Origin of the sequence: Halorubrum sp. SP9 (assembly GCF_005435015.1) — an archaeon.
Lineage (GTDB): Archaea > Halobacteriota > Halobacteria > Halobacteriales > Haloferacaceae > Halorubrum > Halorubrum sodomense.
Genome location: NZ_SGXU01000009.1, coordinates 1 through 110,955 on the forward strand (window position 1 = coordinate 1; position 110,955 = coordinate 110,955).

Consider the following 110,955-nt stretch of genomic DNA (forward strand, 5'->3'; position numbering starts at 1 on the left):
TCAAACACGCCGTCAAAGCTACTCTCTGAAATCAACAATGTGCTACACAAGAGCGAAACCCGAGAATCGAACCGCGACTCGCTACGTCCGGAACGACTCGCCGCAGCCGCACTCCGAGACGACGTTCGGGTTCTCCACCTCGAAGCCGGCGGCCTGGAGCCCGTGTTCGTAGTCGAGCGTGCTCCCGCCGATGTAGTTCCTGCTCGCGGGATCGACGAACACCCGGAGCCCGTGGTGCTCCACGACGAGATCGTCGTCCTCCGGCTCGGTGTCGAAGCGCATCCCGTACGACAGCCCCGCACAGCCGCCCTGCTGGACGAACAGCCGCAGTCCGGCGACGTCGGTGTCGAGCCCCTCGCCTTCCAGCAGCGAGAGCGCCTCCTCGGCGGCGTCCGGAGTCACCTCGATCGCCGGGTCGTTCCCCTCGGTCCCGGTGTCGGCCGGTTCGGTACTCATGCGAACCCGTTCGGTGCCGACACTCAAAACCCTGCCGACCGGGTCGATCCGATCGGGCGGGTCGGCCCCTCACTCGAACCGCTTCCGCACGCTCTCGGCGTGCGCCTCCAGCCCCTCGGCCTCCGCGAGCGACGTGATCGTCTCCGAGAGGTCGTCGAGGGCGTCGCGGTCGAGCCGCTGGACCGTCGACGACCGGAGGAACGTGTCGACGGAGAGCCCGCCGTACCGCTTCGCGCCGCCGTTCGTCGGCAGCACGTGGTTCGTTCCGGCCGCGTAGTCACCGGCGGCTACCGGGGAGTACGGACCGAGGAACACCGATCCGGCGTTCGTGATCCGGTCGAGGAGGGCCTCGTCGTCGTCGGCGGCGATCGAGAGGTGCTCGGCCGCGTACTCCTCGGCGAACAGCACCGCCTCGGGCATCGAACGCGCGTGGAGGACGCCGGAGGCGTCGCTGTCGAGGGCGGCCCGGATCGTCTCCTCGCGCTCGCGCTCGGCGGCCTGGTCGTCGACCGCCGCGGCGACCGCCGCGGCGAGGTCGGCGTCGGGGGTGACCGCGACCACGGATGCGTTCGGGTCGTGTTCGGCCTGCGCGACCAGATCCGCCGCGACGAGGTCCGGGTCGGCGGTCCCGTCCGCGAGGACGAGGACCTCGCTCGGGCCGGCGAGGAAGTCGATCTCCACGTCGCCCTGGACGATCGACTTGGCCGCGGTGACCCACTTGTTGCCCGGGCCGACCACCTTCTGGACCCGCGTCACCGTCTCCGTCCCGTACGCGAGCGCGGCGATGGCCTGCGCGCCGCCGACCTGATACACCGCGTCGGCGCCCGCCTCGTGGATCGCCGCGAGCGTGACGGGGTTGAGCTCCTCCGCGGGCGGGGTCGCGACCGCGACGTGGTCGACGCCGGCGACGACCGCGGGAATAACGCCCATCAGCGCGCTGGAGGGGTACGCGGCCGACCCGCCCGGCACGTACACCCCGACGCGGTCGATGGGGCGGAAGCGGCGACCCAGCTCTCGGCCGTCGAAGTCGTCGCGCCAGTCCTCGGGGCGCTGGCGCTCGTGGAACCCGCGGACGTTCGCGGCCGCCTCCCGAACGGCGTCGAGGACCGGGTCGTCCGCGTCGGCCAGTTCGTCGTGCGCCCGTTCCGCCGCGTCCGTCACGTCGACGTTGCCGACGGCGACCCCGTCGAACTCCTCCGCGAACTCGCGGACCGCGACGTCGCCCTCCTCGCGGACCCGCTCGACGATGCCTCGCACGTCCTCGCGGACCCCCTCGACGCCGGCGTCGCGCTCGAAGAAGGCGCGACGCTCGGCCGGCGAGAGGTCGGCAACCGTTCGTACGTCCATGCGCGCCCTCGGGCGCGGCGGGGCAAGGGCGTTCCGACTCGGTCGGAACGCCCCGAACCGGTCGGCGCGTTCACTCCAGCGGACTGATCCCGGTTACGTCGAGGAGCGCGAGGCCGACGAGCGCGGCGAGCAGGCCGGCCGCCGCGACCAAGACGGGGGCCGACACGGCGACCGCGACCCCGTAGGGCGCCACGAGCCGGGCGACTCCGCGGAGGAGAAACGAGAGGAACACGAGTCCGAAGGCGGCGAACGCGAGAGCGACGAACCGGGAGCGATCCACGCGGACCGCCTAGTCCGTCTGCGGGACGCCCGTGCCGTGGGGACCGTGGCCGTGGCGCTCGCGGCTGGGGTCGAAGTCGGTACACATGTCGTAAAACACCGCCTCCGGATCGCGGTTCCACTGCCACTTCCAGCGGGTACGAACGAGCAGCGACAGCTTCCGGGCGAGCGACAGCTCCGGCGTGGCCGAGACGGTGTCGTAGCCGCGGTTCCGGATGAGGCGGTGGTGGTCGACGTACAGCACCGCCGCGAGCAGCACCGCGAGCTGGCAGTCCTCGGGGAGGTACTTGATCCCCGCCACGCCCTCCTCGTAGAGGCGCTCGGTGCGGGCCATCTCCTCGCGGACCGCGGCCGCGACGCTCTCGTCGAACTCCAGATCGAGGATCTGCTGTTCGCTCACGCCGTGGCGCCGCAGCGTCTCCAGCGGGAGGTAGATCCGGTCGCGCTCGACGGCGTCCTCGCGGACGTCCCGGAGGAAGTTCGTCATCTGGAACGCCTCGCCGAGCTTCGTCGCGTGGGGGAGCGCCTCGGCCTCCGCCTCCGGGTCGAGATCCATGATCGCCGTCATCATCCGCCCGACGGCGGCCGCGGAGCCGTCCATGTACGCCTCCAGGTCGGCGTACGTCTCGTAGCGGTCGGTGTCGATATCGCTCTCCATGGCGTCCACGAACGAGTGGACGTCCTCGTCGGGGATGCCGCTGCGCTCGCACACCTCGGCGAACGCCTCCAACACCGGGTCGTCGGTCGGCTCCTCGCCGAGCGCGGCCGCCCGGAGCCGGTCGAGTTCGGCCCGCTGTTCGGCTGGCGATCCGGTGTCTTCGGCGTCGACGACCTCGTCCGCGATCCGGAAGAATCCGTACAGCACGTACGTCGGGTGGCGGATCCGCTTCGGCAGTAGCCGGGTGGCGACGTGGAACGTCTTCCCGGTGCGGCGCTGGATCCGCTTGCTCCGGGCAACCTGGTTTTGCTCTACCATGCTGACCTCGGTGGGTCGGCGTGGAGGGTCACATACGGGTCGCCCATCATGGAAGAAAAATCGGCCTCCAAGAACATAACAGTTCGCACGACTCAGTTTGGCTCTCGGTCGAGCGCGGAGATTCCGACGGCCGGTGGGGCGTGCGGAGCGGTCGTCCGATCAGTAGAACGTGTCGCTACAGTCGTACACGACGCCGTGCGCCGGGCAGACGTACTTACAGTGTCGACGGTACATCGGCGTCTCACAGGCCGGACAGGGGCGGCCGCCGTCGTCCGCGGCTCCGTCTCTCACGTCGGACCCCACGGGCTCGAAAGCCAAAGTCCTATCCTCCGCCACCCACGGTCCGTTCACCGCCACCCACAGCCCGTCCACCGCCACCCCAGCGGGAAACCTGACCAGTCAGTCGTTCCGGGCGGTTCGACGACCGCTCAGTCGTCGCTCGCCAGTCGGTCGAACACCGACCGGGCGACCGACTCCTCGCCGAACGGGAGCGTCAACACGCCGCCCCACTCGGACGAGGTGAGCCCGTCGACCGTCTCCCGGTCGAGTTCGACGCGCCTGACCTCGGTCCCGTCGAGCGTCATCGACACCACGAACGCCGCCGGGTCGTCGGTCGCGCCGGCGGCTTCGAGGCGGCTCCGGAACGATTCGACGCCCGCGTCGGAGAGCGCGACCTGGACGAGGTACTCGTCGCCCTCGACGAAGACGCCCTTGACGCGGCCGAGGTCGCTCGCGTCGAACAGCCGCGTGTCGGTGCCGTCGTCGCCGGTGATCCGGGCCACGAACGGCGCGTCGGGGTCGACGGCGGCCGCGGAGGGACCGGAGCCGCTCGCGCCGGCAGCGCCGTCGCCGGGCGCGGCCGTGCCGCCGCCCGCCGGTCCCGGACCGTCGCCGCCGACGCCCGCGATCGCGTCGCCGTCCGTCACCCGCGTCGCGCCCGCGAAGCCGACGGCGCCGACCGCACAGACCGCGCCGAGGCCGCCGAGTACGCCTCGTCGAGAGATGTCCATACCCGGCGATTCCGGCGAGCGACAAAAAGGGTTACACGCCGGTTGTCGCGCGTGATAATCGCAGTCGCGGGATTCGGGACCGCGGACGCGAGAACGACGACCGCGGCTACTCGGACGCGAAGGAGACCGCGTCGCGGGTCGTCGTCTCGCCGAACAGCCAGTCGGCGTGGTCGACGGCGTACTCGCGGTGGTCCTCGGTGATGTAGCCGAGCGCGTCCTCGACGACGACCGGGCGGTAGTCTCGGAGTCCGGCGCTGCCCGCGGTGTGGAGGACGCAGACGTTCGCGAGCGTGCCGCAGATCAGCAGGTCGTCGATCCCGTGCGCGTCGAGGTACCCCTCCAGTTCCGTCCGATAGAAGGCGTCGTAGGTGTGCTTCTCGACGACGTGGTCCGCGTCGCGGACGTCGAGGTCGGCCACGAGTTCGGCGTCCCACGACCCCTCGACGACGTGTTCGCCCCACCGGTCGAACTCGTCGTAGTAGTGGGCCCCGTCGAACTGGTCCGGCGGGTGGACGTCGCGGGTGTAGACCACGCTCGCGCCGGCCTCGCGGGCGCGGTCGACGAGCGCCGTCACGGGCCCGACCGCCGCCTCGCTCGGTTCGGCGTAGAGGCTCCCGTCGGGATGACAGAACCCGTTCTGCATGTCGACGACGACCACCGCGGTTGCTGTCGGATCGAACGCCATATCGGCGGTTGGAGCGCCCGCCTCAAAAACCGTCGTCCCGGTCCGCGTCCGCGGCGGCGACCCGTCCCGAAAAATCCGCCGGCGACGGCGCCGAAGGAACCGACAGACTACTTACCGGGGCGCACGATGCGATCCGTATGCGACGGGTTCCCACCCCCTCGACCGCGGCCGCCGCCGTCGCCGCGGTCGCCGTCCTGTGCGTCGCGTTCACCGCCGGCGCCGCGGCCGCGCCGAACGTCGACATCGCTCCCTCCGCGTCGGCCGACACCGGGCCCGCGGCGCCGGGCGCCGTCCCCTCCGCGTCCGCCGAGGAGTGCGGTCCCGGAGACGGCACCGATCTGGTCGGGTGCTGGAACGGGACCCACTACGAGGAGTCGCTGAGCTTCGAGCAGACCGACGGACTCAACGAGACGCAGTTGGCGGCCCTGACGGACCTGACGATGGCGCGCGTCGAACACATCCGTCAGCGCCCCTTCCGCGAGGACGTACCGGTCGAGACGGTCTCCCGGAGCGAGTACGCCAACGACACCGCGAGCGGCGGGAACAGCTCCGAGGCGTTCCGGCGCTGGAACGACCAGGTGTGGGAGGCGCTGTTCGTCGTCGGCGACGAGACGAACGCCAACGACGAGATCGATTCGGTGTTCGGCGGCGCGGTCTCCGGCTTCTACTCGCCGTCCCGAGACCGGATCGTCATCGTCGTTCCGGACGGCGAGTCCGCCGCCATCGGCCCCTCGACGCTCGCGCACGAACTGCTCCACGCGATGCAAGACCAGTACCACGACCTGACCGCTCCGCGCTACGTCGGCGCGACCCAGGACGGCGACCTCGCGATCGACGGGATCATCGAGGGGGAGGCGGTCCACGTCGAGGAGCGGTACGCCGCCCGATGCGCGGACAACTGGACCTGCGTCGAGGCGCCCGCGGGCGGCGGCGGGGGCGGCGACGCTCCGGACTTCAACTTCGGCATCCTCCAGACCGTGCTCCAGCCGTACGGCGACGGCGCGCTCTACGTCCGCGACCTCGTCGAAGCGGGGGGATGGGCGGCCGTCAACGAGACGATGAACGCCCCGCCGGAGTCGACGGCGGAGGTCATCCATCGGAACCCCGACTACGAGGAGCGCAACGTCAGCTTCGAGGATACGGCGACCGGCGGGTGGGAGACCTACCCGGATCAGGGCGTCGACGGCGCGGAGACGGCCGGCGAGGCGTCGATGTTCGTGATGTTCTGGTACCAGAGCCTGGAGTACCGGTACGCCGTGTTAGAGCCCGACGCGACCGTCCGGCAGAACGTCCAGATCCACCTCGACGCGGAGGCGCAGCTCCGGACCCGACAGAACTACGACTACGCGCATCCCGTGACGGACGGGTGGGCCGGGGACGAGCTGTACCCCTACCGGAACGGGGACCGCGACGGCTACGTCTGGGCGACCGAGTGGCAGACCGAGGCGGACGCCGCCGCGTTCCGCGACGCCTACGTCCGGATGCTGACCGCGCACGGCGACCGCGAGTACGACGACGGGACGGTGTACACCATCGACGACGGCGACGGCGCCGACTTCCCCGGCGCGTACGGCGTCGAGCGCGACGGGACGAGCGTGACGATAACCCACGCGCCTTCGCCGGAGGGCGTCCTCGAGCTCCGTCCGAACGCCGACCTCGCGCTCCCCGACGCGAACGGGACGGACGAGAGCGGCGACGGAAGCGGTACCGGCGACGGCGGAAGCGGTACCGGTGACGGCGGAAACGGCACCAACGGTTCCGACGGCGCGAACGGCAGCGAGGACGGAGACGGGGGCGACAGCACCGGTACCAGCGCTCCCGGGTTCGGGGTCGCGGCGGCGCTGGTCGCCCTCGCAGCCGCGCTGGGGCTGTTCGCGCGGCGAGCGGCGTAACCCGACGCTCGCTGCGGCGCGGTCGCCGCGGGGGCGAGGCGGGCCCGCCGCGACACGGGTGGCTTTTCGTCCCGGCGGTCGAACCGCCGGGTATGAGCGAGTTCGACATCGTCGACGCGGCCGCGGTCCGGGAGGGGCGCGCGACCGACGCGTACTTCGAGCGGACCGAGGCGGCGCTGGAGGCGGCGGGCCGGAACCCACGCGTGGTCGCAGAAGTGACCGCGGACCAGTTCCCGGACGGGGAGTTCGAGCTGTTCGCCGGTCTCGGCAACGCCGTCGAACTGCTCGCCGGCCGCGAGGTCGACGTTCACGCGATCCCGGAGGGTCGGCTGTTCGACGGCGGGCCGGTGATGCGGATCGAGGGGCCGTACCTCGCGTTCGCGCGGCTGGAGACATCGCTCCTGGGCTTCGTCTCGCACGCGTCCGGGATGGCGACGGCGGCGCTCGACTGCCGGGTCGCCGCGCCGGAGTCGTCGGTGCTCTCGTTCGGCGCTCGCCACGTCCACCCCGCGATGACCGCGGCGGTCGAGCGCTCCGCGCTGGTCGGCGGGTTCGACGGCTTCTCGCACGTCGCCGCCGGCGACCTGATCGGCCGGGAGGCGTCCGGGACGATGCCCCACGCGCTCGCCATCTGCTTCGGGCGCGGCGCACAGGAGGCCGCCTGGCGCGCCTACGACGAGGGCGTCCCCGCGGACGCGCCGCGGATCGCGCTGTGCGACACCTACTCAGACGAGGTCGACGAGGTGCTCCGGGCGGTCGAGACGCTCGGCGACGACCTCGACGGCGTCCGCCTCGACACGACCGGCTCGCGGAGGGGAAACTTCCGGCACATCGTCCGCGAGGTACAGTGGGAACTCGACGCGCGGGGCCACGAGGACGTCGACGTGTACGTCTCCGGCGGGCTCGGCCCCGACGACCTCCGCGACCTGCGCGACGCGGTCGACGGGTTCGGGGTGGGCGGGTACGTCTCCAACGCGGACCCGGTCGACTTCGCGCTCGACATCGTCGCCGTCGACGGCGAACCGGCGGCCAAGCGCGGGAAGCTCTCGGGCGCGAAAGACGCCTACCGCACCGCCGACGGGGCCCACGCCGTCGGGCTCGCGGACCGCTCGGGACCCGAGGGCGCCGAGTCGCTCATGGAGCCGGTGATCCGCGACGGCGAGGTCGTCGACGAGAACGCCTTCGACCTGTCGGCCGCGACGACGCGGGCGCTCGCGGACGCGGAGGCGGTGGGATACGGCGCGAACAGGTGAGGAGGGCGGAGAAGGAAAGCAACCCGTCCGGCGAGTCGGCGGTCTTACAGTTCTTCGACGGCGCCGCCGTCGGCGCGCTCTCGGAACACCTGCCCCTCGATGAGCGTCACCATCGTCTCCTCGTCCTGCCAAGCGGTGGGCGAGAGCTTCGCCTTGCGGCAGGCGCGCGAGAGGAACTCGGCGCCGGACCAGCCGTTCTCGACGGGGACCGTCGGGTAGAGCCAGCCGTGCGCGTTGCCGCTGTCGACGGCGACGCCGTGGGTGCCGATTTCGAGGTCCGCGAGCGGGTCGTTCGTGAGCACGGAGTTGGAGACGACGAACACCGAGACGGTGAGGTTATCGAGCTCTTTCGGCTCCACCTCGGAGCCGCAGGAGTCGTCGGACGCCGCCTTGATGGCGGCCTCGACGATGGCGTGCCCGAGCTGGTCGGAGGTCTCCCACGCACCGGCGCAGCCGCGGAGGCGACCGCGGCCCCGAGTGGATTCGAGTCGGACGAACGCCCCGGTGCGGGCGTAGAACGCCTCGCGCATACTGCCGGGTTGTTCGCGTTGTCCGTGTCGAACGAACGACTCGACCGCCTCCCGCGCGAGTTCGACCGCTCGTGCACCGTCGTCGTACGACAGCTGAACGGTCTGAGCCTCGGACATGAGAGTCCATTACGTTGCTGACGACTTGAACGCTTCCCTTGTGGCACCGTTCTCGCCTCGTTCGCGGCGTCTCGCCAGAAAGGCCGCCGACCGAACGGCTTATTCGCCGGCGGAAAGAAGCCGGAACCGGACAGAGGGAGCCCGACTCCCGTGCCTCCGGCATGAGGAAAGTCCCCCCACCGGCCGGACAGGCGACCGGGCACACGCCCGGAGTCGGAGACGGCTGGCTCTGGAACAGCAACGACACCCCCCGCCCCGACCCGTGATTCGTGCGAACCGACCCGCAAGGGAAGGGAGTTAACCCGAGGAGGGCCGACGGGCGGGAACGGATGGAACGGCGAATCCTCGCCGGTGCAAGTCCGCGCCACAAGGTAGTCCGGCCGCGGCGCGGACGCTCAGCCGAATGTCGGGACGAACCGAAGGGGGCTTACTCCCCTCAGTCCGCTCACACCGACCAGCGGCGCGACTGCCACGTGATTGTTTATAAATGAACTGCGGTGGCGCGTGCCTGCGAGCGGCCGCCACCGGCGGCCGCGAGACAGCACGCGCGAGGGACGCGGCGACCGGAGCGAAGCGGAGGGAGCCGCGAGGCTGGGGAGGTGTGAGGTGCTGTGCGGAGCGGGGCGGGACTCGAAGGGGCAGTCGCGAGGGCGGCGCAGGCGACGTAAGCACCGAACGAGGGAGCGAACGGAGTGAGCGACCGAGTGAGGCGCGCAGCGAGCGTGCGCCGCCCTCGCGACTGGGGCTTCGGCGGTGTTCGCGTCGATCAGTCGTTTATAAAGCGCACCATCGTACAGCCGAGCGGCTGGGGCTTCGGCGGTGTTCGCGTCGATCGGTTGTTTATAAACCGCACCATCGTACAGCCGAGTGGCTGGGGCTTCGGCGGTGGTCGTCACGGATCTACTCACAACCATTTATGAGCGAGCGGCTGGGGCTTCGGCGGTGGTCGTCACGGATCTGCCCGCAACGATTTATAAACAAGCGGCTGGGACTTCGGCGATGTTCGTCACCTGTCCGCGCTCAACGGCTTATAAATGACCGACTAGAAACTCCGAGACAAATCCGTCTTAGGCCGTCTCCATCTCCTTTTCCAGCTCGCGGAGCTTCTCGATCCGGTTCTCCGTCGACGGGTGCGTCGAGGCGATCTTGCCGACGAAGCCGGCCTTGATCGGGATGATGAAGAACGCGTTCATCTCCGCCTCCTCGCGGAGGTCCTCCTCGGGCACCTTGTCCATCCGGCCGTCGATCGTCATCAGCGCCGAGGCGAGCGCGCCGGGCTTGCCCGTGATCAGCGCCGCGCCGCGGTCGGCGGAGTACTCGCGGTACCGCGAGAGCGCCCGGATGAGCAGGAACGAGATCACCCACACCAGAAGCGACGCGACGATCGCCACGATGACGGGCGCGCCCTGCCGGTTGTCGCCGCTGAACAGCCAGCCCCACCGGACGATGAAGAAGGCGATCGTCGAGAGGAACGAGGCGATGGTCATCACCATCACGTCGCGGTTCTTGACGTGCGCGAGCTCGTGGGCGAGCACGCCGTCGAGCTCGTCCTCGTCGAGCGCCCGGAGCAGCCCGGTCGTCACCGCGACCGTCGCGTTCTTCTTGTTCCGGCCGGTCGCGAACGCGTTCGGCACCTGCGTGTCCGCGACCGCGACCGTCGGCTTCGGGAGGTCGGCCTGCTGGCTCAGGCGCTCGATCCGGCGGTGGAGGTCCGGGTACTCGTCCGCGCTCACCTCGCGGGCGCCCATGCTCCGCAGCGCCAGCTTGTCGCTGAAGAAGTACTGCGCCAGCGAGAACGCGCCGAACATCGCGAGCGTGAAGATGATCCCGACGTTGAACACTTGGATTAGGACGCCGATGAACACGACGTAGAGGGCGAAGAGGAGGAACATCGTGAACCCCATGCGTCCGCGGAGTCCCCAGTCTGTCTTCCAGTCCATACCCGAGAGTTACCGCTCGGCGCGTTAAAGCCTGCCGGAGCCCCGGACGGTGCGCGCCCGAATCCCCCGGACCGCGGCCGGTGCGCTCGCCGCCGCAACGGTGCGTTTTTGCCCGGGGACGGCGACCCCGACGCATGGAGACAGTCCTCGTCACCGGCGGCCGCGGCGCCTCCGGGCGCTGGGTCGTCGACCGCCTCGCGGGCGACCACGAGGTCGTCGTCGTCGACTACGATCACCCCGGACTCGACGTCGACCCCGCGCCGAACGTCTCGTTCCGCGCGGCCGACCTCGCCGAGCGCGACCAGGCGCTCGACGTCGTCGCCGCCGTCGACCCCGATGCCGTCGTCCACTGGGCGGCGATTCCCGTCGCCGGCACCCATCCCGAGGGACGGGTGTTCGAGACGAACGCGCTCGCCGCGAAACACGTCCTCGACGCCGCCGGCCGGGCCGACGCCCCGGTCGTCCAGGCCTCCAGCGACGGCGCCTACGGCTTCTTCTTCGCCGATCCGACCCCGTTCCCGGACGAGTTACCGATCACCGAGGCCCATCCGCTCCGACCCGAGGACCCGTACGGGCTCTCGAAGGTGACCGCGGAGGCGGCCGCGGGCGCCGTGGCGCGCCGCCGCGACGTGCCGGCCGTCTCGATCCGCCCGTCGTGGATCCAGTACCCCGGCGCGTACGCCTGTCGCGCGGACGAGTACGTCTCCGATCTCGACGCCGGCGCCGGTAACTTCTGGTCGTACGTCGACGTGCGCGACGTCGCGGACCTCGTCGCGGTCGCGCTCTCGGACCTCCTCGGCGACGACCCGTCCGTCGAGCCGGGGGCCCACGAGGCGGTCAACTGCGTCGCGGCCGACAACGCGCTCGGTCGGCCGCTGCTCGACCTCCTGCGGGAGTCCTACGACGAGATCCCGGACGACTGCGCGATCGACGAGGGCCGACTCGCCGGGGGCGACGACCGCGGCGCCTACGCGATCGAGAAGGCGGAGCGGCTGTTCGGGTGGACGCCGTCGCGCTCGTGGCGCGACGCGGCCGACGAGTCGGTCGCCGAGCCGGCGCTGTTCGAGGAGTGACGCGGGGCCGGAGAGGAGAGACGCCCCGTCAGATCGACAGGATCGCGTTGACGAGCGTCCGCGTGGCGATGGCGGTGCCCGCGCCGAGCCACGTCAGGAGGACGAAGTGGATGTAGCCGTTCACGGGGTTGCCGCCGTCGATCCGGCGGATCATCTGCGAGGAGAGCGCCGCGTTGAATAACACGACCGTCAGGAGGAGGTACTCGATGAGCGGGATGTCGTAGGCGCCGGGATAGACGATCTGGCCGATGTCCATCTGGTCGAGCCCGAAATCGGCGGTCAGGTCCGCTAGGATGGCGACGATCTCGAGCCCGATGAAGAAGGCGAACGTCGCGGCCGCGGTGATCCCGTACAGGAGGCCGATGAACGTCATCGCCGCCTGCCGCCGCTGCTCGCGCAGCTGGTTGACGGCGTTCATGTTCTTCGAGATCAGCTCGCCGAGCATCTTCGGGTCCCCGCCCATCCGCCGGCCGACGAGGTACATCTCGGAGAACTTCTGGATGAGGTACGAGCGCGTGTCACGCGAGAACGCTCGCCACGCGCCCTCAGTGCTGATCCGCATGTTGAGTCGGCGGTAGAGCCGCTCTATCGACTCGGAGAGCTCGCCGAAGTTCTTGTCGCGCAGCGTCGTCAGCACGTCGGTGGTCGTCGACTGCTTCGCGCTCTCGGTCGCGCCCAGCGCGCGGACGAAGGAGGGGAACTCGCCGTCGCGGGCCGTGATCGCCTGCTCCTCGCTCCGGAGTATCACCCCGGTAATGATGAGCGGCGAGATGGGGACCGCGAGGTACAGCGGTAGCCGGACGTCGTCGAGGAAGAAGAGGAGGCCGGGGAGGCCGGGACCGTATCCGAACATCCCGGCGGCCGTGATCCCGATGAGCAGGAGCGAGAGCCCGCCGCCGGCGATCAGCGACCCCCACAGCTTCAGGTCGCCGGGGGACCGCTCGTCCGGGTGGTACCAGATCGGGTCGTACGGCGAGGTCGCGCGGATCATCGCGTAGAAGCCGAGCTGAACGAACACGAACAGCACGATGACGGCCGCCACCGTCGCAGTCGGGTTGTTGCCGGTGAGGATCGGGAGGACGACGGCGAACACCAGCGCGAACGTCATCGAGAGGATCATCGACATGTACAGGTCCTTCATCACCTCCAGGTTCGAGAGCGCGGACTCGTATCGGGTCTCGTACTGCGCCAGCATGACGTCCTGCTCGGAGACGAGGAACTCCTCTAACGACTGCCCCGCGCCCATCGTGTAGCCGAGCCGGTCGAAGAAGTCGGCCATCGCGTCGGAGGGAACCTCCTGTGCACGGCGGCGACACGCGTCGTCGAGGCTCTGGTTCCACGTGTCGACGAGGTGGACGACGCGGCCGATCTCCTCGGCGGCGACGCCGTACTCCTCCTCTTTCGCCAGGGTCCGGAACACCTCCATCCGGTCGATGTTCGTCGTCGACAACACCGTCATGTGCGTCATCACGAGATGTAGCTGGTTGTCGATCTTCGTCTCCAGCCCGGAGAGGTAGATCTTCGGGTAGATGACCGCCGCGAACAGCACGAGCCCGCCGAACATCGGGATCGGGACGCGAGCGGCGATCGGGAGAGGGAGCGCGATCAGCCCGACGACGCTCGCGAGGAAGACGAGGACGGCCGGCAGCAACACCAGCCCGACGTACTTCCGCTTGGAGATGTCGAGCTGGTCGTACGACTCCATCACCTCGGAGGTGAGTTTGAGCGCCGTCGCGAACCCGTCGCCCATCTCCTTTACGGCCATCAGTATCGTACCTCCATCGTCGCTACCTCGTGTTCCGGTGCATGTCGAAGGGAAGCCCCTCGACGCCGTCGCGCTGGAAGGCGTTGATCGCGTCGTTCACCTCGTGATAGCCCAAGATGCCCTCTTGGATCATCCGCTCGATGAGCTCCGCGCGGAACTCGAGGTCGTCGTAGATGTCGCGGGTGTCGGCGTAGCCCAACAGCGTCGCGATCTGCTCTTCGAGCACGTAGGAGTTGTTCATTCCCTGGAAGACGATCTCGTCTTCGACGGGGTCCCAGCTGAACACCTCGCGGGTGACGACCCCCTCCATCTCCTTCGAGTACCCCTCGATCTCCTGAACGCTCGTCACGCGGCGCAAGACCTGATCGCCCTGTTTCACCCGGTTCTGGAACAGCGCCACGTCGGCGTTGTCCATGAACGTCTCCGGGACGTTGATCGGCTCGGAGGTGAACCGCTGGATCATCGAGACGATGTCGGACGCGTGGAACGTCAGCATGACCGGGTGGCCGGTCTGAGCGGCCTGGAACGCCATCCGCCCCTCGGCGCCGCGGACCTCGCCCACGATGATGTAGTCGGGGCGCGACCGCAGCGCGGCGGCGACCAGGTCGAACATGTCGACGTCGGAGGACCCCTCGCCGCCCCCCTCGCGAGTCAACAGCTGCTGCCAGGTGCTGTGCGGCGGGATGACCTCGGCGGTATCCTCCGCGGTGTAGATCTTCGAGTCGTCCGGGATGTACGAGAGGATGGCGTTCAGCGTCGTCGTCTTCCCGGACGCCGTCTCCCCGACGACGAACACGGTCTGTTCGTTCTCCAGACAGAGCCAGAGGTACGCCGCCAACTGCGGCGAGAGCGTCCCCCAGTTGGTGATCTGGTTGATCGACAGCGGCACCTCGTCCCCCTGTCGGATCGTGAGCGAGGAGCCCTTCAGCGACACGTCGTCGGAGTAGATGATGTTGATACGCGACCCGTCCGGCAGCGTGGAGTCGACGATGGGGTCGGAGTCGGAGAGCGGGTCGCCGATCCGCTCGCCCATGTTGCGAAGCCAGCTGTCGAACTCCTGGGGCGTGCCGAAGTCGACGGTCGTCTCCAACATCCCGTAGGTGCCGTGGTCGACGTGACACTCCTTGGGGCCGATGACGTGGATGTCCTCGTTGGCCGGGTCGCGCATCACCGGTTCGAGCGGGCCGAGCCCGACGATGTCGCGGTTGAGCCGGTAGCGGATGTTCTCGTAGGTCTCCTCGGTGATCGACAGCTTCCCGAAGTTGCGGATCTTCGAGAGCCCGCGGCGCCAGCCCGAGGCGGTGTCGTCGACGTGGGTCACCTCCTCTAACAGCTCCTCGATGAGGTCGTCGTACTCGGCCTCGTTGTCGGGGGCGGTGTGCTGGCCGCTGGCCGTGAGCAGTCGGTTCTTCACCTCGTTGAGGATCTCCGCCTGCGGGCCGGAGACCTCCGGCTCGATGGCGTAGTACTTCGTGTCCTGGCCGAGGTCGCCGTAGATGTGGCTGTAGATTGGGCCGCCGACCGGGTAGATGACGTTCGGGCGGTCGGACTCGTACTCGTCTTTCGGCTCCTCGATGAACTGCGGGAACTCCCCCGTGATCTGTTTGAACTCCCGGAGGTGCTCCCGGAGGTGAGGTCGCCGCATGGCGGCCTTCCGGAGCTCCTCGGACGGTTTGGCGGTTCCGTGTTCGGTCATGTCCCACGCTGAGTCGTCGCGGTCGTCTCGGCCCGGGCGGGCGGACCGGCTGTGCGTCTACGGGTCATGGTGTTAGGCGACGCTGCGGCTCTCGATGACGATGCCGGTTCCCGAGCGAACCGAGAACCCGATCGTGTCGCCGACCTGTTCGCCCATGCCCGCGAACCGCTTGACGTTGATCTGCCGGCGGATGTCGTTGCCGACCTCGATCATCTCCAGCTGGAGGAACACGTCCGCGATGGACCGAAACGGGCCGATCGCGTCGTCGTCGACCGCCGAGGGGTCGACGGTGAGCACCACCACCTTCCCCTGCGAGATGATCTCGCGGAAGAAGGAGATGATCTCCAGGGCGGCCTGTCGCTCCTCGTTCTTCCGCACCAAGGCCTCGAACGTGGGGTCGTTCCGGAAGATGGCGTCGAACGTGTCGAGGAAGACGACGTCGGAGTTCCACATCGCCTCGGCTTCCATCAGCCGCTTGAGCAGCTCCTTGCGCTCGCCGTCGCCGTCGGAGAACGCCCCGCCGGAGTCGAAGTCGGCGTGGAGAAAGAGGAGCTCCTCCTGTAAGAGCGGCTTTACCATGTCGTACTCCAGCGAGTGCATCTGGTCGATGAACCCGCGGACGGTGAGCTCCGTCGACATCATCGTCACCGACGCGCCCTCCTGGACGAGTCCGTAGGCGAACCGCTGGGAGATGGCGCTTTTCCCGGCCCCGTAGTCGCCCTCCATGAGGACGATGCTCCCGCGCGGGATGCCGCCGCCCAGTTCCTTGTTGAGCCGGTCGCGCTCGCCGAGGCCTAAAGAGAGGAGATTGTCGTGTGGCATCTCAGTTACCTCCCTCCACGCGGAACTGGAACAGCTCCTCGTCGCCGTTCACGGAGAGGAACACGCGGTGGTCGCCGTCGACGAGTCCGCCGTCCCGACCCTCGATCGCGCTCACGTCGATCGTGAGTCGGAGCACGTCGCCGCGGCTCCACGCGTTCGCGCCGTCGGCGGAGACCAGCGTCCCGGAGAGCGCGTCCGGTCGGACGTACGCGCCGTCGAAGACGACGTCGAGGTCGGAGCCGTCGGGCGCCAACCGATAGGTGCCGGTGTTCTTTATCAACAGCGTGACGTTCTGGTCGCCGCTCGCGTTGTACACCCCCGCGCTGGGGTCCGAGATGATCGTCACGTCGGTCCGGAGCTGTTCGGTCGCGTCGAGGCCGGCGTCCTCGACCGCCGCGCTCACCCGGTCGACGCCGGTCGTGATCGTGCCGACGACGCCCGCGGCGATCACCAGGCTCGCGATGAACAGGATGAGGTGAGAGACGGGGACGCTGGCCATCTACGCGCCCACCTCCGTCACGGTCGCGGCGTCGCGGACGCCGGACTCGACGACGAGGACGACGCGCGTGCCGTTCCCGATCGCCGTCGTCGTGTTCCCCTGTGCGACTCGCACCGTGAGCCTCTCGCCGCCGAGCCAGAGGTCGGTGTCGGCGTTGCCGTCGACGGTCGTGGAGGCGTTCGGCCCGCCCACGTCCACGTACTCGTTGCCGACGACCAGCGTCGCGTCGCCGGCGACGAGTCCGATCGACCCCTCGTTGGTGGCGTTGACGGTGAGGGTGTCGGTGCCGGCGTCGAAGGTCGCGTTCGTCACCGCGAAGTCGGTGTTCTGCCGCTCGAGCGCGCGCTCGTTGACCCCGTGTTGGGCGTCGGAGACGCGGTCGAACCCGTTGGCCGCCACGGGGTAGAACGTCGTGAACGCGAAGAACAGCCCCGCGACGATGATGGCCGTGGACGCGGAGACGCTAACGCCCATCTCCCCACCCTCCGTCGGCCGGATCGGCGCGGTCGGAACGGGGATTCGGATCGTTCATCGGTCGGGTCGAACCGTTCCGGTCACGCCGGTCGTCGCGGTGCCCGTCGCGTCGGTCGTCGCGGTGCCCGTCGCGACTGTCCGCGTCCGCCTCGCGGCCCGCGCCGTTCTCGCGTCGCTCGCCCTCGTCGGGCGCGTCTCGGCGGCCGGACGCGTCGCGGCCGTTTCGCTCGGCCGCCGAGCGGTCGTCCCGCGGAGCGCGGCCGTTTCGACCGTTCCGGCCGCCGCGTCCGTTGCGGCCGGAGTCGGTTCGCCCGCCGCGCCGGTCGCCGCGGCGACCGCCGACGGGCCCGCCGCCGACGAGCGACCCGCCGGCGAGGTCGTCCCAGCGGTCCAAGAGGACCGTGTGGCTGCTGGTGCCGTTGAGCTGGGTCACGTACCGGAGGCTGCGGGTGTGGTGTTCGCGGGCGAGCCGGTCGGTCCCCGGCCGGTCGACGAGGTTGCGGTCGATCGTGCCGAACCCGGAGAGGAAGTCCCGGAGCCGCGCCGCGGCGTCGGGGCCGATCCACTCGATCCGCTCGTAGTAGTTGATGGCGCGCACCGCGTCGGTGACGTCGCTCTCGGAGACGAGGAACTCCAGCCACTCCATCACGAGGAGGTCGCCGACGTAGTCGCCGGGGAGTTCGGTGAGGTACGGCTTGCCGCGACCGCCGCTCCCCGAGAGGTCGTCCTCGCCGACGTACTCGAAGCCGCCGGAGGCCTCGGCGGGGTCGCCGCCGGGCCGGCGGTCCGGTTCGGGGTCGGGGTCGGCACGGCCAGCCGCCGGCTCGGGGTCGGACGCGCCGCCCGCAGGCTCGGGATCCGCCGGTTCATCGAACTCGTCGAAGCCGTCGCCCTCGGCACCGCCACCGAGGCCGTCGCCGTCGAACCCGTCGCCGGGGTCGTCGAACGAGTCGTCCCCGTCCTCGAACGAGTCGGTTTCGTCGCCGGGGTCGTCGAACGAGTCGTTCCCGTCCTCGAACGGGTCGTCGTCCCCGTCGTCGCCCTCCTCGGCCCAGTCGGCCTCCCCGGAGTCGTACTCTTCTTTCAGTTCGCTGAAACTCTTTCCATCGTCGTTCATGTCGTCTCCGTCGGCCGCCGTTTCGGTCTCGGACGCGGCGTCGTCCGTGCTGTCGTCGTCCGGTTCCTCGAACTCCTCGTCGAGGTCGTCGAATTCGTCGCCGTCGTCGAGGTCGTCGAACTCGTCGTCGTCCGCTTCCTCGTCGAGGAGGTCGTCGTCGAAGAACCCGTCCGCGTCCGCGTTCGCGACGTCCTCGTCGAGGTCCTCCTCCTCGCCGCCGTCTTCGTCGTCGAAGATGCCGAACGAGCCCTCGCCGCCGCCGGCGACGTTGTCGAAGCCGCCGCCGTCGTCGACGAACGGGTTGATCCCGCGGGTGACCATCTCGTAGATGTCGAGCAGGTTGCGGACGTCCTCCTCGATGTCGTCGACGGCGTTCGAGATCTCCTCGTTCTCCGAGCGAACCGTCGAGACGGTCGAGGACAGCGACGCGACCTCGTTCTCGAGCTCGTCGAGCCGGTTCTCGAGCTCGTCGGTGGCGGCACCCCCGCCACCACCGCCCCCGCCGTCGTCGAACTCGTCGTCCCACTCGTCCATGCCGTCGAAGTCGTCGAAACCGTCGCCGCCGCCACCGCCGCCACCGCCCATGCCGCCGCCCATCCCTCCGCCGCCCATGTCGCCGCCGCCCATGTCGCCGCCGCCCATGTCGCCGCCGAAGGGATCGTCGTCGCCGTCCATACCTCCGGAACCGTCGTCGTCGGATCCGTCGTCGTCGAGGAACCTGTCGAGGACGCTCGCACCGACGAGCCCCAGCGTGGCGACTGCCCAGGCGGCGGTTGAGGCTCCCCACACCGGTAGTTCGAGGCCCATTACCGTGTACCACCCGCAGAACCCACTTCAATTCACCCCTCAAAATATCAGCCGTGAGAAAGCACGCTGAGACACGAGTATCGTCGATTGAGTGGGGTGAGAACGGATAAATCCGGAAGCGACCAGAGGCGAAACCAGTCCCGATCGACGGTCAGATCGCTCGTTCGAAGCCGTCCGCCGCCCGGACGACGAGCCGGCCGTCCGGACCGAATCGGACCGTCCGTCCGACGGCGTCGCCGACGTCGCTGGCGACGACAGGGACGCCCGCCGCGTCGAGCACCTCGCCCACCCGCTCGACGTTCCGCGGGCCGACCGCGTCCGTGAGATCGAGCATCTCGGCGCCGCCGGCGACCCGCGCCTCCAGGCGGCGGGGGTCGGCGCCGGCGTCGTCGAGCGCCGCGATCAGCGAGTCGACTCCGGTGTCGACGTACTTCGCGGGGCGCGCGGCGGCGGTCGGTTTCTCTTCGCCCGCAGGCAGCATGGCGTGGAGGAGCCCGCGGACGCCCGCTCGCTCGTCGACGAGCGCGACCGCGACGCAGGAGCCCAGCCCGCTGGTGGTCAGGACGGCGTCGTCGCTCGTGACCGCCAGTTCGCCCACGCCGACCTTGATCCGGCCGGGGTCGTCGGGGACCGCGCCGCCGGTGACCGCCGCGGGGTCCGCGTCAGCGACGGCGTCCCCGTCGCTCTCCGTTCGGTCCGCCGGCTCGTCCGGCCGATCGTCGGAGAGCGAGCGGGTCACGGGTCGGAGAGCCGATCGAGCGCCCGAGCCAGTTCGCGCTCGTCGGGGAGCGCGTACACGTCGCACCGCGCCTGGATCCCCTCCGTCTCGATCGCCGTGTCGATCACGAACCCGTAGTCCTGCCGCTCGCTCAGCTTCGCGACGAGCGGGCTGATCGTCGACGCGCCGATGTCGTGGACGAACTCCGGCGGCGAGTGAGTGATCGACGTGCCCAGCACGTTCGCCCACCCGTCGATGAACCCGCTCGTCATCACGTTGCCGAGCTCGCAGAGCGCGTTCTCGGCCATGTCGCCCAGCGGTTCGTCCGGGTCCATGGGGAGCATCGCGTCCGCGATCGCGGCCGCAGAAGACTCCTCGAAGAGGATCGCGAGGTAGCCGCTCGGCTCTCCCTGAAGCTCGAACACCGTGCCCGCGTGCGGTTCGGTCCCGACCTCCGCGGGCACGTCCGCGAGCGGGACGAACCGGAGCCGACTCACGTCGACGCTCGTCTCGAGCCCGGTCATCATCGCGATGTTGTCGGCGGCGTTCGACGACCCCCGCTTCGCCAGCGACGAGAACGTCGACAGCGACTCGTACGGCACCGCGGTGCTCGTCGTGCCGCCGTTCGCCTCGCCGCCGGCCGCCGCCGCGGGAGCCGTCTTCCCGACGATGAGATCGCGGAACGGCCCCGAGTCGGGCAGCATGTAGATGGAGAAGTCGAGGTCGGTCGTCGTCGCGTCCAGCCGGCTCTCGAAGAGGAACACGCCGTCGCCGGCGAGCGCGCCGTCCGGCAGCACCGCCGCGCCGTCGGCCTCGAAGTACCGCGGCGGCGACATGTCGATCGCCTTCCCGAGGAAGTTCGCCCAGCCGTCGAGGAAGCCGCCGAGCGCGATGTTGCCGACCTCCGTCACCGCGCTCCGCTCCATCGACTGCCCCCCGGGGAGCAGCGAGAGCAGGGCGTCGACGTTCACGGCGTCGAAGGCGAGCACCGCCTCGCCGTCCAACCCCCCGCGGAGCCCGACGCTCACGCCGATCGACTCCCGGCCCGCGAACGCTTCCGCGAGGTCCTCGCCGCTGGCGACGCTCGCGCCCGTCACCTCCACCGCGAGGTCGGTCCCGGTCAGGTCCGAGAGCGCCCCGGCGGCCTGTTTCGCCCCCCGCTCAGCGAGGCGGTTACAGGCGCCGAGCGCGCGGACGTCGACCCGCATTATACCGCCGAGCCGATGGCGTCGAGCACGTTCGGCTTCTGGAACGGCTTCGTGATGTACCCCTCCGCGCCCGCCTTGATCGCCGCCTTCATCTTCTCCTCCTGCCCGACGCTGGTACACATGATCACCGTCGCGTCGGGATGCTCCTCTAAGATCTCCGTCGTCGCCTCGATCCCGTCGCGGATCGGCATCACGATGTCCATCATCACGAGGTCCGGCCCGTGCTCCTCGTACATGTTCACCGCCTCCACGCCGTTCTCCGCCTCCCCGACGATCTCGAACTCGCCTTCGAGGATCTCCCGGAGGAGGTTCCGCATGAACTCCGAGTCGTCGGCGATGAGTACCCGCGTAGCCATTGTTGTCTGAAGCGGGGTTCAGCGATCACTTAATCGCTCCCCCGCGGTTCTCAGCGATGAGAACGGAGCTCCGAACGACGGGGAACGGCCCTACACTCGAAGCGGCGGTCACACCCAGTGGCCGAGGACGTGGATCGCGCCGACGAGGACGGTCCCGCCGAACGCCTCGCGCGTCCCGAACGGCAGCGGAAGCATGCCGACGGAGTCAGTCTCCTGCTCGGCGGGCGCGTCGCCGTCGCTCGTCGCGCCGGGGCCCCCGTCGCCGTCGGTTTCGGTGTCGTTCGAGTCGGCGCCGGAGTCCGACCCGTTCGGGGCGGTCGAGTTCGGTTCCGAGTCGCCGTCGTCGCCGCTCCCGTCGACGTCGGTGCCGTCGTCCGCGCCGCCGTCGCCGGTGTCGGTGCCGTTTTCGGTACTCCCGTCGCCCTCGTCGTCGATCGTCGTCGTCGCCGGGTCTTGTTCGACCACGAGCGTCCCGCCGTGAGAGTCGCCGTCGAGTCGAAGCGTGAACGGGTAGGTTCCCGGGTCGAGGTCGACCGTCACGGAGCCGAACGCGTACGTTCGGGACTTGCCCGGTTCGAGCCGGACTCCCCACGACCCCACCGCGCTGCCGTTGTCGACGGTGAGGGTGAGCTGCCCTTCTCCCGTGAGTCCGCCCGCGTTGCGGGCGGTGGCCCGGAGCGCGGAGAGGTTCCCGCCCTCGGTGACCGTGACGTTCTCGGGGGCGTCGTCGATCACCAGCTCGTCCGGGTTGTCGGCGTCGCCGACGACGACGACCGTCCGGCTGTCGCGGAGCGTGGACCCCTCGTACAGCTCGTAGTTCAGGCGCGTTCCGGGTGAAATCTCCTCGAGGTCGACGCCGATCGTGAAGTTCCCGTCCGCGATCTCCAGCGGGGACTCCGTGCGGAACGGAGCGTCGCCGGCGTCGTTCACGAACGTCGCGGTCATCTCCCGCCGCGGCAGCAGCGAGGTCGTCCCCGTGATGCGTCCGTTCGCCGCCTCGACGAGGATCTCCCCGTCGTCGGTGACGTGGTCGTATCGGAGGAACCGCTCGCGGACGGTGAACGTCGCCTCGGCGCGCACCGTGCTGTCGCCCGTCTCCCAGTAGGGGAACTGGGCGGCGTCACTCGGTCCGGACGCCGACCCGAACGCCGCCGGCGGCTCCGCGCCGTCCGCGAACGCGTACCGGTCGCCCTCCGTCCCCTCCAGCGCGAACTCGACGGCGAACTCGTCGCCCGGTTCGGGCTCCTCGGTGAAGTGGTCCCCGCCGCTCGTGTCGATGACGAGGTAGAAGCGGCCGGGCGCGTCGGGGGTCTCCAGCTCGGTCGCGGCCGCCGGGATGAGCGTAACGTCCTCCGGATCGGCGCGCGAGAGGTCGAGCCTCGCGGGCGGTTCGTTCATCCCCGGGTTCGTCTGTCGGACCCGGAGCGACACGCCCGATTCCCTCTTCAAGAGGTCGGTCAGCACCCGGTGGTCGACCGCCTCGCCGGCTTCGATCGGGCCCGCGCCGCGCTCCGCGGCGAAGTGCGACAGCGCGCCCCAGATGCCCGTCGACTCGAAGCCGAGGACGATCCTGTTCCCCTTTGTCACGACAGAACGGTCGAGCCCGTTCTCCCGGAGCGCGTCGAGCGACTCGGCGTCGACGTCCTCGCCGAGCGCGTCCCGGTCGGCGGTGGTGAACACCTCGACCTCCTCGCGGAACTTCGGCTTCTGTAACACGAGGTCCGCCTGGTCCGCGCTGGCGGTGGGCGTCACCACGCCGGAGTCCTCCACGACGAACGTCCCGTTGGTGATCGCGAGCCGATAGCGCTGCGGGACGAGGGGGCGAGCGAGCCCGCCCGCGCCGGTCGCGCTCGGAAGCGCGCTGAGGTTCTCGGCGACCGTGTCGCCGTTCTCGTCGACGAACGTCAGGTCACACGACGTGGCCTCCAGCCCGCAGCTCTCGACGTTGCTCGCGTCGGTGCCGAGCGTCCGCGTGTTGATGGTCAGATCGGTCCTGCCCGAGATCTTGACCACGTCGACGAAGCCGACCGGCTCCCCCGTGTCGGTGAGCTGGTTCCCGCCGATGAGCAGGTAGGTCGGCCCGTCCGAGTTCTCGGCGGTGAAGCTGACCTCGATCGGGTCGCCCGCGACGCCGGTGTACGTCGGCCGGGAGAACCCGCCGCTGACCTCGGCGCGGTCCGCCGGACCGACCGGACCGGCGGCCTCGACCGCGACGGGCGCCGTCGGTCCGGCGGCGACGGACGACGCCGACGAACCGGCCGTGAGGCCGGCCGCGACCGGGGTCGCGACGACGCCGCCGAGCGCGACGAGGACGACGAGGGCGATACTGCTCGCCTGGAACCCCGACAGATCGGTTCCGAGCGATCGGACTCGTCGGCTCTTCCCGGAGTCGACCGACCGGTCGCCGTGGGCGGCCGTCGGGTCCGTCGGGCGCGCGTCGGTCGCGTCGTCGTGGTCCATCGTCATGGGGGCGTGGTCAAGCGAGCGGGCCGGCGAGCGGCCCGAGTCGGTTAGCTACGCCTCCGCGGGTCACCGACTAAAGCGTACCCACCCGATTATCAAGGCGAGTAACGAGACGACGAGAAACGGCGGGAGAACGAGGAAATCGCCCGACGTGGGCGGAGTCCTCGGTCCGAAGAATTAAGCCCGGGCGGCGCCCGATCCACGCCAAGATGCCATCGTGTCCCCGCTGTGACGCTCCGGTCGACGACGAGGCGCGGTACTGCGCCCAGTGCGGCGCCCCGCAGACGGAGGACGCGGCCGAGGAGCTCGACGAGTACGTCCAGCGGCAGGCGGAGCAAGTCGCGGGGAGTGGCGGCGGTGGCGGATCCGACGGCGGCGACTCGGGGAGCGGCGACGCGTTCCCGTCGAAGGCGGACCTGACCGACCGCGAACAGCTCTGGCGGCGGGGGTCGTACGCCCTCGGATACGGAACGGTCGTCGTCGCGCTCACGCGGGTCCCGGCGCCGGAATCGTGGCCGCTGATCCTCGGCGGAATAGCGGTTCTGCCGCCGATTCGACGGCTCACCGCGGAGCCGCTCGGCAGCCCGCTGAAACGCGAGGTGATGGCGGGGCTGTACGCGGTGTTCGCGCTGATCGGTATCGCGCTGTTCGTGCTGCTGTAAGGTGAGTAGAAGGCGTCTTATCGTCTTTCGACGGCGATAGCACTTCGACGACGATCACTCGATCCGGAACCCGCCCGCGTCCTCGGCGGCGCGCACTAGGTCGCCGATGCTGTCGCTCGCGGAGAGCCCCTGACTCGCCGCGAACCGCTTTATCATCACCGGGGGGATGTCGACGGTGGTCTCGGAGGCCGCGAGCAGCAGCCCGATCGCCTCCGGCGTCGGCGAGTTCGGGCCGGCGTTCGACGCGAACCACGTGACGAGCGTGTCGAACGTCGCGGTCACGTCGTTCGACACCATCCGCTGCCGGGTGGTGTCGCCGTTCGCGTGGAGCGTCGCGTCGATACCGTAGTCGAACCCGTCGCCGTCGAAGGAGGTCGCCAGCCACCGGCTCACCGACTGCCGGTCGACCGCGTTGCCGCCAGACGCGGACCGGTTCCGGCGCTGCTCTCGGGCGGCGTTCGGCGGGGGCTGTCCGCCGCCGGGAGCTTGCCCGCCGGACTGCTGTCCACCGCCGGGCTGCCCACCACCAGGCTGCCCGCCGCCCTGTTGGCCGCGCTCGCCGACGCCGGGCCCGGCCGCGCTCGCCCGCGGATCGTCGCCGGCGGGGCGCCGCTCCGACGGATTCGTCGGGTCCGCGGCGGTGAATCCGGAGTCGTCTTCGGGCGGCGCGCGGCGCTGGCCCCGCGAGCGGCCGACGTTGGGGCGGCCGTTCGTCCCGACGACGTAGCGGCCCTCCCCGATCTCGACGACGTCCTCGTCGTCGGTGAAGTCGAGCTCGTCCGGGTCGGCCGGTACCGGGTCGTCGTCACTCATGGGTCGTGGTAGCGCGCGCCGAAAAATAGGTGTTGCGGGCGGCCGAGCCGCCGCGAACTGGTTACTGCGCTGTTTGACTCGTTAGAGCCGGACCGCCGCGCCTTTCTTACTGAACAGGTCGGGAGCGTTCAGTTCGACGGTCGTCGTCGCACCGGCCGGCGAGACGATGTCGAGCGACGAGGAGTCGCCCTGCCCGAACGTCGCGTTAGGTCCGCCGAACGGGCGGCTCTCTGGGTTGAGAATAATGGTGAACGAGTTAGTCGAATTGAGTACCGCCTCCGAAGATGTGACGTACGAACCGGACGCGTCTTGAACCGCGAAGGATCCAGCCGGGATGTCAGAGGCACTACTAATAGAACCAGTACGGTTGAACGTAAGCGTTTCCTGACCGTTCGGTCCGACGGCCTGAATCGTCGTCTTATTTAGGTCAATCTGGTCGGCACCGGCAGCGCCGGCCACGCCGACACGGATTTGACTAAGGTTCGTGGGGTTATTCGAATTGTTGACGATCCCGACTTCGCTCGTCACGTCGATCCGCTCGGAAACGAGATCGGTACTTTCCTGGCCCGTCGCTTCCGCCTGCGACTGGAGGAAGCCGGCCGTGTTGATCAGGACGCCGGCGGCGATCGCCGCCACCAGCACCATCGCGATGAACACGATGAGGGTCCCGATTCCCACCTGACCGCGGTCCTCGTTGTTAGTGATGAATTCGAACATTGTTACAGCCTCACCGAGTCCTGATCCTGCGTGAGCGTCGTCGGGACGCGAATTTCTTTCGTTGTGGACGCACCAGATGGTGTCGTGAATGTGACACTCATCCTGTGTCCAGGTTCAAGAAGGTTGTAGTTAGCGAAGTCACCAGGGTTGGAGAAATTAATGTGAACCGCAGCGCGATCACTGTTGTCAGTTAGAACATCGTTATTAACACCGAGAACATTCTCAATGTCAGCATTGAGATTCCCGAGCTGAGTACTATTCTGACCATCTTGACCGATAACTTGGACGGTAGTTTCCCCTAAGTCAATCAGCCCAGCACCAGGCGCTTTCGCGACGATGAAGGTGACGTTGTCAACGACGTAGTTCCCCCCGTCCTCGGTCACGTTCCCGGAGGTGCTCACGACCTGAAGCCGGTCGGAGACCTGACTCGTACTCTCTTCGCCCGTTGCTTCCGCCTGCGTCTGGAGGAACCCGGCCGTGTTGATCAGGACGCCGGCGGCGATCGCCGCCACCAGCACCATCGCGATGAACACGATGAGGGTCCCGATCCCCACTTGCCCGCGCTCTTCCTCGTCCAGTATGGTTTCGAACATTGTGTGTTGCGTCGGCCCCCGGCCTGCCCGGCGGGCGTTATCGGTAGCGATGGGGAATTCCTACTTAAGATTACGTCTCCGGTTATCTAGGCTGATAAACATCTGTCTTCTTGCGATTTTGGTGTTATTTGTATAGATTTAGTTACAGAATATATTAACGAAATCTCTGCGTCGGTATCAAATTTGGATCTGCTGGGAACAACGAACGGGCGAATAGCGCGTTTCGATGTCGGACAGTCGGTGACGGGGCGAATCACCGATCAAATCGGTAGGGAGAGCGTCTCGCGGGTCAGGCCACGCGTCCGCGTCAGGAGTTTGGAGGCTCGTCAGCGTTCGCGTTCGCGCGTCTTCGAGTTCGCCGGTTCAGACTGTGACCGCACTTCGGAGCGGTCCCGCTCGCGGTCGGCGGCCAGCAGTCGGTCGAGACGTCGCTCGAACTCCGCGTCGGTGAGTTCGCCCTCGACGTAGCGGTGTTTGAGCCGCTCGACCGGGGTCGTCGGTTCCACGCGATCGGCGCCCGAACGAGACGCGTCGCGCTCCGCCGCGATCCGATCCGCGAGGTACCCGCCGAGCGCGCCGCTGCCGACGACGTACGCCGCGCCGAACAGCGTGAGCGCGAGGACGCCAACCGTCGCCGCCGGCGACACCGCGGCGGCGATCCAGACCGCGAAGAACGTCAGCGGCAGCGACAGCAGCGCGACCAGCGCGCCCGTCGCGGCGCCGATCCGCGGGCCGCGAGGCGTCTCGGACTCGTCGGTCCAGCTCGCCACGCCGGCGCCGACCGCGGGCGCGATCAGGCCGACGACCGGCAGGACGCTCACGAGCATCGTGACTCCAGCACCGACGCCGGCGCGCGCGATGAGATCCGAGAGCCGAGCGACCGTCGAGCGGTCGGCGTGGGCGTCGGCGGTCGTCATCGCGGTGGCCCCGAACACCGAGGTGGGTCGGCGGGTCGGTCCGGTCGCGGAGCCGCCCGCACGCCCGCGTCCACGCACTCGTTCCGGCGGCGATCCGTCATCGGGATCGCTACGTGGCGGGAAATCAAAAGGCCGTCGGGGAGGGGCGTTATCGGCTCGTTCGCGGACGAATAAGTTCGGGATCGGTTCGACATCCACGCGGGGGTAGCGAAGTCGTCCCGGTCCGGACTGGCCGGGTCGCGTCCAGCTCAGCGGTCGCGCAGTCGTGACAGCTCCGACTCGGGTATCACGAACTCCTGCGTCCCCGGTTCGTAGACCGCGAGGCTCCCCGCGACGAGTGCCATCGACGCCGCGATCAACCCGGTGTTGACGAGGAGTAGCGCCTCCGCGTTGCCGAATCCCGTCCGGAAGGCGGCCGCGGGCGTGCCGACCGCCGCGACGACGACGAGCCCGAAACCGACCGCCAGGTACGCCATCGCCGTGCGGCCGGACGAGCGGTACGCCGCGACCGCGAACGCGACGAGCGTCACGCTCGCGCCGGCCAACACGGTGGTCGTCATCAGGTACAACCCCTCGATGAGTTCCATACACGCCCTGCTGGAACGCGGATAATAAACCCACGGTGGCGGGTATCAGCGGCGATAACACGGTTCCGCGGGGCGGAGCGCCGAACCGGTCGCGGTCCCCTCCCGCACGTCGAATAGAGACATTCGGCAATCGAGTCGACCACCGGTACCATTATAAACCAAAGAAATCAATCTCGATAACGTGAATGGTGGGGGACGATCTGATCACCGTACTCGGTAACAAATACAACACGGAGATCCTGACGGCGACGGGCGACGCGAAGTCGGCGCAGGACCTCAGCGACCAGTTGGACGTCCCGATCGCGACGTGTTACCGACGGATCAACGAGCTGGAGGAGGCGGACCTCCTCGAGCTACACGACCGACCGCTCTCCGACGAACACCGGCGCGTGAAGGTGTACCGCCGGAAGGTCGACGGCGTCGAGGTCGACTTCCGCGACGGGCTCACCATCGAGGTCGAGGAGCGGTCGGCGGTGAAGAACCGCCTCGACGACGTCTGGCGCGACCTCTCGTCCGGGGACTGACCGCGGCGCGGTCTCGCCGAACCGAAGCGGAAGGCGACCGAGTCAGAACGACGGCTGGTCGTCGGAGCCGCCCATCATCGAGAAGCCGCCCGCGCGCTCGTGGACCGTGATCCCGCCCTGGCCGATCTCCATCGGGAAGATGTCGGTGTCGATGTCCTGTTTCCGCATCTTCGCCACCCAGACGTAGCGGTTGACGCCGGAGTCGGTCGGCGTCTGGATGAAGTAGATGTTCCCGTCGGTGAGGAAGTTCTCCAAGCCGACCTCGGTGTCGGGGAAGACGGCGCCCTGCTCGTTGATGAGCAGCGAGGTGAGCCCGTTGGCCTTGAGGATGTCCGAGAACTTCAGCAGGTACGTCCGCTTCTCCTGTTCGGCGTCGAAGAACAGCTGGAACATCGACAGCGAGTCGAGGACGAGCCGGTCGAACTCGCCGTCCTCGACGGTGTCGAGCAGGCGGTCGACCGCGGTCGAGAAGTCGGTCTCCCGAAGCATCTCGCGTTTGTCCAAGATGACGATGTCGCCGTCGTCGACCATCTTGTCGAACCCCTCGAAGCCGACGGACTCGGCCGCGCCGCGGATGTCGGCCTCGTCCTCCTCGAAGGAGACGTAGACGCCGCGCTCGTCGTGTTCTGAGACGCCGTGATGGAGGTACTGGATTCCGAAGATGCTCTTGCCGGTGCCCGGGTTCCCGGAGACGAGGACCGTCGACCGCTCGGTGATGCCGCCGGTGAGGATGGAGTCGAGCCCCTCGACCCCGGTGGAGACGAGTTCTGACATTCGTCTCCCCTTTGGCGGTCGGAGTATATAAAAGACGGTTCAGCGCATCGGCCGAACGCACGGCGACAGTTTTATCTCTCGACATGCCGCTCGTTCGTGTATGCCCGGTGAAGCGTGCCTCGTCGCTGTCGACGGTGGTCGACGGTGAGCGACCCGTCGATACTCGTCGTCGAGGACGAGCCCGACATCGCGGCGCTGTACGCCGGCTTCTTAGAGGAGCGGTACGCCGTCGACGTCACCGAGACCGCCGCCGAGGCGATCGACCGGGTCGACGCCGCCGTCGACGTGGTCCTCCTCGACCGCCGGCTGCCGGACGGAAGCGGCGACGACGTCTTGGAACACATCCGCGGGGAGGGGTACGACTGCCGGGTGGCGATGGTCACCGCGGTCGAACCCGACTTCGACATCATCGACATGGGGTTCGACCTCTATCTCACCAAGCCGGTGAGCCAATCGAAGCTGCTCGCGGCCATCGACACCCTCCTGACCCGCAGCGAGTACGACGACCTCGTCCAGGAGGCCGCCGCGCTCGCCAGCAAGCGCGCCGTGCTCAGTTCGCAGAAGCCGGCCGCACAGCGCGAGGGGAACGAGGCGTACGCCGACCTCGTCGAGCGCTTGGAGGAGTTGGACGCCGACATCGACGACCTCGGCGAGTCGCTGTCGACCGACGATTACCGCGCGATGTTCCGCGACCTCGGCGAGGCCTGACGCGGCGTCGTTCGGCTCGACACGGCTCCCGTCGGTTTCGGTGTCACCGCGTTCCGTCGACGACGGCGTCGAGCGATCGCAGCGAACCGCCGACCGCGGCGGGATACCGAACGAAGTTTGAACGGACCTCGCCCCGACTCCGCACCGAATTTGTCCGGTAGTTGAAAAATCCATATCCCCGTCGCGGACCTCGCCGTGACCATGACGGGACGAGACACGCGGCGACGGGTCCTGGCGACGAGCGGGGGACTCGCGGCGCCGACGCTCGCCGGTCGCCTCGGCGAAGGCGGAAGCGACGGAGAGGCGAGTGACGGGACGGGCCGCGGAGACGGAGCCGAACGCGGAGGCTCCGGGAACCGTCCCCGACCAGGCTCCCGCGCAGGACGCTCCCGACCAGGCTCCCGCGCAGGACGCTCCCGACCAGGCTCCCGCGCAGGACGCTCCCGACCAGGCCCCCGCGCAGGACGCTCCCGACCAGGCCCCCGCGCAGGACGCTCCCGACTAGGGCGTCGACGAGGGCGGCACCGTGCGCCGACTGAGCGAGGTCGACGACGGCCACGAGTACCCGGCCGTCGAGGACGTGGTTCAAGTGACTGTAACCCAGAGGTTATCCATGATCAGCGTTAGCGAACGCCGAGACGGGCTCCTCGCGGCGGCGGCCGGCACGGCCGCGGTCGCCGGCTCGTACCTCGTCACGGGGTGGACGCCGTCGTTCGTCGTCCGGCCCGTCGACCAGACCGTCGTCAACCTGACGCCCGGGCCGATCGTGACGTTCGCGATCGAGACGTTCGGCGACGCGGGCCACCTGATTCACATCGCCATGGCGTTCGCGGTCGCGGTCGGGCTGTTCGGTGCGGTCGCGTTCGCGGGCCTTCGACTCGCTACGCGCACCGACCGCCGCGCCGCCGGTGCCGCGGTCTCCGGCGTCGGATCCTGGCTGCTCGCCGCCGGGCTGACGGGCGTCTCAGCGGGGGCGCTGGGCGCGGCGCTCCCCGCCGCGGCCGTCGTCGGGATCGGGTGGTTATCCCCGTCCGCGGTCCCGTCCGAGAGCGACGCCTCGACCGAGGGGGACTCGTCGGCAGTCGCGGACGCGGTGCGCCGCCGGACCCTCGGGGTCGTCGCCGGGGCGCTCGGGTTCGTCGCCGCGGCCGCCGTGGGCCGGCGGTCGTTCGCGACGGACGACGAGCCCCTCGCCGACGCCCCGCGGTCCGAGGGCTCGGCCGCGCGGCTTCGGGAGCTCGACTCGGCCTCGCTGGAGCTGGAAAGCGACGGCCTCCAGGGGCTGGTGAGCCCGATCGGGGAGTTCTACAACGTCGACATCGCGGAGTTCGACCCGGAGGTGACGGCCGCCGAGTGGTCGCTGACGTTCACCGGCGAAACCGGAAGCGAGCGGACGGTCGCCTTCGACGAGCTGATCGACCGACCCGTCGAACACCGCGCGGTGACGCTGCGGTGCGTCGGCGAGGACCTGAACGGCCGCAAGCTGGACAACGCCGTCTGGACGGGGACCCCGATCCGCCCGCTGCTCGAGTCCGTCGACCCGCAGGGGGACTGCAACTGCGCGATGTTGCGCGGCGAGGACGGGTACTACGTCCAGTTCCCGGTCGACGTGCTCGCCGAGGGGTTCCTCGCGTGGGGGATGAACGGGAAGGAGCTCCCGACCGGCCACGGCCACCCGGTTCGGGTGCTTATCCCGGGTCGCTGGGGAGAGACGAACGTGAAGTGGCTCTCGGAGATCGAACTGCTGAACGTCGAGGACGACGGTTACTGGGAGGAGCGCGGCTGGGAGGGGACCGGCGAGGTGAAGACGGTCGCCAAGCTCTGGGACGAGGGGATCACGGAGCTCGACGACGGTCGGATCGAGCTGGCCGGCCACGCCTACGCCGGGACGCGCGGGATCGAGCGCGTCGAGGTGTCGACCGACGGCGGCGACTCGTGGACCGACGCCGAGCTCTCCGCCCCGCTCCCCGACGCGGACGTCTGGCGGCAGTGGCGGCACGTCTTCGCCCCCGACGGCGAGCACGAGGTCGTCGTCCGCGCGACCGACGGGACGGGGACGCTTCAGACCCGGGAGTCGTCCGGCTCCGTCCCGAGCGGCGCGTCGGGGTGGGTCCGCCGAACCGTCGGGTGACGCGTCCCCCTCCGTCCCGCGAGCGCGTCCGGACCGCTTCGTCCCGGCCGAAACGACTTTCAGCGCCTACTCGACACACCAGTACGCTAGATGAAGAAGGCCCTGTGGTACCTGTTCGTCGCGAGCCGCGGTGGCGCCAACAGGGTCCGGATCGTCCGGGAGCTCCGCGCTCGCCCCCGGAACGCGAACGAGCTCGCGGAAGAACTGGACGTCGATTACAACACGATCACCCACCACCTCGAAATGTTGAAAGACCACGACGTCGTCGAGCCGAGCGACCACGACTACGGGAAGCTCTACTTCCTGACCGACCGCTTCGAGCAGCACGCGGAGGCGTTCGAGGAGATCACCGCGGAGGTGGACGCCGAATGAACCCGGCGTCGCCGACCGGGATCGCCGTGTTGATCGGGATCGTCAACAGCGCGCTGCTGGCGGTGCTGGCGACGGTATGGATCCGCAACTACCGCGAGTTCGGGTCGACGCTCCTGTTGGGGCTGGTGGGCTTCAGCGCCGTGCTGTTGGTCGAGAACCTGGTCTCGGTCGCCTTCTTCTTCGCGAACATGCGGACGCTGTACGCGATGGACCCGCTCGTGGGACGGGTCGTGCTCGCGATGAGCGTGCTGGAGCTGCTCGCCGTCTCGCTGCTGACCTACGCCACGCTGAAGTGACGGGCGGACGGGTCGCTTCGGGCTCCAGAGCGACGGCCGGACCGGCTCACGAGAGCTGCTCGCCGACGATCCGGTCCGCCTCGGCGAGGAACGCGTCGCGCTCCTCGGTCGGGATCGTCGCGCCCGCGGCCACGTCGTGGCCCCCGCCGTCGCCGCCGACGGCCCGGCTCGCCTCGCGCATCACCGCGGAGAGGTCGAGTCCGCGCCGGACGAGTCCGTGCGAGCCGCGCGAGGAAACCTTCAGTTCCTCGGCGCTCTCCTCGGCGAACGCGATCACCGGCTTCGAGCGGTCGACCGCCGGCGAGCCGACCGCCATCCCGGCGACGATGCCGACGATCGTCTCGCGGATGCGCGAGCCGGCGTCGAACCACTGGAGGTGCTCCTCGTGAGTGACGCCCTCGGTTTTGACCCACTGGAGCCCCTCGGAGAGGTTCTGCCGGTGGGTACGGAGCAACCGGCGCGCCTCCGCGAGCGCGTCGCCGCGGTCGCCGAGACACACCGCGAGTCCGACGTCGCCGCGCTCGTAGCGCGCGGTCGCGTTGAGCAGCGTGGAGAACTCGCTGACGTCTCGGAGCTCCGTTCCGGGCTCCTCGTCGACCAGCGTGTAGGAGGTGCCGACGAGCGCCTCGACCCGGTCGGAGGGCACGCCGGAGGCCACGGCGCGGCGCATCAGCGCCGACGCGAGGGTCCGCCGCTCCTCGGCGTCGAGGTCGACCCAGCGCCGCCACTCCCCGTCGCGTTTCACGTCGACGTCGAGGTCGGTGAGGAAGGAGATAGCGCCCGCCTCGTCGTTCGAGATCCCCGGGATCGTCACGTCGGAGGCGTACTCCAAGAGCTTGGGGAGCGGTCGGGTCTGTCTGCCGTACAGGTCGAGGTCGGTCCGGGCCTCGAGGACGCCCGCGTCGACGCCGTCGGCGACGATCGACTCGTTGGCGCCGACGAGGCCGCCGTCGGAGTCCTGCATGTCGCCGACCGCGCCGACGACCGCGAGCGCGGCGAGGTCGCGGTTGTCGCCGTCGGGCCCCTCCAGCGCGCGGGCCAGGAGGTAGCTCGCGCCGGCGCCGGAGAGTTCGCTCGCGCCGTCGATCCCCTCCAGCAGGGGGTTGAGGTGGTAGCGCGTGTCGCGGTCCGCGGGCTGGTGGTGGTCGGCGATGACGGGGACGAAGTCGCCGCGCTCCTCGTGGTCGGCGATGGCGTCGAGCTGGCCGGAGCCGAAGTCGGTGAAGCAGACGACGTCGAACTCGCGGGCGGCGATCCCGGCGATCGAGTCGGCGTCGAGCTGCTTCTCGAAGACGACCTCGTGGTCGATCCCGGCCCGGGCGAGCGCGGTAGAGGCGATCGCGGCGCTCGTGATCCCGTCGGCGTCGATATGCGACGCGAGCAGCACCCGGCCGGCCTCGCGCAGGCGGTCGGCGCAGTCGGTCGCGCGGTCGGCGAGGTCGGGGACTGGGGCGGCGACTGCCATTACCACCGGTTGGCGCCCGATCGGGCATAAACGCACGCTTCGGTGCGGCGGGCGCGGACCGGCGCGGACCGGCGCGAGAGAGTCGTCGGGCGACCTCGCGGACGCCGTCCGGCGAAGGGGCATCAATTGCCGTAACTGACAGTTATAGACGTGCGTAGACGTATGAGCAACAAACATGACACGTGGGTTCAACACCCGGAGTCTCCACGCCGGCGCCGAGCCCGATTCGGCCACCGGCGCCCGCGCCACCCCGATCCACCAGACGACCTCGTACGTCTTCGACGACGCGGACACGGCGGCGGAGATGTACGCGCTCCGGGCGGAGGGCCACATCTACTCCCGGCTCTCGAACCCGACGGTGAACGTCTTGGAGGAGCGGATAGCCGACCTCTCCGGCGGGTCGGACGCGGTGGCGACCGGGTCGGGCATGGCCGCGTTCGACGCGATCACGACCGTCCTCGCGAGCGCGGGCGACAACGTCGTCGCCAGCTCCGAGATGTACGGCGGGACCGCGGCGTACCTCACCACGATCGCGGACCGCCGCGGGATCGAGTCGCGGCTCGTCGACACGCTCGACTACGAGGCGTACGCGGACGCGGTCGACGACGACACCGCGTTCGTCCACGTCGAGACGATCGCGAACCCCTCGCTCGTCACGCCCGACTTCGAGCGGCTCGCCGAGATCGCCCACGAGAACGCCGTCCCGCTCGTCGTCGACAACACGTTCGCGACGCCGTACTGCTGTCGGCCGTTCGAGCACGGCGCCGATGTCGTCTGGGAGTCGACGACGAAGTGGATCACCGGCAACGGCACCACCGTCGGCGGGGTCGTCGTCGACGGGGGGCAGTTCCCGTGGGACCACCCCGACGCCGACTACGACGAGCTGGACGGGGAGTCGCCCGCGTTCCCGATCGACTTCGTGGAACAGTTCGGCGACGCCGCGTTCGCCAACGTGGTCCGCCAGCGCGGCGTGCGCCCGACCGGCGGTCAGCAGTCCCCCTTCGACGCGTGGCAGACGATCCAGGGGCTCAACACGCTCCCGCTGCGGATGGAGCGCCACTGCGAGAACGCGCGGCGGGTCGCGGAGTTCCTCCGCGAGGACGGCCGCGTCGACTGGGTGAGCTACCCCGGCTTCGAGGACCACGAGAGCCACGGCAACGCGGCCGAGTACCTCGACGGCTTCGGCGGGATGGTCACCTTCGGGGTCGACGGCGGCTACGAGGCCGCCAAGACGTTCTGCGAGTCGGTCGAGCTGACGAGCTTCCTCGCGAACATCGGCGACGCGAAGACGCTCGTCATCCACCCGGCCTCCACGACGCACGCGCAGATGGACGAGACCCAGCAAAGGCTCGCCGGCGTCTACCCGGAGATGCTCCGGCTCTCGGTCGGCATCGAGGACGCCGACGACGTGATCGCCGACCTCGACGCGGGGCTGGCGGCGGGCGAGCGGGCCGCGGGGGGAGAGCGCGCCGCGGGCGGGGAGCGAACCGCGAGCGGGGGCGGGGAGTGAACCGATGAGCGCGGTGCCGACCGACCACGGGGTCGCCTCGCTCGGCGAGTTCGCCTTCGAGTGCGGGCAGTCGGTGCCGGACCTCGAGGTCGCCTACGAGACACACGGGGAGTTCGACGGCGACAACGTCGTGCTGATCTGCCACGCGCTCACCGGGAGCCAGAACGTCGCGCGCTCCCCGGAGCCGGAGCGGGACGCCGAGACCACCGGCGCCGGACAGGCCGGGCAGGCCCGAGCGTGGTGGGACGACGTGGTCGGGCCGGGGAAGGCGATCGACACGACCGAGTACTACGTCGTCTGCGCGAACGTCCCCGGCTCCTGCTACGGGACGACCGGCCCGGCCAGCGAGCGGCCCGCGGACCTCGACTTACGCGAGGAGCCCGACCACGACCGCTGGGGGACCGCGTTCCCGCCGGTCCAGGTCGAGGACTGGGCGCGGGCGCAGCGCCGCCTCCTCGACCACCTCGGCGTGGGGCGGCTCCGCGCGGTCGTCGGCGGGAGCGTCGGCGGGATGAACGCCTTAGAGTGGGCGAAGCGGTACCCGGACGACGTCGACCGCGTGGTGGCCATCGCGACCGCCGGGCGGCTCGACGCGCAGTGTCTTGCGCTCGACGCGGTCGCGCGCCGCGCCATCCGCGCGGACGCGGACTGGAACGGGGGCGGCTACTACGGCGACGACCGCCCGGACCCGACCGAGGGGCTCGCGATCGCCCGTCAGATCGGCCATATCATGTACCTCTCGAAGGCGTCGATGGAGCGGAAGTTCGGGCGGCGGTCGGCCGGGCGCGACTCGCTCACCCGCGAGGACGGCGACCTCGGGCTGCCGCCGGAGCCGACCGCCGGCTTCTTCCCGTACCGCGAGGTGGAGTCGTACCTCGACTACCAGGCGGAGGGGTTCGGGGACCGGTTCGACGCGAACAGCTACCTCTACCTCACGCGCGCGATGGACGAGTACGACCTCGCCGCGGGCCACGGCACCGACGCCGACGCGCTCGGGGCCTTCGAGGGCGAGACCCTCCTCATGAGCTTCACCGCCGACTGGCACTTCACCGTCGAGCAGTCCGCCTCCCTCGCGGACGCCTTCCGCGAGACCGACGTCCCGGTCGCGCACCACGTGGTCGACTCCGACCACGGCCACGACGCGTTCCTCGTCGAGCCGGAACACGTCGGCCCGCCCGTCCGCGACTTCCTCGCCGACGGCGTCGACGGCCGCGCGGTCTCCGACGAGGGCGGCTCCGACGGCGACGACCCCCGGCCCGACTCCGACCACGCGCCCGTTCACGCGAGCCTGTTCCGGGGGTAAACCACCTTTTAAACGACGTCTGTGCGGTGGCGCGTGCCTGTGAGCGGCGCAACGCGCCGCGAACCGCACGCGCGAGGGACGCCGCGAACGCCCGGAGGGCGTGAGCGGCGAGGCTGGGGAGGCATGAGGTGCGGTTGTAGTGCGGGGAGGGACTCGAAGGGGCAGCCGGGAGGCGGGCGCAGGCGACGCAAGCACTGGAGGGAGCGAGCGACGCGAGCGACCGAAGCGCGCAGCGAGCGTGCGCCCGCCTCCCGGCTGGGGCTTCGGCGGTGTTCGTGTCGATCGCCGATTTATAAGCTCCTCCCCTTTCGTACGGCCGAGCGGCTGGGGCTTCGGCGGTGTTCGTGTCGATCGCCGATTTATAAGTCCCATCTTCGTACGACCGAGCGGCTGGGGCTTCGGCGGTGTTCGTGTCGATCTACCGGTAACGATTTATAAGCGGCCGACCGGAGCCTCGACGGCCTTCACCGACGATCGGCGCTCATCTATTTATAAACGAGCGGCCGAGGCAGAACGGGCGTTCCCCGGTTGTTCGCAAAGAATCACGATCAATCATGATAACGTTCATAGTTCCCGGCCCCGTGGTGTGTAAGGTATGCCAGGCGGACACGCCCAGACCCTGCGACCGTTCATGTGGCGCGCGGAGCGACTGTACCCGGACACCGAGATCGTCTCGCGTACCCACGAGGGGCGCACGCGGCACACCTACGCCGAGTACGCCGACCGGACGGCGCGGCTCGCGAACGCGCTCCAGGACTACGGGATCGAGCGCGGCGACCGCGTCGCGACGTTCTGCTGGAACCACACGCGGCACTTCGAGACGTACTTCGGCGTCCCGAACACGGGCGCGCAGCTCCACACGATCAACCCGCTGCTGCCCGACGAACACATCCGGTACATCGTCGACGACGCCGACGACGAGATCGTCTTCGTCGACCCGTCGCTGGCCGAGAAGATCGCGGGCGCCGCGGAGGGCGCGGAGGAGTTCGAGGACGTCGACTTCGTCACGATGGGGTCGGAGGGGATCGACGCGCTCGACGCGCCGGCCTACGAGGAGTTCATCGGCGACTACTCGACCGAGTACGACTGGCCCGACCTCGACGGCGACCAGCCCGCCGGGTTGTGTTACACCTCCGGCACGACGGGGCGCCCGAAGGGCGTCGAGTACACCCAGTCGATGCTGTGGAGCCACACGATGGCCTCCCAGACGCCGCAGGGGATCCCGATGGAGGACTCCGACGTCGTGATGCCCGTCGTTCCCATGTTCCACGTCAACGCGTGGGGGATGCCGTTCACCGCGGCCGCCGCGGGCGCGAAGCACGTCTACCCCGGCCCCTCGCCGGACCCGGCCGACCTCGCGGCGCTGATCGAGGAGGAGGGCGTGACGATCTCCGCCGGCGTCCCGACGGTGTGGCTCGGCCTGCGCGAGTACATCGAAGAGGGGAACGACGTCGACCTCTCGACGCTCGACACCGTGATCATCGGCGGCGCGGCCGCGCCGCAGGCGCTCATCGAGTGGTACGACGAGCGCGACGTCGAGGTGCTCCACGCGTGGGGGATGACCGAGCTCTCACCGATCGGCACCGTCTCGCACCTCAAGGACGACTTGCGCGGCGCCGACTACGAGACGCAGGTGAACAAGCGCGCGAAGCAGGGGCTCGTCGCCCCCGGCCTGGAGTTCGAAGTTATCGACGAGAACGGCGAGGAGGTGCCGTGGAACGGCGAGGACTTCGGCGAGCTGCGGATCCGCGGCCCGTGGGTCACGAAGGAGTACTTCGCGCGTCCGGAGGCCAGCGAAGAGGAGTTCGTCGACGGCTGGCTGAAGACCGGCGACGTGGTCACCGTCGACGAGGACGGCTACATGCAGCTCGTCGACCGCACCAAGGACGTGATCAAGTCCGGCGGCGAGTGGATCTCCAGCGTCGAGCTGGAGAACGCGATCATGGCCTACGACGGCGTCAGCGAGGCGGCCGTGGTCGGCGTGCCCCACGAGCGCTGGCAGGAGCGGCCCGTCGCCTTCGTCGTCGTGGCCGACGGCGTCGACCGCGACGAGCTCGTCGAGCGGATCGAGGCCGGCCTCCGCGACGAGTACCCCAAGTGGTGGGTGCCGGACGCGGTGGAGTTCATCGACGAGGTGCCGAAGACCGCCACCGGGAAGTTCTCGAAGAAGGACCTCCGCGAGCAGTACGGCGACCAGTCGCTCGTCGAGGGCGCGGTGCCGGAGGACGACGCGCCCGACGGGGAGTAACGCGCCGCCGGGCGTACCCGTCCGTCCCGAACCGATTTTTCAGTCGTCGCGGTCGCCGACGACCCACTTGTGCGAGTAGCTCTCGCCGCACGTACAGTGGGCGTACGCGTGGACCACGTCGCCCTCCGCGTAGAGGCCGCCGACCTCCTCGTTTTGCGCCTCCGCGAACGCGAAGACGAACCGGATCGCGTGGTCGCCGTCGGGACCTTCGCCCGCGTCGTTCGCGTCGTCGGCCTCGTCCGCGAACGGGCACGCCCCGTCGTCGAGGGTGCGCGCGATCTCCCCCTCGGCGTCCATCGCCGTCTTCGCGAACTCCATCGCGCCCATGCCGGTGCCGGCCTGGAACGCGGACCGTCCGGTCTCGCCGTCGAGGATCAGCCGGACGCCGCCGTCGGTCTCGGCCCCGACCTCGCGCAGTCGGGAGTCGTCGTCGAGGTACGCGTCGCTCACGTAGAAGACCACGTCGTCGAGCCGCTCGCCCGCGAGGAACTCGTCGAGGTTGCTCATGGCGGCCGGAGGCGCGTGAGCGGTAAAAGGCGTGCGAGTCGGCCCGAAGGAGAGCGCGGGCCCTCCGGCCCGGAACGGCGCGCGTCGTGGGCGATCGAGCGGTGGGATCCGCTCGGATCGATGCTAGATCATGTAGAATCGGGGTAACTGTTAAGACGTATCACGGAGATCCGTCGCGTGATGAGTGCGCAAACCCGATCCGACGACCGGCTCGCCGAGTGGGCGGAGCTGGTCGACGAGGACGTGCCCGACGAGCTCCGCGAGGAGCGCTCCGCCGACCGATAACTTTCACCGCGCTTCGCGAAGGCTTTAGGCCGACGGCGGCGAAGCACCGCCGATGGCGACCGAGGCCGCCGGGATCGACAGGGATCTGCTCGTCGACGACTTCCTCCAGCGGCGGCGCTACCAGCTCCAGCTGGCGGACGCCGCCGCCGACGAGCACACGCTGGTCTGTCTCCCGACCGGCCTCGGCAAGACGACGGTCAGCCTGCTCGTCACCGCCGAACGGCTCAGCGAGGTCGGCGGGAAGGCCCTCTTTTTGGCCCCCACCAAACCCCTCGTCCAGCAGCACGCGGACTTCTACCGCGAGGCGCTGCGGATTCCGGACGACGAGATCGTCGTGTTCACCGGCGACGTGAAGCCCGACGACCGCGCCGCGCTGTGGGACGACGCCCGGATCGTGATCGCGACCCCGCAAGTCGTCGAGAACGACCTCGTCGGCAACCGGATCTCGCTGCGCGACGTGACCCACCTGACCTTCGACGAGTGCCACCGCGCGACCGGTGACTACGCGTACGTGTACATCGCGGAGCGGTACCACGCCGACGCGGCCGACCCGCTCGTGACGGGGATGTCGGCCTCGCCCGGCGGCGACACCGAGGAGATCGAGACGGTCTGTGAGAACCTCGGGCTCTCGAACGTCGAGGTGATGACCGAAGCGGACGCCGACGTCGACGAGTACACCCACGACACCGACGTCCGATGGGAGCGAGTCACGCTCCCTGACGAGGTCCTCGAGATCCGCGACGCGCTCAACGAGGTGATCACGGACCGGCTGGAGAAGCTCAAGTCGCTGGGCGTGACGAACACGACGAACCCGGACCTCTCGCAGAAGGACCTCAACAGGATGCGCGGGCAGCTGAAGCAGATGATGGACAACGACCAGTCGGAGGGGTACAAGGGGATGAGTACCCACGCCGAGGTGATGAAGCTCCGGCGGGCGACCGAGCTGGTCGAGACGCAGTCGGTCGAGTCCGTCCGGCGCTACTTCGAGCGCCAGCGCGAGGCCGCCCGCTCGTCGGGCGCGTCGAAGGCGAGCCAGCGCATGGTCGCGGACCCGAAGGTGCGCGAGGCGATGCGGAAGGCGGAGTCGTTCGACGGGCTCCACCCGAAGTTCTCGAAGGCCCGGATCCTGCTGGCCGAGACCCTCGGCATCGACGGCGGCGAGCGCGCGATCCTGTTCACGGAGTCGCGCGACACCGCGGAGGCGCTCGTGGAGTTCCTCTCCGCCAGCTTCGACGTGCGGAAGTTCGTCGGGCAGGGCGACAAGGAGGGCTCGGACGGGATGAGCCAGACACAGCAGCAGGAGACGCTCGACGAGTTCAAGGCCGGCGAGTTCGAGGTGCTCGTCTCCACGAGCGTCGCGGAGGAGGGGCTCGACGTGCCCGAGGTGGACCTCGTCTGCTTCTACGAGCCGGTCCCGACCGCGATCCGCTCGATCCAGCGCAAGGGCCGGACCGGCCGGCAGGCGGAGGGGAAAGTCGTCGTCCTGATGGCCGAGGACACCCGCGACGAGGCGTTCTTCTGGATCTCGCGGCGCCGCGAGAAGGAGATGGCCAGCCAGCTCGCGGAGCTGAAAGAGGCCACCGACGACATCGAGGAGTCCGTCGGCGACGACGGACAGGCCGGCCTCGACGCGTTCGGCGGGGGGTCCGGGGAGTCCGACGCCGATACGACGAGCGACGAAGGCGAAGGCGGCGCGGCAGACGGCGCCGGAGCGAGCGAAGACGAGGGGGCCGGCCTCACCGACTTCGCCGAGGAGGTGCGCGAGCGCGACGACGAGGAGGGCGACGACGGCGACGGTGACGACGCCGCCGGCGACGACACCGCCGAGAGCGAGGAAACCGCGGCCGATTCCGACGACGACGCTCTCGTCGCGACCGCGGGCGTCGACGAGGGCGTCGAGGTCGTCGTCGACCAGCGCGAGCTCGACTCCTCCATCGCGAAGGACCTCTCGACCCGCGACGGGCTCGTCACCCGGCTGGAGACGCTGGCGGTCGGCGACTACGTGCTCTCCGACCGCGTCGCCGTCGAGCGCAAGTCGGCGGCCGACTTCGTCGACTCGATGCTCGACGCCGACCGCTCGATGTTCGAGCAGGTGGGCGAGCTCTCGCGGGCGTACGCCCGCCCCGTGATGGTCGTCGAGGGGACGAACCTCTACGGCCAGCGCGACATCGACCCCAACGCGATCCGCGGCGCGCTCGCGTCGCTCGCGGTCGACTTCGACGTGAGCGTGCTCCGCACCGAAGGCGAGGACGACACCACCGAGCTGCTGGCGACGATCGCCAAACGCGAGCAGGAGACGCGCGACCGCGAGGTGAGCGTCCACGGCGAGAAGACGACGAAGACGCGCGCCGAACAGCAGGAGTACGTCGTCTCCTCCATCGCGGACATCGGCCCGGTCACCGCCCGATCGCTGTTGGAGCACTTCGGCACCGTCGAGGCCGTGATGACGGCGCGAGAGGAGGACCTCCTGGAGGTCGAGGGCGTCGGCCCGGTGACCGCGGAGCGCATCCGCGAGGTCGTCGGGAGCGAGTACGAATAGCCGGGCGCAGCGGGGTCGTGAACGCGACCGCCGATCAGTCGAACCCGCTCACCAGCGTCACCACCCACTGTCCGAGGTCGTACTCCGACCGGACCTCCACGCGCGTTACCCACTTCACCCACTGGAACCCCCGCCTGTCGGGCGCGACGAGTCGGGCCGGCGCGCCGTGACCGTGGCTCAGCCGCTCGCCGCCGACGTGCGTCGCGAGCAGCGCGTTCTCTGCCTCCCCGATCGGGAGACTCCAGCGGTAGCCCGTCACGGAGGTGAACCGGACGTAGGCCGCGTCGTCGTCGAGGTCGCCGGCCCCGTCGAGCAGGTCGCCGACCCGGATCCCGCCCCATTCTTGGACCGTGTACCAGCCGCTCGTACAGTCGAGCAGGGCCTCGGTCTCGTGGCCCGCCCCCAGCTCGTCCGCCGTCAGTTCGACGGGATCGCTCACGAGCCCCTCGACCGTGAGCCGGTAGTCGTCGCGGTCGATCGGATCGGGGTCGTCCGCGACCCACGAGGTGATCGGGAACGCGCCGTTCCCCTCGCCCTCGCGGGGCTGGGAGCCGGTGAATCGGCGGTCGGCGCCGGCGGTGTCGAGCGCGTCGTTGACCCCTTGCTGGAGGCGGTAGGTCGCGCCGCCGGCGGCGAGGAGCGCGAAGTAACGCACCGCGGTCCGCCGGCGCTCGAAGTCGACGCGGCGGGGGAGCCGGAACCGGGTCGCCGCGTGCGCGGCGACGAGCGGGACCAAGGCGAGGCCGAACCCGACGTGAACCGAGAGGAGGGTCCAGTAGGAGAGCCGCACGTCGAGGCCGAACACCCACGCGACGCCGGTGCCGATGGCGCCGAGCGCCGCGACGAGCGTGAGGACGGACAGCGCCGTCGACCGCTGCCACAGGTCGGGATCGGTGAGCCGGCGGCGGACTCGCGCGAGCTTCCACCCGAGCAGCGCGACGATCCCGAGCCCGAGCGCGCGGTGGAGCCAGAAGAGGGGCCACCCCTCGGGGACGCCGACGGTGAACGAGACCAGCCCCGTGACCGCCTCGGCGACGACGAACGCGAACAGCGACCAGTCGACCGCGCGCGGCGGCGGCTCCAGGCGGTCGAGTGCGGTCCGGAAGCGGTCCGTCACGGCCATCTCGGAACGGACTACGGGCTAGCGAGACAAAACGGTGCGGCCGGTCGACCGCGGCGTTCGGCGCGCGACGACCCGAGTCACAGCTCGTAGGTCTCGCCGTCGACCGCCAGCGGCTCCTCGAACGCCTCGTCGGCGGGGTAGTAGTGCGCGAGGTGGACGAGCCGCGTGCGGTCGGCGTCGAGCTCGTCGGCGAGCGCGAGCGCCCCCTCCCGGGTCATGTGCTTCGTGCCGAAGGTGCGCGGGACGCCGTCCGGGCCCGCGTGGCGGCCGCCGATCGGGTGGTGCTCGCACAGCGAGGCGGGGACGATAGCGTCGGCGAGCAGCAGGTCCGCGCCGGCGAGCGCCTCGCGGGAGCGCTCGGGAACGTCGTAGCTGGTGTCGCCGGTGAGCGAGAGCGTCGCGCCCGTCTCGGGGTCCTCGACGACGACGCCGTAGCAGAGGAGCGGCGGGTGGTCGACCGGGACGAACCGCACCTCGAACCCGCAGGTCTCGAACGGCTCGAACGGGTCGCGGGCGTGGACGCCGATCCGGTCTTCGAGGTAGTCGTACTTGTCGCGGATCGTCCCGGCGACGCTCCGGTCGGTGGCGGGGTCGGTCTCGTTCGGCGCGTGAACCGGGAGCCCGTCGACGAGCCGGTAGACGTTCCCCAGCCCGTCGAGGTGGTCGAAGTGGATGTGCGTCACCAGCCCGGCGTCGGGGAGCGGGACGTCGGCCGCGAGGAACTGCTGTCGGAAGTCGGGACTGAAGTCGACGAGCAGCGACTCGCCGGTGCGCTCGTTGGCGACGTGGACGGAGAAGCGCGACCGCGACACCCCGCGCTCGCGGGCCGCCTCGCAGGTGTCGCAGTCGCAGCCGACGGTCGGCGTCCCCGTCGTGTCGCCCGTCCCGAGGAGGGTGACCCGCATGACGGATCCCGCTCCGCGGGCCACGGCCTTAGCGTCCGCGGTCGGACCCGTCGGGATCGGCGGGCGGAAGTCGGAGACCGACGCGACCGCGCCGCGACCACAACCCCGACGTATAACTCCGAGCCGCTCGGATCCGGACCATGCACACCAGTCGCACCCTCACCCTCGCTCGGCTCCCCTCGGGCGTGCCGATCCGGACGACGGTCCACGCGTACGGCGAGGGCGAACTCGTCGACGGCGACGACGGCCCCGAACTCGACGCGCCCGGCGACGGTCCCGTCGTGTACGCGCAGGCCGCCCAGCACGGGCGAGAGGTGAACGGTGTCGCGGTCCTGCGGCGGCTTCACGACCGCCTCGTCGGGAACGCGTCCGGAAGCGCCGACGCCGGCGGAGCGAGCGACGGGCCGACCGCCGCCGACCTCGACGGGACGCTCGTGACGGTTCCCGTCGCGGACCCGCTCACCTTCGATCGCGTCTCGTACACGACGCCGGAGTCGCTCGACTCGCGGCAGCCGAACATGAACCGCTGCTGGCCCGGCGACGCGGAGGGGTCGCTCCACGAGCGGATGGCGGCCCGGCTCTGGCGGTTCGCGGGCGCGGCGGACGCGATCGTCGACCTCCACACGGGGTCGCCGTCGATGGCGACGCACGCGGTGTACATGCGCGGCGACGAGGCCTGCCGCGGGCTCGCGGAGGCGTTCGGCACCGACCTCCTGCTCGCGGAGGCCGCGGGTGACGACGCCGACACCGAATGGGACGAGCGCGGGTTCGCGGGGAAGCTCCGCGTCGCGGCCACGCGCGAGGGGATCCCGACGATCACGCCCGAGCTCGCCCACAGCCGCGAAATCGTGGCGGCGGCGGTCGAGACCGGCGTGGCGGGGATGGTCGGCGCCCTCCGCCACGAGGGGCTGCTCGACGGCGAGCCCGACCCGTGGGACGGCGTCGTCGCGCGCAACCACCTCGGGCGCGCCATCGCCGACGACTCCGGGCTGTTCGTCCCGGAGCCCGACCTCGCCGTCGGCGACCGGGTGCGCGAGGGCGAGCGCGTCGGCGAGGTGTTCGACCCGACGACGTTCGAGACGCTCCAGGTCGCGCGCGCCGACCGCGACGGGATCGCGTACTCGGTCGCCCGGGAGGCGACCGTGGCCGCGGGCGCGACGCTCGTCGGGGTCGCGGAGCGGATCGACGGGGACTGACGGCGGAGGGGTCGAGGGACCGATGCTACGGCCGGCGGACCCGGATCTGCCCGTCGGCCGCGACCGTGACGAACAGCCGGCGATGGACCTCGCGCCCGCGGACCGCGTCGCCCGCGCGGTCGCCGATCGACTTCATCAGCTCGGGCGCGGTCTGGTTCACCTTCACGCCCGCCTCGTCGCAGGCGTCGTACACGCGCTTGGGCGCGTCGTAGAGGTCGGTTCCCGCCTCGATCTCGACGCGGACCGGCGCCGACAGCGCCTCCGCGAACGCGACCGTCTCGCGGGCGCGCTCGACGTTGTCGCGGGCGCTCGCCTCGACGCTGGAGACGTTCGCGCGCGAGGTGCCGAGCCGGTCCGCGATGTCCGACTGCCGGAGCCCGCGCTCGCGGAGCGCTAACACCTCGGCCTGCCGGCGGGTGAGAACGCCCTCGTCGGCGTCGAACCCGGCCCGTTCGAGGATGGAGTCGGCGTCGACGTCGGCGGGGTCGGGTCGCCCGTCGTCTGCCATGCGTTCACCGACGGGCCGGTCGCTCAAAAAACGGCGGTTTCGTCGCGCGAGGTCGCGCGGCGGATCGATCGGCCTCCGAGAGCGGTCGGCGGATCGACGGCGTCCGGACTGTCCGTGGGGCGGGGCTCCCCCGAGACGCCGTCACTTGCCCCAGAAGTTCTCGCGGCTGCCGAGCCGTTCGCGGTCCGTGCGGTCCGGGCGACCGCGCTCGTCGTCCTCGTCGTCCGCCGCGTCGCCCTCGGCGGCCTCGTCGTCCCCCTCCTCCGCTTCCGGGTCGTCGGGGAGGCGCTCGACCACCTCTTGGGCCGTCGCGTGACTGGACTTCACGCGGTGGATCTTGACCTCGGCGCGCGCCGGGGGGAGGAGGCCGTCGACGAGGACGATGAACCCGTCGTCGGTGCGGCCGACGCCGGCACCGCTCTCGTGGATGTCGTCGACCTCGACGACGACCGCCTCGCCGGGCTGGACCGGCTGCTGTTTCAGCTCGTAGATCGGCATGTCGTAGTGGTTACACCACTCCGCGCCGCCCTTGTTGCCGTAGTGTTGACACCCCATCCCCTCGATCCGTTCGTCGAAGCTGGGGCAGTCGTCTGCGAGTGGACAGTCCGCCATACCGTAGGGGAGACCGGCCGCCGTTGTAAACGTTTTCGACTCTCAGACCGAGCTTCGCGAAAACGGGCGCGTCACGCGGCCGAGCGGCGGCTGCTCGATAGCCGAATTTGCGACCCAGGGAGCGGAGGGCCGCCGAGACGGGTCAGAGGAACTCGCGGACCTCCGAGTACCACATGTCGTGGTGGTCCACGGCGTCGAGCGCGTCCGCGACGTCGACCGCGATGGCGTGCCAGCAGCGGTCGTCGGGGTCGTCCGCGTCGAGGTTGTACGTCGCGTCCGCGCAGGTACACTCGCCCTCCTCGACCACGTATTCGTCCTCGTGCCCCACGACGACGGTGAAATCGCGGTAGCGTTTCACCCGCCCCTCGCCGACGGCCTCGATGGCGCGCTGCCCGCGGTCGCCGTGGGCCTCGACGATGGCCGCCGCGATCGGGCCGGTCAGCTCCCCGGCCTCCTCGATCGCCGACCGCCAGTCGTCGACCCGCTCCATGCCCGCCCGTTCTCGGGCGTTCGGTTAAACAGCGTCGGTCGGATCGGGGCGGGCCGGCGCGGGCCGCGCCGGACGGGGGCGAAACTTCCGACGCGTGGTTTCAAGCCGCTCGCCCGCCTCCGTCCGCCATGGACGAGACGTGCCAGCACCTGTCGTATCGCGAGGAGGGCGACGGGAAGTCGTTCGACACCGCCCGCGCGTTCTGTACCGTGACGGAGTCGTTCGTTCAGCCCATGCGCGCCGACGTCTGTAACGCCCGGTACGAGCTCGACCCCGCGACGGACTGCGAGTTCTACGTCGAACCGGACTCGGAGGCGGCGCCGGACGCCGAGTCGAACGCGCCCGACGCGCCCGACGCCGACCGATGAGCTACGACGACTACCTCGACGGGAAGCCCGTCGTCATCACCGCGGCGCTTACCGGCGGCGTCCACGGGAAGGAGGCGCATCCGGACCTCCCGGAGACGCCCGCGGAGATCGCGGCGGCCGCGGCGGCCTGCGAGGACGCGGGCGCGAGCGTCCTCCACCTCCACGCACGCCGCGACAACGGGGAGCGCGCCTTCTCGACGGAGCGCTTTCAGGAGGTGACGGACGCGGTCCGCGAGGCGACCGACGACGCCGTCCTCCAGCACTCCACCGGGGGGACGGCGGCGCCGGACGCCCTCCGACACGAGCCGCTCCGGACCGACCCCGCGCCCGAGATGGCGTCGCTCGACATGGGGCCGCTCAACCGCTACGACCGGCTCACCTCCGAGAACACGCGCGAACTCGTCTCCTCCCTCCACGCGGAGATGAAAGAGCGGGGCATCAAGCCCGAGCTGGAGGTGTTCAACGACGGCCACCTCAACGAGTCGCTGGCGATTCTCGACGAGCTCGACGACCCGCCGTACCTCAACTTCCTGTTCGGCGGCGGGACCACCACCCCGCCGCACCCGCGGAACCTGATGAATCGGGTCGAGGCCCTGCCCGAGGGCGTCGAGTTCAACGTGATCGGGTTCGGCCCGCACCAGCTCCCGCTGACGACGCAGTCGCTGCTGCTCGGGGGCCACGTCCGGGTGGGCTTAGAGGACAACCGGTACTACGAGCGGGGCGAACTGGCGACGAACGAGCAGCTCGTGGCGCGGGCGGCGCGGCTCGCCGAGGAACTGGGTCGGCCCGTGGCGACGCCCGAGCAGACGCGGGAGCTACTGGGGCTACGCGGTCGGTAACCTGAGTGCGCGACGCGAGCCTCGATAGCGAGACGGTATTTAAAACACCCGAGAGACGGCGACGATTGACTATAAATGAACGACGCGGTGGCGCGTGCCCGTGAGCGGTCGCCATCGGCGGCCGCGAACGGCACCGCGCGAGGGAGTCAGTCGCCGGAGCGAAGCGACGGCGACTGACGAGGCTGGGGAGGCGTGAGGTGCGGTGCTGTAGGGGTGGGACTCAAAGGGGCAGTCGCGAAGCGGCCGCAGACGACGCAAGCACCGCAGCGAGCAGCGCGAGCGAGGAGCGCAGCGAGTGTGCGGCCGCTTCGCGGCTGGGGCTTTGGCGGTCCTCGCCGTCGGCCTGGTAACGGCTATTTATAAGCGAGCGGCTGGAGCTTTGGCGGTACTCACCGTCGATCCGCCAGCGGCTATTTATAAACAATGGCTTCCGTTGAAATTCCATTTTCAGATGTGTTTTCGACTGAAACAGCCGGTAGAATTCGCTTACAAATTCATCGCCGTAGTTTATTTCACTAGGTATATCATTAGTTCGTTCTTGTCAAGAGTCATGACCAGCCCGTGTTCCAGACGAAGAGCTCTCGCTGGAAGTGGTTCAGTCATACTTGGGGCTCTGTCGGGATGTAATCAACTCCCGTTTTCGTCTTCTTCACCCTCCCAACTCGAAATTCTACCTAGCAATGCCACCGCAGAGCCACAGGGACTTGAAATCGAACTCCTCCGGACTGACGAGGAAACGAGAGATGAGGCCGTCGTGTTCGACCGATTTTTCGAACTGGAGGCGAGCGATACCGGGGGTATCTACCAGTTCCCGGACCCACCCGTGGTCGATGAGCAACGCTACCTCATTCGAGCATCGCTCGGTGGCTACCGAGACGTAACACAGCATTATCACTACTTTCCGAACCCCGACGACTCCGTGGAAGGCCCCCGACTGCTTGAGGTGGCCGTGTACAAAGAAGACGAACTTGTCCGACCGTATATTGACTACGAGCAATACAGTGGGCGTGGAGATCCACAGATGAGCAGCAGCTAAGTAGTTAGGGGATTCTGACATCGCAACGGGGATTAGGGATATACGCACGCTCTGTACTGACCGGCAGAGAGCTGCGTATGTCACTCACTGTGGATTTCAGCGAAGCCAAGTGAACAGCTTAGCCTCAGAACGGCTCACCGCAACGCCGTCCACTATTACAAATAGCCGCGTCCTGAGAATCCCGACCTCACTCCAGCACGATCAGCACGTCGCCCATGTCGACGCTGTCGCCCTCGTCGACGTGGACGCTCGCGACGGTGCCGCCGCGCTCGGCGACCACGTCGTTCTCCATCTTCATCGCCTCGAGGACGCAGACCACGTCGCCGGCGGCGACCTCGTCGCCCTCGTCGACGTCGACCGAGAGGATCGTCCCCTGCATCTCCGCGTCGATGGCCTCGCCGCCCTCCGCGACGTCGACGCCGCCGTCGTCCCCGCCGTCGTCCGGCTTCGCCTGCGGGGGGCGCTGCTGTCCGCCGCTTCCGCCGCCCCCGCCGCCCTCCGGCACCGGGATCGCGGGCGCGCCGCGCTCCTCTAGCTCGACATCGAAGCGCTTCCCGTTCACCTCGACCGTGAACTCGCGCTCGGTGACTTCCTCGTCGTCCCCGTCGCCCGCGGAGACGGACTCCGTCCCCCACTTCTCCTGCGCCTCGGCGACCAGCTCGCGGTCGAGCTCCTCGTCGAGGTACTTCGTCGTGTGCGTCCCGTCGACGAAGCGCCGATCGTCGAGCATCAGGCGGTGGAACGGGACGATGGTGACGACCCCCTCCAGGTCGTACTCCGCGAGCGCGCGCTTCGACCGCGCGAGACACTCCTCGCGGTCCGGGGCCCAGACTATCAGCTTCGCGATCATCGAGTCGTAGTCGGTGACGAGCTCGTCGCCCTGCCGGAGCGCGTCGTCGACGCGCACGCCGATCCCGCCCGGCGGGTCGTACGTCTCCAGCGACCCCTCGTTGGCGGGCTGGAACTCGTCCGCGGCGTCCTCGGCGTTGATCCGGAACTCGATCGCGTGGCCCTCCAGCTCGACGTCGTCCTGCGAGACGGAGAGCCCCTCGCCGCTCGCGACCCGGAGCTGTTCCTTCACGATGTCGATCCCCGTCAGCTCCTCGGTGACGGTGTGTTCGACCTGGATCCGCGTGTTGACTTCGAGGAAGTAGAACGGCGTGTCCGGACCGAGCGGCTCCGACGGGTCGCGGTCGGGGTCCTCCTCGACGAGGAACTCGACCGTCCCGGCGTTGGTGTAGTCCGCGGCGGCGACCCCTCGGCGGGCCGCCTCGCCGATCTGTTCGCGCAGTTCGTCGGAGAGCGCGGGGGAGGGCCCCTCCTCGATCACCTTCTGGTGGCGGCGCTGGAGCGAGCAGTCGCGCTCCCCGAGGTGGACCACGTCGCTCTCGGACACCGAGGCGTCCCCGTCGCCGCTCCCGCCGTCGGACCCCGCGGCCACCGGGTCGTCCGCGACGATCTGGACCTCGACGTGGCGGGGAGTCTGGAGGTAGCGCTCGAGGTACACCGAGTCGTTCGAGAAGTACGCCTCCCCCTCGCGTTTCGCCGACTCCAGCGCCTCCGCGGCCTCGTCCGCGCTCTCGACGACCTTCATTCCGCGGCCGCCGCCGCCGCCCTCGGCCTTGATCGCGACCGGGTAGCCGTGCTCGTCGCCGAACTCCGTGACGGCCTCGACGTCGGTGACGGGCTCCGTCGTCCCGGGAACGATCGGCACGTCGGCGTCGTCCATCACGCGGCGCGCGTGCGTCTTCTCGCCGAGCCGCTCCATCGCGTCGCTGGCGGGCCCGACCCACGTGATCCCGTCGGCGGCCTCGACGCGGGCCGCGAAGTCGGCGTTCTCCGCGAGGAAGCCGTACCCGGGGTGGATCGCGTCGGCGCCGGCCGAGCGCGCCGCCTCGACGACCGCCTCGCCGTCGAGGTACGAGTCGGCCGCGCGGGCGGGACCGACGTTGTACGCCTCGTCCGCGTACCGGACGTGGCCGCCGTGCTTGTCGGCGTCGCTGTAGACGGCGACGGTGTCGACGCCGAGCTCCTCACAGGCGCGCATCACCCGGACCGCGATCTCGCCGCGGTTCGCCACGAGAACCTTATCGAACATTCCTGTCGGTTCTTCCACGAACTGCTACCAAACTCTGTCGGTCCGGGCCGGGACGGTTAAGAGGGTCCCGGGCGCCACAGTGAGGTATGCTCGACGCGGGAAACCCGTACATGCTGCCGTCGGTCCTAGTCGGCGCCGCCGTCTACCTCGGACTCACGGCCGTCACCGACGCATCGCTGCCGATCCGGGTCGCCGCGCTCCTCGCCTTCGTGACCGTCGTCCCGATCGCCCTCGATCGACTCTTCGACGGGCGAGGCGTACCGACGAGCCTCGACGACGAAGCGACGTCGGGCGACGCGACCGCGGGCGACGCGACCGCGGGCGACGCGACCGCCGATACCGGAGGAGCCGGCGACGAGGAGACGCGCTGAGCGGCCGATCGCGAGAGCCGTTATCACAGATATATATGTCAGCAGACGTATCTGCTACCGCGCCCCGAGTCAGGGTCGGGTCGACGGCGCGACGGTTCGACGCCGCGCCGTCGGGGGAATGTACGCGGCCGGGCGCTCCCGCGTCCGGGAAATGTATGCGGCCGGGCGCTCCCGCGTCCGGGAACTCCGTTCGACGCGTCCGCTACCCGACCAGCGACGGCCCCCCCCCGACCGGGGCCGCAAAGGCGACGCGACCGACCGCTCAGAACCGGTCGCTCCGGCCGGCCGCGGTCCAGGGGTCGGTCGGCGCGTCGGCTGGGACGCGCGCCCGGCGGCGGTGGAGCCGATCGATCCGGGCGGCGAGTCCCCAGCGGTCCTCGTCGCGGCCGTCGTCCGCGTCGCTCGCGGCGGCAGCGGCGGCGGCGAGCTCGCCGTCTCGGAGGTGCGCCGCGACCGCGGCGGCGATGGCGGCCGCCTCGTCGTCGCCGGCGTCGTCGGGGATGGACAGGCGGGCGATCGGGGGCGCCGGCTCGGCGGTCGTCGCGTCGTCGGCCGCCGCCGAGTCGGTCGGTCCCTCACCGATCGGCTCGTCGTCGACCGCCATCAGATCGGGATGTTGCCGTGTTTCTTCGCAGGCTGGTCCGTGCTCTTCCCCTTCAGCATCTTCAGGTCCTCGACGAGGCGCGCGCGCGTCTCGGTCGGCTCGATGACGTCGTCGACGAAGCCGCGGTCGGCGGCGGTGTAGGGGTTCGCGAACTCCTCGCGGTACTCGTCGATGAGCTCCTGCCGGCGCGCGTCGGGGTCGTCGGCCTCGGCCAGCTCCTCGCGGTAGAGCACGTTGACCGCGCCCTTCGGCCCCATCACCGCGATTTCCGAGGTCGGCCACGCATAGTTGACGTCGCCGCCGATGTGCTTCGACGACATCACGCAGTAGGCGCCGCCGTACGCCTTCCGGGTGATGACGGTCAGGAGGGGAACGGTCGCCTCCGAGAAGGCGTACAGCAGCTTCGCGCCGTGACGGATGATCCCGTTGTGTTCCTGGTCCGTGCCGGGCATGAAGCCGGGCACGTCCTCGAAGGTGAGGATGGGGACGTTGAACGCGTCGCAGAAGCGGACGAACCGCGCGCCCTTCTGGCTCGCCTCGATGTCGAGCGTGCCGGCGTTCACGCGGGGGTTGTTCGCGACGACGCCGACGGAGTGGCCGTCGAGGCGGGCGAAGCCGACGACGATGTTCTTCGCGAAGTTCTCGTGCACCTCGAAGAAGGACCCCTCGTCGGTGACGCTGCCGATCACGTCCTTCATGTCGTACGGCTTCCGGGGCGCGTCGGGGACGATCTCGGCCAGCTCGTCGTCCGCGCGCTCGGGGTCGTCCCACGGCTCGACGCGCGGCGGGTCCTCCACGTTGTTCGCCGGGAGGTACGAGAGCAGCCGCGCGATGTCGTCGAGCGCGTCCTCCTCGCTCTCCTCCGCGAAGTGCGCGACGCCGGAGGTCGACGAGTGGGTGACCGCGCCGCCCAGCTCCTCGAAGCTCACCTCCTCGCCGGTGACCGTCTCGATGACGTCCGGCCCGGTGATGAACATGTGCGAGGTGTCTTTCACCATGAAGGTGAAGTCCGTGATGGCGGGCGAGTACACCGCGCCGCCGGCGCACGGCCCCATGATCGCGGAGATCTGGGGGATCACGCCGGAGGCCTCCGTGTTGCGCCGGAAGATCTCCGCGAAGCCGCCGAGCGAGGCGACGCCCTCCTGGATCCGGGCGCCCGCGGAGTCGTTGAGGCCGACGACGGGCGCGCCCACGTCCATCGCCTTGTCCATCACCTTACACACCTTCTCGGCGAACACCTCGCCGAGCGACCCGCCGAAGACGGTGAAGTCGTGCGCGAACACGAACGTCTTCCGGCCGTTCACCTCCCCGTAGCCCGTCACCACGCCGTCGCCCGGAATCTGCTTCTCCTCCATCCCGAACGTGTGGTTGCGGTGGGTCCGGAACCGGTCGAACTCGTGGAAGGTGCCGTCGTCGAGGAAGTAGTCGATCCGCTCGCGGGCGGTCATCTTCCCCTTGTCGTGTTGCGACTGGATCCGGTCTTCGCCCCCGCCCTTCGCCGCCCGCTCGCGGCGTTCCCGGAGGTCCTCGATACGGTCGTCCATCGTCACGGCGGACCACCCTGCGTCATTACCTCGTGGGTCGGCAAGCGCCGTCAAAAGGGTTCCCCTATCCGACGTTTCGTCGTTCGACGTCCGTCGAATCCGAGCCGCGGAGGCGACGGCGAAACGAGGGAATCGAGGGCGGCCGCGGAGCGGCCCTGTCGGCGTTTCACACGCTGCCCGGCGCTTCGACGGTTTTAACCCTCCGATGAACCACTCTCCGTTGAGACAGGCTTCGCCTGTTTCACTGACCCGTAGGAGCGACCTGCGTACTACGGAGGTGAAAATGGCAGACACAATACAAGAGGCCGTAACCCTCGCACTCGACGATGCGCCCGAGCGGAACTTCCGCGAGACCGTGGACATCGCGATCAACCTGCGAGACCTCGACCTCAACGATCCGTCGAACCGTATCGACGAGTCCGTCGTGCTGCCGGCTGGAACGGGGCAGGAGACACAGATCGTCGTCTTCGCGGAGGGCGAGACCGCCGTCCGCGCAGAGGAGGTCGCTGACGAAGTACTCGACAGCGACGACCTCGAAGAGTTAGGAGACGACGACGACCGCGCAAAGGACCTGGCCGACGACACCGACTTCTTCGTCGCGGAGGCCAACCTGATGCAGGACATCGGTCGGTACCTCGGTACCGTCCTCGGTCCGCGCGGGAAGATGCCTACCCCACTACAGCCGGACGACGACGTCGTCGAGACCGTCAACCGGATGAAGAACACGGTGCAGCTCCGGTCGCGCGACCGGCGCACGTTCCACACCCGCGTCGGCGCCGAGGACATGGGCGCCGACGCGATCTCGGACAACATCGACGTCATCATCCGGCGACTCGAAGCAGACCTCGAGAAGGGCCCGCTCAACATCGACGGGATCTACGTGAAGACCACGATGGGTCCCGCGAAGGAGGTGCCCGTATGAGCTCGGTCCGCAAGACCGAGACGATCCCCGAGTGGAAACGCGAGGAGGTCGCCGAACTCGTCGAGTTCATCGACTCCTACCAGTCCGTCGGGATCGTCGGCGTGGCCGGCATCCCGAGCCGACAGCTCCAGGCCATGCGCCGGGAGCTCCACGGCTCGGCGGCCGTCCGCATGAGCCGCAACACGCTCACGAACCGGGCGCTCGAGGAGGTCGACGACGGCATCGAGCAGCTGACGGAGTACGTCAGCGGCCAGGTGGCGCTCGTCGGCACCAACGACAACCCGTTCGGCCTCTTCAAGCAGCTCGAAGCCTCGAAGACCCCCGCCCCGATCAACGCGGGCGAGGTGGCCCCCAACGACATCGTGATCCCCGAGGGCGACACCGGCGTCGACCCGGGACCGTTCGTCGGCGAGCTCCAGACCGTGGGCGCGGCCGCCCGCATTCAGGACGGCTCGATCAAGGTCACCGAGGACTCGACCGTGCTGGAGGAGGGCGAGGTCGTCGACGACGACCTCGCGAACGTCCTCGTCGAGCTCGGGATCGAGCCCAAGGAGGTCGGCTTAGACCTGCGGGCCGTCTACTCCGAGGGCGTCCTGTTCGAGCCCGACGAGCTCGAAATCGACGTCGACGAGTACCGCGGGGACATCCGGTCCGCCGCGGCCGCCGCGCGCAACCTCTCCGTCAACGCCGCGTACCCGACGGCCGCCACCGCCGGCGCCCTCCTCGCGAAGGCGTCCGGCCAGGCGAAGTCCGTCGGCCTGTTCGCGGAGATCGAGAGCCCGGACGTCGTGCCCGACCTGATCGGCAAGGCCGACGCCCAGCTGCGCGCGCTCGCGTCGCAGATCGACGACGAGGAGGCGCTCCCCGAGGAGCTCCAGGGCGTCGAGGCCGCGCCGGCGACGGAGCCGGCGGCCGACGACGCCGACGACGAGGAGGAACAGGCGGACGAAGCAACGGAAGACGCCGAGGCGGCCGACGGCGACGCCGACGACGATGACGACGGCGACGACGGCGGCGAAGGACTCGGCGCGATGTTCGGATAACACGAGGTACACACCAATGGAATACGTTTACGCTGCGCTCATCCTGAACGAGACTGGCGAAGAGATCAACGAAGACAACGTCACCGGCGTGCTGGAAGCCGCCGGCGTCGACGTCGAGGAGTCCCGCGTCAAGGCGCTCGTCGCCGCGCTGGAGGACGTCGACATCGAGGAGGCCGTCGAGACGGCCGCCGCGGCCCCCGCCGCCGCCGGCGCCGCGTCGGGCGGCTCCGCCGACGCCGACGCGTCCGCAGACGAGTCGGACGACGACGACGAGGCCGACGAGGCCGACGCCGCCGACGAGGCGGACGACGGCGACGAGGAAGACGAGGGCGACGGCGGCGAGGGCCTCGGCGAGCTCTTCGGCTAACGCCGGACGACCCCCGAGACCCCGACCGCGTCGACCGACTCCCGACCGTCGATTTTTATCGACTCCGCTATCCGGAGTGATAACGCCGTCCGCGATTTTATATACGGATCTCGGAAACGGAGAGCCGATGAAGATCGTCGACGGCGACAAGGCGGAGTGCGATCGGTGCGAGTCGGTGTATCCGCTCGCGGACGTCTCGCTGCTGGAGAAGGAGACCAACCGCGACTACGAGCGAGTGCTGTGCGACGACTGCCTGGGGATCGTCGGCGTTCCGCAGGGGTACAGCCTGCGGCGGGACATCACGCACCTGGCGAACTGAGCGGCGACGGGCGGACCGCCCATCGAAGTCCTTTTTTAGCGGCGACGGAAAGCCGCAGACATGGAAATCGACGCGGAGTTCCGTCGGCAGATCACGGTCTCGCTGGCGGCGGCCGCGGTGTTCATCGTCGGGCTGGTCGCGATCGGGGTCACCTTCGGCGGATCGACCGTGCTCCCGGCGTCGGGAGCGATCGCGCTCGTCGCGCTACTGGCCGGGTTCGTCCTGCTGATGGCCGGCGTCGGCACGTACCTGATGCGCGCGAAAGACGAGTCGTAAGCCCTCCGAGCGGTTTCCCTTCTCTCGCCGTCGTTCGCGTCCGACGCGTCGAGGTCACGCCTCGCTCGTCTCGTCCGTCTCATCGGTCGCCTCCGCCTCATCGGTCGCCTCCGTCTCCCGCCCGGCCCGCCAGTCGGTCACCTCGTCGGCCGCGGCCACCCGTTTCTCGTAGTACGAAAGGGGGTCGGCCGCGACTTGCATGTGGTCGTCCTCGTTGTGGCAGATCCCGTAGTTCGCGAGCGTCTCGCAGGTCGGCGGCGGGTACTGGGTGCCCCGCTCGTCGGTCAGGTACTCGGTCTGGTACCGGATCCCCTCGGCGTCGAGGCTCGTGTCGGTACAGAACGCGACGACCTCGTCGGGCGTCATGCCGATACCGACGAGGAACGCCATCAGCGCGAACGACTCGGCCGCGGAGAGCTCGACGTCGCGCTCGGCCTTCTCGATCAGATTGGTCATACACGGCGGGAACAGCGCCGGCGCGACGACGTCCGGCGGCTCCGTGTACGTCCGCTCGGAGAGCAGCCGGCGGAGGTCCGCGACGCGCGACTCCAGGGCCTCGCCGATCCCCTCGTCGGCCGCCAGTTCGAAGGGGAGCCCCTCGGCGACTCGCTCCGCCACCGCCGCTTCCAGCGCCGCGAGCAGTTCCTCGCGCGAGACGCGAACCGCGCCGTCGGCCAGCGCGCGGTTGACGAGCCGCCACGAGTCCCCCCACTCGGGCGAGGTGAGGCGGAGGTAGGGACCGACGTCGATCCGGTAGTGGGCCGGATCGCGGCCGGTGTTACCCGCGGCTCCGGCGCCGCCTCCCGCGGCTCTGCCCCCGCTTCCCGCGGCGCCGCGGCCGGCTCCGGCCGGAGACGTCAGGTCGGGGCGCACGGCGTCCGCGAGCTCGAACTCGGCGAGCAGGTCGTCCAGCGCGACCGTCGCGGACGACACCGACCGCAGCTCGTCGTCGGTCTCGAGATCGCGGCGGACCCGCTCCATCGCGGTCGCCGCCTCCGCGGCGGCGTACTTCTCGATGGCGGGGTCGGAGTCGAGCAGCGAGACGAGGATCCGCGCGATGGGGTACGAGAGCAGCTCCGCCTGCGTGTCGTACGCCGACTCGCCCGGAAACGCGCCGCTCTCGGAAGCGACGGTTCCCTCGAGCAGGGCGCGCTCGACGCGCTCGCGGGCGCGCTCGACCGCCGGCGCGTCGGCCGCGACGAGCTCGGGCAGCGACACCGCGGCCGCCGCGACGGCCTCGCGGGCGCTCGCGAAGAACGGGTACTTGGCGTCGAGCGCGTCCATATCGCCCCGAGGTAGTGAGGGCCGGCGAATAAGCGGTGCGGTCCGCGATCGCCCGGGTCGCCGCGAGAGGGGAACTACTCGGCCGACTCCTCGACGGCCGCGCCGGGGGCGTTCGACTTGACGCTCTCGAGCCCCTGTTTCGCCTTCTGCTTGGACGCGTACCCCTGTCCCCCGTCGGCGATGACGTTGCCGTTGTCGTGGCGGAGCCGCCAGCGGTACCGGTCGGCGTTGTCGCGGAACAGCTCGAAGGTCGCGTCGCTACCCCCCTCGTCGGGCGCCTCCTCGTCGCGCGAGACATCGACGACGTGCGCGCCGGGCGCGTTCCGCTGGACGCTCGCGATCCCCGACTTCGCGTCGCGCTTGTCGGCGTACCCCTCGCCGCCGTCGGCGATGATGTTGCCGTTGTCGTGCCGGAGCCGCCACCGGAACTGGTCGGCGCTGTCGGCGTACAGCTCGAAGGTGGCCTTGCTCGCGGCCGCGTCCTCGTCGACGGCGGCCGCCTCGTCGGGCCACTCCATCTCGATCTCGAAGTGAACCGTTCCGTCCTCGCGCTCGAGTTCGATCTCGACGTCGCCGGTCGGGGCCGCGTCGACCGTCACCGAGCCGGCCTCGTCGACCGGCACCGGCTCGCCGCGCCTCAGGGCTCGGGCGATCCGCCGGAGGTACGTGGCCAGTCCCTGCCGGGTCCGCGACCGGTTCGACTCGTGGATGGTCTCTTCTGGCATGCGCCAGAAGCATCACAATCGCGAAACAAAAGCGTGTGCCCGAACCGAATCGACCCGCGCGGCGGTGCGGTCATGAGTCATCGCGTTGCCGTCCCGCGACGACTGTCAGTCGTCCCGCGGCCGCTCCGCGATGATCGTCTCGCCCGCGCGGACGCTGTCGCCCTCGGCGACCAGCAGGTCGTCGCGGGTCACGTCCGCGGGCAACACCACGTCGGCGCGGGAGCCGAACGAGACGTGACCGACTCGGTCGCCGCGCTCGACGCGGTCGCCCGCCTCGACCGAGGGGTGGATCCGGCGGGCGAACCAGCCCGCGATGACGAGCAGTTCGTACTCGCCGCAGTCGACCGCGACCTGCTCGTTGCGATCGGACTCCTTATCGAACGCCGGGCGGTTCGCGCCGGGGCGGTGGCGGACCTCGCGGACTTCGCCCGCGAGCGGCGCGCGGTTGACGTGGATGTCGGTGACGTTCATGAACACGCCGACGCGGAGCCGAGAACCTTCCCCGCGTACCACGGAGACGGTGCCGTCGGCCGGGGAGAGGACCGTCTCCCCGCCCGTCGGGGGATCGCGTTCCGGGTCGCGGTGGAACCAGAGGATCCCGAACGCGAGCGCGACGAGCGCGACGCCGACCGGCGGGAGCACGGGCAGCGCCACCGCACCCGCGAGCGCCGGGACGAGCGCCAGGTCCCACGCGGCGTCGACCACCGGGAACGGGAGGAGCCGCGAGAGCGGCGGGGTCCGGCTCACGGCGCTACCTCCGCGTCGCGCAGGGCGGGCGAGAGCCGGGTCCGTCCCGCCGCCCACGCCGCGAGCAGGTGGACGAGGTGGGTCGTTTCGTCGAGCCCGTCCGACAGGTCGAGGTCGGCCTCGCCCGCGAGCGCGTGGAGCCGGGCCACGTCGTCGCCGCCGTAGTCGGAGCCGGCGCGGGCGACGCGGAGCGCCTCTCGGAGCAGCTCCTGGCCGTCGTACCCCTCGTCGAGGAGGTCGTCGAGCGTGGAGCGCGCGTCCTTCAGGTCGCCGCTGCGGGCGTCGGCGAGCGCCTCGCGGAGCGCGTCGTCGTCACCGACCTCGCCGAGCGCCTCGTAGGCGGTCGACATGGTTATCTCGTCGCCCTCGACCGCGGTCGCCTGCGCGGAGAGGATCGCCTCGCGGAGGTCGCCGCCGGCCGCGCTGGCGACGAACTCCAGCCCGTCGCCGTCGTAGTCGACGCCCTCCCGGTCGCAGATCGTCTCTAAGACGTCGATCGTCTCGTCGGTCGTCGGCGAGCGGACGCGGACCGGGAAACAGCGCGAGCGGATCGGAGCGATGAGCTTCGACGGCTGGCGGGTCGCGATAACGAACTGGGTGGTGCGGTGGTGCTTCTCCATCACGCGGCGCAGCGCCTGCTGGAAGTCCTCGCGGATCGCCTCCGCGTTGTCCAACAGGACCGTCTTGTACTCGCCGGACATCGGGGCGTACGACGCCGACTCCTTCAGCACGCGGTTTATCATGTCGCGTTTCGCCATGCCGCTTCGCCCTTCGAGGAAGCCCTCGAAGCGGGGGTCGGTCCGGATCTCCTTTTTTGTCCGCCCGAAGAAGTCGGCGACGTTGATCTCGATCAGGTCGGCGTCCGGGTCGGCGTGCGACGCGTCCGCGAGCGCTCGCGCCGCCGCCGTCTTCCCGACCCCCGGCGGCCCCTGAACGATGAGGTTCATCGGCTCGTCGACGGCCCGGCGCAGGCGATCGCGGGCCTCGTCTTGCCGGATCTCGTCGAGATCGGGCGCGTGCGTGTCTATCCACAGCGGTCCCTGCATTACCGTCGGATCGGGGCCGCGCGCTCAAGAATCGGTCGGTCGCGCGCCGAAACGGTGCCGTTCGTCTCGGTCGCGGAGCCGGGAGCGCACCCGAACCGGAACCGCCGGTCGGTTATTTCGTTACGATCGTCCCCGTGCCAATCGTTTAGAAAGGAGCCGCCGAGCACCGACCGAAACGGATTTTAACGGATTCATACGAGCGGAGAGTCCGTCTAGGCCGGGGAAACGCTTCTTGAGTTTTTAATAGTATTTTGAGTAAATGAACATCAATCGTTAAGTACTGGCCAGCCAAACCGGTGAGTACATGTCACGTGACAACGGAGCCGATTCGGAGAACAGACTCACCCGTCGCCACTACGTGGCCGGCGCCGGGAGCCTCGCGACCGTGGGGATCGCCGGCTGTTCCGGCGGCGGTGGCGGCGGCGGTAACGGCAGTAACGGCGGCGGCGGTTCCGGTAACCCGGTCGAAGTGCTTCACGGCTGGACCGGCGGCGACGGGGCGGCGGCGGCCGAGGCGCTCGAGGAGGCGTTCAACGAGGCCCACCCCGACACGGGCCTCGAAATGAACCCCATCGGCGGCGGCGGTAACCAGAACCTCGACGCCGTGGTCGCGAACCGGCTCCAGAGCGACGACCCGCCGGGGTCGTTCGCCAACTGGCCCGGCCCGAACCTCCTCCGCTACGAGGGAGTCCTCGGTAGCGTCGACGACGTCTGGGAGCAGAACAACTTCGAGGAGGTGATGGTCGACGAGGCCATCGACCTCCACCAGCAGAACGGCAGCTACCGCGCCGTGCCGCTCGGCTCCCACCGACTGAACTGCCTGTTCTACAACGTCTCCGTCGTCGAGGACGCCGGGATCGACGTCGACTCGCTGAACAGCCCCTCGGCGCTCATCGACGCGTTCGAGACGGTCGCTAGCGAGACGGACGCGGTTCCCATGACGCACGGGATGTCCGGCACCTGGACGACGACCCAGCTGTGGGGTGCCGTGATGCTCGGTGAGAACGGTTACCAGCCGTACATGGACTTCCTCAACGGCGAGGGCTCCGAGAGCGCCGTTCGCGCCGCGTTCGAGCGGACCGCGGAGATGCTGGAGAACCACATCAGCGAGGACGCGTCCTCGATCGGGCTGACCGAGTCGAACCAGAACATCATCAACGGCAACGCCGCCTTCATCCACCAGGGCAACTGGGCGGCGGGCGCGTTCCGGAACGCCGAGGACTTCGCCTACGAGGACGACTGGGGCTTCAAGACGTTCCCCGGCACGGAGGGCATGTACACGCTCCACTTCGACTCGTTCCTCTACCCGGCGAACAACCCGACGCCCGAGGCCTCGAAGACCTGGGAGGCGTTCGTCGGCAGCCCGGAGGCCCAGATCGCGTTCAACCAGTACAAGGGGTCGATCCCGACCCGGACCGACGTGAGCATGGAGGAGTTCGGTCCGTACCTCCAGGAGACGGCCGAGGACTTCGCGAACGCGGAGTACCGACCGCCGAACCTCCAGCACGGGCTGGGCGTCCCCTCCGAGACGATGACCGCGCTCAACGAGGTCATCTCCTCGGAGTTCACCGGCCCGTACAACGTCGACGCGGCGACGACGGGCTTCCTGGACGCGGTGTCGAACTGAAATCCACGCGATGCTGGATTTTTATCGTCGATTGTACCGGACGATCAGGCCCTCCTCGGGGGACGACGAGGCTAACCCAGACGACGGCGGGGTCCGCGCCGACGGCGGCGTCGTGACCGACGGCCCCGCGGCCGAACCGCCGGCGGAGCCGGACCGTGACGTGACGACCCGTCTCAAGGCGAGCCTGGATCGGCGCTTCGGAAGCGACTTCATGGAGTCGTCCGTCTTCTGGCTCCCGCCGTTCCTGCTGATGGGGCTGTTCGTCTACGGTGCGGTCATCTGGAACCTGCTGATCTCGCTGACCGACTACCAGCGCTTCGAGAACGCGCCGGACTACTCGGACCTCGACTTCGAGATGTACACCCGGGCGCTCGCGGACTCCGGGTTCATCGACGCCGCGGTCAACACGCTCATCCTGCTGATCGCGTTCACCGCGGGGACGCTCATCGTCGGTCTCGTGTTGGCGATCCTGATAGACAGGGGGATCCGGTTCGAGAACACGTTCCGGACGATCTACCTCCTCCCGATGAGCCTCTCGTTCGTGGTGACGGCCCAGTTCTGGCTGTGGATCTACAACTACAACAACGGGATCGCCAACAACCTCATCGGGACGTTCGGACTCGGCCCGATAAGCTGGCTCGGCAACCAGGACATCGTCCTCTACGCGATCATCTTCGCGTTGATGTGGCAGTTCTCGGGGTACGCGATGGTCGTGTACCTCGCCGGGCTCCGCGCGATTCCGACAGAACACTACGAGGCGGCCAAGGTCGACGGCGCGTCGGCCCTGAAGATGTACTGGCGCGTGATCATTCCCCAGCTGAAGGGCGCGACGATCAGCGCCGCCGTCGTGCTGATGGTGTTCGGGATGAAGGCCTTCGACTTCCTCTACTCGCTTGTCGGGGGGTACCGGCCGCCGAACGGCGCCGACATCCTCGCGACGAAGATGGTGCGTGAGGCGTACGCGAACCTCAACTGGGCGTACGGGTCGGCGATCGCCATCGTCCTGTTCGGGATGGCGCTCAGCGTCATCGGCCCCTATCTCGTGTACGAATACCGGAGGAACAACCTATGAGCGACACGGAACCCAGAACCGACGGGGGTACGATGACGACGACAGCGCGACTGCGGCGGACCCTCGACCAGACGACGGTCGAAGACGCCGGGCTGTACGTCGTCCTGATCTTCGCGGCGGCGTTCTACCTCGTTCCCATCGAGTCCGGGCTGGTGACGTCGTTCAAGACCGGTACCGCGATCATCGAGACGGCGCCGTTCGCTCCGCCGGGGGCGTCCGGGCTCACCTTCGAGAAGTGGCAGGCGGCGATCGACGCCCTGTTGCGCGGCATGGGGAACAGCCTGCTGTACGCCGTGCCCGCGACGGTGATCTCGGCGTTCGTCGGGAGCGTCACCGCGTACGGGCTGACGATCCCGACGTGGAAGCAGTCGTACAAGGCGGTGGTGCTCATGCTCATCATCGCCGGGATCTTCATCCCGTATCAGGCCGTGCTGGTGCCGCTGACCCAGTTCTGGTCGCAGTGGGTCCAGCTCACCCAGACGCTGTCGTTCGTCTGGGCGCTCGGCGTCCCGGACGACTACGCCGGCATCATCGAACTGGTGATCACCCACGTCGCCTACGGGATCCCGATCTGTACGCTCCTGTTCCGGACGTACTACAAGACGATGAGCGACGAGATGATCGAGTCGGCCCGCCTGGACGGGGCGACGCTCCGTCGGGTGTACCGGCGGATCGTCCTCCCGCTGTCGGGACCGATGTTCGCCGTCGTCCTGATCTATCAGTTTACCCAGATCTGGAACGACCTCCTCTTCACGCTGGTGCTCGTCTCGACGGAGTCGAGCCCGGCCGCGCCCGTCGTGTTGATCCTCGCCGGGCTCGGGACCTCGCTTGAGGGGCAGGACTTCGCGCTCCGGATGGCCGGGGCGTTCTTCGCGGCGCTGCCGACGCTGGCGGTGTACATCTTCTTCGGCGAGGAGTTCGCCGAGGGGGTGGCGGCGTGACCCGGACGCGCCCCTCGTCCGGCGACGGCGACCACTGGGGAGCAGACGCGACGCGGCGCGCGACCGACCACTCGACACCGACCACAACACAAAGATATGGCAACGCTTGAACTCGACTCGATAACGAAGACGTTCCAGGACGGCGACGAGGAGATCGTCGCGGTCGACGACGTGTCGCTGTCGATCGACGACGGCGAGTTCCTCGTCGTCGTCGGCCCGTCCGGCTGCGGGAAGTCTACCACGCTCCGGATGGTCGCCGGCCTCGAGACGATCACGTCCGGCACGCTCAGCATCGATAACCGCGTCGTCAACGACGTGAAATCGCAGGACAGAGACATCGCGATGGTGTTCCAGTCGTACGCGCTCTACCCGCATATGAGCGTCCGGCAGAACATGTCGTTCGGACTCGAGGAGTCGACGGACCTCCCCGACGACGAGATCAACCGGATGGTCTCGGAGACCGGCGAGATGCTCGGCATTTCGAACCTACTCGACCGGAAGCCGAGCGACCTCTCGGGCGGCCAACAGCAGCGCGTCGCCCTCGGCCGCGCCATCGTGCGCGATCCCGAGGTGTTCCTGATGGACGAGCCGCTCAGCAACCTCGACGCGAAGCTCCGCGCGGAGATGCGTACCGAGCTCCAGCGGCTCCAGAACGACCTCGGCGTGACGACCGTGTACGTCACCCACGACCAGACCGAGGCGATGACGATGGGCGATCGGATCGCCATCCTCGACGGCGGCGAGCTCCAGCAGGTCGCGACGCCGCTGGAGTGTTACCACGAGCCGACAAACCAGTTCGTCGCGAGCTTCCTCGGCGAGCCGTCGATGAACTTCTTCGACGTGACGCTCGAGGGAGATCGGCTCGTCGGCGAGGTATTCGAGTATTCGATCGACGAGTCGGTTCAGTCGGACCTCGGCGGCGTGACCGACCTCAGGCTCGGGATCCGCCCCGAGGCGGTCGAGCTCGTCGACGAGGGAGGCGAGCACGCGTTCGAGACGACCGTCGACGTCGTCGAGCCGATGGGCGACGAGAACACGGTGTACCTCCACTTCGATCCCGACGCGGACCCGGAGACCGCGGCGACGCTCGTCGCGACCATCGACGGGTTCAACCGCGTTAGCGAGGGCGACACGGTGACCGCGCGGGTCCCGGAGGACGCGATCCACGTCTTCGACCGCGCCACGGGAGAAGCGCTCCACAACCGGTCGATGGAGGACGCGGCCGCGCAGATCGACCTCTGACTCGGCGTGGGTCGTCGCCGCCGTTTCGATGCTCGCGCTCGCTCCGGCGCTCACCAGTACTTCGTCCGACCGACGCCCTCGGCGAGCAGCGCCGCGGCGGCGACGTGGGCGTACGCGGTCCACGCGAGGACGAGGAGCGCGGCGACGCTCCGCTCGGCCGTCGCCGCCAGCGCGGTCCACGCGACGACGACGAGGACGGTCGCGCCGACCCACGCGAGGAAGTACGAACTCGAGGCCGTCCCGCGGATCGCGTCCCGATCGAGGCCGGCACGAAGCCCGTTCCGCACGCTCATCGCGGCCGCGGAGGGGAAGAGGTACGCGCAGACGACCGTGACGAGCAGCGCGACGGTCGCGAGCGTCGCGATCGTCACGCCGCTCAGCGCGCTCGGGACCGTCCCCCGCGCGACGAGGTAGCTGACGGCGGCGACGGTGACAGCCGCCGGAGAGAGGTAGACGGCGCCGACGCCGAGCAGGCGCCCGCCGAGCCGAGCCGTCGCGGCCGTCGCGACCGGTCGGAACCCCTCTCCCGCGAGCACGCCGCCGACGAGTCCGAGGAACGCGACGAGGGGACCGACGGCGAGCAGGAGCGGGACCAGCAGCGCCCAGTCGGGCCAGAGCCCCGCCGCCGTCCGGAGCAGCGCGCCGCCGAGCAGCAGCGCCGCGAGACACTTCGCGGTGCCGTCGAGCCGCGTTCGGTCCGCGAACGGGTACCGGAGGGCCTCGACGAACATCAGTCGCCCCCCGACGGAAGCCGTCGAGCGGTCATTCGCGGAGCCGCTCCATCTCGGTTCGAATCCCCTTGCGGACGCGGTCTGTAACGTCGCCGTCGGGCGGATCGGTCACCGTCTCGGCGTCCTCGGTCTCCAGGAGGCGGTCGAGCTTACGCTCGAACTCGCGTTCGTCGATATCGCCGCGCGCGTAGCGCTCTCGGAGGGCGTCGAGCGCGGGGTCGTCGGATGCCGCTCGGGAGCCGTCCGTCCCGTCGTCCGGAAGTGGCTTCGTCAGCGTGTGGAGGACGGGTAGCACGATGAAGAGGCCGAAGAACCACACGAGCGGGAGGAGCCACCAGAGGCCGGTGAGGAGGGGGGCGGCGACGCCGGCGCCGACGACGCAGAGCGCGAACACCCGCCGCCAGCGGTGGCGGAGGTTCCACGCGATCCGGCGGGGAAGTCCGGTCATGGTCGTGGCGACGACTGCGAGCGGGAAAGCGGTTTCGTCGGCGGGCCGGCGGCGGCCCGCGGCGGTCGGGCTCACGACCGGTCGATCACCAGCCTGTCGCCCGGCTCGACGCCGTGGCGCTCGCTCCATCCGCGCGGGACTTCGAGGACGTACCGGCCGGTGCCCTCGTAGCGAGTGAGCGGTCGCGACTCCGGCGCCGCCTCGTGGATCGTCGTGACGGTCCCGTTGGCATCGGCGAAGACGATGTCGAGCGGGAACGCCATGTCGCGCATCACGTAGGCGCGCTCCGCGGCGTCGGCGTGGACGAACAACATCCCTTCGCCAGCGTCGAGATCGTCGGTCGCGGAGAGGCCGACGTACCGTTTCACGAACCCGTCCGCGACCCGGGCCTCGACGGTCGCGAGCGTCTCGCCCGTCTCGCCGTCGACGGCCTCGACCGTGGCGGTGTCGTAGCCGGTGATCAGGAGGGTCGGGTTCGCGGCGGCGGCGCCGAGTCCGGCGACGGCGATCAGCGCGAGCGCGGCCGCGACACCGACGAGGCGGCGGTTCACGGTCGGGGTTCGCGTCGCGGAAGGAAATCGTTTTCCGCTCTCGGCGGGTTCAAACGGGTGAGGGCTCGTGGTCTAGCTGGTTATGACGCGGCCTTTACAAGGCTGAGATCGGCGGTTCGAACCCGCCCGAGCCCACTATCGGCGCCGCGAACACATCGTGAGCGGCGCCGTCGTGACTGTCTGAGGGCGCGGTTCGAACCCTGAAAGACGCAGCGTCGAGCGAAGCGAGACGACCGTCTTTCTTCGGTTCGAACCCGCCCGAGCCCATTTCTGGGACGAACGAAGTGAGTCACAGAAATGTCTGCGAGGGCGGTCGAACCCTATCGGTCGCGCGCAGCGACGAAGGAGCGAGCACGTCCGATTTCGGTTCGAACCCGCCCGAGCCCACTGTCGGCGCCGCGAACAACTCGTGAGCGGCGCCGCTGTGAATGTTTGAGGCGGGTTCGAAGCAGGGAACGAAGCGAGCGAAGCGAGCGGAGTGAGTGAGGTTCGAACCCGCCCGAGCCCACTTCGCCGTCGCGAGCAACCCCGTGAGGCGGTCCGTTACAGGTCGTCCGCGTCGAACTTCAGCAGCCCGGCGAGCGGCGGCGCGAGCGTCCAGAACACTAACATCGCAGCGGCCGAGAGCTGCTGGTTCGCGGAGTTACCGCTGAACAGCTGCTCGCCGAGGAACGCGGTCGACAGCACCTCGACCGCGGTCGTCGGGTTCGAGACCCGGAGGAACACCCGGAGCTGCGCCGCCGACAGCGGAAGTGCGTCGACGACGGGACCGGCGGCCCCGACCAGCCGGCCGGTGATAGCGCCCCACAGCAGCACGAAGAGGACGTATATCGCGACGGCCCCGATGAGCGCCCGGCGCTGGGTCGCGGACGCGGCCGAACAGCCGACAGCGATGGCGACGAACGCGACGCCGAGCGCGGCCGCGAATACGGTGTAGCCGAGGAACGCGCCGGCGTTGAACACGACCGGGGCGACGATCAACACCAGCGCGGGCAGCAGGAACCCGGCGAACACCGCGAGCGCGAGCGCCGCGCCGCGGCCGGCGACCTTCCCCAGGACCACGTCGGCCCGCGAGTGCGGGAGCGATAAGAGCAGCTTCAGCGATCCGGACTCGCGCTCGCCGCTGACAGCGTCGTAGCCGACGACGACCCCGACGAGCGGGACGAGCGTCGTGACGAGGAAGGGGCCGATGAAGACGCTCAACAGCAGTTCGGTCGCGAATTGCTCGCTCCCGCCCGTGGGCCGTACGGCGAACGCGAACGCCGAGACGAGCAGCGAGAACAGCGCCACGAGGACGAGCATCCCGCGCGACCGGACCGTCTCCTGGAAGTCCTTCCGAGCGACGGCCGTGAGGCTCATCGGTCCACCCCCTCGGTCGCGTCCGAATCATCGTGCGGCGGACCGGCGTCGTCGGCCGCGTCCGGCTCGTCGTGCGCCGGATCGGGTTCCGTCGAGGCAGAATCGGAATCGGCGGCGTCGGCGTCGCGCTCCGCCGCGTCCCCCTCCGTGTACGCCAGGAAGAGGTCCTCGAGCGAGGCCTCGCGGGTGTGGAAGTCGTCGACCGCGACGCCGGCGTCCTCCAGGGCGGCGATGACGTCGGTCTTGGCGTCGCTCGCGCAGTTCACCACCAGTTCGTCGCCGTCGCGGGAGACGCCGGAGACGCCGGCGAGCGCGCGGACCGCCGCCACCGCGTCGTCGTCGGCACCCGCGGCCGCGACCTCTAAGGTCTCCTCGCCGCCGACGGCCTCGCGGAGGCCTTCAACGGAGTCCTCGGCGACGAGTTCGCCGTCGCGGAGGATGCCGACGCGGTCGCAGACGGCGTCGACCTGTTCGAGGATGTGCGAGGAGAAGAAGACGGTGGCGCCGCGGTCGGCCTCCGCGCGGACGATCTCGCGCATCTCCTTGGCGCCGGCCGGGTCGAGGCCGGAGGAGGGCTCGTCGAGGATCAGCAGGTCGGGGTCGCCGACGAGCGCCATCGCCAGCGCGAGTCGCTGGCGCATCCCCTTCGAGTACTCGCCGGCGGCGCGGTCCGCGGCGCCGGCGAGGCCGACGCGGTCGAGCAGGGCGTCCGGGTCGTCGTCGGCCGCTTTCGACTCGACGGCGAACTCGACGTGTTTCCGCCCGGAGAGCCGGTCGTACACCGAGAAGCCGTCAGGTAGCACGCCGGTCCGCCGTCGGATATCGACCCCGTCGGTCGCGACGTCGGCGCCGAGGACGCGGACCGCCCCGGCGGTCGGGCGGACGAGATCGAGGAGCACGTCGATCGTCGTCGACTTGCCCGCACCGTTCGGGCCGAGGAACCCGTACACCTCGCCGTCTTCGACGGTGAGATCGAGGTCGCGAACGGCCGTGACGTCGGCGAACTCCTTGGTCACGCCCCGCAGTTCGATAGCGGTCATACCACTCGGTTCCGGCGTCACCTGATAAAGGATTGCGGGTCGGAGCGAGCGTCGCCCGCGCGTCGCGGCGCTACTCGCCCCCCTCCGGCGGCCACGCCACGCCGCGCTCCGCGAGCAGGTCGGCGAGCCCGTCCTCGTCGACGACCGGCACGTCCTCGGCGGCCGCGTCGTCGCGCTTCGATCGCCCTGGGTCCTCGCCGGCGACGAGGTAGTCGGTGTTCCCGGAGACGCTCGACGTGGCGTTCGCGCCGTGCGCCTCGACGTGGGCCTGTGCGTCGCCGCGGGTCACCGACAGCGATCCGGTGAACACGAAGGTGAGGCCGTCGAGCGCGTCGGTCGGTCCGTCGGGCGCGTCGGTCTCGAACGGCTCGGGGTCGACGCCGCGCTCGCGGAGCCCCTCGATGGCGGCGCGATTCTCCTCGGTGTCGAGGAACGTCCGGATCGATTCCGCCACCTCGGGGCCCACGTCGTCGACCTCGCGGAGGGCCGCCTCGTCGGCGTCGAGGAGGGCGTCGAGCGTCCCGAAGTGCGCGGCGAGCGCCCGGGCGGTCGTCGCGCCCACGTCGGGGATCCCCAGCCCGGCGAGGAAGTCGTCGAGCGACGGGTTCCGGGTCGCGTCGAGCTCCGCGACCAGGTTCTCGGCGCTCGTCTCGCCCCACCCATCCAGCGCGGCGAGGTCGTCGACGGTCAGGTCGTACAGGTCCGGCAGCGACTCGACGAGGCCGGCCTCGCGGAGCTGTTCGACCCGCTCCGGCCCGAGCCCCTCGACGTCGAGCGCGTCGCGGCGCGCCCAGTGTTCGACCGCGCGCTCTAACTGCGCGGAACAGCCGAGCCCGCCGGTACAGAACGCGAGCGGGCCGTCGCGCTCGATCTCGGCGCCGCAGACGGGACAGGCGTCGGGGAACTGGTAGGCTCCCTCGCTGCGCTTCTCGACGACCTCCGGGACGTACGGGATCACGTCGCCCGCGCGGTAGATCCGGACGCGGTCACCGACGTTGACGCCGAGCGCCTCGATCTCGGCGGGGTTGTGGAGCGTCGCCCGCGAGACGGTGACGCCGCCGACGTCGACGGGATCGAGCTCCGCGACGGGCGTGAGCCGCCCGGTGCGGCCGACCTGGACCGTGACCCCCTCGACGGTCGTCGTCGCGGTCCGCGGGGGGAACTTGTGGGCGAACGCCCAGCGCGGGGCGCGCGACGTGGCGCCGAGCGCCTCGCGGTGCGCGAGGGCGTCGACCTTGATCACGACGCCGTCGACCGCGTAGTTCAGGTCGTCGCGGGCGGTCAGTATCTCGTCGCGGTACTCGATCGCGGCCTCGACGTCGTCGACGGTCTTCACCCGGTCGTTCCGGCGGAGTCCGAGCGACTCGAACGCGTCGAGCGCGTCGCGGTGGCGCGGGGGGCGCTCCGGGCCCCCGTCGCCGGCCTCCCACGCGAGCACGTCGAAAAAGAAGACGTCGAGGGGGCGCTCGGCGACGACCGACGGGTCCAGTTGGCGGAGCGTGCCGGCCGCGGCGTTGCGCGGGTTCGCGAACGGCTCCTCGCCCCGCTCGATCAGCTCGTCGTTGTACGCCTCGAAGGCGTCTCTGGGCATGTAGGCCTCCCCGCGAACGGCGAGGCGCTCGGGGTGGTCGTCGCCGCGCAGGCGGCCGGGCACCGAGCCGATCGTCCGGACCTGCTCGGTGACGTCGTCGCCCTCGCGGCCGTCGCCGCGGGTGGCCGCGCGGACGTACGCGCCGTCCTCGTATATCACCTCGATCGAGAGGCCGTCGAACTTCGGCTCGCAGACGTACGCGAGGTCGTCGGGGTCGAACCCGGGGAGGTCGCCGGACCGGGCCGCGTCGGCCAGCCCCTCGCGGACGCGCTCGTCGAACTCGCGGACCGCCGCGGCGTCGGTGTCGTTGTCGATCGAGCGCATCGGCGCGACGTGTTCGACCGTCTCCAGCGCGTCGAGCGGCTCGCCGCCGACCTGCCGCGTCGGGGAGTTCTCGGTCGGCAGGTCGAACGCGTCTTCGAGGTCCCGAAGCCGGGCGAACAGCCGGTCGTACGCCTCGTCGGAGATGAGGGGATCGGCCTCGACGTAGTACCGGTGGTCGTGCTCGCGGACGGCCGCCCGGAGCAGTTCGGCCTGCTCGGCGGCCTCGGTCTCTGCGAGGTCGTCGACCGGGTCGAAGTCGGTCGGCGGGTCCTCGACGTAGGGGTTCTCGTTCGGGTCCGCGTGCCGGGTCGACGACCCGGATTGCGCGCTCGTCATCGACCGACCCTTGCGTCGGCTCGGGTTAAAAGCGACCGTTCGACTCGCTTCGCGGTCGGGTGCGCAGATCGGCGGCGCCGAGACAATTTTTAAATGAACGCGCGGTGCGGTCGGCGCGTGCCTCCGAGTGGCCGCCGAAGGCGGCCGCGAGGAGCACGCGCGAGGGACGCCGCGAACGCCCGTAGGGCGTGAGCGGCGAGGCTGGGGAGGCGTGGGGCGCTGTGCGGTGCCGTGCGGGGCGGGACTCAAAGGGGCAGTCGCGAGGGCGTCGCAGGCGACGCAAGCACCGCAATGAGGGAGCGAACGGAGTGAGCGACCGAGTGAGGAGCACAGCGAGCGTGCGACGCCCTCGCGACTGGGGCTTTGGCGGTGTTCGCCGTCGATCTATTGTCGGTTATTTATAAACGAGCGACTGGAATTTTCGAAGCGTTCTCCGCAGAATCGCCGTTCTTTTATAAATCCCCGACTGCGACGCTGCTCGGCTATTTATAAGGCCCGCAGCCGAACCGGATTCCCTATTCTACGCGTTCACCGCGCGCGAACACCGCGTCCGGCTCCCGCCACGCCTCGACGTCTTCGTTCGGGTCGGCGTCGAGAAGGACCAGATCCGCCGCGTACCCCTCCTCGACGCGCCCCACGTCGTCGAGTCCGAGCAGGTCGGCGGCGTTGACGGTGGCGGCCTCCAGCGCCCGCTCCGGCGAGAGCCCGTACTCGACCATGTGCGCCATCTCCCCGGGGATCTCCTCGAAGAAGTTGAACGGGGTGCCCGCGTCGGTGCCCATCGCGATCGGGACGCCGGCCTCCAGCGCGTGGTCCCACGCGTCGTCGAAGCGGTCCGCGGCGTCCTCGGCCTTCGCGACGGCGTCCTCGGGGATGCCGGCCTCGACGCCGTTGTCGACGATGCCGCGGAGCGCGCTCGCGGTCGGCACCCAGTAGGTGCCGCGCTCGGCCATCATCTCGGCGGCCTCGCGGTCCATGAACGTCCCGTGTTCGACGCTGGAGATGCCGGCCTCGACGGCGTTCTTGATTCCCTCCTCGCCGTGGGCGTGAGCCGCGGTGGGCGTGTCGGTCGGGGCGGCCGCGTCGGTGAACGCGGCCAGCTCCTCGGGATTGAGCTCGGGGGCGCCCGTCACCGCGCCCTCGGTGAGGACGCCGCCGGTGGCCATACACTTGAGCACGTCCGCGCCCGCCTTCAGCTGCTCGCGCGCCGCCTTCCGCACCTCCGCGGGGCCGTCGGCCTCGCGGCCGAACCAGTTGCCGTGGCCGCCGGTCATGATCACGTTGCGGCCGCAGGCGAGCACTCGCGGGCCGTCGATGTCGCCGGCGGCGACCGCCTCGCCCGCGTCGAGCGCGAGCGTCCCCCGGCTCCCGAGGTCGCGGACGGTCGTGACGCCGGCCGAGACGGCCGATTCGAGGTTGCTCGCGGCCCGATAGCTCGCGGTGTAGTCGCTGTCGGATACCGCGGTCGAGACGTCCGGCCGTCCGTCCATCATCACGTGGACGTGCGCGTCGATCAGCCCGGGGGCGACGACCTGCCCGTCGGCGTCGACCTCGGTCGGCTCCCCATCGTCGCCGAGGGCCGCCAGCGCGTCGTCGACCGCCCCCGGCTCGCCGACCGCGACGACCTCGCCGTCCGCGACCGCCACGTCGGCCTCGCGGGTCCCCGCGGCGTCCGCCACGCGACCGCCTCGCAGTACATACATACGACTACGAGGGAGCGTCCGCGTGGTAAACGCTCGGGTCGCGGTAGTCGGGCGGCGGACGGCGGGGACCGCGACGTCCGCCACGACTGTATGAACTACCTCCGGATCGATCCCGCGGCGTTCGAGGTGTACCGCGACGCCGCCGCGGAGTGGCGCTGGCGGCTCCGCCACCGCAACGGCAACGTCCTCGCCGACTCCGGCGAGGGGTACGCCTCCCGGTCGAACGCCGTTGAGGCCGTGACCCGCGTGAAGGCGAACGCGCCCGGCGCGGAGACGGTCGAGCAGTAGTCCGCGCCGCCGAACTCCCGTCCGCGGCGCGCTTTTTCGGACTCAGGTCGCCGCTAAGAGCTTCAGCCGCAGGTCGCGCTCCTCGATCTCGTACTTGAACGCCGGGTTCCCGTCGACGAGGACGTACGGGACGCGCTCGCCGTACTCGTCGGCGAGCTCGGGGTCGGTGTCCACGTCGACCACGTCGAGGGCGACCCGCACGCCGTCGAGGTCGGCCGCGACCGACTCGATCGTCTCGCGGGCGACGACGCACAGCGAGCAGTCCTCGCGGGTGTAGAGGGTGAGAGGGACCGTCGCGGGGGCGTCTTCCCCGCCGTCGGCGGTGAGGTCGTCCTCGGCCGCGTCCGCGTCGTCGGCCGGGTCGTCCTCGGCCGCGTCCGCGTCGGCGGTCGAATCGTCCCCGGTCACGGCTCGGTCTCGGCGTCGTTCGGTTCCGCGTCGCCGGTCAGTTCCTCGGCGACCGTCGCGGCGTCCAGCAGCGCGGGGTCGACCGCGAGGTCCGCGACGGTCGCGACGAACTCCGGCAGCGATCGGGTCGCGTACGTCACGATCCGAACGTCGGAGTTCAGCTCCTTGGCGATCGGGATCCCGGTCGCCTCCTCCACGTCGGTGAGGACGAACAGGCCGGCGCCGCCGATCCCCGCGTCCTCGAGTTTCGCCGCCGTGACGAGCCCGTCGACGCGAGCGACCTCGACGCCCAGCGCCGCCAGTTCCTCGCCGAGGCCGCGCTCGTCCGGGCCGGCGACGACCGCGAGTAGCCGGTCCGCCATCACTCGTACTCGATCGTCGCGGGCGGTTTGTGGGTCACGTCGTAGACGACCCGCGCCACGTCCTCGTTCTCGCCGGTGATCCGGCTCTGGATCCGCTGGAGCGTGTTCCAGTCGAGCTCCTGCGCGCGGGCGGTCATCCCGTCGCGGCTCTCGACGGAGCGCACGGCGACCACCCAGCCGTGGACGCGGTTGTCTCCCTTGACGCCGGTCGCCTTGCCGAGGACCGCGGCGAACGCCTGCCACGGGTCGTACTCCTCGAGCTCCGCCTCGACGACGTGGGTCGCCTCGCGGGCGACGGCCGCCTTCTCCGGGGTCACCTCCCCGACGATCCGGACGGCGAGCCCGGGCCCGGGGAACGGCATGCGCTCGGAGATGATCTCCTCGAGGCCGAGCGCGCGGGCCACCTCGCGCACCTCGTCCTTGTAGAGGTCTCGCACGGGCTCGACGATCCCCTCGAAGTCGACGACCTCGGGGAGCCCGCCGACGTTGTGGTGCGACTTGATGTTCCCCTCCGACTCGATGCGGTCGGGGTAGATCGTCCCCTGAACGAGGTAGTCGGCGTCGACGTCGCGCGCGACGGTCTCGAACTCGTCGATGAACCCCTCGCCGATGACGTGGCGCTTCTCCTCCGGGTCCGTGACGCCTTCGAGGCGGTCGAAGAACCGGTCCTGGGCTTCGATCACCCGCAGCGACTCCATGAACTCGAACGTGTCGCGGATCTCCTCGGTCTCCCCCTTCCGCATCAGCCCCGTGTCGACGTAGACGGGGGTGAGCTGGTCGCCGACCGCCTCGTACGCGAGCGTCGCCGCGACCGAGGAGTCGACCCCGCCCGAGAGGGCGATCACGGCGTTCGCGTCGCCGATCGCCTCCCGGATCTCCGCTTTCGCCTCCGCGATGAACTCGTCCGTCTCGACCATCTATAGCCTCACGTCCGCGTTCCGCTCGGTTGTGTCCGTCGATCCCAGCGCCGCCTCGACGAGGGCGACGAACGGCGGGCTCGCGCGGTCCGGCCGCGACCGGAACTCGGGGTGCGCCTGCGTCCCGAAAAAGAACGGGTGGTCCGGGCGTTCGAGGATCTCCATCCGGTTGTCGGCGCGCCCGGAGAAGACGAGGCCGTCCGCCTCTAAGGCGTCGATGTACTCGGGGTTCACCTCGTAGCGGTGGCGGTGGCGCTCGGTGCAGGCGTCGGCGCCGTACACCTCGGCCGCGAGCGTGTCGGGTTCGATGGCGGTCTCGTGGGCGCCGAGCCGCATCGTCCCTCCCATGTCTTCCGTCTCGTACTGGTCGGGGAGCAGGTCGATGACGGGGTGGGACGTGTCGGGGTCGATCTCCGCGGAGTGGGCGCCGGTCAGCCCGAGGACGTTGCGCGCGTGCTCGACGACCGCCATCTGGAAGCCCAAGCAGAGCCCGAGGAACGGCACGTCGTTCTCCCGGGCGTAGCGGACCGCCTCGATCTTCCCGTCCGTCCCGCGGGAGCCGAAGCCGCCGGGGACGACGACGGCGTCGGCCTCCGCGAGCCGCTGCTCGTGTTCCGCCCGCGTCTCGTCGGCGTCGACCCACAGCACGTTCACCTCCGTGCCGGTCTGGATGCCGGCGTGTTTCAGCGCCTCGTGGATCGACATGTACGCGTCTTCGAGGGCGTACTTGCCGACGAGCGCCACGTCGATCTCCTCCTCGCGGTCGCGCGTGACCAGATCGCGCCACTCCGTCGAGCGCTCGCCCTCCGGGAGCGCCTCGTCGACGAGGTCGAGGCGCTCCATCACGTACTCGTCTAACCCCTCGTCTTCGACCATCAGCGGGACGTGGTAGATGTCCTCCACGTCGGGATTCGAGAAGACGGCCTCGGTGGGCACGTCGCAGAACAGGGCGATCTTCTCTCTCGTCTCCGGCTCCAACCGGTCCTCGGACCGTCCGACGAGGACGTCCGGTTGGAGCCCGATCGAACGCAGCTCCTTCACGGAGTGCTGGGTCGGCTTCGTCTTCTGCTCGCCGTTCTTCGAGTAGGGGACCAGGGTGACGTGCGTGAAGAGGATGTCCTCGTCGTCCTCCTCGTGGGCGAACTGGCGGAGGGCCTCGAGGAACGGCATCGACTCGATGTCGCCGACGGTCCCGCCGATCTCGACGAGACAGACGTCCGAGCCCTCGGCGGCCTCCCGGATCCGGCGCTTGATGTCGTCGGTGACGTGCGGGATGATCTGGACGGTCTTGCCGAGGTAGTCGCCGGCGCGCTCGCGCTCGATGACGTGCTGGTACGTCTTCCCCGTGGTGACGTTGTGGTCGAACGTCATGTCGGTGCCGAGGAAGCGCTCGTAGTTGCCCAAGTCGAGGTCGACCTCGCCGCCGTCCTTGAGGACGTACACCTCGCCGTGCTCGTACGGGTTCATCGTCCCGGCGTCGACGTTGAGGTACGGGTCCACCTTCACGGCGGTGACGTCGAAGCCCGCGTTGGCGAGGAGGCGCCCGGTGCTGGCGGCGGTGATGCCCTTGCCCAGCCCGGACATCACCCCGCCCGTGACGAACACGAACTTCCGACCCAGCGAGGGGTCGTACCCCGTGTCGGGATCTGCTGGCATATCGACCGTCCGGCAGGCCGGGGCAAAACCGTTTCGGACCCTCCGTTTCGGATGGACGTTCGTGTCGTTTCGCGACGACTGAGACGAATAGCCGTCGCTGGTCGCGTTCGAGTGAATTTTCGCGAGGGAAGAGCGCTCCGAGAGCGTCTTCCGCATGTACGCGCTGTGGGCGCGCTCATGCGAGGGGAGGGATTTGAACCCACGGACCTCTACAGGAGCGGAGCTTGAATCCGCCGCCGTTTCCGGGCTTGGCTACCCTCGCACGCGGACTGGCGTTGGCTCGGGCCCCCCTTTATTTCGTCGGTTCCGCGCCGACCAGCGTCGCGCGGAACCCGCCCGACGCGGACTCGTCGACGTCGAGCGTCCAGCCGTGCGCGGCCGCGACGCGCTCGACGATGGCGAGGCCGATCCCGGTGCCGCCCCGGGGCGAGACGCCGAAGTCGGTCAGTGCCGCGCGATCCCGCTCGTCGGCCGGCAGCCCCGGACCGTCGTCGGCCACGTACACCCCGCGGTCGTCGATCCCGACCCGGACCGTGACGTCGTCGTCGCCGTGCTCGAAGGCGTTGCCGATGAGGTTCCCGACGGCGCGTCGGAGCAGCGTCGGGTCGCCGGCCACCGGTCCGGGGTCGTCGACGACGAGGTCGGCGTCGGCCGGCTGGTCGCCGGGGTCGCCCGACTCCAGGCAGTCCGCCGCGAGCTCCGCGAGGTCGACCGCGGCGTCCGCGGTTTCCACCTCGTCCGGGTCGCGGGCCATCACCAGCGCCTCGTCGATCATCGACTCGATCCGGCCGAACGCGCCCTCGGCGGCGGCCAACCGCTCGGTGTCGCCGGTCTCGCGCGCGAGGTCGACGTAGCCGCGGGCGACCGACAGGGGGTTCCGGAGGTCGTGCGAGAGGAAGCCGGCGAGGCGTTCGAGCCGCTCGTTGAGCCGTTTCAGCTCGCGCTCGCGTTGGACCCGGTCGGTGACGTCGCGGATGACCCCGACCGCGCCGACGACGGATCCGTCCCGCTCGATTGGGGTCAGCCGCGTCTCGGTGGTGATCTCGCGGCCGTCCGCGAGCGTCGTCGTGAGCTGGACGCGCTCGTCGTCGGCCTCGCCGCCGAGGACGCGGTCGGCCGCCGCCCGGTAGCGGTCGCCCGTCTCGGCGCTCCAGTACCCCTTCTCGACGAGCCGCTCCGGGTGTTTCGCGTGGAGGACGGCCTGGTCGAACCCGGTCACCTCGCGGAGGCGGTCGTTGACGAACACGCGGTTCCGGTCGGCGTCGAGGACGTACGCGCCGTCGCCGAGGGCGTTCACGATCGACTCGGCGTGGTCGATCGGGCTCGACTCCGGCGAGGAGTTCATACGATCGGTACGGGCCGGACGGTCAAGTGTCTCTCGGGTGGCGGCAGGCGTAGCGGTCGAGGCGAGTACCCCTCTGCCCGCGCGGGTCGCCCGGTCGCGACTCCCCGCGACCGCCTTACCCCGCGATCATCGCGACGCCGACGACCGCGAGGACGGCCGCGGCGAGCCGGAGCCGGAAGTGTCGCTCGCCGAGCAGCACGCCGCCGAGGACGACCGCGACGATCGCCTGCGTGTTGATCACCGGGGAGGCGACGCTCGCGGGCAGCGCCGCGAACGCGACCGTCGTCAGGTGCTCGCCCAGCGCGACGAGCGCGCCGGCCGCGAGGAACTTCGGGGCGTCCCGGCGGGTCGCCTCGAAGGAGCTCCGGAGCGCCGCGGGGAGCAGCACGACCGCGACGCCGACGAGCAGCAGGGGCACCCACAGCGTGCCGGGGATCGCGAGCTCCTGGAGCGCCACCCGCTTGCCCACGTCGGCGACCGCGTAGCAGGCCGCGCTCGCGAGCGCCAGCTGCGCCGGCCGCGAGCGGGCGGCCCGCGCGAACGGCGCGAAGAAGCCGCCCGGCTCGTAGTTCGCGACGTACACCGCGAGCGTGGTGACGACGACGCCCGCGACTTGGACCGGCGCCAACACCTGTCCGAGCAGTCCGACCTCCAGCGGGAGGACGAACATCGGGACGACCTTGTTGATCGGCGCGACGTACGACACGGCACCCTCGTCGATGGCGCGCAGGAAGAGGACGAACGCCGCGGCCGTCCCGAGGGTCGTGACGGCGACGACGGCGAACCGCCGGGGGTCGAGGAGCCCGGCCAGGCCGGCCGCGGCGTCGCCGAAGCCGACGGTGAGGCCGGTCGCGGCGAGGAACCAGCCGAGCGCCGCGGCGTTGATCGCCACCGTCAGCGCGGCGGGGGAGTACCCGGAGAAGGCGCGCTTCAGGACGAAGAGGTACACGCCCCAGACGACGGCGGCGCCGAGCGCGGCGAGGAGTCCGGCGTCCATTCGTTCGCCCCGAGCGCGACCGGGGGAAAGAAGGGTTCGATCCGTCTCCGGACCCGGTCGGCCGGTCGCCGGCGCGAGGCGAGCGGGCGGCCCCCGCCGCGAAACGGTTAGGTCGCTCCCGCGCGAACGCCGCGCACATGGACGACCACACCCGCGACCCGGGCGTCGCCCCGCCGCTCGGGGACCCGACCGGGTGGCACGCTGGCGGCGACGCCCCGGACTCGTCCGCGGTGGGCGATGAGGACGGGTCGGCGGGCGGCCCGTCCGACGCGCAGGTGGTCGGCGGGTACTGGGAGCACGCGACGCTGCGGCGCGCGACCGAGCACGGAGTCCGGCTGTTCAACGACGGCGCCTACCACGAGAGCCACGACTGCTTCGAAAGCGAGTGGTACAACTACGGCAGCGGGACGGTCGAGAGCGCCTTCCTCCACGGGATGGTCCAGGTCGCCGCCGGGGCGTACAAGCGCGCCGACTTCGAGAACGACGACGGGATGCGGTCGCTGTTCGAGACGGCCCTCCGGTACCTCGACGGCGTCCCGGGCGACTTCTACGGCGTCGACGTCGAAGACGTCCGGGAGACGCTCCGGGCCGCGCTCGACGACCCGAGCGCGGTCGACGGGTGGCGGATCACGCTCGACGACGCGCGGCCGCCCGCCTACCCGGCCGACTACGAGTACGCGGAGCGGGTGGACGAGGGGGGCTGAGGGGGTCGCCGCCGACCGAACGCCACTTATCCGCCGCGGGCCTGTGAGTCGTATGGAGATTCACGACCTGGGCGACGGGGAGCCCGAGGTCGCCGTGGTCGGCGCGATCCACGGCGACGAGCCCTGCGGCGCCCGCGCCGTCGAGCGCCTGCTCGGCGCCGACCTCGCCCCCGAGCGCCCGGTGCGGCTGATCGTCGCCAACGAGGAGGCCCTCGCGGCCGGCGAGCGCTACCTCGACGCCGACCTGAATCGGGTGTTCCCGGGCAACCGCGACGCGGCGGCCCACGAGGTGCGGCTCGCGGCCGACCTGATCGACGCGCTGGCGGGGTGTACGACCCTCGCGATCCACTCGACGCAGTCGTACGCGGAGCCGTTCGCCGTCATCGACTCGATGGACGAGGTGACCCGCGCGGTCGCGCCCCACCTCCCGGTCGACGCCGTGATCCAGACCGACGCGTTCACGGAGGGCCGGCTCATCGAACACCCGCACACGCTCGAAGTGGAGGCCGGACTCCAGGGCTCCGAGACCGCCGCCGACAACGCCTACTGGCTGGCTCGCGCGTTCCTCGCCGCGACCGGCGCCATCTCCGCGCCAGGGGCCGACGACGTGGTGGACGCCGGCGGCCGCGAGGACGTCTCGGTGTTCCGGCTCCGCGAGCGGATCCCGAAGCCCGACGCGGAGGCGTACGAGGTGTTCGCGCGCAACTTCGAGCGCGTCGAGTCCGGCGAACGGTTCGCGGCCGCCGACGGCGAACCCCTGCTCGCCGACGAGCCCTTCTACCCCGTGCTGCTGTCGCCGAACGGCTACCGCGACCAGTTCGGCTACGTCGCCGACCGGGTCGGGACGCTAGAGTAGCCGGCGCGCCACGTCGAGCGCGGTCGGGACGCCGGAGTAGCTACTCGACGAGTTCGATCGCGTCGTCGCCGTTCGGCACCGCGCAGATGAACGCGCCGGCCTCGTCGCCCGCGTTTCGGTACCAGTGTTCGACGCCCGCGGGGATGAGGAGGGCGTCGCCGGCCGAGACGGCGTGCTCCTCGTCGCCGATGCCGACGACGTACTCGCCGGCGAGGACGTACTGCTCGTGTTCGACCGCGTTGGTGTGTCGCGGGACGGCGGCGCCGGGCGCGAGCTCGAACCGCCGCATCGCGAAGGTCGGCGCGCCGTCCGACTCGTCGACGAGGACACCCTTCGAGAGCCCCTCGGCGGCGTCGACGGGTTCGTACGAGACGTCTTCGCCGCGCTTCACGACCGGACCGGCGTGGTCTGTGTCGCTCATAGGCGTCATGAGGAGGGCCGCCTATTTAACCGATCACCGACCGAACCCGGTGACTTAACGGGTCACCGTCCGAATCCGGGGACATGCGTGGAATCAAGGTCGGCAGCGCGTTCGGCATCCCGATCCGGCTCAACTGGACCTTTCTGCTCGTCTTACCCCTCTTCGCGTACCTCATCGGCGGACAGGTCGGCACCATCGCCGAGGTGATGAACGAGACCGCCGGGCTCGGGATCGACGCCGGCGCGGTCGCGGCCGGCAACACGCCGTGGATCCTCGGGCTGTCGGCCGCGGTGGGGCTGTTCGTCGGCGTGTTGCTCCACGAGTTCGGCCACTCGCTGGTCGCGATGCGCTACGGCTACGAGATCGAGTCGATCACGCTGTGGCTGCTCGGTGGACTCGCCAGCTTCGCCGAGTTCCCCGAGGACTGGAGACACGAGTTCTGGATCGCGATCGCCGGCCCGCTCGTCAGCGTCGCGGTCGGGGTCGCCTGCTACGGGGTCGTCCTCGTCGGGGCGGGCGGCTCCGACGCCGTCCGCTTCGTCTTCGGCTACCTCGCGCTGCTGAACGTCGTCCTCGCCGTCTTCAACATGCTCCCCGCGTTCCCGATGGACGGCGGCCGGGTTCTCCGGGCGCTCCTCGCGCGGAACCAGCCGCACGCGCAGGCGACCCAGCGGGCCGCCTCCGTGGGGAAGGTGTTCGCGTTCTTGATGGGGATCGTCGGCCTGTTCACCTTCCAGCTACTGCTCATCGTCTTGGCCTTCTTCGTCTACGTCGCCGCCTCCGGCGAGGCCCAACAGACGACGCTGAAGGCCGCCTTCGAGGGCGTCACCGTCACCGACGTGATGACGCCACGCGAGGACCTCCACACCGTGACTGAGGACACCTCCGTCGCCGACCTGATGAGTCGGATGTTCGAGGAGCGCCACACGGGCTATCCGGTCCTCGACGGCGACGACCTCGTCGGGATGGTGACGCTGGAGGACGCGCGGTCGGTCAAGGAGGTCGAGCGCGACGCCTACCGCGTCGACGACGTGATGGCGACGGACGTCGTCGGGGTCGACCCCGACGCCGACGCCCTGAGCGCGCTCCAGGCGATGCAACAGAACGGCGTCGGGCGCCTCCCCGTGATCGACGCCGACGGCGAGCTCGTCGGCCTCATCTCCCGGACGGACCTGATGACCGCGTTCAACATCATCCAGACGGGCGGCACGCCGGGCGCCATCAGCGGTCGGCGGCAACGGGCGGAAGACGGGTCCGGAATCCTCTAAAACCGCGCGCGTCCGCCGCCGGCGGGCCGTCCGTCCCGGCGTGGGGTATATACGCGGCAACGACCTACCTCGGGGCGTGACAACCCGGACCATCCGCGCCCGCGACCGGCCGGTGTTCGGCGTCGACGTCCACAGCGGCGACGTCCGCGGTGACAGCCCCTCCTACGCCCTCGTTATCCTCGACCCCGTCGACGACGACGACCCGGACGCCCCGGACGCCGACGGCCCGATGGCTCGGGTCACTCGCGACGTGGTCTCCTTCCGGAAGCTCTGCCGACTGATCGACGACCGGGAGCCCCTCTACGTCGCCACGGACAACGCCTACGAGCTGGCGGCCGACAAGGGGGAGCTCGTCAACTTCCTCCGGTCGCTCCCGGACGGCACCCGGCTCGTCCAGGTGACCGGCGCGGAGCGCCCGGAGCCGCTCTCGCGGGTCGCCTCCCGGCACGGGATCCCGTACGGCAAGAAGCCGATGAAGGAGGCGGAGGCGGCCGCGCGGCTCGCGGCGGCCAACGTCGGCCACGAGGTGACCGCCTTCACCGACGAGACGACGGTGAAGGTGTCGCGCGGGCGATCGACCGGCAAGGGCGGGTGGAGCCAGGACCGGTACACCCGACGGATCCACGGCAACGTCCGGAAGCGGACGCGGCAGGTCCAGTCGAAGCTGAAGGAGGCGAACCTCTCGTTCGAGCGCGACGTGACCGAGAAGTACGGCGGCTACGCGAACGCGACGTTCACGGTCGAGGCCCGCCCCGAGGACATCCCCGTCTCGGACTCGCGGGCCGGCGACGTGCGCGTCGAGGTGGAGCGCGAGCGCCGCGACGGGATCGAGTACGAACCTCTCGTGAAGCGGCGCGACCGCGTCATCGTCGGGATCGACCCCGGCACGACCACCGCGGCCGCGGTCGTCGGCCTCGACGGCACCGTCCACGCGCTCTACTCCTCGCGGACCAGCGACACGGCGGAGGTGACGGAGTGGATCGTCGAGCAGGGGCGCCCGATCATCGTCGCCGCCGACGTCGAGCCGATGCCGGAGACCGTCGAGAAGTTCCGACGCTCGTTCGACGCCGCCGGCTGGCGGCCCACGACCGACCTCCCGGTCGACGAGAAGCTCCACCGGACCCGGGAGGCGAGCTACGACAACGACCACGAGCGCGACGCGCTCGCGGCCGCGCTGTACGCCTACGACGACCACGAGGACCAGTTCGAGCGGATCGCGGCGAAGACGCCGCCCCGGCTCGACCGCGGGGCGGTGATCGCCGGCGTCGTCGCGGGCGACTCCTCGGTGGAGGCCGTCATCGAGGACCTGAGCGAGGACGACGGCGGGGACGGCGACGCGGACGGGGACGCGGACGAGGCCGACCCCACGGAGCCCGAGCGCACCGAGGAGGAGGAGACGATCCGGCGGCTCCGCGAGCGCGTCGATCGGCTGGAGTCGCACGCCGAATCGCTCGAAGACGACCTCGACGAGCGCGACGATCGGGTCTCGGAGCTGGAATCGGAGTTAGAGGAGGCGAAACGAGAAGAGCGGATCGAGGCGCGCTCGCGGCGGGCGGTCTCGCGGCTCGAACGCGAGACGGACCGGCTGGAGCGCGAGCGCGACGAGGCCCGAGAGCGCGTCGAGGAGCTCGAACGCAAGGTGGAGACGTTAAAGGAGCTGTGGCGGCTCGACCACTCGAACTTCGGCGACGTCGCGGAGGGCCGGGGGCTCGTGAGCGTGAAGGTCGTCGAGCAGTTCACGCTCGACGCGCTCGACGCCGCCGACGAGGCGTACGGGCTCGTCGCCGGCGATGTGGTGTACCTCCGAGACGCGTCCGGGGCCGGGCGCCGGACCGCGGAGCGGCTCGCGGAGACGGAGCCGCGGGCCGTGATCCGCGGCGAGGGGAACCTCTCCGACGTGGCGGACGCGGTGCTGTTCGAGCGGGAGATTCCGGTGGTGTCCGCGGACGCGGTGCCGGTCCGCGAGGTGGACGAGCTGGCGGTCGCGAGCGAGGAGGCCCTCGCCGCCGCCGTCGACGACTGGGAGGAGGAGGCAGAGGAGCGCCGGCGCGACGAGAAGGCCGAGCGGATCGACCGGATCATCTCCGAACACCGCGCGGGGCGGACGCTGCCCGAGACCGAGGAGAGCGGCTGAGGCGCACCGCCGCCCCGTTCGGGACGCGATCGCACGCATCCAGAAGTCATATGTCCGGGAACGCACACTCGGAGGTATGGACGCTCACGAGCTGATCACCCGGAACGCGGCCGAGGTGGTCACCGAAGCGGAGATCGAGGCGCTGGCCGACGACCCCGAGGGCAAGCGGGCGTACGTCGGCTACGAGCCCTCGGGCGTGCTCCACATCGGTCACATGCTCACCGCGAACAAGCTGATCGACCTCCAGGAGGCGGGGTTCGAGGTGACCGTGCTGCTGGCCGACGTCCACGCCTACCTCAACGACAAGGGGTCGTTCGAGGAGATCCGCCACACCGCCGAGCGGATGCGCGACCAGTTCATCGCCTACGGCCTCGACGAGTCGAACACCCAGTTCGTCCTCGGCTCCGACTTCCAGCTGGACGACGACTACACCCTCGATCTCCACGCCTTGGAGCTAGAGACGACGCTCGCTCGCGCCGAGCGCGCGATGGCCGAGATCACCTCCGGCGACTCCGTGAAGGTGTCGCAGGCCGTCTACCCACTGATGCAGGCGCTCGACATCCCGTACCTCGGCGTCGACCTCGCGGTCGGCGGGATGGAGCAGCGGAAGGTCCACATGCTCGCGCGCGACGTGCTCCCGAGCATCGACCGCGAACCGCCGACGAGCCTCCACACGCCGCTGATCGCCGACCTCGGCACCGGCCGCGGGAAGATGTCCTCCAGCGAGGGGGTCACCATCTCGATGGAGGACTCCCGCGAGGACATCGAGTCGAAGGTGAACGACGCCTACTGCCCGCCGACGGCCGACCCCGAGCCGACCGACGACGGCGTCGAGCGCGAGAACCCCGTCCTCCAGGTGTTCGAGTACCACGTGTTCCCGCGGTTCGACGCGGTGACCGTCGAGCGCCCCGAGGAGTACGGCGGCGACTTGGAGTACGACACCTACGACGACTTGGCGGCCGACCTGGAGTCGGGAGAGCTCCATCCCGCGGACGCGAAGGGCGCGCTCGCGGAGTACCTCGACCGGCTCATCGCACCGGGGCGTCAGCAGCTCGCGGAGTAGGTCGAGAGAGCCGACCGTTCAGCTGTCGTTCGGACTCCCCGGCGCTTTCCCACCGCTCGCCGTGTGTCCCCCGATTTCGCAGCTCCCGTCCAGACAACCCAGCCCGGCCGCCGTCTCGAAGACGGGGAGCCCGCAGTCGCACTCGTCGACGACGACGCCGGCGGGGAACGAGAAGGTGGTCTCGCAGTCGGGGTCGTTCTCGCAGGCGAGGTAGACGCGGCCGGGCGCGAATCGGACGCGGAGGTCGCCATCGCAGTCGGGGCAGTCCCAAACTCCGTCGAACCGGTCGCTGACGGCGTCCTCCATCGGGTCGCAGGCGGGGTCGAGACAGAGGTGAAACGGCTCGCCGCGCTCGACCCGGATCTTCGGGTGCCCGCAGTCGTCGCAGGTCGCGTCCGTGACGCTCGCGCCGGCCGGGAGCCCCCAGCGTTCCTCGCAGTCGAGGCACACCACGTCGCCCCGCGAGCGAACGAGCGGCCCGCCGTCCTCGGGGCAGGTCCCGACCGGAACGCCCGCCTCGGTGACCGGGAGCGCGCGGCTCGCGGTCGCCTCCTCCGCGACGATCCGGAGTCGGCGGGAGCCGTCGCGGGCGGTGACCGTGAACCCGTCGCCGTCGCCCTCGACGACGACGCTCTCCGGCCGGGTGAGCCACGCGACGGGCTGGTAGCCGTCGGCGTCGTGGACGAGCGTCGTGTCGTCGGGTTTGATCAGGACGACGACGCGCCCGCGATGGGTGCGGGTGCGGTCGCCGCGGTCGGTTACCTCGCAGTCGCCGGCCAGTACGCGGAGTCGTTGCGGCATGGGGCGGGTGGCCGCGGTATGGGTGAAAAGCGCTCGTAGCGGGGGTTTAAGAGGGATACGTGGCGGGTGGCGGTGAATACTGACGGCGGGACGAGGTGGCAAGTCGCTCGAACGCTCCGGTCGACCATTTATAAATAGTCGGCGGCGGATCGACAGCGAACACCGCCAAATCCCCAGCCGCTCGCTTATAAATTGTCGACTGCGGACCGACGGGGACTACCTCCGAAGCCCCAGCCGCGAGGGCGCCGTACGCTCGCTGCGGTCCTCGGTCGCTCGCTCCCTGCGGTCCTTGCGTCGCCTACGGCGCCCTCGCGGCTGCCCCTTTGAGTCCCGCCCCACACCGAACAGCACCGCAGCCTCACGCCTCCCCAGCCTCGTCGGTCGGCGCTTAAAAACGCCGACCGACTCCCTCGCGCGTGCTGACTCGCGGCCGCCGATGGCGGCCGCTCGCAGGCACGCGCCACCGGCTCGTTCATTTATAAGCTGCCGATGCCACCGGTGTTGCTATTTAAATATTCCATCACCGGTGACAGTTCACAAAACCGGATTCAGGTCCCGGTGCGCTTACTCCACCCGGACCGTCCGCGTCGCGGTGACCGGCAGCAGCGGCAGGTCCGGGAAGACGACCTCGACGGTGAACTCCAGCTCGTCGGCGTCGGGGGTGCCGAACACGCCGACCGGGACCGTCGCCTCGCCGTCGAGGTACGTCGTCGTCGCGGTCATCTCCACCTCGTTGACCGTGACCCGGATCCCCGCACGGGCGCTCCCGGAGACGGCGGTCACGGCGACCTCGCACAGCTCGTTTTCGCCGACGGCGATCGCCTCGGGGAAGTCGCCCCAGTCGACGTCGATCCGGGGACAGTCGCGCGCGGCGTCGACGATGCGCTCCGCGACGGACGCGCTCATCCCGGCGTTTTCGAGGTCCTTCGCGCCGGCGTCGACCACGTCGGCCGGGGAGGTGAGACCGGCGTCCGCGAGGCGCTCGGCGCGGCCGGAGCCGACCCCCTCGATCGCCGTGAGCGCGACCGCCTCGCGGGAGACGCCGTGTTCGACGCGCGCCTCGACGCGGCGGGCGAGGTTGGCGGCGCGCGGGCCGGCGAACCGGTCGAGGAACTCCGCGAGCGCGGCGAGCAGTCGGAGCGCGTTCTGCCGGATCACCCACGCGTCCGACCGGAGGTCCGAGGGGACCGAGTCGGCCATCCCGGCGAGCAGGATGGCGAACACCTTGCGATGGCCCTCTTCGAGGTCGGTGTCGCGACCCTCGAGGATCCGGTCGACGGCGTCCGACTCGGCCGACCGCGCCGAGACGGAGTCGAACTCGCCGGCCGACGCGACGGTCTCCAACACGGCGTCGACCGTCAGCGTCTCGCGGTCGGCGAGGCGCCGGAAGCGGCGGGCGGTGTCCAAGCGGAGGTAGTACTTCGAGGCGAGGCGCCCGAGGGCGGTCGGCTCGATGGCGAGGTCGTCGTCGGCCGCGACGAACCCGTCGTCGACGAGGGATTCGAGCGTGTCGCGCACGCGGTCGCGGAGCGTCGGGAAGTCGTACGCGTCCGGCTCCGACTCCGCGCGGACGTAGTAAAAGGTGGTCTCCAGCCACGCCATCACGTCCTCGAGTCCGCGGATGGTGCCCATCGCGATCTCGGCGTTGAGGTGCGACTCGAGGTCCGCGGCGAGCCGCGACTCGATCTCCTTGCCCTCCCGGAGCAGCTTCCGGTACTTGTCCGCGTCGGCGCGGTCGCAGACCACCCAGCCGTACCCCACGTCGTCGTACTCCGGGCGCCCGGCGCGGCCGAGCATCTGGAGCACGTCCAGCGGCGAGATGTCGGTCTCGCCCTCCAGCGGGTCGTGGTACTTCGTGTCGCGGATGACGACGCAGCGCGCGGGGAGGTTCACCCCCCACGCGAGCGTCGACGTCGAGAAGAGGAACTTGATCTTCCCCTGCTTGAACCACTCCTCGACGCGGTCGCGGTCGTCCTTCCCGAGGCCGGCGTGGTGGAAGCCGACGCCGTCGGTGACGGACTGCCGGAGCGTGTCGTTGGTCAGCTCCGTCGCCTCGTTGTGGAAGTCGTAGTCGTCCCGCGAATCGATCGGGATGTCGCGTTCGGTGATCTCGTCGCGCGCCTTCTTGGCGGCCTGGACCGTGTCCTGTCGCGAGGAGACGAACACCAGAGCCTGCCCGTCCTCGCGGACGTGCGGCTCGGCCAGGTCGAGCGCGCGGTAGAGCCGGCGGTACTTGTCGGCGAACGCGTTCGAGCCGTGCGAGTACGTCTTCACGCCCGTTTCGAGGTCGACCGGGCGGTACTCGTCGCCGAACGCGTACGTCGTCTCCGCGGGCGCGTCGAGCCACTCCGCGACGTCGTCGATGTTCGGCATCGTCGCCGAGAGCGCGACGACGCGGGGGTCCTGAAGCCGGCGGAGCCGCGAGACGGTCACCTCGAGCACCGCGCCGCGCTTCTCGGAGTCGAGCAGGTGGACCTCGTCGATGACGACGCAGTCCACGTCGGTGATAAATGAATAGCGCGCGGAGTCGTGTTTCCGCGTCGCGCTGTCGGCCTTCTCGGGGGTCGTCACCAGCACGTCCGCGCGCTCGGCGCGCCGGGGGTTCAGGTCCCGCTCGCCGGAGACGACGTAGACGGAGTAGCCCAGCTCTTCGAACCGTTCCCACTCGCTCTCCTTCTCGTTGGTGAGCGCGCGCAGCGGCGCGATGAACAGCGCGGTGCCGTCCGCCGCGAGGGTCCGACAGATGGCGAGCTCGGCGAGCGCCGTCTTCCCGGAGGCGGTCGGCGCCGACGCGACCACGTTGTGGTCGGTCTCCAAGATTCCCGGGAGCGCCTCCCGTTGCATCCGGTTGAACTCGTCGAACCCGAAGGCGTCGGCGAACTCCGGCACCGCGTCCGCGACCTTCACGGCACACCACACCCGTGCGCGAGTCGTCGGGAACCGCGGCTGTGTCGCATCGGATCGAGAGGGGGGCTTCGAGGGCAAAGGCGTTTCTCATGCGGACGCGACGCGAGCGAGTCGCGCTCGGGAGCCGCGGCGGCGCGTCGGCTCCCCCTCGCCGGCCTTCGCGGAGCCCGTCGAGCATCGAGGCGCCGCCGCGGACCCACACCGTTTAGGTGGCCGCGGTCGACCGAGCGAGTATGATTCCCACCTCGCCGCTCGTCGTCGGCCTCGCCGTCGCGGTGGCGCTGATCGCGCTGTTCGTGCTCGCCCGTCGGCTCCGCAGGCCGTCGGCCGACGCACGCGAGTCCAAGCGCGCGCACGACGCAGCACAGGAGCGCGACCCGCCGGTCGAGATCGGCGAGACGTACGAGTTCGGCGTCACCGAGCTCACCGACCACCACTCGGGCGAGGAGGTCGCCGTCGGCAAGGTCGAGGGGTTCGTCGTCTTCACCGAGGACATTCCGGGCGGACTCGAACCGGGCGACGTGATCCGCGCGAAGGTGCTCTCGTTCAACGAGGGCCGCACCTCCGCCGACGCGACGTTCGTCGGGCACGCGTAGCCGGGACGGGGGTACCGTCGGACCGAGGGACCGTCCGCCGGCGATCCGGTCGCCGGGCCGACGGTCGGTCCGCCGTCGCCGCCGGGCGGCCGACCACGTCCGCTCCGAACCGGAGGTTCATACGTGATGCCGACGAAGTGATGTCGCAATGGCTCAGGCCGGCACCCAGGACCTCACGGAGCGGTTCATCCAGTTCTATCGCAACTACTACCGCGAGGAGATCGGACAGCTCGCACAGCGGTATCCCAACGAGCAGCGCTCGCTGTACGTCTCCTACGACGACCTCTTTCAGTTCGACCGCGACCTCGCCGAGGATTTCCTGAACAAGCCGGAGCAGATGCGCGAGTACGCCGAGGAGGCGCTGCGGCTCTACGACCTCCCGGCCGACGTCAGCCTCGGCCGCGCGCACGTCCGCATCGAGGACCTTCCCGAGAATGTCGACATCCGCGGGATCCGCGTCCACGACGACCACATCGGGAAGCTCGTCTCCATCCAGGGCATCGTCCGGAAGGCCACCGACGTCCGCCCGAAGGTGACCGAGGCCGCCTTCGAGTGCCAGCGCTGCGGCACGATGACGTACATCCCCCAGAGCGACGGCGGCTTCCAGGAGCCCCACGAGTGTCAGGGCTGCGAGCGCCAGGGCCCCTTCCGCGTCAACTTCGACCAGTCCGAGTTCGTCGACTCCCAGAAGCTCCGCATCCAGGAGTCGCCCGAGGGGCTCCGGGGCGGCGAGACCCCCCAGTCGCTCGACGTCGACATCGTCGACGACATCACCGGCGAGGTGAGCCCCGGCGACCACGTCACCTGCGTCGGCGTCCTCCACATCGAGCAGGTCGAGCAGGGCAACGAGAAGTCCGCCATCTTCGACCTGTACATGGACGGCGTCTCCATCGGCATCGAGGACGAGGAGTTCGAGGACATGGACATCACGGAGGCGGACAAACGCGACATCATCGAGCTCTCCGAGCGCGACGACATCTACGAGGCGATGGTCGGCTCCATCGCGCCCGCCATCTACGGCTACGAGGAGGAGAAGCTCGCGATGATCCTCCAGCTGTTCTCCGGCGTCACCAAACACCTCCCGGACGGGTCGCGGATCCGGGGCGACCTCCACATGCTGCTTATTGGCGACCCTGGCACGGGTAAGTGTCTCGATGGGGACACAGATGTCATCCTCAACGATGGACGAAAGGTTCCGATACGCGATCTGGTAGAGCGGAATCTCGACGATCCGAAGCCGGTCGACGACGGCGTCTGGGACAGCGTCGACTTCGAGGTTCCTGCGCTTCAGGAGGACGGCGCTGTCGGGGCGTCCCGCGCGACGAAAGTCTGGAAGAGGGAGGCGCCAGCGGAGATGTATCGGATCGAAACGGCGTCGGGCCGTGAACTCGACGTGACGCCTTCCCACCCGCTGTTCATCCAGCGGGACGGGCAGTTCGCTCCGATCCGTGCCGAGGAACTGGAAACGGGCGAATTCGTGGCGGCGCTCACCCGACTCGACGTGGACGCCGACGACACGCTCGACGTCGATTTCCGCAGGGCACAGTCGCACAACGCCGTTCGTCTCGACGCTCCCGAACGGTGGACCCCAGCGCTCTCCCGGCTCGTCGGATACATTGTTGCTGAGGGGTACGTCGAGAAACGCAACGACCACTCGGGATTCGTTTCGATCACGAACAACGACGAGGAGGTCCTCGAAGACGCGCGGAACACGCTCCACGATCTCAACCTCGAAACGACCACCAGGAAGCCGCACGATGACAAAAGCGCGCGGGAGTTGCTGTGTTCCGCCGGTGAGTTCGTCAGTTTCCTCAACGAAATCGACGAAGCGCTACTAAAAAGCTCCGCTGAGAAGCGGATCCCACCGAGGATTGTAGGTGCATCCGACAAAATCACCGCCGCTTTCATCGAGGGATTCATCGAGGGAGAAGGTCACGTTTCTGCGTCGCAACGCGAAATAAGCGTCGCGTCGGTGAGCGAGGAGCTTCTCGAAGGACTCCGGTCGCTCCTGCTTCAACACGGGATTACATCCCAGTTACACGAGCGGCACAACGGAAGCTACCGGCTCCGTATCAGCGGCGCACAGTTCGACCGCTACGTCACTGAAATCGGGTTCGTTACCGAACGAAAACAGTCCGCAGCGGCGGAGCATCTCGAAACGGATCGGAACACGAACGTGGACGTGATCCCAAACGTCGGTCCGACGCTTCGTCGACTGCGTGAGTCGCTGGGACTGACACAGTACGAGTGCGGTGTACCACGGAGCACGTACCGACACTACGAGGCCGGAAACCGGAATCCGAGTCGGGACGCCCTCAGACGAATTGTCGACGCATTCGAGGACGCGTGTGGGTCCCCCATCGACAGCGACACCGACGCTTTCGCCAAAACAGATGGCGGATCCACCGCACGCGACGTTGCCGCGCTCGGTCAACTCGCTGAGAGCGATATTCGCTGGGATCAGATTGAGTCCATCGAGCGAGTCGAACCAGATGACGAGTGGGTGTACGATCTCGAAGTCGAGGGGACTCACAACTACGTCTCGAACGGGATCGTCTCACACAACTCACAGATGATTTCGTATGTAGAAAACATCGCGCCCCGCTCGGTGTACACCTCCGGGAAGGGTTCGAGCGCGGCCGGGCTCACGGCGGCGGCCGTCCGCGACGACTTCGGCGACGGCCAGCAGTGGTCGCTCGAAGCCGGCGCGCTCGTCCTCGCAGACAAGGGGATCGCGGCGGTCGACGAGCTGGACAAGATGGACTGCGTCACCGGCGACGCGCTGGTCTCGCTGGCAGACGGCCGCGTCGAGCGCATCGACGAGCTGGCGCGTGAGGCGGCCGAGGACGGCGACGTCGAGGAGCTCTCGAACGGGCGCCGCGTGCGCGACGTCGACCTCGACGTCTGGTCGATGGACGAGGACGGGAACCTCGTCGAGCGGTCCGTCTCCGCGGTCCACGAGTACGACGCGCCGTCGGAGCTGACCCGGGTGACGACCGAGACCGGCGAGTCATTGACCGCGACCGCCGACCACCCGTTCTTCGTCCTCGACGACGGCGAACGGGTCGAGCGCGAGGCGGCCGCGCTCGACGACGGCGACTGGGTGTACGTGCCCCGAGAGATTCCGACGAAGGCCGCCGACGGCGCCGGAGCGGCAGCAATGGCGGGCGGCGTCGGGAGCGTCGAACCGCTCGACGATGGATCCGTCGACGCTGACGGCGTTGACGCCGCGATGGCGAGCGTCCTCGGATACCTCTCCGGCGACGGGAACGTCTACTACGACCGCGACGAGGGCGTCTACGGCGTCCGATTCACCAACGCGGACGACGAACTCTTAGACGACTTCGAGCGCGCGGCGCGGGCGGCGTTCGACGCGGAGCCGGTTCGACCGCCGAGCGAGAAGCGTGACGACAGCGTCGAGACGGTTCGCGTCACGGGGAAGGAACACGCCGACGCCGTCCTCGACGCGGGGATGAACCTCGGTCGGTACGACGAGAAGTGCTTCCCGACCCCCGTTTCGGCCGGGAGCCGCGCAGCGAAGGCCGCGTTCGTCCGCGCGCTCGCCGACATCGAGGGGCACGTCGACGAGTCGGCGGGCAACGTCCGGATAGCGTCGGCGAGCCGGGACCTGCTGGAGGGCACGCGGAGCCTGCTCTTAGGGTTCAGCGTGTCGAGCCAGCTCCAGCACCGCGAACGAGACGGCGGCCGCGACGTGTACTACCTCACGGTGACCGACGCCGACTCGCTCGCGGCGTTCCGGCGGTACGTCGGATTCACGGCCACGCGGAAGGCGGCGGCGCTCGACCGCGTCGTCGACGCCGCGGACGGCGACCGAACGATCCTCGACGTGGTCCCGGAGGTCGACGACGTGCTCGCGCGGTGTCGCGACTCCCTCCGGCTCTACCAAAGCGAGTGCGGGCTCGACGCGGTCACGTATCACGACTTCGAGACCGGGGCCGCGAACGTCTCGCTCCACCGCGCCCGCCAAGTGCTCGCGGCGTTCGAGAACAGACTGGAGACGGCCGCCGCCGACCGCGACGCGCTCGACGAGACGCCGACGTGGGAGACGCTCTCGGAGCTACGGCGCCGATACCACGTCTCGCAGTCCGAGTTGGCCGAGGGAACGACGCTGTCCCAGCAACAGATTTCCCGCGAGTGGGGCGAGGGCGACGAGATCCGTCGGACGGTGACCGCGCGACTCCGAGAGGTCGTCGGCGAGGTCGCGAACGTCGAATTCGACGACCTCCGCGAGTTCGTTCGCGGCGACGTGAAGTGGCGCCGCGTCGAGTCGGTCGAGACGATCCCGCCGGAATCGGTCGAACACCGCGACAAGGTACTCCGGCAGCGCCTCGCCGACGTCATCGGCGGGCCGGTCGAGACGGCGGAAGAGCGCGCTCGCGAACTGCTCGACCGCGGTCCGGTCGGCGAAACGCGCGCAGAGCTGTCGGCGGCGCTCGACGCGTATGAGATCAGTCAGGCGGACGTGGCGTCGAGACTGGACGTGACGCAGGCGACCGTGTCGCGCTGGCTGTCCGGCGCCGTCGAAACGGACCGACTCGACGATGTGCGCGAGGCCGTCGCGGAGGAGGTCGACGCCGTCGAAGCGGAGCTGCGGTCGATACTGACGCGGATCGAGGACGGAGAGCGACCGCGGGTGTACGATCTCACGGTCGAGGAGACGCACAACTTCGTCGCGAACGGGCTCGTCGTGCACAACTCCTCCGACCGCTCCGCGATGCACGAGGGGCTCGAACAGCAGAAGATCTCCGTCTCGAAGGCAGGGATCAACGCGACGCTGAAGGCGCGGTGTTCCCTGCTCGGTGCCGCGAACCCCAAGTACGGTCGATTCGACCAGTACGAGCCGATTGGCGAGCAGATCGACTTAGAGCCGGCGCTCATCTCGCGGTTCGACCTCATCTTCACGGTGACGGACAGTCCGGACCCGGAGCACGACTCCCGGCTGGCGAAACACATCATCAAGACGAACTACGCGGGCGAGCTCAACACCCAGCGCGAGGAGCTGGCGAGCTCGGAGTTCACCTCGGAGCAGGTGGCGGAGGTGACCGAGGAGGTCGCGCCCGAGATCGACTCGGAGCTGTTGCGCAAGTACATCGCCCACGCGAAGCGCTCCTGTTACCCGACGATGACGGAGGAGGCGAAGGAGCTGATCGAGGAGTTCTACGTCGACCTGCGCTCGAAGGGCGCCGACGAGGACGCGCCGGTGCCGGTCACCGCGCGGAAGCTGGAGGCGATGGTGCGGCTCTCGGAGGCCAGCGCGCGGGTCCGCCTCTCGGACACCGTCGAGCGCGAGGACGCCGACCGCGCGACCGACATCGTCGAGTCGTGTCTCAAGGACATCGGCGTCGACCCGGAGACGGGCCAGTTCGACGCCGACGTGGTCGAGACTGGGACCTCGAAGAGCCAGCGCGACCGGATCAAGAACATCAAGGGCCTCATTGCCGACATCGAGGAGGAGTACCAGGAGGGCGCGCCGGTCGACGAGGTTCTCGACCGCGCCGGCGAGATCGGAATGGACCGGGGGAAAGCCGAGGGAGAGATCGAGAAGCTCCGGACGAAAGGCGAGGTGTACGAGCCCCAGCAGGGCCACCTCAGGACGACGTAGATGGACCGCATCTCCGCGATACGGAACGTCGAGGACGCGCTCCGCGAGTTCGAGAACGGCGAGGCCGACCTCGCGGCCACGGAGCGGCGCGTCGCGGCGGTGCTCCGGACGTACGCCACCGAGTTCGACGGCGACGACGACGTGTACCGCGCCGTCGGCGACGACCCCGTCGACGGCACCGTGGTCGTCGCGCCCTCCGAGCCGGCCGCCCGCGAACGCGTCCTCGCGGCGAGCGACGTCGACGGCGAGACGCACGATGGTGACCGAGAGGAGGACGGTGATCCGGAGGAGGACGGTGATCCGGGCCGCAGTGAGAGGCCGGCGTTCGACGTGGAGCGGTTCTGACTGCGGATCTCGGAACCAGGCCGGAACGGTTTCGTCGCGGTCGCTGAAGGCGGCTGAAACGTTCCGGTCCGGAACGGCTAAATTCCGTAACCGACCAGCGCCGGGCGTGTTGTTGGTCGTGACGTATTCGGCGGCCGCTCGAACCGGCCTCCGGAACCTGTGTCGCCGCCACGAGTCGGTCGTCGCCCGGCGGTTCGGGCGGGCCGCCATGCTCGACGAGACGGTGTACGCCGCGTTCCTCGCGCTGCGGCTGCGGGAGTCGCACGGCGGAGCCGTTCAGATAGAACGCACCGAACCGTTCAACGAGTTCGTCGCCGTCGACGAGCCGGTCCGGGAAGCCGCCGCGGCCTACGCGGACCGGTCCGCGAAGGCGACGCCGTACGCCGCCTTCGCCGCGGGAACGGATCACCCGGATCCCGATACCATGCGCGAACGAGAGCTGTGACCGAAACCGATCCGGCACCGGTCGGTTCGAACGGAGACGGCGCCGACGACCCCGTCGCGGGTCGGCCGGAACCGGTCGAGGTCCTCGGACGGTTGCCCACCGACGCGGAGATCCGGCGTCAGCTCGCCGCGACCGCGCGTTCGCGAGGGATGACCGCGTCGGTCGCGGACGAGATCGACGAGATCGAAGGGGAGCTCGCGGCGATCGAGATCGACCCGGTCGATCTGACCGCGGCGCGGCGACGGGTCGCGGAGACGACCGGCGAGACCGATCGACTGAAGGAACGCGTCGCGACGCTGCGCGGCGACGCGCGAGCGCGTCGCGCGGTCGACGCCGAGGCGGACGAGACGCTCGACGACCTGGAGGCGGCGGCCGCGGAGCTTTCGGCCGCACAGACCGAAGCGATCGCCGCCGAACAGGCGCTCGAACGAGCGAGGGGCGAGGCAGCCCGCGCCCGCGACCAGCGTCGGCGGCGACTGCGGCTCCGCGACCGCCTCCGGAACCGGCTGTGCGACGCGCGGAACGAACTCGTCGAGGCGGTGTATCCGGCGTTTCGGCGGGCCCTCGCGGTCGTCCCGCGCGGCGACCCGAGCGCGGCCGGACAGGGCCCGAACGGGTACGACGGGAGCCGGATCGCGGCGTCGCTCGCCGCGGTCAGGATCGCGGCGCTCGACGACGCCGTCGAACTGCGCGGCGACGCGGCCCGAGCGGTCGAGTCGGCGGACCGGAGCGCGCGGTCGCTGCTTCGGACGGCCGACGTTCGCGTGGGGGACACCGCCGGCGAGGGAGAGAGATCCGGCGACGCGGGCGGGCGCTGAACCCCGTCGAATGCGGCGGTCCGCCCCGACTCTTATATGCGATTCCGCGGCAGCCGACCCATGGAACTCGACTGGTCCGTCGACCGGGAGGGAGACGCCTCGCTCGTCGGATGCCGGGTGCGAAACGACGGCGCAGTCCCGCGGCGGGTCCGGATCGAGAGCCGGCTCGACGCCCCGGCGCTCCCGCCGCGGCGAGGCGGCGTCGCCGAGGCGGGGTGGGACGCCGCGGGCGTGACCGCGGTGATCGACCCGGGCGAACGGGCGGCGTTCGGCTTCGCCGCGCTCGCTGAGCCGGTCGAGCCGCCGGTCGAGCTCGCGAGCGTCGAGCCTGTGAGACCGGTCGACGACGACGGTTCCGGGGCGATCGAAGCCGGAGACGACGTCGCGCGGGCGGCGGTGCGCGACCTCGACGATCACCGCCCACCGCGGCGCGCGGCGGCCGGCTCGGAGAGCGAGCGGAACCGCGACGGCGAGGGGATCGATCGCGACGTGGAAGCGACGGAGCGAGACGGGAACGAGGCCGAGGACGACGCGGCCGAAACCGATCGAGACGGAAGCGAGGCCGACGGAGACGCCGAGGGGAACGGGTCGGCGGACGGGAACGGTCTCGGTCGACCGGCGGCCGACGAACCGGGGCCGAGCGCGGCGGGTCCCGGCGAGCTCGACGCGTGGTTCGCGGCCGTCGAGGCGCGGGTCGAGCGGGCGGAACGGCTGACGGACGCGGATCTCGCGACGGCGACCGACGTCGTCGAGGAGGGCGGCGGTCTCGACGCGCTCGGACGGCTCGACGAACGCGTCGCGGCCGACGCCGAACGCCTGAAGGCGGTCCGGGACCGCGCCGCGGCGCTGGCGGAACGGGCCGAAGAGAGCGACGTGCCGACGGAAGCGCTGGAGGCGCTGGCGTGATCCTCGCCGTGGCGGGCGGAAAGGGCGGCGTGGGGAAGACGACGCTCGCGTACAACGTCGCCGCCGAACTCGACGGCGTCGTCGTCGACGCGGACCTCGGGATGGCCGACCTCCCGGGGGGACGGGGCCCGGACCTCCACGACGTGCTCGCCGGCGCGGCGGACCCGATCGAGACGGTCCGGCCCGGACCGGTCGACGTCGTTCCGTGCGGGCGGACGCTTGCCGGCGCGCGGGCGGCCGACCTGGTGCGGCTGAGCGAAGCGGTCGCGGCGGTCGAACGCGAGTTCGGCACCGTCGTCCTCGACTGTCCCGCGGGGCGCCGCGCCGACGCGGGCGTCCCGCTCGCGGTCGCGGACGCCTGCCTCCTCGTCGTCTCGCCGCGGGCGTTCGCGCTGGCCGACGCGATCCGGACCCGGGAGCTCGCGCGCGAGCTCGACGCGGGGCTGGTCGGTTGCGCGGTCAACCGAGTGACCGAGCCGCCGCCCGTCGAGCCGATCGGCGACGCGCTCGGCGCCCCGGTCGAGGTGGTGCCGGCAGATCCCCGGGTCGCTCGGTCCGTCGAGGCGGAACGGCCGATCGCGGCCGCCGCGCCCGACAGCGAGGCCGCGGCGGCGGTCCGGGCGCTGGCGCGACGCGTTCCGGAGTGAGCCGCGAACGGGCGCGCGGGGCGTCGACCGAAGGCGAGTTCGCTCGGCGTCGGGGTTGCCGGGAGGCGTCGCGACACCGCGTCCTTTTAGCCGGGCCGAGCCGTCGTCGAGAGCGATGATCAGGGTCGCGTTCGTTCTCGTCGTCGCCGTCCTCGCCGCGCTCGCGGTCGCGGTGGGTCCGCTGTACGCCGCCGACCGCTTTCGGGACCTTCGGGAGCCGACGGACGCGGAGCGCGCGCAGATCGCGGCGCTGGCGGAGCCGGGCGGGCTCGACGTCGACCGGATCGCGATCGAGTCGGTCGGGGGGTCCGGCGACGGCGAGGCGAGCGACGGGAGCGGATCGGCGGCCACCGGTCCGGCGGAGGTCGGGATTCGAGGCCCGCCTCGTCGACGGGTGCTGTTTCTGACCGAAGACGTGCTAACGGACCTCGACGAGGACGTCGCGATCGGGCTGTTCGCGGCGGAGGCCGGCCGGGCCGCGACGTACTACGCCGAGTTCCGCGCCGTCGCCGTGGGGGGCGTGCTGGCGGCGCTGGCGGCGGTCGTCACGGCGCTCGTCCCGTTCGAGTCTGGGTTCGCCGCCGTCGTCGCCGTGGGCGTCGTCTCCTTCTGGGCCGGCCGCCGGGTCCAGTACGCGGCGGACGCCCGCGCCGCCGACGCGGTCGGGGCCGAGCGCGTCGCGGACGCGTTCGAGCGCGTCGCGGAGCGCCGCGGAGTCGAGCCGGAAACCGGCGACTGGTCGACGTGGTTCGAGGTTCAACCGCCGCTCGGTGACCGGATCGCGCGGCTCCGCGAACGGGCGTCGGACGAAGGGTAGCAGGGGGATCGGGTCGTGTCGAGTCGCCGGCGTCGACTCAGTTCCCCGACCGCCGAGCGACGGCGGAGTCGGGACCGACGCGGACCTCGTAGCCCGCGACGATGAGCGAGACGTCGACGTCGGCGTCGGAGCGGTCGGTGACGAGCGCGTTCAGCGCGTCGGGGTCGACGTAGTCGTACAGCACCACGCCCTCTTCGCGTAAGTCGGCGGGGGCGACGCCGACGAGTTCCGCGATCGCCTCGACGACGGCGAGGCTGGGACTGGGGCCGCTGCCGCCGTGACGGACGCGCGCCGTCTCTGGAACCGAACCGGATCCGTCCGAGCCGGCCGTTACGCTACTCATAGTCGTTCTTACACGAGTACGAGTCATAAACCGATCGGTTAATTTATCAAAAATGATTGCGGGCGACGCGTCTCGGTCCCGGAACCGTTACCAACCAGCCGCACGCGTGTAGAGACAACTCGAATGCGACTCCCGGAACGACAGCTCGCGGTCCTCGAGGCCGCGAGCGCGACGGACGACCGAACGGTGGCGGAGATAGCCGCGGCGACCGACCTGAAGCCGGAGACGGTCGCGGGCGCGGCCTTCGACCTGGCCGACGACGGGCTCGTCGAGGTCGCCTCGGTGACCGACGAGAGCCTCGAACTCACCGACGAGGGGCGGAGCTACGTCGACGAGGGACTCCCAGAGACCCGGCTCTACCGAGCCGGCCTCGACGCGGGCGCCGACGCCGAACCGGCCTCGATGGGCGCGGTCATCGGCGGGGCCGACCTGGACGGGCCCGAGGTCGACATCGCGCTCGCGAACTTCGCGCGCAAGGGGTTCGGGAGCGTCGACGGCGGCGAGCTCTCGGTCGACCCCGACGCCGACCTCGACGCCGACCCGGAGGCGAGGGCGATCGCGGCGCTCGCGGAGGCCGACCGCGAGGGGGCGGCGCTCGACGCGAGCGACCTCGACGTCGACGGCGCGGTGATCGACCGGCTCGACTCGCGCGGACTGCTCGCGGTCGCGGAGTCGGTCACCCGGACGGTGACGCTCACCGACGACGGCGTCGACGCGCTGATGACCGGCGTCGAGGCGACCGAGACGGTGGGCGCGCTCACGCCGGAACTCCTCGCCAGCGGCGAGTGGCGCGACGCCGAGTTCGCCGAGTACAACGTCGAGGCCGAGGCCGAGACGGCCCGCGGCGGCCGGAAACACGTGCTCCGCCGGACCGCCGACCGCGTGAAGGACGTGCTGGTCGGGATGGGATTTTCGGAGATGGAGGGCCCCCACGCCGACGCCGACTTCTGGATCAACGACTGCCTGTTCATGCCCCAGGACCATCCGGCGCGGACCCACTGGGACCGGTTCGCGCTCGACGTGGACCCGATGGAGGAGATCCCCGAGGAGCTGATCGACCGCGTCGAGTCGGCCCACCGCGACGGGTGGGGCGAGGACGGCGACGGCTACCACTCGCCGTGGTCGCAGGACTTCGCGCGGGAGGTCGCGCTTCGCGGCCACACCACGTCGCTGTCGATGCGGTACCTCTCCGGGGTCGCGGGCGCCGAACTGGAGCCGCCGCAGCGCTACTTCTCGGTCGAGAAGGTGTACCGCAACGACACCCTCGACCCGACGCACCTCCTGGAGTTCTTCCAGATCGAGGGGTGGGTGATGGCCGAGGACCTCTCGGTGCGCGACCTGATGGGCACCTTCGAGGAGTTCTACCGGCAGTTCGGAATTACGGACATCCGGTTCAAGCCCCACTACAACCCCTACACCGAGCCCTCCTTCGAGCTGTTCGGTGAACACCCGGAGACGGGCGAGGAGATCGAGATCGGGAACTCGGGCGTCTTCCGCGAGGAGGTCACCGGCCCGCTCGGCGTCGACTGCGACGTGATGGCCTGGGGGCTCGCCCTCGAACGGCTGGCGATGCTCACCACCGGCGCGGAGGACATCCGCGACCTCCACGGGACCTTAGCCGACATCGACTTCCTGCGGAACGCGGAGGTGAGCTACTGATGCCCGTCGTCGACGTCGACCCCGACGAGCTCCGCGAGCTCACCGGCCACGAGGAGAAGGACGACGATGAACTCAAAACCGACCTGTTCGGGCTCGGCTTGGAGTTCGAGGGAGAGACCGACGACGGGATGTTCCAGTTCGAGTTCGCGCCCGACCGACTCGACCGGCTCTCCGTCGAGGGGGTCGCCCGCTCGCTTCGGTACCACTACGGCGACGCCCGCGGCGTCTACGTCCCGAACACGAACGACCCCGAGTGGACCATCGAGGTCGACGAGTCGGTTCCGGACGAGCGCCCGTACGTCACCGGCGCCGTGGTCCGCGGCCTCGATATGGACGAGGCGGCGCTGGAGTCTCTGATCCAGCTCCAGGAGAAGCTCCACGCGACGATGGGCCGCGGCCGCGCGAAGGGCGCGATCGGGATCCACGACCTCGCGATGGTGAAGGGCGCGCCGCTCCAGGAGGGCGCGGAGCCGTCGATCACCTACCGCGGGGTCGACCCCGACGGGGATACGTTCGTCCCGCTCGACGCGAACGACGAGCTGACCCCGAACGAGGTCTTGGCGGAACACGACACGGGGACGACCTACGCGGACCTCGTGACGGATCTCGACCGGTATCCCGCGATCTACGACGAGCTCGGGCTGTTCTCGTTCCCGCCGGTGATCAACGGGAAGCGCACCGAGGTGACGACCGGCTCGCGCGAGCTGTTCGTCGAGCTCACCGGCACCGACCAGTGGACGATAGACCGGATGTGCAACATCATCTGTTACGCGCTGTCGGCCCGCGGGGCGACGATCGAGTCGGTCGAGGTGAACTACGCCGACGGCGCGACGCACCCGAGCGAGTACGGCCGCGAACTGGTCCGTCCCGACCTCGACGTCGACGAGAAGACCGTCTCGCACGACCGGATCGAGACGCTGCTCGGCGTCGAGTTCGAGCCGGAGGAGGTCGTCGACTGCTTCGAGCGCGCCGGCCTCGACGCCTCCTACACCCTCGACGAGGACGTGTCCTACGAGGTGGAGATTCCGCCGTACCGCGTCGACGTGCTCCACCCGCTCGACCTGGTCGACGACGTGGGGCGCGCGTACGGCTTCGACAACTTGGAGCCCCGCTACCCCGACGTGGGCACCGTCGGCGGGCGCCACGAGCGCTCGCGGTTAGAGGACGCGGTCCGGACGAGCCTCGTGGGGCTCGGCTTCGAGGACCTGCTGAACTTCCACATGACGAGCGGGACCGAGAACTACGACCGGATGCGGATCGAGCCGGGGACCGGCGGCGCCGCGGTCGCCGACGCGGGCGAGCCGAACGCGAGCGCCGGCGTCTTCGGCGGCGGCGACCCCGTCGAGATCACCGAGCCGTACAGCGAGGAGTACACCCAGCTGCGCACGTGGGCGCTCCCCTCGCTCGTCATGCTGTTGGAGCGGAACACCCACAACGCCTACCCGCAGGACGTCGCGGAGGTCGGCTTCGTGGCCGAGCGCGACGACGCCGAGGACACGAACGTCGCCGAGTTCCGCCACGTCGCCGGCGCGGTCGCCCGGCGCGACGCCTCCTACGAGGCCGCGAAGGGGCGGCTCCAGGCGCTCTGTGACGACTTCGACGCCGACCTGGAGACCCCGCGGACCGAACACCCCTCGTTCATCGAGGGCCGCGCCGCCGCCGTCGTGATCGACGGCGAGCGCGTCGGCGTGATCGGTGAGCTCCACCCCGCGGTGCTCGTCGAACACGACCTTGAGGTGCCGGTCGCGGCCTTCGAGTTCGGCCTCGACGCGCTGCGGTAGGCGCCGCGCGGGGGCGTGTCAACCGCGCGGTCGCCGGAACTTCCGTTTCGTCGGTTCCGTGACGAATTATCACAGGTCTGACTCCGAGCAGAAGACATATACCCGTCTTGACGTAGTGGGCGGCTATGAACTGTGAGAGATGCGGTATCGACGCCTCGCTCACGCATCGAGACGTCGACGGGTTCGCGTACTACCTCTGTGAGGCCTGTCTCCGGGGCTGGGACGCGGTGCGGTCGTCGTCGCCCGACGCCGCGGACGAGAGCCGCTCGCCGGCGCGGTAGGCGACGACCCGGCCGAGACGACGCTCGAACGGGCGACGCGAGCCGGGCGAGCGTCGCCGAGCGCTCCCGAGCGTCCCCCTCACTCCCGCGCGGCGGAGACGGCGTCGAGGACCGCGCGCGCGTTCGCCCGGATCGCGTCGAAGTCGTCGGCGGCGATCGCCTCGCCGTCGACGATCCCGCTGCCGACGCCGACCGCGACCGCGCCCGCGTCGACGTAGTCGCCCGCGTTGTCCGCGTCCACGCCGCCGGTGGGGACGAGCGGGACCTGCGGGAGCGGGCCGCCGATCGCCGCGACGTGGTCCGGACCGCCGGTCTTCGCGGGGAACACCTTCACGAGGTCGGCGCCGGCCTCGAAGGCCGAGAGCGCCTCGGTCGGCGTGTACGCGCCGACCGCGATCGGCGTTCCGTAGCGGTTCGCCGTCCGGATCACGTCGCGGTTCGCGGTCGGCGTCACGAGGAACTCCGCGCCGGCGAGCTGCGCCGCGCGCGCGGTCTCCGCGTCCAGGACGGTCCCGGCGCCGACCAGCGCGTCGTCGACGCGGTCGGCGATCGCCTCGATCGACGCCGTCGCGTTCGGCGTGTCCGCCGTTACCTCGAGCGCCGTCACGCCGGCGTCGACGACGGCGTCCGCGACCGCCACGGCGTCGTCCCGCGCCACGCCGCGGAGGATCGCGATCACTCCGCCGTCCGTGATCCGGTCGAGTCGGTCGGTTCGCATGCGTTCCCCTGCTCGCCGCGGGGGCTTAAATCGGGGCGTGTCGCGGTCGCGTCGACGCCCGCGGCGCGGCCGCACACACCCGCTATTTAAGGGAGGGACGGGCAACTACGACCGTGGCGACGGACCGGTCCGCGTCGGACGCCGGCGGCGACCGACGGCGCGCGAGTCCCGCGACGGTCGGACCGGTTCGGAGTTACCGAACTCACCATGCACATCACCGACTACGAGCTGTTCGAGGTACCGCCTCGCTGGCTGTTTCTGAAGCTCACGACGAGCGACGGGAGGGTCGGCTGGGGAGAGCCGATCGTCGAGGGACGCTCCCACACGGTCGTCGCGGCCGTCGAGGAGCTGCTCGACGACTACCTCCTCGGCGAGGACCCGACGCGGATCGAAGACCATTGGCAGGCGATGTACCGCGGCGGCTTCTACCGCGGCGGCCCCGTGCTGATGAGCGCCATCGCCGGCGTCGACCAGGCGCTGTGGGACCTCAAGGGGAAGCAGTTCGGCGCGCCCGTCCACGAGCTGCTCGGCGGCCGGGCGCGCGACCGGGTCCGCGTCTATCAGTGGATCGGCGGGGACCGGCCGGCGGACGTGGGCGAGGCCGCCCGCGAGAAGGTCGACGCCGGCTTCTCGGCGCTGAAGATGAACGCGACTGCGGAGCTAGAGTCGATCGACTCCCCGGCCGCGGTGGCCGATTCGGCCGACCGGATCGCGGCCGTCCGGGAGGCGGTCGGCGACGAGGTCGACATCGGGGTCGACTTCCACGGCCGGGTGGCCAAGCCGATGGTTCGCCGGCTCGCCGCGGCGCTGGAGCCGTACGACCCGATGTTCATCGAGGAACCGGTGTTGCCCGAGAACAACGACGCGCTGCCGGCGATCCGGGCGTCGACGACGATCCCGATCGCGACCGGCGAGCGGATGTACTCGCGGTGGGACTTCAAGGAGATACTCGAGGCGGACGCGGTGGACCTGATCCAGCCGGACGTCTCCCACGCCGGCGGGATCTCCGAGCTGAAGAAGATCGCGTCGATGGCCGAGGCGTACGACGTGTCGGTCGCGCCGCACTGCCCGCTCGGCCCGATCGCGCTCGCCTCTTGCATCCAGGTCGACGCCTGCACGCCGAACGCGCTGATCCAGGAGCAGTCGCTCGACATCCACTACAACGAGACGAGCGACGTGTTGGACTACCTCGCGGACCCGTCGGTGTTCGAGTACCGCGACGGCTTCGTCGACGTCCCGGGCGGCGACGGGCTCGGTATCGAGATCGACGAGGAACACGTGCGCGAGCAGGCCGAGAAAGACGTCGACTGGCACAACCCCGTCTGGCGCCACGACGACGGCTCCGTCGCGGAGTGGTGATCCCGATGGAGACCGAATCGCGGCGAGCGGGGCGGACCGACGACCCGGCGACGCGAGAGGGACCGACGACCCGGCGACGCGAGAGGGACCGATGACCCGGCGACGCGAGTCACCGGGCGAAGGCGCGGTTCCCGGACGGTTCGCCGGCGAGACGGCGATCGTCACGGGGTCGACGCGCGGGATCGGCGCCGGAATCGCGGAGCGGCTGGCCGCCGAGGGGGCGAACGTCGTGGTCAGCGGGCGCTCCGAGGCGGCCGGCGAGGCCGTCGTCGACCGGATCGCGGAGTCGGGCGGTGACGCTGCCGACGGCGCACCGACGGGCGACGCGACGTTCGTCCGCGCCGACATGCGCGACCCGGACGACGTGGCCGCGCTGGCGGCGGCGGCCGCCGAGCGGTACGGCTCGGTCGACGTGCTCGTGAACAACGCCGGCGTCCAGACGGAGACGGCCGCCGACGAGGCGACGCTCGACGACTGGGCGTTCGTCGTCGAGACGGACTTCCGCGCGTACTGGCTCGCCGCGCGGGCCGCCCTCGAACACATGGACCGCGGGGCGATCGTGAACGTCTCGTCGAACCACGCGTACGCGACGATGCCGGCGCATTTCCCCTATAACGCCGTCAAGGCGGGTATCAACGGCATGACGCGGTCGCTCGCGGTAGACTTCGGTCCCCGCGTCCGGGTGAACACGGTCGTTCCCGGCTGGGTCGAAGTCGAGCGGACGCGAGACGAGCTGCCGGAGGGACGCCTCGAAGAAGTCGAATCGATCCACCCGACCGGCCGGATCGGCACGCCCGCCGACGTCGCCGGTGCCGTCTCCTTCCTCGCGAGCGAGGACGCCGCCTTCGTCACGGGGGCCGCGCTGCTCGTCGACGGCGGCCGCGGCGCGGTGATGCAGGACGACACGCTGCCGGACTACCGGGCGCGCGAGGACGCGGAGTAGGCGATCGTCGCGACACGGAGCAGGCGATCGTCGCGACACGGAGCGGGCGATCGTCGCGACACGAGGTGGAGCGGGCTGGTGCCACGACACGGAGCGGAGCGGGCTGGTGCCGCGACACGGGGGACGCGAGGATCCCCCGATCGACGGTCGACGGCGATCACCCCCTCTTATATTCGGGCGAGAGTAGCATCCGATATGAACCGGTTCGAGACCTGCGGCGGGGGGTGGCGTCGATGACCGACCTCGTCACGTTCGGCGAGACGATGCTGCGGCTGTCGCCGCCGCGCGGCGAGCGGCTGGAGACGACCCGCGAATTGACCGTCCAGGCCGGCGGCGCGGAGAGCAACGTCGCGGTCGGGGCCGCGCGGCTCGGCGCCGACACCCGTTGGCTCTCGAAGCTCCCCGACTCGCCGCTCGGCCGACGGATCGTGACCGAACTGCGGAGCCACGGCGTCCGGCCGGGCGTCGCGTGGGCGGACGCGGAGACGAGCCGAGTGGGGACGTACTACCTCGAGCACGGCGGCGAACCGCGTGGGACGAACGTCATCTACGACCGCGCCGACGCGGCGATCACGACCGTCGAGGCCGAGGAGCTTCCGACGGGGGCGGTCGAAGACGCGGAGTGGTTCCACACGACGGGGATCACGCCCGCCCTCTCGGCGGCCGCGGCGGAGACGACGGCCGCCCTGTTGGAGACCGCCGGCGAGGCGGGGACCGCGCGCTCGTTCGACCTGAACTACCGGGCGAAGCTCTGGGACACGGAGACGGCGCGGGCGGCGTACGAGGACCTGTTCGAGCGCGTCGATACCCTGTTCGTCCCGCGGCGCGACGCCCGCGAGGTGCTCGATCGCGAGGGCAACGCCGTCGAGATCGCACACGGGCTCGCCACGGAGTTCGGGTTCGACACGGTGGTCGTCACCCGCGGGCTGGAGGGGGCGGTCGCGCTCCACGACGGCTCGGTGTACGAGCAGGACGTGTACGAGGCGGAGACGTTCGACGCGATCGGCACCGGGGACGCGTTCGTCGCCGGCTTCGTCGCGGAGCGGCTTCGCGGCGGGGACCTCGCCGCGTCCCTCCGGTGGGGATCCGCGACGGCGGCGCTGAAACGCACCACCGACGGCGACCTCGCGGTGACGACTCGGGAAGAGGTCCGCGACGTCATCGACGGCGAGGGCGGGATCGACCGGTGAGCGAGGTGGCGGCGCTCGGGACGGACTGACTGAACCCCGGAGGCTGCGGTCCGACGCCCCCGCTTAGAGGTCGACGGGGGCGCCGTCGGCGGCGCTCTCGGCGAGCGCGTCGATGATCTCCATGTTCGCGATCGCCTCCTCGCCATCGGTCAGAGGGGCGGTCCCGTCGGCGACGCGCTCGGCGAAACGGTCGACTTGGAGCCGGTACTGGTCGACCGCCGGGAACGTCTCGACGCCGTGGCGCCCGTCGACCTCGTACTCCAGTTCCACCGGCTCGTCGGTCGGGGCGTCGAACGCGCGCTCGACCTCGACCCAGCCGTTCGTCGCGTCGACGCGGTACCGCTGAACCAGTTGCGTGTCGAAGCCGGACGCGACCCGCGCCGAGCGACCGTCGTCGTACGCTAACACGCCCGCGAGTTCGGTGTCGACCCCGGCGTCCCGGGTGTCGCCGGCGTGGGCGTACGCCTGGTCCGGCGTCCCGAGGACCGTCCGGGCCAGCGAGACGGGGTAACACCCGACGTCCATCAGCGACCCGCCGGCGAGTTCGGGGTCGAGTCGCACGTCGTTCGGGCGGTCGTACAGCGGGAAGCGGAAGGTGGCCGTCACCGTGCGGACGTCGTCGAGCTCGGTCGCCGCGAGCGCGACGGCGCGCTCGGTGCGGGGGTGGTACCGGTACATGAACGCCTCCATCAGCGTGACGCCACGTCGGTCGCAGTGGTCGACCACGTCACGCGCCTCGTCCGCGTCGGCGGCGAGCGGCTTCTCACAGAGCACGTCTAACCCGGCGTCTGCGGCGCGTTTCGTCCACTCGGCGTGGCGGCCGTTGGGGAGCGGGACGTACACCGCGTCGAGCGCGTCGTCGTCGAGGAGGGCCTCGTAGGAGCCATAGCTGCGGGGGATCGAGTTCTCGGCCGCGAACCGCTCCGCGCGGTCGGCGTCCCGCGACGCCACCGCGCCGACCGCGTGGTCGCTCGCGGCGATCGCCGGGATCACCGCTTTGCGGGCGATCCCCGCGGTGCCGAGGACGCCGAATTCGAGGCTCGTGGGTCCGGACTGTGAGGCGGGCATGGGCGGAGCGACGCGCCCCCTACGCAAGTCGGTTTGGGTCGGCTGGCTCGACGGTGACGATGACCGCGACCGCCTCGCCCGCCCGCTACCGGTCGGCTACTAGCTCCCGTATGCGGTCCGTCCCGGCGGCGACGCGGCCGCCGTGGAAGCAGAACGTCTGCGTCACGGCCCGGTCGGCGAGCGTCTCGACGCTCTCCCACGCGGTCTCGAGGTCCTGCGTCACCTCGGGCCGGGGCCCGACGAGCGCGCCGTCGACGACGTTGAGCGCGTCGGCGCTGACGAGCAGCTCCGCGTCGGGGAAGTGCGCCGACACGTGCCCCGGACTGTGGCCGGGCGTCGCGACCACCTCCATCGGCCCCGCGGCGGTCGCGAACGTTTCGCCCCCCGTCAGGCGGACGTCGACCGTCGTCGGGTCGATCGACAGCGGTCGCTCCGCGCTGGATTTGACGAGCTCCCTGTCGCCTTCCAGGTACGGCACTTCCGTCTCGTGCGCGAAGACCACGGCGTCGGTCCGGTCGACGACGGCCGCCAGACAGCCGGCGTGGTCCGGATCCTGATGCGTGACGAGGACGCCCCAGGCGTCATCGAGGCGCAACCCCTCGTCGTCGAGCGCGGCCTCGAGGACGTCCGCGGTGTCGGGGAGGCCGGCGTCGATCAGGAGGAGTCCCTGCGGCGTCTCGACGGCGGTCGCGTTGAACGTCGCCTCGCGGTCGTCCATCGATACCTGTAACGGGAGCCCGTGTACGCCCGGCGTCAGTTCCATACGAACAACACGCCGGCGAGCGTCTTGAAACAGACGGGGTCGGTCGGGGTGCCTCGCGGTGGTCGCCCCGGACACGCTACCGGAGAAACGCATTCGGGGCGGCCGTCGCCGCGAAGTCCAGTATCGCTCCTGGTCGAGGGATTCGCGGCGACGGCGACCGGCGACACGGGTTTCCCCGCTGAGCGTCTATCCCGAGCAATGGCACAACGGTCCCTGCTCGTTCGCGCGCTGTGGTTCGTCTTCGTCGGCTGGTGGGCGACGCCGATCGTCGTCAACGTCGCGTGGCTGCTCACGGTCACGGTCGTGCTGCTTCCCGTCGGTGTCAAGCTGATCAACCTCGTGCCGACGGTGCTCACGCTCGCGGAGCCGCGGTCGCTCTCGGACCCGGACTCGGCGCGAGGCCAGCGGTCGCTCGTCGTGCGTGGGATCTACTTCGTCCTCGTCGGTTGGTGGCTGAGCCTGCTGTGGGCGAACGTCGCGTCGGCGCTCGCGGTCACGGTCGTGGGCCTGCCGGTGGCGATCTGGATGCTCAACCGGCTCCCGTACGTCACGTCGCTGTACCGGTTTCACGGGTAGTCCCGTCAGGCGGGCGAAGCGGACGGGGCGGGCTCAGTTGACCTCGACGATTTCGACGTCGAACGTCAGCGTCTCACCGGCGAGCGGCGGGTTGAAGTCCGCTCGAATCACGTCCTCGTCCGCGTGGA

108 protein-coding genes, 2 tRNA genes, 1 other RNA gene and 1 pseudogene (1 of these 112 only partly in view) are annotated in these 110,955 nt (G+C 70.1%); 51 read left to right on the forward strand and 61 right to left on the reverse strand.

The window, feature by feature from the left end; all coding sequences use genetic code 11:
* Positions 1-81: 81 nt before the first annotated feature.
* From EXE45_RS06980 to EXE45_RS07005, 7 genes are all read right to left on the reverse strand, one after another.
* Positions 82-456, reverse strand: coding sequence for an iron-sulfur cluster assembly accessory protein (locus EXE45_RS06980; protein WP_092919823.1), 375 nt, complete (start codon positions 454-456; stop codon positions 82-84).
* A 69-nt stretch (positions 457-525) separates the two neighbouring features.
* The gene (gene hisD / locus EXE45_RS06985) at positions 526-1,803 is read right to left on the reverse strand and encodes a histidinol dehydrogenase (RefSeq protein WP_137693910.1); all 1,278 of its coding nucleotides are present in this window, start codon (positions 1,801-1,803) and stop codon (positions 526-528) included.
* A 70-nt stretch (positions 1,804-1,873) separates the two neighbouring features.
* On the reverse strand, positions 1,874-2,083 hold the full coding sequence (locus tag EXE45_RS06990) for a hypothetical protein (RefSeq protein WP_137693911.1): 210 nt from the start codon (positions 2,081-2,083) through the stop codon (positions 1,874-1,876).
* Positions 2,084-2,092: 9 nt separating this feature from the next.
* Positions 2,093-3,058, reverse strand: coding sequence for a phytoene/squalene synthase family protein (locus EXE45_RS06995; protein ID WP_137693912.1), 966 nt, complete (start codon positions 3,056-3,058; stop codon positions 2,093-2,095).
* A 159-nt stretch (positions 3,059-3,217) separates the two neighbouring features.
* Positions 3,218-3,349: an HVO_2523 family zinc finger protein gene (locus EXE45_RS21675; protein ID WP_255510258.1), complete on the reverse strand. Its 132-nt coding sequence runs from the start codon at positions 3,347-3,349 to the stop codon at positions 3,218-3,220.
* 137 nt (positions 3,350-3,486) lie between these two features.
* On the reverse strand, positions 3,487-4,068 hold the full coding sequence (locus EXE45_RS07000) for a hypothetical protein (protein ID WP_092919815.1): 582 nt from the start codon (positions 4,066-4,068) through the stop codon (positions 3,487-3,489).
* A 106-nt stretch (positions 4,069-4,174) separates the two neighbouring features.
* Positions 4,175-4,753, reverse strand: coding sequence for a cysteine hydrolase family protein (locus EXE45_RS07005; RefSeq protein WP_092919813.1), 579 nt, complete (start codon positions 4,751-4,753; stop codon positions 4,175-4,177).
* A gap of 137 nt (positions 4,754-4,890) precedes the next feature.
* Here EXE45_RS07005 and EXE45_RS07010 point away from each other — a divergent pair, with 137 nt between their 5' ends.
* Together EXE45_RS07010 and EXE45_RS07015 are read left to right on the forward strand one after the other, a co-directional pair.
* Positions 4,891-6,645, forward strand: coding sequence for an Hvo_1808 family surface protein (locus tag EXE45_RS07010; protein ID WP_137693913.1), 1,755 nt, complete (start codon positions 4,891-4,893; stop codon positions 6,643-6,645).
* Positions 6,646-6,737: 92 nt separating this feature from the next.
* Positions 6,738-7,898, forward strand: a complete 1,161-nt coding sequence (locus EXE45_RS07015; protein WP_092919809.1) for a nicotinate phosphoribosyltransferase — start codon at positions 6,738-6,740, stop codon at positions 7,896-7,898.
* 44 nt (positions 7,899-7,942) lie between these two features.
* Here the strand turns inward: EXE45_RS07015 and EXE45_RS07020 are convergent, their stop codons facing one another.
* Positions 7,943-8,545, reverse strand: a complete 603-nt coding sequence (locus EXE45_RS07020) for a TIGR00296 family protein (RefSeq protein WP_092919807.1) — start codon at positions 8,543-8,545, stop codon at positions 7,943-7,945.
* A 129-nt stretch (positions 8,546-8,674) separates the two neighbouring features.
* Between EXE45_RS07020 and rnpB the strand changes: the two genes are divergently transcribed.
* An RNA gene (gene rnpB / locus EXE45_RS07025) (RNase P RNA component) lies at positions 8,675-8,987 on the forward strand.
* Between the two features lie 625 nt (positions 8,988-9,612).
* Here the strand turns inward: rnpB and htpX are convergent.
* Positions 9,613-10,485 (reverse strand): zinc metalloprotease HtpX, encoded by an 873-nt coding sequence (htpX, locus tag EXE45_RS07035; protein WP_092919803.1) that lies wholly within the window; start codon positions 10,483-10,485, stop codon positions 9,613-9,615.
* Between the two features lie 134 nt (positions 10,486-10,619).
* Between htpX and EXE45_RS07040 the strand changes: the two genes are divergently transcribed.
* A complete protein-coding gene (locus EXE45_RS07040) occupies positions 10,620-11,558 on the forward strand; it encodes an NAD(P)-dependent oxidoreductase (RefSeq protein WP_137693915.1) in 939 nt (312 codons plus the stop codon).
* Positions 11,559-11,586: 28 nt separating this feature from the next.
* Here the strand turns inward: EXE45_RS07040 and flaJ are convergent, their stop codons facing one another.
* The 10 genes from flaJ to EXE45_RS07090 all read right to left on the reverse strand — a co-directional run bounded on the left by flaJ (position 11,587) and on the right by EXE45_RS07090 (position 23,486).
* Positions 11,587-13,323, reverse strand: a complete 1,737-nt coding sequence (flaJ, locus tag EXE45_RS07045) for an archaellar assembly protein FlaJ (RefSeq protein WP_092919799.1) — start codon at positions 13,321-13,323, stop codon at positions 11,587-11,589.
* A 22-nt stretch (positions 13,324-13,345) separates the two neighbouring features.
* Entirely contained in the window at positions 13,346-15,019 is a 1,674-nt protein-coding gene (locus EXE45_RS07050; RefSeq protein ID WP_092919797.1) for a type II/IV secretion system ATPase subunit, read from the reverse strand.
* A 72-nt stretch (positions 15,020-15,091) separates the two neighbouring features.
* Positions 15,092-15,841, reverse strand: coding sequence for an ATPase domain-containing protein (locus tag EXE45_RS07055; protein WP_092919795.1), 750 nt, complete (start codon positions 15,839-15,841; stop codon positions 15,092-15,094).
* A 1-nt stretch (position 15,842) separates the two neighbouring features.
* Positions 15,843-16,340 carry a flagellar protein G gene (locus EXE45_RS07060; RefSeq protein ID WP_092919793.1) on the reverse strand — a complete coding sequence of 166 codons (498 nt, stop codon included), beginning with the start codon at positions 16,338-16,340 and terminating at the stop codon, positions 15,843-15,845.
* Positions 16,341-16,814, reverse strand: coding sequence for a flagellin (locus EXE45_RS07065; protein WP_092919764.1), 474 nt, complete (start codon positions 16,812-16,814; stop codon positions 16,341-16,343).
* Positions 16,804-18,738, reverse strand: a complete 1,935-nt coding sequence (locus EXE45_RS07070; RefSeq protein WP_137693916.1) for a FlaD/FlaE family flagellar protein — start codon at positions 18,736-18,738, stop codon at positions 16,804-16,806. Before EXE45_RS07070 ends, EXE45_RS07065 begins: the two co-directional genes overlap by 11 nt.
* A gap of 151 nt (positions 18,739-18,889) precedes the next feature.
* Positions 18,890-19,477 carry a chemotaxis protein CheD gene (locus tag EXE45_RS07075; RefSeq protein ID WP_092919760.1) on the reverse strand — a complete coding sequence of 196 codons (588 nt, stop codon included), beginning with the start codon at positions 19,475-19,477 and terminating at the stop codon, positions 18,890-18,892.
* Positions 19,474-20,664: a chemotaxis protein CheC gene (locus EXE45_RS07080; RefSeq protein WP_092919758.1), complete on the reverse strand. Its 1,191-nt coding sequence runs from the start codon at positions 20,662-20,664 to the stop codon at positions 19,474-19,476. Before EXE45_RS07080 ends, EXE45_RS07075 begins: the two co-directional genes overlap by 4 nt.
* A complete protein-coding gene (cheY, locus tag EXE45_RS07085; protein ID WP_092919756.1) occupies positions 20,664-21,020 on the reverse strand; it encodes a chemotaxis protein CheY in 357 nt (118 codons plus the stop codon). The genes EXE45_RS07080 and cheY overlap by 1 nt, the downstream gene beginning before the upstream one ends.
* 108 nt (positions 21,021-21,128) lie before the next feature.
* A complete protein-coding gene (locus EXE45_RS07090; RefSeq protein ID WP_137693917.1) occupies positions 21,129-23,486 on the reverse strand; it encodes a BGTF surface domain-containing protein in 2,358 nt (785 codons plus the stop codon).
* Between the two features lie 206 nt (positions 23,487-23,692).
* On the opposite strand from EXE45_RS07090, the gene EXE45_RS07095 reads away from it, so the two are divergent.
* Entirely contained in the window at positions 23,693-24,145 is a 453-nt protein-coding gene (locus tag EXE45_RS07095; protein ID WP_092919752.1) for a zinc ribbon domain-containing protein, read from the forward strand.
* Between the two features lie 54 nt (positions 24,146-24,199).
* Here EXE45_RS07095 and EXE45_RS07100 read toward each other — a convergent pair whose 3' ends face one another.
* From EXE45_RS07100 to EXE45_RS07120, 5 genes are all read right to left on the reverse strand, one after another.
* Positions 24,200-24,958, reverse strand: a complete 759-nt coding sequence (locus tag EXE45_RS07100; protein WP_137693918.1) for a hypothetical protein — start codon at positions 24,956-24,958, stop codon at positions 24,200-24,202.
* 81 nt (positions 24,959-25,039) lie between these two features.
* Positions 25,040-25,675, reverse strand: coding sequence for an archaellin/type IV pilin N-terminal domain-containing protein (locus EXE45_RS07105; RefSeq protein WP_137693919.1), 636 nt, complete (start codon positions 25,673-25,675; stop codon positions 25,040-25,042).
* A 2-nt stretch (positions 25,676-25,677) separates the two neighbouring features.
* Positions 25,678-26,268: an archaellin/type IV pilin N-terminal domain-containing protein gene (locus EXE45_RS07110; RefSeq protein ID WP_137693920.1), complete on the reverse strand. Its 591-nt coding sequence runs from the start codon at positions 26,266-26,268 to the stop codon at positions 25,678-25,680.
* Positions 26,269-26,594: 326 nt separating this feature from the next.
* Positions 26,595-27,185 (reverse strand): SHOCT domain-containing protein, encoded by a 591-nt coding sequence (locus tag EXE45_RS07115; protein ID WP_092919744.1) that lies wholly within the window; start codon positions 27,183-27,185, stop codon positions 26,595-26,597.
* Positions 27,186-27,433: 248 nt separating this feature from the next.
* Complete coding sequence (locus EXE45_RS07120; RefSeq protein ID WP_092919742.1) at positions 27,434-27,772, reverse strand: hypothetical protein; 339 nt, start codon at positions 27,770-27,772, stop codon at positions 27,434-27,436.
* A 185-nt stretch (positions 27,773-27,957) separates the two neighbouring features.
* Here EXE45_RS07120 and EXE45_RS07125 point away from each other — a divergent pair, with 185 nt between their 5' ends.
* Positions 27,958-28,296, forward strand: a complete 339-nt coding sequence (locus tag EXE45_RS07125; RefSeq protein WP_092919740.1) for a helix-turn-helix domain-containing protein — start codon at positions 27,958-27,960, stop codon at positions 28,294-28,296.
* Positions 28,297-28,338: 42 nt separating this feature from the next.
* Here the strand turns inward: EXE45_RS07125 and EXE45_RS07130 are convergent, their stop codons facing one another.
* Positions 28,339-29,070 (reverse strand): ATPase domain-containing protein, encoded by a 732-nt coding sequence (locus tag EXE45_RS07130; RefSeq protein WP_137693921.1) that lies wholly within the window; start codon positions 29,068-29,070, stop codon positions 28,339-28,341.
* A 144-nt stretch (positions 29,071-29,214) separates the two neighbouring features.
* Here EXE45_RS07130 and EXE45_RS07135 point away from each other — a divergent pair, with 144 nt between their 5' ends.
* The 5 genes from EXE45_RS07135 to EXE45_RS07155 all read left to right on the forward strand — a co-directional run bounded on the left by EXE45_RS07135 (position 29,215) and on the right by EXE45_RS07155 (position 32,577).
* Positions 29,215-29,778, forward strand: coding sequence for a HalX domain-containing protein (locus EXE45_RS07135; protein ID WP_137693922.1), 564 nt, complete (start codon positions 29,215-29,217; stop codon positions 29,776-29,778).
* A gap of 307 nt (positions 29,779-30,085) precedes the next feature.
* Positions 30,086-30,283 (forward strand): hypothetical protein, encoded by a 198-nt coding sequence (locus EXE45_RS19590; RefSeq protein ID WP_158294252.1) that lies wholly within the window; start codon positions 30,086-30,088, stop codon positions 30,281-30,283.
* Between the two features lie 108 nt (positions 30,284-30,391).
* The gene (locus EXE45_RS07145; protein WP_137693967.1) at positions 30,392-31,909 is read left to right on the forward strand and encodes a molybdopterin-dependent oxidoreductase; all 1,518 of its coding nucleotides are present in this window, start codon (positions 30,392-30,394) and stop codon (positions 31,907-31,909) included.
* Positions 31,910-31,999: 90 nt separating this feature from the next.
* Positions 32,000-32,281, forward strand: coding sequence for a winged helix-turn-helix domain-containing protein (locus tag EXE45_RS07150; protein WP_092919736.1), 282 nt, complete (start codon positions 32,000-32,002; stop codon positions 32,279-32,281).
* On the forward strand, positions 32,278-32,577 hold the full coding sequence (locus EXE45_RS07155) for a hypothetical protein (protein WP_092919734.1): 300 nt from the start codon (positions 32,278-32,280) through the stop codon (positions 32,575-32,577). The genes EXE45_RS07150 and EXE45_RS07155 overlap by 4 nt, the downstream gene beginning before the upstream one ends.
* A gap of 46 nt (positions 32,578-32,623) precedes the next feature.
* Here the strand turns inward: EXE45_RS07155 and EXE45_RS07160 are convergent, their stop codons facing one another.
* A complete protein-coding gene (locus tag EXE45_RS07160; protein WP_137693923.1) occupies positions 32,624-34,042 on the reverse strand; it encodes a DHH family phosphoesterase in 1,419 nt (472 codons plus the stop codon).
* A gap of 175 nt (positions 34,043-34,217) precedes the next feature.
* On the opposite strand from EXE45_RS07160, the gene EXE45_RS07165 reads away from it, so the two are divergent.
* From EXE45_RS07165 to EXE45_RS07175, 3 genes are all read left to right on the forward strand, one after another.
* The gene (locus EXE45_RS07165) at positions 34,218-35,552 is read left to right on the forward strand and encodes an O-acetylhomoserine aminocarboxypropyltransferase/cysteine synthase family protein (RefSeq protein WP_137693924.1); all 1,335 of its coding nucleotides are present in this window, start codon (positions 34,218-34,220) and stop codon (positions 35,550-35,552) included.
* 4 nt (positions 35,553-35,556) lie between these two features.
* Complete coding sequence (gene metX, locus EXE45_RS07170; RefSeq protein ID WP_137693925.1) at positions 35,557-36,855, forward strand: homoserine O-acetyltransferase; 1,299 nt, start codon at positions 35,557-35,559, stop codon at positions 36,853-36,855.
* A gap of 595 nt (positions 36,856-37,450) precedes the next feature.
* Positions 37,451-39,103 carry a long-chain fatty acid--CoA ligase gene (locus tag EXE45_RS07175; RefSeq protein WP_137693926.1) on the forward strand — a complete coding sequence of 551 codons (1,653 nt, stop codon included), beginning with the start codon at positions 37,451-37,453 and terminating at the stop codon, positions 39,101-39,103.
* A 39-nt stretch (positions 39,104-39,142) separates the two neighbouring features.
* Here EXE45_RS07175 and EXE45_RS07180 read toward each other — a convergent pair whose 3' ends face one another.
* Positions 39,143-39,610: a DUF5807 family protein gene (locus EXE45_RS07180; protein ID WP_137693927.1), complete on the reverse strand. Its 468-nt coding sequence runs from the start codon at positions 39,608-39,610 to the stop codon at positions 39,143-39,145.
* 337 nt (positions 39,611-39,947) lie between these two features.
* Between EXE45_RS07180 and EXE45_RS07185 the strand changes: the two genes are divergently transcribed.
* Complete coding sequence (locus tag EXE45_RS07185; protein ID WP_137693928.1) at positions 39,948-42,434, forward strand: DEAD/DEAH box helicase; 2,487 nt, start codon at positions 39,948-39,950, stop codon at positions 42,432-42,434.
* Positions 42,435-42,468: 34 nt separating this feature from the next.
* Here the strand turns inward: EXE45_RS07185 and EXE45_RS07190 are convergent, their stop codons facing one another.
* Both EXE45_RS07190 and EXE45_RS07195 read right to left on the reverse strand, forming a co-directional pair.
* Complete coding sequence (locus tag EXE45_RS07190) at positions 42,469-43,557, reverse strand: molybdopterin-dependent oxidoreductase (protein ID WP_137693929.1); 1,089 nt, start codon at positions 43,555-43,557, stop codon at positions 42,469-42,471.
* 77 nt (positions 43,558-43,634) lie between these two features.
* The gene (locus EXE45_RS07195) at positions 43,635-44,462 is read right to left on the reverse strand and encodes an MBL fold metallo-hydrolase (protein ID WP_137693968.1); all 828 of its coding nucleotides are present in this window, start codon (positions 44,460-44,462) and stop codon (positions 43,635-43,637) included.
* Between the two features lie 140 nt (positions 44,463-44,602).
* On the opposite strand from EXE45_RS07195, the gene EXE45_RS07200 reads away from it, so the two are divergent.
* Entirely contained in the window at positions 44,603-45,658 is a 1,056-nt protein-coding gene (locus EXE45_RS07200; RefSeq protein ID WP_137693930.1) for a succinylglutamate desuccinylase/aspartoacylase family protein, read from the forward strand.
* Positions 45,659-45,683: 25 nt separating this feature from the next.
* Here the strand turns inward: EXE45_RS07200 and EXE45_RS07205 are convergent, their stop codons facing one another.
* The 3 genes from EXE45_RS07205 to EXE45_RS07215 all read right to left on the reverse strand — a co-directional run bounded on the left by EXE45_RS07205 (position 45,684) and on the right by EXE45_RS07215 (position 47,268).
* On the reverse strand, positions 45,684-46,166 hold the full coding sequence (locus EXE45_RS07205) for a Tfx family DNA-binding protein (RefSeq protein WP_092919714.1): 483 nt from the start codon (positions 46,164-46,166) through the stop codon (positions 45,684-45,686).
* Between the two features lie 141 nt (positions 46,167-46,307).
* Positions 46,308-46,778 carry a TRAM domain-containing protein gene (locus EXE45_RS07210; RefSeq protein ID WP_137693931.1) on the reverse strand — a complete coding sequence of 157 codons (471 nt, stop codon included), beginning with the start codon at positions 46,776-46,778 and terminating at the stop codon, positions 46,308-46,310.
* A gap of 142 nt (positions 46,779-46,920) precedes the next feature.
* Positions 46,921-47,268, reverse strand: a complete 348-nt coding sequence (locus EXE45_RS07215; RefSeq protein WP_137693932.1) for a hypothetical protein — start codon at positions 47,266-47,268, stop codon at positions 46,921-46,923.
* Between the two features lie 128 nt (positions 47,269-47,396).
* Between EXE45_RS07215 and EXE45_RS07220 the strand changes: the two genes are divergently transcribed.
* From EXE45_RS07220 to EXE45_RS20730, 3 genes are all read left to right on the forward strand, one after another.
* Positions 47,397-47,636 carry a hypothetical protein gene (locus EXE45_RS07220; protein ID WP_137693933.1) on the forward strand — a complete coding sequence of 80 codons (240 nt, stop codon included), beginning with the start codon at positions 47,397-47,399 and terminating at the stop codon, positions 47,634-47,636.
* A complete protein-coding gene (locus tag EXE45_RS07225) occupies positions 47,633-48,475 on the forward strand; it encodes a 3-keto-5-aminohexanoate cleavage protein (protein ID WP_137693934.1) in 843 nt (280 codons plus the stop codon). The genes EXE45_RS07220 and EXE45_RS07225 overlap by 4 nt, the downstream gene beginning before the upstream one ends.
* A 550-nt stretch (positions 48,476-49,025) precedes the next feature.
* Positions 49,026-49,511, forward strand: a complete 486-nt coding sequence (locus tag EXE45_RS20730) for a hypothetical protein (protein ID WP_206750466.1) — start codon at positions 49,026-49,028, stop codon at positions 49,509-49,511.
* A 187-nt stretch (positions 49,512-49,698) separates the two neighbouring features.
* On the opposite strand, the gene EXE45_RS07235 is transcribed toward EXE45_RS20730, so the two are convergent.
* A complete protein-coding gene (locus EXE45_RS07235; RefSeq protein ID WP_137693936.1) occupies positions 49,699-51,609 on the reverse strand; it encodes a biotin carboxylase N-terminal domain-containing protein in 1,911 nt (636 codons plus the stop codon).
* 86 nt (positions 51,610-51,695) lie between these two features.
* Here EXE45_RS07235 and EXE45_RS07240 point away from each other — a divergent pair, with 86 nt between their 5' ends.
* On the forward strand, positions 51,696-51,980 hold the full coding sequence (locus tag EXE45_RS07240) for a hypothetical protein (protein WP_137693937.1): 285 nt from the start codon (positions 51,696-51,698) through the stop codon (positions 51,978-51,980).
* Positions 51,981-52,242: 262 nt separating this feature from the next.
* On the opposite strand, the gene EXE45_RS07245 is transcribed toward EXE45_RS07240, so the two are convergent.
* Together EXE45_RS07245 and EXE45_RS07250 are read right to left on the reverse strand one after the other, a co-directional pair.
* Positions 52,243-52,584, reverse strand: a complete 342-nt coding sequence (locus tag EXE45_RS07245) for a hypothetical protein (protein WP_241988364.1) — start codon at positions 52,582-52,584, stop codon at positions 52,243-52,245.
* Positions 52,584-54,128: an acyl-CoA carboxylase subunit beta gene (locus EXE45_RS07250; RefSeq protein WP_137693938.1), complete on the reverse strand. Its 1,545-nt coding sequence runs from the start codon at positions 54,126-54,128 to the stop codon at positions 52,584-52,586. Before EXE45_RS07250 ends, EXE45_RS07245 begins: the two co-directional genes overlap by 1 nt.
* Positions 54,129-54,411: 283 nt before the next feature.
* On the opposite strand from EXE45_RS07250, the gene EXE45_RS07255 reads away from it, so the two are divergent.
* From EXE45_RS07255 to EXE45_RS07275, 5 genes are all read left to right on the forward strand, one after another.
* A complete protein-coding gene (locus EXE45_RS07255) occupies positions 54,412-55,050 on the forward strand; it encodes a 50S ribosomal protein L1 (protein WP_092919695.1) in 639 nt (212 codons plus the stop codon).
* Positions 55,047-56,093, forward strand: coding sequence for a 50S ribosomal protein L10 (locus EXE45_RS07260; RefSeq protein WP_137693939.1), 1,047 nt, complete (start codon positions 55,047-55,049; stop codon positions 56,091-56,093). Before EXE45_RS07255 ends, EXE45_RS07260 begins: the two co-directional genes overlap by 4 nt.
* Before the next feature lie 16 nt (positions 56,094-56,109).
* Positions 56,110-56,460, forward strand: a complete 351-nt coding sequence (gene rpl12p, locus EXE45_RS07265) for a 50S ribosomal protein P1 (protein ID WP_092919691.1) — start codon at positions 56,110-56,112, stop codon at positions 56,458-56,460.
* A 127-nt stretch (positions 56,461-56,587) separates the two neighbouring features.
* Positions 56,588-56,779 (forward strand): hypothetical protein, encoded by a 192-nt coding sequence (locus EXE45_RS07270; RefSeq protein ID WP_092919689.1) that lies wholly within the window; start codon positions 56,588-56,590, stop codon positions 56,777-56,779.
* A 60-nt stretch (positions 56,780-56,839) separates the two neighbouring features.
* Entirely contained in the window at positions 56,840-57,055 is a 216-nt protein-coding gene (locus tag EXE45_RS07275; RefSeq protein WP_092919687.1) for a hypothetical protein, read from the forward strand.
* A gap of 54 nt (positions 57,056-57,109) precedes the next feature.
* Here the strand turns inward: EXE45_RS07275 and EXE45_RS07280 are convergent, their stop codons facing one another.
* The 4 genes from EXE45_RS07280 to EXE45_RS07295 form a co-directional block, all read right to left on the reverse strand.
* Positions 57,110-58,339: a DNA primase gene (locus tag EXE45_RS07280; RefSeq protein WP_137693940.1), complete on the reverse strand. Its 1,230-nt coding sequence runs from the start codon at positions 58,337-58,339 to the stop codon at positions 57,110-57,112.
* 74 nt (positions 58,340-58,413) lie between these two features.
* Complete coding sequence (locus tag EXE45_RS07285) at positions 58,414-59,064, reverse strand: HVO_2922 family protein (RefSeq protein WP_137693941.1); 651 nt, start codon at positions 59,062-59,064, stop codon at positions 58,414-58,416.
* 105 nt (positions 59,065-59,169) lie between these two features.
* Positions 59,170-59,811, reverse strand: coding sequence for a protein sorting system archaetidylserine decarboxylase (locus EXE45_RS07290; RefSeq protein WP_137693942.1), 642 nt, complete (start codon positions 59,809-59,811; stop codon positions 59,170-59,172).
* Complete coding sequence (locus EXE45_RS07295; RefSeq protein WP_137693943.1) at positions 59,808-60,857, reverse strand: AAA family ATPase; 1,050 nt, start codon at positions 60,855-60,857, stop codon at positions 59,808-59,810. The genes EXE45_RS07290 and EXE45_RS07295 overlap by 4 nt, the downstream gene beginning before the upstream one ends.
* 469 nt (positions 60,858-61,326) lie before the next feature.
* Here EXE45_RS07295 and EXE45_RS07300 point away from each other — a divergent pair, with 469 nt between their 5' ends.
* The 4 genes from EXE45_RS07300 to EXE45_RS07315 all read left to right on the forward strand — a co-directional run bounded on the left by EXE45_RS07300 (position 61,327) and on the right by EXE45_RS07315 (position 65,739).
* On the forward strand, positions 61,327-62,484 hold the full coding sequence (locus EXE45_RS07300) for an ABC transporter substrate-binding protein (protein ID WP_174548991.1): 1,158 nt from the start codon (positions 61,327-61,329) through the stop codon (positions 62,482-62,484).
* Positions 62,485-62,515: 31 nt separating this feature from the next.
* Positions 62,516-63,556, forward strand: coding sequence for a carbohydrate ABC transporter permease (locus tag EXE45_RS07305; protein WP_092919674.1), 1,041 nt, complete (start codon positions 62,516-62,518; stop codon positions 63,554-63,556).
* The gene (locus EXE45_RS07310; protein WP_092919672.1) at positions 63,553-64,497 is read left to right on the forward strand and encodes a carbohydrate ABC transporter permease; all 945 of its coding nucleotides are present in this window, start codon (positions 63,553-63,555) and stop codon (positions 64,495-64,497) included. The genes EXE45_RS07305 and EXE45_RS07310 overlap by 4 nt, the downstream gene beginning before the upstream one ends.
* A gap of 96 nt (positions 64,498-64,593) precedes the next feature.
* Positions 64,594-65,739 (forward strand): ABC transporter ATP-binding protein, encoded by a 1,146-nt coding sequence (locus EXE45_RS07315; protein WP_092919670.1) that lies wholly within the window; start codon positions 64,594-64,596, stop codon positions 65,737-65,739.
* Between the two features lie 50 nt (positions 65,740-65,789).
* On the opposite strand, the gene EXE45_RS07320 is transcribed toward EXE45_RS07315, so the two are convergent.
* The 3 genes from EXE45_RS07320 to EXE45_RS07330 form a co-directional block, all read right to left on the reverse strand.
* Positions 65,790-66,470: a DUF4013 domain-containing protein gene (locus tag EXE45_RS07320; RefSeq protein ID WP_137693944.1), complete on the reverse strand. Its 681-nt coding sequence runs from the start codon at positions 66,468-66,470 to the stop codon at positions 65,790-65,792.
* 31 nt (positions 66,471-66,501) lie between these two features.
* Positions 66,502-66,918 (reverse strand): SHOCT domain-containing protein, encoded by a 417-nt coding sequence (locus EXE45_RS07325; protein WP_092919666.1) that lies wholly within the window; start codon positions 66,916-66,918, stop codon positions 66,502-66,504.
* Between the two features lie 71 nt (positions 66,919-66,989).
* Positions 66,990-67,469, reverse strand: coding sequence for a DUF192 domain-containing protein (locus EXE45_RS07330; protein ID WP_092919664.1), 480 nt, complete (start codon positions 67,467-67,469; stop codon positions 66,990-66,992).
* A gap of 61 nt (positions 67,470-67,530) precedes the next feature.
* Between EXE45_RS07330 and EXE45_RS07335 the strand changes: the two genes are divergently transcribed.
* A tRNA-Val gene (locus tag EXE45_RS07335) sits at positions 67,531-67,604 on the forward strand.
* A gap of 408 nt (positions 67,605-68,012) precedes the next feature.
* Here EXE45_RS07335 and EXE45_RS07340 read toward each other — a convergent pair.
* The 4 genes from EXE45_RS07340 to EXE45_RS07355 form a co-directional block, all read right to left on the reverse strand.
* Positions 68,013-68,828, reverse strand: coding sequence for an ABC transporter permease (locus EXE45_RS07340; protein WP_137693945.1), 816 nt, complete (start codon positions 68,826-68,828; stop codon positions 68,013-68,015).
* Positions 68,825-69,868 (reverse strand): ABC transporter ATP-binding protein, encoded by a 1,044-nt coding sequence (locus tag EXE45_RS07345; protein ID WP_092919661.1) that lies wholly within the window; start codon positions 69,866-69,868, stop codon positions 68,825-68,827. Before EXE45_RS07345 ends, EXE45_RS07340 begins: the two co-directional genes overlap by 4 nt.
* 70 nt (positions 69,869-69,938) lie before the next feature.
* Entirely contained in the window at positions 69,939-72,119 is a 2,181-nt protein-coding gene (ligA, locus tag EXE45_RS07350) for an NAD-dependent DNA ligase LigA (RefSeq protein WP_137693946.1), read from the reverse strand.
* 515 nt (positions 72,120-72,634) lie between these two features.
* Positions 72,635-73,822: an amidohydrolase family protein gene (locus EXE45_RS07355; protein WP_199233600.1), complete on the reverse strand. Its 1,188-nt coding sequence runs from the start codon at positions 73,820-73,822 to the stop codon at positions 72,635-72,637.
* 108 nt (positions 73,823-73,930) lie between these two features.
* Between EXE45_RS07355 and EXE45_RS07360 the strand changes: the two are divergent.
* Positions 73,931-74,110, forward strand: a pseudogene (locus tag EXE45_RS07360) (YegP family protein); the annotation flags it as partial.
* Between the two features lie 42 nt (positions 74,111-74,152).
* Here the strand turns inward: EXE45_RS07360 and EXE45_RS21680 are convergent.
* The 7 genes from EXE45_RS21680 to EXE45_RS07395 all read right to left on the reverse strand — a co-directional run bounded on the left by EXE45_RS21680 (position 74,153) and on the right by EXE45_RS07395 (position 79,795).
* Positions 74,153-74,518 (reverse strand): glutaredoxin family protein, encoded by a 366-nt coding sequence (locus EXE45_RS21680; RefSeq protein ID WP_092919657.1) that lies wholly within the window; start codon positions 74,516-74,518, stop codon positions 74,153-74,155.
* A complete protein-coding gene (locus EXE45_RS07370; RefSeq protein WP_092919655.1) occupies positions 74,515-74,880 on the reverse strand; it encodes a CTP synthetase in 366 nt (121 codons plus the stop codon). Before EXE45_RS07370 ends, EXE45_RS21680 begins: the two co-directional genes overlap by 4 nt.
* A complete protein-coding gene (gene guaA, locus EXE45_RS07375) occupies positions 74,880-75,797 on the reverse strand; it encodes a glutamine-hydrolyzing GMP synthase (protein ID WP_137693947.1) in 918 nt (305 codons plus the stop codon). The genes EXE45_RS07370 and guaA overlap by 1 nt, the downstream gene beginning before the upstream one ends.
* Complete coding sequence (locus EXE45_RS07380; RefSeq protein ID WP_137693948.1) at positions 75,798-77,453, reverse strand: CTP synthase; 1,656 nt, start codon at positions 77,451-77,453, stop codon at positions 75,798-75,800.
* Between the two features lie 178 nt (positions 77,454-77,631).
* A tRNA-Leu gene (locus EXE45_RS07385) sits at positions 77,632-77,715 on the reverse strand.
* Positions 77,716-77,745: 30 nt separating this feature from the next.
* On the reverse strand, positions 77,746-78,798 hold the full coding sequence (locus tag EXE45_RS07390; protein ID WP_137693949.1) for a HAMP domain-containing sensor histidine kinase: 1,053 nt from the start codon (positions 78,796-78,798) through the stop codon (positions 77,746-77,748).
* A gap of 115 nt (positions 78,799-78,913) precedes the next feature.
* Positions 78,914-79,795: an EamA family transporter gene (locus EXE45_RS07395; protein ID WP_092919647.1), complete on the reverse strand. Its 882-nt coding sequence runs from the start codon at positions 79,793-79,795 to the stop codon at positions 78,914-78,916.
* Positions 79,796-79,932: 137 nt separating this feature from the next.
* On the opposite strand from EXE45_RS07395, the gene EXE45_RS07400 reads away from it, so the two are divergent.
* Both EXE45_RS07400 and EXE45_RS07405 read left to right on the forward strand, forming a co-directional pair.
* The gene (locus EXE45_RS07400) at positions 79,933-80,499 is read left to right on the forward strand and encodes a DUF309 domain-containing protein (protein WP_137693950.1); all 567 of its coding nucleotides are present in this window, start codon (positions 79,933-79,935) and stop codon (positions 80,497-80,499) included.
* Positions 80,500-80,551: 52 nt separating this feature from the next.
* Positions 80,552-81,355 (forward strand): succinylglutamate desuccinylase/aspartoacylase family protein, encoded by an 804-nt coding sequence (locus EXE45_RS07405; RefSeq protein ID WP_092919643.1) that lies wholly within the window; start codon positions 80,552-80,554, stop codon positions 81,353-81,355.
* A 40-nt stretch (positions 81,356-81,395) separates the two neighbouring features.
* Here the strand turns inward: EXE45_RS07405 and EXE45_RS07410 are convergent, their stop codons facing one another.
* Complete coding sequence (locus EXE45_RS07410) at positions 81,396-81,776, reverse strand: cupin domain-containing protein (RefSeq protein ID WP_092919641.1); 381 nt, start codon at positions 81,774-81,776, stop codon at positions 81,396-81,398.
* Positions 81,777-81,859: 83 nt separating this feature from the next.
* Between EXE45_RS07410 and EXE45_RS07415 the strand changes: the two genes are divergently transcribed.
* The 3 genes from EXE45_RS07415 to EXE45_RS07425 all read left to right on the forward strand — a co-directional run bounded on the left by EXE45_RS07415 (position 81,860) and on the right by EXE45_RS07425 (position 86,241).
* Positions 81,860-83,044, forward strand: a complete 1,185-nt coding sequence (locus EXE45_RS07415; protein ID WP_137693951.1) for a CBS domain-containing protein — start codon at positions 81,860-81,862, stop codon at positions 83,042-83,044.
* Positions 83,045-83,120: 76 nt separating this feature from the next.
* Positions 83,121-85,178 carry a DUF460 domain-containing protein gene (locus tag EXE45_RS07420; protein ID WP_137693952.1) on the forward strand — a complete coding sequence of 686 codons (2,058 nt, stop codon included), beginning with the start codon at positions 83,121-83,123 and terminating at the stop codon, positions 85,176-85,178.
* 76 nt (positions 85,179-85,254) lie between these two features.
* The gene (locus tag EXE45_RS07425) at positions 85,255-86,241 is read left to right on the forward strand and encodes a tyrosine--tRNA ligase (RefSeq protein WP_137693953.1); all 987 of its coding nucleotides are present in this window, start codon (positions 85,255-85,257) and stop codon (positions 86,239-86,241) included.
* An 18-nt stretch (positions 86,242-86,259) separates the two neighbouring features.
* Here the strand turns inward: EXE45_RS07425 and EXE45_RS07430 are convergent, their stop codons facing one another.
* Positions 86,260-87,042 carry an endonuclease NucS domain-containing protein gene (locus tag EXE45_RS07430; protein WP_137693954.1) on the reverse strand — a complete coding sequence of 261 codons (783 nt, stop codon included), beginning with the start codon at positions 87,040-87,042 and terminating at the stop codon, positions 86,260-86,262.
* Between the two features lie 564 nt (positions 87,043-87,606).
* Positions 87,607-89,949 (reverse strand): DEAD/DEAH box helicase, encoded by a 2,343-nt coding sequence (locus tag EXE45_RS07435; protein ID WP_137693955.1) that lies wholly within the window; start codon positions 89,947-89,949, stop codon positions 87,607-87,609.
* 233 nt (positions 89,950-90,182) lie between these two features.
* Between EXE45_RS07435 and EXE45_RS07440 the strand changes: the two genes are divergently transcribed.
* From EXE45_RS07440 to EXE45_RS07475, 8 genes are all read left to right on the forward strand, one after another.
* Positions 90,183-90,545, forward strand: coding sequence for a TRAM domain-containing protein (locus tag EXE45_RS07440; RefSeq protein ID WP_092919629.1), 363 nt, complete (start codon positions 90,183-90,185; stop codon positions 90,543-90,545).
* Positions 90,546-90,693: 148 nt separating this feature from the next.
* A complete protein-coding gene (locus EXE45_RS07445; protein ID WP_137693956.1) occupies positions 90,694-96,168 on the forward strand; it encodes an LAGLIDADG family homing endonuclease in 5,475 nt (1,824 codons plus the stop codon).
* Complete coding sequence (locus EXE45_RS07450; RefSeq protein WP_092919625.1) at positions 96,169-96,513, forward strand: hypothetical protein; 345 nt, start codon at positions 96,169-96,171, stop codon at positions 96,511-96,513.
* A 106-nt stretch (positions 96,514-96,619) separates the two neighbouring features.
* Entirely contained in the window at positions 96,620-96,958 is a 339-nt protein-coding gene (locus EXE45_RS07455; RefSeq protein ID WP_092919623.1) for a hypothetical protein, read from the forward strand.
* Entirely contained in the window at positions 96,955-97,776 is an 822-nt protein-coding gene (locus EXE45_RS07460) for a hypothetical protein (RefSeq protein ID WP_241989433.1), read from the forward strand. The genes EXE45_RS07455 and EXE45_RS07460 overlap by 4 nt, the downstream gene beginning before the upstream one ends.
* Positions 97,777-97,836: 60 nt before the next feature.
* Positions 97,837-98,682 carry a hypothetical protein gene (locus EXE45_RS07465; protein WP_092919621.1) on the forward strand — a complete coding sequence of 282 codons (846 nt, stop codon included), beginning with the start codon at positions 97,837-97,839 and terminating at the stop codon, positions 98,680-98,682.
* Positions 98,679-99,329 (forward strand): chromosome partitioning protein ParA, encoded by a 651-nt coding sequence (locus EXE45_RS07470; RefSeq protein WP_137693957.1) that lies wholly within the window; start codon positions 98,679-98,681, stop codon positions 99,327-99,329. The genes EXE45_RS07465 and EXE45_RS07470 overlap by 4 nt, the downstream gene beginning before the upstream one ends.
* Before the next feature lie 115 nt (positions 99,330-99,444).
* Positions 99,445-100,146, forward strand: a complete 702-nt coding sequence (locus EXE45_RS07475; protein WP_092919617.1) for a peptidase — start codon at positions 99,445-99,447, stop codon at positions 100,144-100,146.
* Positions 100,147-100,183: 37 nt separating this feature from the next.
* Here EXE45_RS07475 and EXE45_RS07480 read toward each other — a convergent pair whose 3' ends face one another.
* Positions 100,184-100,489 carry a HalOD1 output domain-containing protein gene (locus tag EXE45_RS07480; RefSeq protein ID WP_092919615.1) on the reverse strand — a complete coding sequence of 102 codons (306 nt, stop codon included), beginning with the start codon at positions 100,487-100,489 and terminating at the stop codon, positions 100,184-100,186.
* A gap of 123 nt (positions 100,490-100,612) precedes the next feature.
* Between EXE45_RS07480 and EXE45_RS07485 the strand changes: the two genes are divergently transcribed.
* The 3 genes from EXE45_RS07485 to EXE45_RS19600 all read left to right on the forward strand — a co-directional run bounded on the left by EXE45_RS07485 (position 100,613) and on the right by EXE45_RS19600 (position 104,210).
* Entirely contained in the window at positions 100,613-102,148 is a 1,536-nt protein-coding gene (locus EXE45_RS07485; protein ID WP_137693958.1) for a phenylalanine--tRNA ligase subunit alpha, read from the forward strand.
* Positions 102,148-103,929, forward strand: a complete 1,782-nt coding sequence (gene pheT / locus EXE45_RS07490; RefSeq protein ID WP_137693959.1) for a phenylalanine--tRNA ligase subunit beta — start codon at positions 102,148-102,150, stop codon at positions 103,927-103,929. Before EXE45_RS07485 ends, pheT begins: the two co-directional genes overlap by 1 nt.
* A 125-nt stretch (positions 103,930-104,054) precedes the next feature.
* A complete protein-coding gene (locus EXE45_RS19600) occupies positions 104,055-104,210 on the forward strand; it encodes a hypothetical protein (RefSeq protein ID WP_158293701.1) in 156 nt (51 codons plus the stop codon).
* Positions 104,211-104,289: 79 nt separating this feature from the next.
* On the opposite strand, the gene EXE45_RS07495 is transcribed toward EXE45_RS19600, so the two are convergent.
* The gene (locus EXE45_RS07495) at positions 104,290-104,928 is read right to left on the reverse strand and encodes a bifunctional 4-hydroxy-2-oxoglutarate aldolase/2-dehydro-3-deoxy-phosphogluconate aldolase (RefSeq protein ID WP_092919609.1); all 639 of its coding nucleotides are present in this window, start codon (positions 104,926-104,928) and stop codon (positions 104,290-104,292) included.
* A 207-nt stretch (positions 104,929-105,135) separates the two neighbouring features.
* Here EXE45_RS07495 and dgoD point away from each other — a divergent pair, with 207 nt between their 5' ends.
* The 3 genes from dgoD to kdgK1 all read left to right on the forward strand — a co-directional run bounded on the left by dgoD (position 105,136) and on the right by kdgK1 (position 108,420).
* Positions 105,136-106,287: a galactonate dehydratase gene (dgoD, locus tag EXE45_RS07500; protein ID WP_092919607.1), complete on the forward strand. Its 1,152-nt coding sequence runs from the start codon at positions 105,136-105,138 to the stop codon at positions 106,285-106,287.
* A gap of 91 nt (positions 106,288-106,378) precedes the next feature.
* Complete coding sequence (locus tag EXE45_RS07505) at positions 106,379-107,230, forward strand: SDR family NAD(P)-dependent oxidoreductase (protein ID WP_092919605.1); 852 nt, start codon at positions 106,379-106,381, stop codon at positions 107,228-107,230.
* A 233-nt stretch (positions 107,231-107,463) separates the two neighbouring features.
* Complete coding sequence (gene kdgK1 / locus EXE45_RS07510) at positions 107,464-108,420, forward strand: bifunctional 2-dehydro-3-deoxygluconokinase/2-dehydro-3-deoxygalactonokinase (protein WP_137693960.1); 957 nt, start codon at positions 107,464-107,466, stop codon at positions 108,418-108,420.
* A gap of 63 nt (positions 108,421-108,483) precedes the next feature.
* Here the strand turns inward: kdgK1 and EXE45_RS07515 are convergent, their stop codons facing one another.
* The gene (locus EXE45_RS07515) at positions 108,484-109,488 is read right to left on the reverse strand and encodes a Gfo/Idh/MocA family protein (protein WP_137693961.1); all 1,005 of its coding nucleotides are present in this window, start codon (positions 109,486-109,488) and stop codon (positions 108,484-108,486) included.
* Between the two features lie 85 nt (positions 109,489-109,573).
* The gene (locus EXE45_RS07520; protein ID WP_137693962.1) at positions 109,574-110,251 is read right to left on the reverse strand and encodes an MBL fold metallo-hydrolase; all 678 of its coding nucleotides are present in this window, start codon (positions 110,249-110,251) and stop codon (positions 109,574-109,576) included.
* 198 nt (positions 110,252-110,449) lie between these two features.
* Here EXE45_RS07520 and EXE45_RS07525 point away from each other — a divergent pair, with 198 nt between their 5' ends.
* Positions 110,450-110,827 (forward strand): YccF domain-containing protein, encoded by a 378-nt coding sequence (locus EXE45_RS07525; RefSeq protein ID WP_092919599.1) that lies wholly within the window; start codon positions 110,450-110,452, stop codon positions 110,825-110,827.
* A gap of 33 nt (positions 110,828-110,860) precedes the next feature.
* On the opposite strand, the gene EXE45_RS07530 is transcribed toward EXE45_RS07525, so the two are convergent.
* On the reverse strand, positions 110,861-110,955 hold the 3' portion of the coding sequence (locus EXE45_RS07530; protein WP_137693963.1) for a peptidylprolyl isomerase. It continues 376 nt past the right edge of the window; the window shows 95 of its 471 coding nt (coding positions 377-471); the start codon falls outside the window, past its right edge; its stop codon occupies positions 110,861-110,863.

Coding starts and splice junctions, on each gene's coding strand:
- EXE45_RS07465 (WP_092919621.1), top strand. CDS start 97,837: ATGGAACTCGACTGGTCCGTCGACCGGGAGGGAGACGCCTCGCTCGTC.
- EXE45_RS20730 (WP_206750466.1), top strand. CDS start 49,026: ATGACCAGCCCGTGTTCCAGACGAAGAGCTCTCGCTGGAAGTGGTTCA.
- EXE45_RS07215 (WP_137693932.1), bottom strand. CDS start 47,268: ATGGAGCGGGTCGACGACTGGCGGTCGGCGATCGAGGAGGCCGGGGAG.
- EXE45_RS07415 (WP_137693951.1), top strand. CDS start 81,860: ATGCGTGGAATCAAGGTCGGCAGCGCGTTCGGCATCCCGATCCGGCTC.
- EXE45_RS07400 (WP_137693950.1), top strand. CDS start 79,933: ATGGACGACCACACCCGCGACCCGGGCGTCGCCCCGCCGCTCGGGGAC.
- EXE45_RS07325 (WP_092919666.1), bottom strand. CDS start 66,918: ATGACCGGACTTCCCCGCCGGATCGCGTGGAACCTCCGCCACCGCTGG.
- EXE45_RS07370 (WP_092919655.1), bottom strand. CDS start 74,880: ATGGCGGACCGGCTACTCGCGGTCGTCGCCGGCCCGGACGAGCGCGGC.
- EXE45_RS07185 (WP_137693928.1), top strand. CDS start 39,948: ATGGCGACCGAGGCCGCCGGGATCGACAGGGATCTGCTCGTCGACGAC.
- EXE45_RS07190 (WP_137693929.1), bottom strand. CDS start 43,557: ATGGCCGTGACGGACCGCTTCCGGACCGCACTCGACCGCCTGGAGCCG.
- EXE45_RS07405 (WP_092919643.1), top strand. CDS start 80,552: ATGGAGATTCACGACCTGGGCGACGGGGAGCCCGAGGTCGCCGTGGTC.
- EXE45_RS07505 (WP_092919605.1), top strand. CDS start 106,379: ATGACCCGGCGACGCGAGTCACCGGGCGAAGGCGCGGTTCCCGGACGG.
- EXE45_RS07040 (WP_137693915.1), top strand. CDS start 10,620: ATGGAGACAGTCCTCGTCACCGGCGGCCGCGGCGCCTCCGGGCGCTGG.
- pheT (WP_137693959.1), top strand. CDS start 102,148: ATGCCCGTCGTCGACGTCGACCCCGACGAGCTCCGCGAGCTCACCGGC.
- EXE45_RS07180 (WP_137693927.1), bottom strand. CDS start 39,610: ATGAGCAACCTCGACGAGTTCCTCGCGGGCGAGCGGCTCGACGACGTG.
- EXE45_RS07005 (WP_092919813.1), bottom strand. CDS start 4,753: ATGGCGTTCGATCCGACAGCAACCGCGGTGGTCGTCGTCGACATGCAG.
- EXE45_RS07495 (WP_092919609.1), bottom strand. CDS start 104,928: ATGCGAACCGACCGACTCGACCGGATCACGGACGGCGGAGTGATCGCG.
- EXE45_RS07240 (WP_137693937.1), top strand. CDS start 51,696: ATGCTCGACGCGGGAAACCCGTACATGCTGCCGTCGGTCCTAGTCGGC.
- EXE45_RS07390 (WP_137693949.1), bottom strand. CDS start 78,798: ATGAACTCCTCGCCGGAGTCGAGCCCGATCGACCACGCCGAGTCGATC.
- EXE45_RS07095 (WP_092919752.1), top strand. CDS start 23,693: ATGCCATCGTGTCCCCGCTGTGACGCTCCGGTCGACGACGAGGCGCGG.
- htpX (WP_092919803.1), bottom strand. CDS start 10,485: ATGGACTGGAAGACAGACTGGGGACTCCGCGGACGCATGGGGTTCACG.
- EXE45_RS07070 (WP_137693916.1), bottom strand. CDS start 18,738: ATGGGCCTCGAACTACCGGTGTGGGGAGCCTCAACCGCCGCCTGGGCA.
- EXE45_RS07280 (WP_137693940.1), bottom strand. CDS start 58,339: ATGGACGCGCTCGACGCCAAGTACCCGTTCTTCGCGAGCGCCCGCGAG.
- EXE45_RS06980 (WP_092919823.1), bottom strand. CDS start 456: ATGAGTACCGAACCGGCCGACACCGGGACCGAGGGGAACGACCCGGCG.
- flaJ (WP_092919799.1), bottom strand. CDS start 13,323: ATGGCCGTAAAGGAGATGGGCGACGGGTTCGCGACGGCGCTCAAACTC.
- EXE45_RS07295 (WP_137693943.1), bottom strand. CDS start 60,857: ATGCAGGGACCGCTGTGGATAGACACGCACGCGCCCGATCTCGACGAG.
- EXE45_RS07525 (WP_092919599.1), top strand. CDS start 110,450: ATGGCACAACGGTCCCTGCTCGTTCGCGCGCTGTGGTTCGTCTTCGTC.
- EXE45_RS07015 (WP_092919809.1), top strand. CDS start 6,738: ATGAGCGAGTTCGACATCGTCGACGCGGCCGCGGTCCGGGAGGGGCGC.
- rpl12p (WP_092919691.1), top strand. CDS start 56,110: ATGGAATACGTTTACGCTGCGCTCATCCTGAACGAGACTGGCGAAGAG.
- kdgK1 (WP_137693960.1), top strand. CDS start 107,464: ATGACCGACCTCGTCACGTTCGGCGAGACGATGCTGCGGCTGTCGCCG.
- EXE45_RS07145 (WP_137693967.1), top strand. CDS start 30,392: ATGATCAGCGTTAGCGAACGCCGAGACGGGCTCCTCGCGGCGGCGGCC.
- EXE45_RS07195 (WP_137693968.1), bottom strand. CDS start 44,462: ATGCGGGTCACCCTCCTCGGGACGGGCGACACGACGGGGACGCCGACC.
- EXE45_RS07065 (WP_092919764.1), bottom strand. CDS start 16,814: ATGGGCGTTAGCGTCTCCGCGTCCACGGCCATCATCGTCGCGGGGCTG.
- EXE45_RS07205 (WP_092919714.1), bottom strand. CDS start 46,166: ATGGCAGACGACGGGCGACCCGACCCCGCCGACGTCGACGCCGACTCC.
- hisD (WP_137693910.1), bottom strand. CDS start 1,803: ATGGACGTACGAACGGTTGCCGACCTCTCGCCGGCCGAGCGTCGCGCC.
- EXE45_RS07105 (WP_137693919.1), bottom strand. CDS start 25,675: ATGTTCGAATTCATCACTAACAACGAGGACCGCGGTCAGGTGGGAATC.
- EXE45_RS07445 (WP_137693956.1), top strand. CDS start 90,694: ATGGCTCAGGCCGGCACCCAGGACCTCACGGAGCGGTTCATCCAGTTC.
- EXE45_RS07520 (WP_137693962.1), bottom strand. CDS start 110,251: ATGGAACTGACGCCGGGCGTACACGGGCTCCCGTTACAGGTATCGATG.
- EXE45_RS07430 (WP_137693954.1), bottom strand. CDS start 87,042: ATGCCGCAACGACTCCGCGTACTGGCCGGCGACTGCGAGGTAACCGAC.
- dgoD (WP_092919607.1), top strand. CDS start 105,136: ATGCACATCACCGACTACGAGCTGTTCGAGGTACCGCCTCGCTGGCTG.
- EXE45_RS07255 (WP_092919695.1), top strand. CDS start 54,412: ATGGCAGACACAATACAAGAGGCCGTAACCCTCGCACTCGACGATGCG.
- EXE45_RS07175 (WP_137693926.1), top strand. CDS start 37,451: ATGCCAGGCGGACACGCCCAGACCCTGCGACCGTTCATGTGGCGCGCG.
- EXE45_RS07380 (WP_137693948.1), bottom strand. CDS start 77,453: ATGCCAGCAGATCCCGACACGGGGTACGACCCCTCGCTGGGTCGGAAG.
- EXE45_RS07055 (WP_092919795.1), bottom strand. CDS start 15,841: ATGCCACACGACAATCTCCTCTCTTTAGGCCTCGGCGAGCGCGACCGG.
- EXE45_RS07010 (WP_137693913.1), top strand. CDS start 4,891: ATGCGACGGGTTCCCACCCCCTCGACCGCGGCCGCCGCCGTCGCCGCG.
- EXE45_RS07260 (WP_137693939.1), top strand. CDS start 55,047: ATGAGCTCGGTCCGCAAGACCGAGACGATCCCCGAGTGGAAACGCGAG.
- metX (WP_137693925.1), top strand. CDS start 35,557: ATGAGCGCGGTGCCGACCGACCACGGGGTCGCCTCGCTCGGCGAGTTC.
- EXE45_RS07275 (WP_092919687.1), top strand. CDS start 56,840: ATGGAAATCGACGCGGAGTTCCGTCGGCAGATCACGGTCTCGCTGGCG.
- EXE45_RS07270 (WP_092919689.1), top strand. CDS start 56,588: ATGAAGATCGTCGACGGCGACAAGGCGGAGTGCGATCGGTGCGAGTCG.
- EXE45_RS07320 (WP_137693944.1), bottom strand. CDS start 66,470: ATGTTCGTCGAGGCCCTCCGGTACCCGTTCGCGGACCGAACGCGGCTC.
- EXE45_RS07165 (WP_137693924.1), top strand. CDS start 34,218: ATGACACGTGGGTTCAACACCCGGAGTCTCCACGCCGGCGCCGAGCCC.
- EXE45_RS07450 (WP_092919625.1), top strand. CDS start 96,169: ATGGACCGCATCTCCGCGATACGGAACGTCGAGGACGCGCTCCGCGAG.
- EXE45_RS07395 (WP_092919647.1), bottom strand. CDS start 79,795: ATGGACGCCGGACTCCTCGCCGCGCTCGGCGCCGCCGTCGTCTGGGGC.
- EXE45_RS07120 (WP_092919742.1), bottom strand. CDS start 27,772: ATGGAACTCATCGAGGGGTTGTACCTGATGACGACCACCGTGTTGGCC.
- EXE45_RS07355 (WP_199233600.1), bottom strand. CDS start 73,822: ATGTATGTACTGCGAGGCGGTCGCGTGGCGGACGCCGCGGGGACCCGC.
- EXE45_RS07115 (WP_092919744.1), bottom strand. CDS start 27,185: ATGACGACCGCCGACGCCCACGCCGACCGCTCGACGGTCGCTCGGCTC.
- EXE45_RS07315 (WP_092919670.1), top strand. CDS start 64,594: ATGGCAACGCTTGAACTCGACTCGATAACGAAGACGTTCCAGGACGGC.
- EXE45_RS07440 (WP_092919629.1), top strand. CDS start 90,183: ATGATTCCCACCTCGCCGCTCGTCGTCGGCCTCGCCGTCGCGGTGGCG.
- EXE45_RS07125 (WP_092919740.1), top strand. CDS start 27,958: ATGGTGGGGGACGATCTGATCACCGTACTCGGTAACAAATACAACACG.
- EXE45_RS19600 (WP_158293701.1), top strand. CDS start 104,055: ATGAACTGTGAGAGATGCGGTATCGACGCCTCGCTCACGCATCGAGAC.
- EXE45_RS07475 (WP_092919617.1), top strand. CDS start 99,445: ATGATCAGGGTCGCGTTCGTTCTCGTCGTCGCCGTCCTCGCCGCGCTC.
- EXE45_RS07515 (WP_137693961.1), bottom strand. CDS start 109,488: ATGCCCGCCTCACAGTCCGGACCCACGAGCCTCGAATTCGGCGTCCTC.
- EXE45_RS07345 (WP_092919661.1), bottom strand. CDS start 69,868: ATGACCGCTATCGAACTGCGGGGCGTGACCAAGGAGTTCGCCGACGTC.
- EXE45_RS07110 (WP_137693920.1), bottom strand. CDS start 26,268: ATGTTCGAAACCATACTGGACGAGGAAGAGCGCGGGCAAGTGGGGATC.
- EXE45_RS07020 (WP_092919807.1), bottom strand. CDS start 8,545: ATGTCCGAGGCTCAGACCGTTCAGCTGTCGTACGACGACGGTGCACGA.
- EXE45_RS07220 (WP_137693933.1), top strand. CDS start 47,397: ATGGACGAGACGTGCCAGCACCTGTCGTATCGCGAGGAGGGCGACGGG.
- EXE45_RS07485 (WP_137693958.1), top strand. CDS start 100,613: ATGCGACTCCCGGAACGACAGCTCGCGGTCCTCGAGGCCGCGAGCGCG.
- EXE45_RS07130 (WP_137693921.1), bottom strand. CDS start 29,070: ATGTCAGAACTCGTCTCCACCGGGGTCGAGGGGCTCGACTCCATCCTC.
- EXE45_RS07050 (WP_092919797.1), bottom strand. CDS start 15,019: ATGACCGAACACGGAACCGCCAAACCGTCCGAGGAGCTCCGGAAGGCC.
- ligA (WP_137693946.1), bottom strand. CDS start 72,119: ATGACGAGCGCGCAATCCGGGTCGTCGACCCGGCACGCGGACCCGAAC.
- EXE45_RS06995 (WP_137693912.1), bottom strand. CDS start 3,058: ATGGTAGAGCAAAACCAGGTTGCCCGGAGCAAGCGGATCCAGCGCCGC.
- cheY (WP_092919756.1), bottom strand. CDS start 21,020: ATGGCTACGCGGGTACTCATCGCCGACGACTCGGAGTTCATGCGGAAC.
- EXE45_RS07250 (WP_137693938.1), bottom strand. CDS start 54,128: ATGGACGACCGTATCGAGGACCTCCGGGAACGCCGCGAGCGGGCGGCG.
- EXE45_RS07155 (WP_092919734.1), top strand. CDS start 32,278: ATGAACCCGGCGTCGCCGACCGGGATCGCCGTGTTGATCGGGATCGTC.
- EXE45_RS07150 (WP_092919736.1), top strand. CDS start 32,000: ATGAAGAAGGCCCTGTGGTACCTGTTCGTCGCGAGCCGCGGTGGCGCC.
- EXE45_RS07245 (WP_241988364.1), bottom strand. CDS start 52,584: ATGGCGGTCGACGACGAGCCGATCGGTGAGGGACCGACCGACTCGGCG.
- EXE45_RS07200 (WP_137693930.1), top strand. CDS start 44,603: ATGCACACCAGTCGCACCCTCACCCTCGCTCGGCTCCCCTCGGGCGTG.
- EXE45_RS07090 (WP_137693917.1), bottom strand. CDS start 23,486: ATGACGATGGACCACGACGACGCGACCGACGCGCGCCCGACGGACCCG.
- EXE45_RS07425 (WP_137693953.1), top strand. CDS start 85,255: ATGGACGCTCACGAGCTGATCACCCGGAACGCGGCCGAGGTGGTCACC.
- EXE45_RS07235 (WP_137693936.1), bottom strand. CDS start 51,609: ATGTTCGATAAGGTTCTCGTGGCGAACCGCGGCGAGATCGCGGTCCGG.
- EXE45_RS07160 (WP_137693923.1), bottom strand. CDS start 34,042: ATGGCAGTCGCCGCCCCAGTCCCCGACCTCGCCGACCGCGCGACCGAC.
- EXE45_RS07225 (WP_137693934.1), top strand. CDS start 47,633: ATGAGCTACGACGACTACCTCGACGGGAAGCCCGTCGTCATCACCGCG.
- EXE45_RS07210 (WP_137693931.1), bottom strand. CDS start 46,778: ATGGCGGACTGTCCACTCGCAGACGACTGCCCCAGCTTCGACGAACGG.
- EXE45_RS07060 (WP_092919793.1), bottom strand. CDS start 16,340: ATGGCCAGCGTCCCCGTCTCTCACCTCATCCTGTTCATCGCGAGCCTG.
- EXE45_RS07310 (WP_092919672.1), top strand. CDS start 63,553: ATGAGCGACACGGAACCCAGAACCGACGGGGGTACGATGACGACGACA.
- EXE45_RS07480 (WP_092919615.1), bottom strand. CDS start 100,489: ATGAGTAGCGTAACGGCCGGCTCGGACGGATCCGGTTCGGTTCCAGAG.
- EXE45_RS07410 (WP_092919641.1), bottom strand. CDS start 81,776: ATGAGCGACACAGACCACGCCGGTCCGGTCGTGAAGCGCGGCGAAGAC.
- guaA (WP_137693947.1), bottom strand. CDS start 75,797: ATGGTCGAGACGGACGAGTTCATCGCGGAGGCGAAAGCGGAGATCCGG.
- EXE45_RS07285 (WP_137693941.1), bottom strand. CDS start 59,064: ATGCCAGAAGAGACCATCCACGAGTCGAACCGGTCGCGGACCCGGCAG.
- EXE45_RS07000 (WP_092919815.1), bottom strand. CDS start 4,068: ATGGACATCTCTCGACGAGGCGTACTCGGCGGCCTCGGCGCGGTCTGT.
- EXE45_RS07340 (WP_137693945.1), bottom strand. CDS start 68,828: ATGAGCCTCACGGCCGTCGCTCGGAAGGACTTCCAGGAGACGGTCCGG.
- EXE45_RS07100 (WP_137693918.1), bottom strand. CDS start 24,958: ATGAGTGACGACGACCCGGTACCGGCCGACCCGGACGAGCTCGACTTC.
- EXE45_RS07080 (WP_092919758.1), bottom strand. CDS start 20,664: ATGCGGGTCGACGTCCGCGCGCTCGGCGCCTGTAACCGCCTCGCTGAG.